A 115,343-nucleotide genomic window follows, 5' to 3' on the forward strand; every position below is an offset into this window, starting at 1 on the left:
CAACCTATCCTTCAACGGGATTGATTACCATAAGTTCAGAATGAACACTTATAACAAAAAGTATGATAAAGACCTATTTCCAAATCGCCTGGAGAAACCTTATTAAGAACAAGGTTTTTTCCTTTATCAATATCCTTGGCTTAACAATAGGCATCACCGTCTGCGCAATGATATTCCTGTTTATCGCCAATCAGTTTAGCTTTGACAAGTTTCACAGCCAAGGTGACCGGATCTATCGGGTCATGCGTGGCTTTGACAACACCAAAGACCGCGCTCCTTATTTATCTGCACCCTATGCCACCGCCTTAATAACCGATTATCCGGATGATATCAAAAAAGCTGTACGGGTAATGCCTGCCAATGGGTTATTCTCTTTTGGCAATATCGCATTCAATGAAAAGAAACTCTTTATTGCAGATGACGATTTCTTTGAACTATTTAGTTTTCCGCTCATCAAGGGAAATCCAATGACTGTTTTAAAAAATCCAACAAGTGTTGTATTAACGGAAAAAACTGCGAAAAAATATTTTGGAGATGAGAATCCCATCGGTAAAATACTACAGCTTGATAAAACGAAACAATTAACCGTTACCGGGATTGCAAAAGATCTTCCGGTCAATTCGCATCTGGAATTTGATCTTATCATTCCATTATCCAATTATATCAATACCGAACCGTTCAAAGCTTGGCAAAACAACAATTTATTCACTTACATCCTACTTGACGAACATAAAGATGTTAGGCAACTGGAAAAGCAATTTCCCGATTTCATGAATAGGCATATGAAAGCAGTTTCTACCAATATGGGTATCCATTTTGATCTTGCCCTTACACCGCTAAAAGATGTCTATCTTGAATCCCACAGCGCATTTGACAGCGCAAAACATGGTGACAAGAAAGTTATTTACATTTTTCTCTCCATCGCCATCCTTATATTGATTATCGCCTGCATCAATTTCATGAATCTCTCGACAATACGTGCAGTTGACCGATCAAAAGAAGTTGGTTTAAGAAAGGTACTTGGAGCACAACGTCTTCAATTAATGGGGCAGTTTATCGGAGAATCCATTTTATTAACCACCATATCCTGCATACTCGCCATGTGTCTACTGCAACTACTCATGCCTGTATATAATCAACTATTGGGATACACCCTAACGGTCCCATGGAATTCATGGCCAATCTATATTTTTTTGATTGCAATTATTGTCATAGTAGGGCTATTAGCCGGAAGTTACCCTGCCTTATACCTTTCAACCTTCTCCCCTATACAGGCATTAAAAGGTAAATTGCGCTTGGGCAAGGGTGGCACACTGTTCCGACATACGCTGGTTGTGTTCCAATTCAGCATATCCATTTTACTTATCATCGGTACACTGATTATCTCCAAGCAGATGAAATATGTGAAAGAACTAGGGCTCGGCTACGACAACCAACAGACTGTGGTTATTCCAATAGACAATGAAGAACTGTACAACAACCTTCGTACCTTCAAAAACGAATTATCTGTGAGCAGTGATATTGCATCGGTCTCCTTTATGTCCGGTGAACCAGGAGGCTTCTTCGATAGCCATACGTTTGAAGTGGAGAGTAAAAATGGGGAGAAGTGGAGATCAAGGACGGAATTCACCGATTTCGACTATGTAAGCACGCTAAACCTCAAAATAATTGCAGGCCGAAACTTTTCAGCGCAATACCCCACCGACTCCACTAGCGCTGTATTAGTTAACCGTACTGCAACATCGATGCTCGGATTTACCCCCGAACAGGCCATTGGAAAATGGATAAAAAATACGATCCGCGATCAATCCCCCAGAAAAATCATTGGTGTAATAGATGATTTTAACTTCCTATCTCTAAAAGAAAACATGGATGCATTAGTTATTGCCCCTTCTGATGATCTAAGGGTAGCCCTCATTCGCTTAAACACAAAAGATTTCCCTGTAGCGCTAAAAACTATTAAAACTGCATTTGGGAAAGTAGCTCCTTTATACCCTTTTGAATACAGCTTTTTGGACCAGAAATTCGACACGCTATACAAAACCGATCTTAGGCAACAACGTATACTCAGTCTTTTTTCCGGATTAGCTATATTTATCGCTTGCCTGGGCCTATATGGTTTAGCCTCTTTTACGGCCGCCAAACGAAACAAAGAGATTGGAATCCGAAAAGTGCTGGGCGCTTCGGTATCGGGCGTTACTACTTTATTGTCCAGAGATTTTATAAAACCCGTATTAGTTGCCTTGATAATTGCCTCGCCGATTGCCTGGCTAGTGATGAACAAATGGTTGGAAGACTTTGCCTACCGCATCCAAATCCAATGGTGGATGTTTGTGCTCGCAGGACTGGTAACAATAGGTATCGCATTGATTACGGTAAGCTGGCAGGCCATTCGAGCAGCCGTAGCTAATCCTGTAAACAGCTTGCGGGACGAATAAAAGGAAGGAAACAAAAAAAGCTCTAACGTTCGTTAGAGCTTTTAAGTCGGGGTGGCAGGATTCGAACCTACGACCTCCACATCCCAAATGTGGCGCGATACCGGGCTACGCTACACCCCGAAAAGGTATCACCTTTGTTTTGTGTGGCACAAATATCGAATCATTTTTTGACTTTGTCAACACCCTGCAGAAAATTAATCACTAAATAGCTGATTGATTGCACAATATTTTTACACAAAGCACATATTCTATTGAATTTAGTAATTAAAAACCCTCTCCATATAGCCTACAAAGGAATATTCAAAATATCTTTAGATTATCCATTTCATTTTCATATCTTTGCATCCGATTTGAATATCAGTCAATAGTTTTTTAAAAAAGTATTTTTATATTCAGAAAATAAGTCGTAATATTGCATTCCGATTTTTACAGGATATAAATCGTTAATAATTACTCGAAATCATGGATTTAGTAAAATTTGTAGAAGAACAAGCGGTAGTAAAGAATGAAATTCCCGCTTTCAAAGCTGGAGATACCGTCAGCGTTCATTATAAAATTCGCGAAGGAAATAAAGAGCGTGTACAGGTGTACCAAGGTGTAGTAATTCAATTAAACAGCGAAGGTGCTAACGCTACTTTTACCGTTCGTAAAATCTCAAACGGTGTAGGTGTTGAACGTATTTTCCCTGTAAACTCACCAAACATTGAAAAAATTGAAGTAAACAGCTACGGTAAAGTTCGTCGCGCGAAATTATTCTATTTACGCGGCCTTACTGGTAAAGCTGCTCGTATTAAATCGAAAAGAATCTAATTACGACTATTACAGCATAAAAAAAGGCTTTGAATATATTCAAAGCCTTTTTTTATTGACTATATTGCCCTGGCTTCTCAAACGCAGACAGCACAACCAACTTCCTTCTGTAATAAATTTAGGACAATTAGATAATGTCCTTCAAAATTCCAACCCTCTTTTTGCCGCGCTAAAACATTTTACTTACTTTTAGCACCGTATCTGAAAGGTAGAATCGTAGATGATTACAATAGCGGAAAACAAACTGGTATTGTTTCATCCCAACTTGGCTACCGCTAAAAATCAAACTGTATCTTGATGAGAACTATAGCTTTTATCCTTACTTTTATCATCTATCCGACCTTTATTTTTGCACAACGAAATCTGAATGAATTTCTTCAGCTACAGTCGCGCCCTCAAACGTATTATGTACTTCCAGTAACAGATGCGATCACGATTGACGGAAAGGACAGTGAAGCTTCCTGGTCAAAAGCGATATGGACAGATTCTTTTAAGGATATTGAGGGATCAAATAAACCTGCCCCTACTTTTAAGACACAAGTCAAGATGCTTTGGGACAAGGAAAATCTGTACATTTTTGCTAAGCTTCAAGAACCTCATATCAAAGGATATTTAAGACAAAAAGATACAATCATCTATCATGACAATGATTTTGAGATCTTTCTCAAGCCAAATCTATTATCTCCAGAATATATAGAGATTGAAATAAACGCATTAAATACCGTAATGGATCTTTTGATGACTAAACCTTATCGCTTTGGCGGCAGAGCTAATCTAAATTGGGACACAAAAGATATGGAAAGTGCAGTCTATCATGCTGGGTCCATCAACGATCCTCAAGACAAGGATGAATTTTGGACTGTGGAAATGAAAATACCTGTAAAAAGTCTAAAATATTTTGGCGAAGGAAATCAGATTAAAGCAAATGAAACCTGGAAGATAAACTTCTCACGTGTTCAGTGGCATTATGACAACACCGAAACAACCTACAGCAAGAGAAAAGACAACACGGGTAAAATGCTCGCTGAAGAGAACTGGGTATGGTCTCCAATCGGCCTCGTTAATATGCATTACCCGGAGCGATGGGGACATATAAAATTTGTTAACGACACAGACCATCAACCTATCGACGAACAATTCCTCGCACTCGAAAAAGTTACCTGGAATATCTTTTACCTGCAACAGATCTATAGAAAGGATAAAAAACGCTATGCAACGTCAATTCAGGAGCTAAGCAAATTATATCCTGAAATTATAAATGAGCACAAAAATTATGAGATTGCATTTTCAAACAGTAATAATTTCTATCGCATTGAAATCAAGTCAAAAGCACAACCTACATTAAAGACAACAATAGATAGCCAAGGTAATATCTATTTTTAATTTAATTAATCGAGCGATCTTCAATTCTGATTTTGAATAAAAATTGCTATCTTTGTATCCCGTACATAGAGCAACTATTATTGGTCATTTTGACCACATAAAATTGAAAATCCTTTAATTGTTATGACTAAATATATTTTTGTTACGGGCGGCGTTACTTCGTCGTTGGGGAAAGGTATTATTGCTGCCTCCCTTGCTAAACTTCTCCAAGCGCGTGGCTATAAAGTTACCATTCAAAAATTCGACCCTTACATTAACATCGATCCAGGAACATTAAATCCATATGAACATGGAGAATGTTATGTTACAGAAGATGGTGCTGAAACAGACCTTGACTTAGGTCATTATGAGCGCTTCCTGAATGTCCCTACCTCACAAGCAAATAACGTCACGACAGGCCGCATCTATCAACACGTTATCCAACAAGAACGTGAAGGTGCATATTTAGGAAAAACCGTTCAAGTGATTCCCCATATCACCGATGAGATAAAACGCAGAATGCAACTGTTGGGTGAGTCCGGCAAATATGACATTATCATCACTGAATTGGGCGGAACTGTAGGCGATATTGAGTCCTTACCGTTTGTGGAGGCCGTAAGACAGCTTCGTTGGGAATTAGGAGCCAATAACTCGCTGGTTATCCATTTGACTTTAGTCCCTTATTTGGCTGCTGCTGGTGAGCTTAAAACAAAACCTACCCAGCACTCAGTAAAAACATTATTGGAATATGGTGTACAACCTGATATTCTAGTATGTCGTACTGAACATAAATTATCGCAAGAAATCCGTAAAAAATTAGCGCAATTCTGTAATGTCAACATCAACGCCGTCGTAGAATCTATCGATGCGTCGACGATTTATGATGTCCCATTATTGATGTTGAAGGAGAATCTTGATAAAACAGCATTAACAAAGCTAAAACTTTCCAACAAAAATGAGCCTGATCTAGAAAACTGGAAAAACTTTTTAGGCAAACTCAAAAACCCGACAAGTGAAGTTAGTATTGCTTTGGTCGGAAAATATGTTGAGCTTCCAGATGCTTACAAGTCCATTATCGAAGGATTTATCCATGCGGGCGCAACAAACGAATGTAAAGTAAAAGTGAGCTATATTGCTGCTGAAAGTGTTACAAAAGAAAATGTTACTGAAAAGCTGAAAGGCATGGATGGAGTTTTGGTTGCTCCGGGTTTCGGTGAACGCGGCTTGGATGGTAAGCTAAATGCTATTCAGTATGTTCGTGAAAATAATATTCCGTTCTTTGGTATCTGCTTAGGTATGCAATGTTCGGTTATCGAATTCGGAAGAAACGTATTGGGATTAAAAGATGCCAACAGTTTTGAAATGGATGCCAACACCAGCAATCCGGTCATCAATTTGATGGAAGAGCAAAAAAATATCACCAATATGGGCGGTACAATGCGTTTAGGTGCTTACGACTGTGAAATTAAAAAAGGAACTAAGGCCTTTGCCATCTATGGTAAAACAAAAATTTCTGAAAGACACCGTCACCGTTATGAATTTAACAATGACTATTTAAAACAATATGAAGCAGCTGGAATGATTGCTTCAGGATTCAATCCGGAGACTGGATTAGTTGAAATTGTCGAATTGAAAAACCATCCATTTTTCGTTGCCGGACAATTTCATCCAGAATTAAAGTCAACTGTTGCAAATCCTCACCCACTTTTTGTTAGCTTTGTAGCCGCTGCTTTGGCCAACAAAAAATCAAAGTAGTAATAGAAGGATACAATTAATTAAGTTTAATTATTAAAAATGGATAGAAATACCCTAATTGGTTTGGTCCTGATGTTTGCTATCATCACTGGTTCATTTTACCTGATGAAGCCTTCAGAATCAGAAATCAAACAAGAACAAGCCAGACAAGAGGCTAAAGCGCGTACAGAAAAAGGACTGCCTGCCGAAAGTGACTCTACCGCTAAAGCCAAAGCAGCACAAACAGCAGTGATTGCTGATTCGGCAGAATTGAAAAAGCCTTTTGGCGCGACAAAATTTGGAACAGAGAAAGTCATTACGATTGAAAACGAGAAAATCATTGCCAAAATCAGTACAAAAGGTGGTAAGGTTAAATCCGTAGAACTAAAAGGCGAGAAGAATTTCAATGGAAAACCTTTGATGCTTTTTGATGGTGAGGACAATAAGTTTGGTTTTCAATTTAACGCAGCTGGTCAAAACGTATCAACAAATGATTTATACTTCAATACAGAATCTTCGGATATCCAAGTTTCTGGTGAAGGTAAACAATCTGTAAAATTACGACTAAATTACAGTGCCGAACAGTATATTGAATATGTGTACTCGATTGCTGGTAAAGGCTATAATGTTGGGCTGGATATTAACACAAAAGGAATACAGAATTTAATTCCGCAGAGTCAAAAAACGTTGACCCTTAACTGGAACACCGCGTTGAGACAAAAAGAGCAAAACATAGAATCTGAAAGACAGAAATCTACACTGTATTATAAAGAAGATAATAAAGTAGATCACCTTTCAGAATCAAAAGATGCGGATGAAGCATTGGAGAAAAAAGTACAATGGATTGCATTCAAGCAGCATTACTTTTCTAATATCCTCAGCACTAAAGATGGCTTTGTCAATGCAAAAGTGGATGTAAAACATGCTTCAGAAACCGACATCGTCAAATTCTATAATACAAACGCAGAATTGGCATTTGATAATCATAAGGACAATAACTATTCCTTAAACTTCTTCTTTGGACCAAATCAATACAATGTATTGAAGGCCGAGGGTAATGACTACCAATCGATCATCAATATGGGTTGGGGCCCTATGCGTTGGATCAACCAATGGATTACAGTACCTGTATTTAACTTCCTGGATGGTTTCCATATGAGCTACGGTATCGTTATCCTTTTATTGACATTGATGTTGAAGCTGATTCTTTCACCAATGACCTACAAGTCTTATGTCTCTATGGCAAAAATGCGTGTATTAAAACCGCAGCTGGATGAGATCAAAGCAAAAGTGGGTGAAGATAATCAAATGTTGATGCAGCAGGAGCAAATGAAATTGTACAAACAGGTTGGTGTAAATCCACTTGGTGGATGTCTTCCGCTTGTCCTACAAATGCCATTTACAATTGCGTTCTTCTACTTCTTTCCAAATTTATTTGAATTGAGAGGACAAAGCTTCTTGTTTATGAAGGATATGTCAACCTATGATACACTGTTTACATTTGCACCTATTTTTGGATCATTCAACCACATCTCTTTGATGTGTATCTTGATGACATTGACAACATTGTTGACGACTTGGTATAACAACGCTACATCTGGTGCTACAGGACAAATGAAATACATGGGCTATATCATGCCTTTGATTTTCTTCTTTGTTTTGAATAGCTTCCCAGCAGGTTTGAACTACTACTATTTCTTAAGTGCATTATTTACGTTCTTGACTCAGTTGGTTATTCGCACCATGGTGAATGATGAGAAAATCTTAGCTAAATTGGAGGAAAATAAAAAGAATCCAAAAGCAGATAAAAAATCGAGCTTCCAAACGAAAATGGAAGAGATGATGCGTGCACAACAACAAGCACAACAAAATAAAAACAAATCGTAAGATTTATCATACTGATAAAGAAGGCTTCCAAATTGGAAGCCTTCTTTGTTTGTGAACTTTTGTAGCATTTCGTCAAACCAAACGTTAAAAAGGGTGTTAATAGGTTAAAATTTAGAATATGAACTTTAAAAACATCGCCATATTGGCCATCTTAATCGTTAGTCTTGGAAGTTGCTCTGTGATCAAGAAGAACGCGAATGAGCAGAACACAGACAGTAGCATGTCGTCAGTAATTGGAAAAAAATGGCAATTGATTGAAATCAATGGACAGCCTGTAGCGGATCAGATCAACGGCAAAATGCCTTACCTCCAGCTGGACGAAAAAAGTTACAGTGCAAGTGGCGGATGTAATGGCATCGGTGGAGAATTGACATTATCAAAAAATGGAAAGATTAAATTTGCTCAGGGCATGTCTACGATGATGGCCTGTCCGGATATGTCTATTGAACAAGCTTTATCCAAAAACCTGACTGCTGCAGATAATTATACGGTTAAGGATGGCATTCTTAGCCTGAACAAAGCTAAGATGGCTCCCCTGGCAAAATTTAAGTTAATTCAGAACAATAAACAAGAACTTAGTGGAACTTGGGAACTTGATTATATATCCGGCCCACGGATCGCTTTCGATGGTCTATATCCCAATCGTAAACCAACAATGACATTTGATGCTGCCAGTGGTAAAGTAAACGGAAATAGTAGCTGCAATAACTACAATACGACTTTTAAAACCAATGGAAATACCATTAATTTTGGCCCGATTATGTCAACTAAAATGGCCTGCGAAGGTAATGGTGAAGCAACTTTCTTTTCGACATTGGAAAAGGTAAAAACCTATAGTGTAAGCGAGAATACCTTGACATTTATCATGGGAGATATTGCTATTATGCGATTTAAACGGAAATAGAAAATTGCTTTTTTGCTCCAACTGAAGTAAAAAGGGCATTGTTTAAAAAACAACGCCCTTTTTATGTATTAAGCGATATTTGGCAACAGGAAGTCAAAAACCAGCCGGATCTCGCCTAAACAAAGGCACTAAATCCAGTTATACTTCTACCAACTATGAGTGAATTGATTTCTTTTGTCCCCTCATAGGAATAAATTGCTTCGGCATCGGCCAAAAACCGTGCGACATTATACTCCAACAGAATACCGTTTCCACCCATGACCTCTCGAGCCTTGGAAACAATATCTCTCGTACGTAAAGAACAGAAGACTTTAGCCAGCGAGGCATGTTCATCTTTTAGTTCACCTTTATCCTGTAATTCAGATAATCTGAAGACAAGCGTTTGCATAGCTGTTAAATTGGACAACATTTCAACCAGGTGATTTTGAATAAGTTGAAAAGAAGCGATTGGTTTACCAAATTGCTTCCTTTTACGCGTATAATCCAAGGCATTTTCATAAGCACCCCGCGCACATCCTACGGCCATCCAAGCGACACCTGCTCGCGTCATCTGAAGAACCTTTCCCGTATCTTTAAAGGAATTCGCATTTTGCAGGCGATCACTTTCTGGAACGATACAATTCGCTAAAGTAATAAGGCCATTCTGCACAATGCGCAAAGCCATCTTATCTTTAATTTTTTCAACTGAAAAACCTGGATTATCCTTTCGTACAATAAACCCCTTAACTTCGCCATCATCAAGATCCCTTGCCCATACGATTGTGATATCGGAAAAGGTGGAATTCCCGATCCATTTTTTTTGACCATTTAAGACCCAACCTTCAGCTGTCTTCCTACAGGTCGTTGTCAATCCGCCTGCTGCTCCCGACCCTACTTCGGGCTCTGTTAAACCAAAAGCACCAATCACTTGCATCTGCTGCATTTTGGGCAGCCACTCTTGTTTTTGCTCTTCGGATCCGCAAATATAAATTGATCCCATGGCTAAACCACTCTGTACGCCAAAGAAAGTCGCTACAGAAGCATCTACCCGTGCTATCTCCGCCGCTATGATCCCTTCCATTAATGAACTTCCCCCCATACAACCATACCCATCGTAGGTATAGCCACAAATATTTAAAGCTGCTAGTTTCGGTACTATTTCAAAAGGGAACTCATCTCTTAACCAATATTTATTGACGATTGGCTTAACTTCGGTCTCCATAAACTCCCTTACCTTCAATTGCAATGCACGATCTGAATCGTTTAATTTGCTATCCATAGCATAGAAATCACCATTAATAGGCGGTAATTCCTTTTTTTCTTTTCCTGCACTTAGCATTTTCATTAAACCATGAAGCTGCTTATCATCCATTTTTGATACGGCATCCATGACTGCTCCCAAATCCACTTTCTTCGATATTTCTTCCAATTTGCCAAAGTCTATTGATTTTGCCAAATCCATTATATTCTTTACTTTATCAAACATAATTGCAATTTCTTTTTAAGTGTTTACTTCTTAAAATAAGAAAAATAATCCAAAATTGTTTGGAAATGACATGATACAAATTGACAAGATGGAATTATCCGGTAAACAAACGAATGGACAATATCTTACCTTATATCGCCCAATCCCCTATCAATAAAATAGTGGAATCAGGAATGTTTTGAATAAAACATAGAATTATAAATAAATGAAAAACAATGTGTTAAAAATATCTTTAAAAAAACATCATTTTTTGGGTTACCTTTTTTGGTTACGTGTATTAAGAGATGAAAAAGAAAATTATTTCAATTTAAATTAGAAAATTAGAAAATGAAAAACGCATTAAAATTCGGTTTCTTAGGTTTAGCTTTAACTGTAGCTTTCGCATCTTGTAACAATTCAGAGAAAAAAGCTGAAGGTGCTGCAGATTCAGCTTCTGCTTTAGTTGATTCAGCTGCTAACACATTAGATTCAGCTGCTACTAAAGTTGATTCAGCTGCTGCTAAAGTTGATTCAGCTGCTGCTAAAGTTGATTCAGCTGCTACTAAATAATTCAGGACTGAATAAAGCTTTTGAAAGGCCTTTTTTACGAAAGGCCTTTCTTTTTTTAAAAAAAAATAAATACAGGGGTTACCTTTTTGGTTTAATGGTATTAACTCCTAAATAACAAGATTTAAAAATATTTTAATTTTAATAAAATGAAAAACGCATTCAAATTCGGTTTCTTAGGTTTAGCTTTAACATTGGCTTTCGCATCATGTGGTGAAACAGCTAAAAAAACTGACGCTGCTACTGATTCAGCTAACGTTGCTTTAGATTCAGCTAACACGCAATTGGATTCAGCAAAAACTGCTGTAGATTCAGCTGCTGCTAAAGTTGATTCAACTAAAGCTGCTCAATAATTCTCTGAAAAAGAATTTACATCGTATAAAAGCTTCCTTTAACGAGGAGGCTTTTTTTATATCTACACCAATTAAATTGCTAAGCTCCAAGCATTTTTTTACCTTTGCCAAAAATCATTCAATCTATGGCTTTATCATCTTTAACAGCAGTTACGCCTATTGACGGACGCTATTACAATAATACTAATGAACTTTCAGCATTTTTTTCCGAATTTGCTTTAATAAAATATCGTGTACGCGTAGAAGTCGAATATTTTATTGCATTAAGTGAATCCGGTATTGCTCAATTGCAACAGTTTGACAAAACACTCAATGAAAAATTGCGGGATATCTACAGGAATTTTTCTGAAGAAGATGCCATTTGGATCAAAAACACAGAAAAAGTTACGAACCATGATGTTAAAGCAGTTGAATATTTTCTAAAAGATCAATTTGAAAAATTAGGATTACAGGACTACCTTGAATTCATCCATTTTGGTTTGACTTCACAAGATATCAATAACACAGCGATTCCACTTTCCTGGAAAGAAGCCATTAAAGAATGCTATACACCGGCAATAGAAGAGTTGCTTCATGAGTTAAAATCATTAGCAACGTCATGGTCAGACATCCCGATGTTGGCACGTACCCATGGACAACCGGCATCTCCAACTCGTTTGGGTAAAGAGTTTTATGTTTTTATCGAACGCATAGAACGTCAATTGCAACTATTACATCAAGTACCGTATTCCGCTAAATTTGGTGGCGCAACTGGTAATTTTAATGCGCATCACGTTGCATATCCAGCGACAAATTGGATCAATTTTGGGAATAATTTTGTAAACAATATCTTGGGGTTAGACCGTTCACAAACGACCACACAGATTGAGCATTACGATAACTTTGCGGCGAGCTGTGATGCCTTAAAACGGATAAACAATATTGTCATCGATTTATGCCGTGACATTTGGACATATATTTCGATGGAATATTTTAAACAAAAAATCACTGCTGGTCAAATCGGTTCTTCGGCTATGCCACATAAAGTCAACCCGATTGACTTTGAAAATGCAGAAGGAAATTTAGGTATTGCAAATGCCATTTTTGAGCACCTTGCGGCTAAGTTACCAGTTTCCCGCCTTCAACGAGATTTAACAGATTCTACGGTATTACGTAATATTGGTGTTCCGTTTGCACATACCCTAATTGCTATTAAATCGACTTTGAGAGGGTTACGCAAATTGATCTTAAACGAACAGGCGTTGGCCAATGATCTTGAAAATAATTGGGCTGTTGTTGCGGAGGCACTACAAACTATATTGAGAAGGGAAGGCTATCCAAAGCCGTATGAAGCTTTAAAAGACCTAACACGTACCAACACACATGTTACGAAAGAAACGATAGCAACATTTGTTGATAATCTAAATGTATCAGCGGAAGTTAAAGAGGAACTGAAAGCGATCAGTCCTTCTAACTACACAGGTGTCACTTTATAAGCTTTTACTTATAGATGACCTTAACAAAGCTTCATTTGACCTATATTTGCTTGGAATAAAAATAGATACTACATGGCTACGATTAACGTATATACAGAGTCTACACCCAACCCTTCTACAATGAAGTTCTTGGTCAATAAATTGTTGATCAACGGTAGTGTGGATTTTCCAAATAAAGAAGCAGCACAAGATTCACCGTTTGCACTTGAATTATTCAAATTTAATTTTGTAAATGGGGTATTTTTTGCAAGTAACTTCGTGACCATTACCAAAACTGAAGATGCGGAATGGGAAGACATTGAAGCCTTGCTAAAAGACTTTGTAAAAGGTGCTGTAGAGTCTGAACTTGCGGTAAAAACGGTACACCACGATACAGAGGTTAGTTTTGAAGGTACCGAAACTGAAGTGAAGATACAACAAGTATTACATGATTATGTAAGACCTGCTGTTGAACAAGATGGTGGAGCAATCCATTATAAATCCTTCAACGAAGGTATTGTGACAGTTGAACTAAAAGGTTCTTGCAGTGGTTGTCCATCTTCGACAATCACATTAAAAGCAGGAATTGAGGGATTGTTGAAACGCATGGTTCCAGAAGTGACTGAAGTTGTCGCTGAGGCCATGTAATCACAGCTATTCGATACAATAAAAAAAGGATTCAGTAATTAATTTTGCTGAATCCTTTTTTTATTAACTAGTCTTAAGAAGAAATAATCGCTATCCACCATCTGCTTGGTATAGCATTTTTTAACCTAATTGACCACTTCAAATGAATTTTTAAGCGGAAGATTAACAGAAGAATTACCGATAAATAGTTCAAATTTGCCGGGTTCAACTGTCCAGTTATTGTGCTGATCCAAAAGTTCCAGGTGGGCAGGTAAGATCGTAAACTGTAAGGTCTTCTTTTCCCCTGGATTAAGTTCAACTTTTTCGAATCCACGCAAATCCATCTCATACGTCGTTACCGAAGACAGCACATCTTTGATATAAAGCTGAACAACTTCGGCACCTTTCCTCTTCCCTATGTTTTCAATATCAACCGTAACTGTAAGGGAATCCGTTGGTCTGATCTGTTTCTTAGCGAGTTGTAAATTTGAAAAACTAAAATCTGTGTAGCTTAATCCATATCCAAAAGGGTATAAGAATCCAACAACCCGACTATTGCCCCACCCATTGGGTCCGACCCCGGGTTGCCCCGCCTGTGCAGCGGGCTTGGTCGGAAAATTCATTTCAACCTGTCCGACGGACTTCGGAAATGAAATAGGCAATTTTCCACTGGGGCTATACCCTCCAAACAGCATTTCGGCAAGAACATTTCCCGACTGATTGCTAAGAAACCAACTCTCCACAATTGCAGGTAGATACTTGTTTTCCCAATTGACAGTAAGTGGACGACCATTGACAAGTACCAGCACAATAGGTTTACCTGTTTCTTTCAATTTCATTAAATAGTCGCGTTGCTTGCCTGGCAAATTTAGATCTGACCTCGATCGACTTTCACCGACTTCCCGTTCCGACTCGCCCATTACGGCAATGATTAGGTCAGATTCTTTACCGAGACGAACACCTTCGGCCATCTTTTCCAGCTCCTCGCCGGACAAGTCTGTTGGAATAATCTCACTCTCAGGCCAGTTTTTATCCACGACATCTACCCCTTTTGCATAATCAACCCGAAGTGCCTTTGTTTTTCCATAGTTTATAATCCCATCTTTGATGGTGGTGATCGGATTATTGGAAGGTCCATAGCGACTTGTCGTATAATTTGTTGCTTCTGCCATTGGTCCCGTAACCAAAATTCGTTTGTATTTATTCACGTCTATTGGAAGAAGATTCTGTTCATTTTTCAACAGAACAATAGACTCCTTATTCATTTGAAGTGATACTTCTTCATCTGCAGGGGTATGCACCTTTTTGTCGGCTATCGCTATATCTTCTCTCAATGGATGATCAAATAAACCCAGTTTAAATTTCACAGTCAGGACTTCGCGAACCCGCTGATCCAATATTTTGATATCCAGCCCTCCTTCTTCTATTAGTTCCATTAGTGGCATTAGATATGTACTCGGTGGATCAAAATTTGTCCGCACATTCAAACCCGCCTCTAATGCCTGTTTAATAGCATCTTTATAGTTTGCAGCAACATGGTGTTTGTTGTAAATAAACTCTAAAGCCTCACTGTCGGACACCACATATCCTTCAAAACCATACTCTTTTCGGAGTAAGTCCTGCAAAAAATAGCTGCTGGCAGATACAGGCACGCCATCATAATCATTATAACTACTCATGACACCCAAAGGTTTGGCTTCCTTTATGACCCTTTTAAATGGATAGAGGTGAAGCGAATGCATCTCACGAAAGCCAACATGAGGATCCGTACGTGCATTACCATCTCTTCCCCCTTTGGGCACAGAATAGACCGCATAATGTTTCAATGTGGATGCGACCCCATTTTGTTGAATTCCTAAAACAACTTGTTTCCCCATTTCAGCAATATGAAACGGATCTTCGCCATAGGTTTCAACCACTCTTCCCCAGCGCGGATCTCTAGAAACATCAAGAATAGGCGTATAGACATTGGTATAGCCCAGATATTTGGCTTCCCTACCAATTATATCGCCAGCTTTACGTACCAGTGAAGTATTCCATGTACTTCCAATATTGATTGGTGCCGGCAGGGAAGTAGCGCGGTCATGGTTGAGTCCATGAATCCCCTCATTGGTAAAATCGACGGAAATACCAAGTCGTGTGTTTTCCACAAACCATTTTTGAACATTATTTAAGGCTTGAGCATGGCGGCTGAAGGGATACGAAAATGAACTTTTTGCCGACTTATTATAAGCCAAGCTATTTAACATTTCGTCGATATTGGCCAAGCCGTGTTTCCAAATCTCTTTGTCCCAAGCGGCAGTGGGCTGCTCATCTTTCAAAACCCGCCCATAACCGTAGAGTGTAACCGTCTGATTGGACTTTTCTTGAACAGTCATTTGACGCAACAGATCCTCCACGCGACTGGCTATTTTCTGTTTGGGGTCTTCATAAATATCCTTTTTCCCATTTTTGTTAAAATCGATCCAATCCTTATGGTAAATGTTGATGTGCTGGGCAGAAGAATGCAAATAAAGGGCTGAGAGCGCTGAAATAATAAGGCTGCTTTTGAGTTGATTAGGCATTATGCTGAAAATTGTTGGTTTTAGAAAGTGAAGCAAGGTACGAAAAAAATAAAAATCCGCAGATCAAACATATCGTCGATCTGGGATAAGTCAATATAAATTCATTTTTTAACAAGCATCTAGCTTAAAAATAGTTAACTTTACGACCAATTGTGAAACCAACAAAAAAAAATGAGTGCAGATATTAACAAACTAGAACAAATTGCATCACAGGTAAGACGTGATATCGTACGTATGGTACACGCTTGTCAATCAGGACACCCAGGTGGTTCGTTAGGTTGTACAGATTACTTTGTGGCGCTTTATTTCAATGCAATGAAACGCAATCCTTCCTTTGACATGGATGGAAAAGGAGAAGATTTATTCTTCCTGTCAAATGGACATATCTCTCCTGTATTTTACAGTACATTGGCGCATGCGGGATATTTTGAAGTGAGCGAATTAGCAACGTTCAGAAAAATCAATTCCAGACTTCAAGGTCACCCAACAACACACGAGGGCCTTCCGGGTATTCGTATTGCTTCGGGATCATTGGGCCAAGGATTATCTGTTGCAATTGGTGCCGCACAGGCAAAAAAATTGAATAAAGACAATAATCTAGTTTATGTATTAATGGGTGATGGCGAATTGCAGGAGGGCCAAGTTTGGGAAGCTGCAATGTACGCACCACACAACAAAATCGACAATTTAATTGCTACTGTTGACTATAACAAAGCACAAATTGACGGATCTACAGATCAAGTATTATCTCTTGGTGATCTTCGTGCAAAATGGGAAGCATTTGGCTGGGATGTGATGGAAATTGCTAAAGGCAATGACATGAATGCTGTTGTTGCAGGTTTAGCAGAAGCTAAATCACGCACAGGAAAAGGTAAACCGGTTATTATTCTGATGCATACTGAAATGGGTAGCGGTGTTGATTTTATGATGGGTTCTCATAAATGGCATGGTGTTGCTCCAAATGACGAACAATTGGCGTCGGCGTTGAATCAGCTTACAGAAACTTTAGGAGATTACTAGAATGAAAAAATATACTTATACAGAGTCAAAAGATACACGCTCAGGATTTGGTGCGGGCTTACTAGAAGCAGGAAAGCAAGATGAGAATGTAGTTGCATTATGTGCTGATTTAATCGGTTCGTTAAAAATGAACGATTTTATCAAAGAATTTCCTGAGCGCTTTTTCCAAATCGGTATTGCGGAAGCAAACATGATGGGTATTGCTGCCGGACTTACGATCGGTGGTAAAATCCCATTCACAGGTACATTTGCAAATTTTTCGACAGGCCGTGTTTATGATCAGATTCGCCAATCGATTGCATACTCGGACAAAAATGTAAAGATTGCCGCGTCACATGCTGGTCTAACCTTAGGTGAAGATGGTGCAACTCACCAAATCTTAGAAGATATCGGTTTGATGAAAATGTTGCCTGGAATGACAGTGATCAATCCTTGTGATTTCAATCAAACAAAAGCCGCTACGATTGCTGCAGCCAAATATGATGGACCGGTTTATTTGCGTTTTGGCCGTCCTGTAGTTCCTAACTTCACTCCTGCTGATCAGGAATTTGTGATTGGTAAGGCGGTATTATTAAATGAAGGAACGGATGTTACGATCATTGCTACAGGTCATCTGGTATGGGAAGCTATCCAAGCTGGTGAGCAATTAGCTGAGTTGGGCATCAACGCTGAGATTATCAATATCCATACAATCAAACCTTTGGATGAAGAAGCTATTTTAAAATCTGTTGCTAAAACCAAATGTGTCGTAACGGCGGAAGAGCATAATCGTCTTGGCGGTTTAGGTGATAGCGTTGCTCAGGTATTAACAAGAGAGTTGCCTACTCCACAAGAATACGTTGCTGTAAATGATAGTTTTGGAGAATCAGGTACTCCTGCTCAATTGATGGAAAAATACGGTCTGAATGCAGCGGCTATTGTTGCAGCGGCTCAAAAAGTAATCAAAAGAAAATAACAAAACTACGCAAGTCAATATATGGATGACGCTTTAATTATAGCAAAATTCGCCGAAGAGAGTACGCGAGAAGAAGCTTTCCGTTTATTGTTGAAGAAATATCAACAGAAGATTTATTGGCATGTGCGAAGAATGGTCATCGATCATGACGATGCGGACGATGTTGTACAAGATATTTTTGTGAAAGTATGGAAGAACCTTGGGAACTTCCGGGAAGACTCACAGTTATACACGTGGCTTTATCGTATTGCAACAAATGAATGTATTACCTTCTTAAATAAGAAAAAGCAAAAGCAGAACGTGTCGTTGGATGACGACACGACTGCTTATCTGGCAGAAACGCTTGCTGATGGCAATTATTTCAATGGTGATAGAGCTCAAATGAAGTTACAACAGGCTTTGTTGACCTTGCCAGAGAAGCAAAAATTGGTCTTCAATATGAAATATTTTGAAGACATGAAATATGAAGAGATTTCAGAAGTCCTCGGAACAAGTGTTGGAGCGCTTAAAGCCTCTTATCATTTGGCCGTCAAAAAAATAGAGGCATTTTTTAACAACAACGATTAAACCTTTTAGCGAAATTAGGTTCTAACAAATACTATGAAGGAAAATGGCACATATCATGATGGGCTGGAGCCTACAAATCTTCCAGCATCGTTGCGTGAAAATCCATTTGGCTTACCTGAAAATTATTTCAGTGATTTAGAATCAAAAATAATTACGCAAGTCAAATTGATTGAATGCAAGGAAGAATCCATCTTTGAGGTTCCAGAAGGATATTTTGATAGCCTATCTGAGGCCATTATGTGTAAAGTAGCAGAAGACAATTTAAAAAATCAAGTTGCTACTGACGGCTTTGAAATTCCTGAAAATTATGCTTCCGAACTATCTTCAACTATCCTCAACCGAATTTTAGAAGACAAATTAAAAGAAACGATTGCATCTGATGGCTTTACAATGCCTTCTGCTTATAAGCAAACGCTTGAAGATTCCATCTTCGCCCGTTTAGCTGAACAGGAATTGAAGAAAACAGTTCCTACAGATGGTTTCTCTGTTCCGGTCGGCTATGAAGAAACAGTTGAATCGACTATTTTTGCTCGTATCGCTGAAGAAAAACTCAAAGAAACGGTTGTGACTGCAGGCTTTGATGTACCACAACATTATTTTGAGACTCTTTCCGAAAGTATTATTAATGCTGTGCAGGAGCCTGAAAAAGATCATACACCTATCCATCAAATAGGAAGACCGAAAAAATGGTATGCACGCTATGCTGTTGCAGCATCTTTTGCCGCCATGTTGAGCATAGGAGGATATTGGGGGTATCAGTATCAACAACAAAATGCAGCTCCCGTAGAAACAGTTGCAGAAGAGCAGTTGAGCCAACATTTGTCAGAAATTCCTAAGCAGGAAATTATTAATTACCTTGCGGCTTCAGCTTCTGGTGATGATATGATCTATATGTCCCAGTATACCGATGAAGCGAATCTCCCTACCAAGGGATTTGGGAGTAATATATCTAAACAAGAAATAGAAGATTATCTAAACTATACCTTATAATGATGTTCGATAAAAAATACATATGGATAACATTGTTCTTTAGTATATTTTCTATTGCCTTGGGCTTTGCACAAGACAAAAATCGATTTCAAGCTATAGAAAATGAAAAAATAGCTTACATTACTAAAGAACTAGATTTAACGCCAAGAGAGGCTCAGCAATTCTTTCCGCTCTATAATGAGTATAGCCAAACACTTTGGGATATCAGAAAAGAAAAATTGAATGGTGCTCCCAAAAATAGTTTTAGAGGTGGTTCCAGAGATGTCTTACAGTATGATGTTAAAGAAGTGGAGATCAAAAAAGAATACCGGGTCAAATTTGCCAAAGTTATTGGCAATGCGCGGGCATCGCAATTTTTTGAAGTAGAACAGGAATTCAGAGAACATCTATACAAATCCCTGCAGAATAGAAGAAAATAATCTCGAAAATAAAAAAGAAGTCTTGAAGACTTCTTTTTTATTTTCGGACATTTGTAAGATCATGTTAAGCAACAGAGAATTATTTTTAATGAATACTGCTCAAACATCTAGCTCACCTAGATTGGTTGAAGTAGTTAAGGCTGAAGGTGTCTACCTTTATGGCCCCAATGGAGAAGAATATATGGATTTGGTCTCCGGCTTCAATGTCAGCAATATAGGCCATCGTCATCCGAAGGTTTTAGAGGCTATAAAATCACAATTGGAGCAGTACTTACATGTCACCGTTTATGGTGAATTTGTGCAGGCGCCACAGGTGCAATTTGCTACAGAATTACTAGCAGAACTTCCCGCTAATTTTCAATCAGTCTACCTCACCAACAGTGGAACGGAAGCCGTAGAGGGATCTATGAAAATAGCAAAGAAATATACTGGTCGCAGGCAGATTATCGCTGCAAAAAAAGCGTACCACGGCAGCACACAAGGCGCGCTCAGTCTGATCGGAAACGATGAGTATCGCAAAGCGTATGCCCCCCTCCTTCCCGAAATAGATTTTATCGGGTTTAATGACATGGAAGATCTCACAAAGATTACGGAACAAACTGCTGCTGTCATCCTCGAAGCTATTCAGGGAGAAGCTGGTGTCCGAGTCCCGGATATCGCTTACATGCAAGCTGTTAGAAAACGCTGTAATGAAACAGGTACTTTACTGATCTTTGATGAAATTCAAACAGGTTTCGGTCGAACAGGCCGTCTTTTCGCCTTCGAACATTTTGCTATTGTTCCAGATATCCTGATGCTTGCCAAAGGCATCGGAGGCGGTATGCCCTTGGGTGCATTTGTTGCAGCCAAAGAAGTGATGGACGTTATTAAGGATAATCCCATGCTTGGGCACATCACAACTTTCGGGGGGCATCCTGTGAGTTGTGCCGCAGCGCGGGCTTCACTAGCTGTTATCAAGGAAGAAAAATTAGTCGAACAGGTTGAGCGAAAATCGCTTTTATTTAAAGAAAAACTCAGGCATCCTGCAATTAAAGAAATTCGAGGACTAGGCCTTATGATGTGTCTGCAACTGGCTTCTTTTGATCAAGTTTACAATGTGAGTAAGTATTGTGCTGAAAATGGGGTTATGATCGATTGGTATCTGCATTGTGAAACGGCACTCCGTGTCGCCCCACCATTGACTATTACAGATCTAGAAATTGAAAAAGCTTGTAACATCATTATAAAAGGTTTGGAAAAGTATGCCTAAAGTATGTAACTTTAAACATAACAAAAACCTAATAATGAACACAAACCGCAGATCATTTATCAAAAAAAGCATTATTGGCACCGGTCTATTGACTGGCGCCGATTTACTGAGAAACGATGTATTCGCACACGAATCAACAGTCGGTTCCTCAAAAATCACTTTAAATAACGACGACATCATTTTATTTCAGGGCGATTCCATTACGGATGTGGGCCGAGATAGAAATAACAAAAATGCCAATGACACCGCAGCGCTGGGGCATGGTTATGCTTTATTGGCTGCCAGCCAACTCTTAAATAAATATCCAGCAAAGAGACTAAAGGTATATAATACAGGTATTAGCGGAAATCGTGTACCCGATCTTCAAAAGCGCTGGCAGGAGGATACTCTGGCAATTAACCCTACTGTATTGAGTATTTTGATTGGTGTGAACGATTTCTGGCGGACAATCGATCGAGGAGCACAGACTACGGTTGAAGAGTATAAATCCCAGTACAAACAGCTATTGCAGGAGACATTACAAAAGCTTCCAAATGTCAAATTGATTATTGGAGAGCCTTTTGCAGTAAAGGGTGTAGGTCACATTACTGAAGCTTGGTATCCAAAATTTTTGGCTTATCAAGAATCCGCTCGTGAGATCGCCAAAGAATTTGGAGCAATTCTTATCCCCTATCAAAAAATATTCGACAATGCTCAAAAGAACGCCCCTGGTGCCTATTGGGCTGCGGACGGCGTACATCCCACGCTTGCTGGGGCACAAATGATGGCCTCAGCCTGGATGGACTGCATCAAGTAATAAAAGAAAAGAGCGGATACTTTATTGAAATCCGCTCTTTCTTTTTTAACATATGCCTATATGTTAAATCTAAATTTCTTTATAAGGTGTTTTTTGTAGATTGGGAAGAAAATAAGCCACAATACCGATCAATGGCAGATAGGAACATAAGTAATAAATAAACTCGATGGAAGTATGATCTGCCTGCCAGCCAAGTACAGCGGATCCAATCCCCCCCATTCCAAATGCAAAGCCGTAAAATAAACCTGAAACCATACCCAACTTTTTAGGCAATAGTTCTTGTGCATAAACAATAATTGCTGGAAAAGCTGATGATAAAATCAACCCAATAATCACGATTAATATCCCCGTCATCGTAAGTCCAACATAGGGTAATGCCAATGCAAATGGCGCAACGCCCAAGACGGAGAACCAGATGACATATTTGCGACCAAATCGATCGCCGAATGCTCCTCCAAGTAGGGTTCCCACCGCAACGGCTATCAGAAAATAAAATAGATAGACTTGTGCTTCCACTTCATTGATTCCGAATTTCTTGATTGTATAAAACTGGAAGTAGTTTGTGATACTTGCTATATAGAAGTATTTTGAAACAATCAGTAATAGGAGTATAATAACCGTCACGACGATTCTGCTATTGGGTAGATCAGGTACGCGTATTGTTCTCTTCGTTGATTTAGCGGAGCTTTGAAGCCTCTTTTTATACCAACTACCGATATAATAAGATATAAATTGGCCGAGAATGGTAAATAAGCACATCCAAGCGATCGCCTGTTGCCCTCTCGGTAAAACCAAAAAAGCGACAATGATTGGAGCCATTGCGGTCCCTGCATTGCCTCCGATCTGAAAAATAGATTGTGCCATACTTCTTCTTCCTCCCGACGCCATATAAGCTACACGAGAAGATTCAGGGTGAAAGATTGAAGATCCAATCCCGACCAGAAAAACAGAAAATAAGATCCATTCATAACTATGTGCTTTCGAAAACAAAAACATACCGAGAAGTGAAAAAGACATCCCTATAATCTGGGAGTACGGTACAGGATGTTTATCCGTAAATGAGCCTACAACAGGCTGGAATATTGAAGCTGCTATCTGATAAACCATTGTAATCATCCCAACCTGAGAAAAGCTTAGATGATGCTCTTCTTTGAGCAAGGGATAGGTTGCCGGTATCACTCCCTGAATCATATCGTTCAGAAGATGCACCATACTCACGGCAAACAAAATAGAAAAAATAGGTCTACCCGCCTTCTCTTGTATCATGACGTCTTTCAAAAATTAAAAAGGTTGATTTTAACAAACCAACCTAAACTACCTTCATATAATAATTACAATACGCGTACCAACAATCCTTTCAGATATTCACCTTCGGGGAACGAGGCCCGGACAGGATGGTCTTCAGGTTGATGAAATTGTCTGATAAACTGAATTTCCTTACCGGCATCCAGTGCAGCCCAAGCGAGCACTTGTTTGAACGTATCCATATCCATCGCACCTGAACAAGAAAATGTCGCTAATAAACCACCGCTATTTAACAACATCAATCCGCGGCGATTCAGGTCTTTATACGCCCTTGATGCTCTTTCCAATGCAGATCGAGAGGGTGCATATTTCGGTGGATCCAGGACAATCAGATCAAATTTTTCCCCTTCATCAATGAATTTACGCAATTGCTTGTTTACATCAGACAATATTGCTTTATGTCGACTAGGTTCAAAACCATTTTCAACAATATTCTTTTCCAGGGTTTCAATAGCCAGTGCAGAACTATCTACAGATATGACTTCTGCAGCGCCACTTTTCAAACTATTTAACGTAAAACCACCGGAATAGCAGAAACAATCTAGGACTCGTTTATTCAAAACGTAGTTGGCCGTTAGCTGGCGATTTTCACGTTGGTCGCAATAAAATCCCGATTTTTGCCCATCAATAATGTTAACCTTATAATGAATGCCATTTTCGATAACGTCGACAAATTCAGATGGAAGTTCTCCAAACAAAAGTCCATTGGTATCGGGTAATCCTTCATGTTCGCGGGATTTCAGATCACTGCGCTCATAAATTCCTTTGGGTTGCAGCAAAGCATTCAATTCATCTATAATAATGGATTTGACTTTTTCCACCCCAACTGAATGAATCTGAATGGATATAAAATCTGCGTATTTATCTGCAATAAGTCCAGGAAGAAAATCTGCTTCAGCAAAGATTAAACGAACTGTATTGGTAACGCCTTCTTGCAACAGATGCTGTCTTGCTGCAACAGCCTTCTGAACTCGGGCACGCCACCAATCTGCATCAATCTGTGCTTGAGGGTTCCACTCCAATAAACGAATGGCTACACGCGAGCTATTGTGAAATAGACCATAGGCAATAAATTCACGTTCAGCATTGTAAACGCCAACAACTTCGCCATCTTCAATTTTATCGGACAATGATTTAATTGCTCCAGAAAATACCCAAGGATGCAATTGCCAGGCAGCTTTATCCTTACCCTTATTCAAATAAACTGATTTCATTGTTGCAAAATTAACTTATTAATTCGACATCCTGATGAAACTTTCCGGATAAAACAATCTAACATCCTCAATACATTATATATTTCCCAAAAATCCTTTTAATCCAAAAAACTCAACTATTTCTGAATAAAAATAAAAGGGCTCCTAAGGAGCCCTCAACGTTTAGTTATGGTTGATTAAATATTTTTTGAAGGCTTCAAAATCAACTTTCAAAGATTCTGCTAATTTCTCTTTTCCTTGCAATGTTTCTGCGCCGACAGGCAAAACTATTTTTTCGAATACATCTGCTGCTATTGCATCAGGGAATTTGCAGGGATGTGCTGTCGATAAGAAAACTGAAGCATACGGACCGGGATGCTCATTTGCATAAGCACGAGCGCCAAGCCAGGCAATTGCTGTATGCGGACAGGCGATATAATCCGATTCTTCAAGTAATTTCTGCATTCCTTCTTTTGTTTCTTCATCTGTAAATGTATAAGAAGAAAGCATATTTTTTAATTCAGCCACATTTCCGCCAAAGAGATCCTGTATACGTACCCAGTTGCTTGGATTTCCAACATCCATGGCATTGCTTAGGGTTTGAACAGAAGGCAGTGGCTCATATTTACCTGAAGAAAGGAATCTGGGAACGGTATCATTGACGTTTGTTGCTGCTACAAAATGCTTTACTGGAAGTCCCATTTTATAGGCCAATAAACCAGCCCCTATATTACCAAAATTACCACTCGGCACTGTAAATACGACCTCATTGACTCCTTGTGACTTCAATTGTGCATACGCATAAAAATAATAAAATGTCTGTGGGATCAATCGTGCTATATTGATTGAATTAGCGGAAGTCAAACGCAATATAGCATTAAGTTCGGCATCACTAAAGGCTTGTTTTACCAATGCCTGACAATCGTCAAAGGTTCCTTCTACCTCAATAGCACGAATATTTTGTCCATTAGTGGTCAATTGTAATTCCTGAACCTCCGAGACTTTACCTTTAGGATATAGTATCGTCACACGTGTTCCTTCTACTCCCAAAAAGCCCAAGGCAACAGCTCCACCGGTATCGCCTGATGTCGCAACAAGTACGTCCAGTAATTTATCGTCAGTCTTTGAAAAATAGCCCATGACCCTACTCATAAAGCGAGCCCCAAAATCCTTAAAGGCATAAGATGGCCCATGAAATAGTTCGAGCACAGCGGTGCTGTCGGTCAAGAATTTTACAGGAGCATCAAAATTGATGGCATCGTTCACAATCTGTTTTAAATCGTCTTTGGGAATATCATTTCCCAATAGTGTAGAAGCTACTTCAAAAGCAATCTCCTGCAAGGAATACTGTTGAATATTCTTAATAAACAGCGGATCCAATTGTGGTATCTCTTCAGGCATATACAATCCTTTGTCTGCAGGGAGAGAATTGAAGACCGCATCTTTGAAGGAGACTTCTAATGTTTTATTATTTGTACTATAAAATTTCATATGTAAATAATCTTTTTGTAAAGGCCGATAAAACATCCTGTTATTTTCATTCGTGTTGACTTTAGAATGTGGATATTTCATTTTATTATCTTTTCTGAGGCAATGATCAATTAACCTAAGATTTTATAAACCTCGTTTCTGTCCTTAAATAATTTTTAATCTAATATCCTGGGTCCTTCCACATTGACACGGGAAACATAGCCAAAACTATCAATTTCATTTTCTTTGAGATGAGTTTGTATTTTGTCGGCAATCTCCTTTGCTATTTTTTCATCCCGTGTTATTGCAACGACGGAAGGTCCTGAGCCAGAAATACCAAAACTCAAGGCACCATTTTTCAAGGCAATTTCTTTCATTTCATAAAACTGAGGAATTAAAATTGCACGGGTTGGTTCAATAAGAATATCTTTCATGCTTCGCGCAATGAGATCATAATCTTCCTTGAACAACGCGGCAACCAATCCCGCGATATTTCCCCATTGTGTGACGGCGTCTTTTAACAGCACTTTATCTTTTATAAGTTGTCTTGCGTCACGTGTGGGAACATCGACCTGTGGAAAAACGACCGCTGCTACGAGTTCTTTTGGTGAAGGAATGGAAATAACATCCAAAGGTTCATTTCCCCGAATTAATGTTATGCCTCCATAAAGCGCCGGGGCAACATTATCGGCATGGCCTGTACCGCAAGCCAAACGCTCACCTTCAACACAAAATGGCAGTAATTCTTCTTTTGTCAAAGGGTTTCCAAGCATGGTATTGATGGCAAAAAGCCCAGCCACGGTACTTGCTGCACTGGAGCCAAGTCCCGATCCAATTGGCATATGTTTATGCAATTCAATTTCGACGCCTACCTTTGAAGAGATATTCAAGGCTTGTAATAGATATTGAACACAGGCGGATACGGTATTCTTACCGGGATCGAGCGGTAGTCTTCCATCGTCGCCAGTTATTTCCCGAATCGTTACTCCAGGTTGTTGCGTGCGCCGCATAACCACCTCATCACCGGGTTCCTCGACAGCAAAACCCAATATATCAAAACCACAGATCATATTTGCGACAGTTGCAGGCGCAAAAACACGAACTTCCGACAGCATGCTGTCTAAATTTATCACCTTATCCTTGAGATATTCCACATTTAAATTATTGGCCATCACGTAATTTTTATTTTCCTTGAATAGTTTTTATGCTCCAACATTTACCAAATCTGCAAATACACCGGCAGCTGTCACCTCAGCCCCCGCACCAGGACCTTTTACTACGAGGGGACGTTCTTTATAGCGCTCTGTTGTAAACGATATAATGTTATCGCTGCCTGATAAAGCATAAAAAGGATGGTTTTCATCAACAAACTGAATCGCAATGGATACTTTTCCATTTTCCAATTTCCCAATATAACGGATTACTTTATTTTCATTGGCTGCTTTCTTCTTCATTGCTTCGAAATATTCATTTTCTTGCTGCAATTCTGTATAAAAAGAATCTACAGTATCTGCTTTCAAACATGCTGGAGGTAATATTGCGCCGAGGTCTACGTCTTCGGCCTCAACAGCATACCCGGCATCTCTAGCCAAGATGAGCATTTTACGCATAAAATCTATACCGCCTAAATCATCTCTTGGATCTGGCTCGGTATATCCAAGCTCCTGAGCCTGTTTGACGACATCATAAAAAGAAGCATCTGCTTTAAAATTGTTAAAAATATACGAGATTGTCCCTGAAAGAATAGCCTCTATCTTCACGATACGGTCACCACTCAACATCAAGTCTTTAAGCACCCTAACGATAGGCAATCCAGCACCTACATTTGTTTCATAAAAGAAATCTACACCGTGTCGATGAGCAGTATCACGGAGTGTTTTATATTGCTCGTATTTACCTGAATTCGCAATTTTATTGCAAGTGACAATCGAAATATTGGATTTAAAGATATCTTCGTAGTAGGTCGCTGGTAATTTGCTTGCAGTATTATCGATAAATACACAGTTCGGTAAATTCAGTGCCTTCATTCGATCAATAAACAATGCCAGGTCTGATTCAGTTCCATTTTTAGCAAGTTCATCGGACCAATTATTTAAATCAACACCTTCGGTATTAAAAAGCATTTTACGGCTATTGGAGATTCCAACAACCTTAATTTCAATATCATTTTTATCCAAAAGGAATTCATGCTGATTTTCCAATTGTTTAAATAAAGTTGCACCAATGTTACCGGTACCGATATTAAATACATGCAAAGTTTTCTTCAGCTCTGCGAAAAACGCGTCATGTACCGCATTAAGTGCCTTTGCTAAATCTTCCTTACCAATAATTACAGATATATTGTATTCAGATGAGCCCTGCGCAATAGCCCGGACGTTAATACCGTTCCGTCCTAGCGCTGCAAATAACCGACCGGACATACCGGGAGTTTTTTTCATATTTTCACCAACGATGGCTAATACAGACAGGTTTTCTTCAATCGCAGGAACGACCAGTTTATTCGCCTGGATTTCAAGCTCAAACTCCACTTCGATCAATTGTATAGCGCGTTTGGCATCTGAAGGATTGACAGCAAATGTGATGCTATGTTCGGAAGAAGACTGGGTGATTAGCACAACATTAATCTGCTCTCTAGCCAATAGCGTAAAAAGTCGCCCGCTAAAACCCGACTTACCGATCATCCCTGATCCACTCAGATTGATAACAGAAATATCCGATATCGAAGAAATTCCCTTGATTGGCAGAGCGGTTTTTCCACTATCAAACTGAATCACCGTCCCTGAGAAATCAGGTTCAAAAGTATTTCGAATAACAATCGGTATTTTCTTTAAGAAAGCCGGAATCATCGTGGGAGGATAAATCACCTTAGCACCGAAGTAAGATAATTCCATTGCCTCTGTGTATGATAATACTGGCAAGGAAAAAGCTTTCTTCACAATACGAGGGTCGGCGGTTAACATCCCATTCACATCTGTCCAAATTTCAATGGCAGTTGCGTCCAGTATTGACCCGAAGATCGCTGCAGTATAATCTGATCCACCTCTTCCCAAGGTGGTAATACGCCCATTTTCATTACTTCCGATAAAACCTGTAACAAACAGCAGCTTATCACGATGCGTTATGTACAAGGACTTCACCAATTGCTCAGTTAGCATTTCATTTAAATGAGCATTACCGAAATTTGAATCTGTTTTCACATAATGGGATGCATCTACAAATAGAGATTCAGGAATATATTGTTCCATCACCTTAGATACCATATAATTTGAGCAACGCTCACCGTAACTAAGGATCAAATCTTTACTTTGATTGCTCAGCTCCTTTAGCGCAAAAATTCCTTGGAGAAGATCTTCTATCTCATTAAAAAACAACTTTAGCTTTGTAAATACAGGATTTTGATATTTCACAGCCAGAAGCTCTTTAACAACCGTAAAATGCTTATCTTCTAGGGACTTTAGACCATCCGAAAAGGACTTTCCTTCTGCAGCGTCCTCAGCCAACTGGGTAAGCAAGTTTGTTACACCAGACATAGCTGATAATACAACCAATGGCTTTTCCTTTGCATCATAAGATTTTTTTTACAATACTTAAGACCGCCTTTAGACTTTCTACCGTACCAACCGATGTGCCTCCAAATTTTAAAACTTTCATACTGTTTTATACTGTTTGTTTAGATTGATGATTTTTGTGCTAAAAAAAGAAGCGCTTTCCTTTGTCGAGGAAAGCGCTTCTAAATATTGTGTCTACAATTATATACAACGAAACTACTTCCTCCTGAGTTTTATCCCGGTGGTAATAATAATCGATGTAATAATTGTATTTGTGTTCATTGCTATTGCTTATGTTTTGTAAATATAGAACAAATATTATCACTTTACCAAAGAAAATTAATATTTTTTTTAAGATTCACAATGAGAGCCCAAATAGAGTGGCATTCTATCAGATAGACATTTTTTTTTAAGTGTAGCAAACAATCTACTTTATGTAGCCGACGATTGACAGAACCATTAATTTTCAATAAAGCCCGATTAAGATGTTAAAATTGTTAAAATTTCGTTAAATACCGTAAAATAAATTTGACCTTAAACTGATATTGTATTATATTCGCAACAGTGCTGTCCAAAATAGATGACAGTGTTGAATTTTTAAAAGTTAAATGTTGTACAAAAAAGCGATTTAATGAAAACAAAGAAATTTATAGCGTCAATGCTATTTATCGGCTTATGTCTAGTGTCGCAGGCACAAACCAACAGAAACTCCAAACCAGAATCAGATCCTGATAACCTAGCGAAAGAATACTTTTCACAAATTATGGGAGTTGCAGTCTCAGCAACAACAAATACCAAACTTTATCAATTTGTTTACGAATGGTTGGGTACTCCATACCGTCTAGGAGGAGATTCAAAACGAGGCATTGATTGTTCTAAATTTTCTTATGAATTATACGACAAAGTATTTAATACTTCGTTAGGATATAATAGCAGAAATCAATATTCTCAAGTCAAAACTGTCGAAAAAAATGAGCTAAAAGCAGGTGATTTGGTATTCTTCAAAATTAGAAGTAAAAGTATCACCCATGTCGGTGTTTATATTGGCGACAATAAATTTGCACATGCCTCATCTAGTAAAGGAGTTATGATCAGCAATTTAGATGAACCATACTGGAGACGTTATTATTACAATGGCGGCCGCTTACCAGAAGATAATAGATCGCTTACTGCAGAAATATTAAAAGCAGAAAAAGATAATAAATTGAATTAATAAGATCGGTTCGATCTAGGAAAGTCCAAAGCGTTTAACTCGTTTTGGACTTTTTTTATACAATATAATATCCTATTTTTACCCTATAATCAATGGAATACTATTATGTCTTCAAAGAAAACGCTCATCTTAAATAAAGAACAAATAAAACAAAAATCTATTCGGATTGCCTATCAAATTTTGGAAGACAATTTTGAAGATGAAACACTTGTATTAGTAGGAATTGCCGACCGGGGTTATGTATTTGCGCAACGCCTTCAAACAATTTTACAGGAGATTTCAACGAAGGAAATTCTGCTGATTAAAGTTACCATGAAGAAAACGAGTAGATCGCTGAGTGCAAGCACAGACATACCTGTTGATATTGCAAAAGATAAGACCATCATCTTGGTTGATGACGTGTTGAATAGTGGTAGAGCCTTAGCTTATGGACTGGGTGTATTTTTGAATGTTCCACTGAAGAAAATGAGAACGGCTGTATTAATTGATAGAAGCCACCATAAGTTCCCTATATTTAGCGACTACTATGGCACGAAGCTTTCAACGATATTAAGAGAACATGTTACCGTTACTCTTGAAGAATTTGATAAAGAAGAAGATGCAGCATGGTTAATTTAAACCATGCTGTTATTTCTTTGAGACTTTCAATTTCATCCCCGGTTTTATCCGGCTTCCATTTAAATCATTTTCACTTTTAAGTCGACCGACTGATGTACCATTTTTATCTGCGATCTCAGATAGGGTATCGCCTTTCTTCACGACATAGTAAGCTGTACGTGTAGTACTAGCGGCACGCTGTTGACTCTTCTTTGAAGACCTTTCTGTGTTACGCGCTAATTTCGCGTTAACGAAATCATCCTCCTTTTTTATCAGCAAGTTTTGTCCAGGGACAATTTGATTTCCGCGCAGGTTATTCCACGATTTTATATCCTGTACTGTTACTTCAAACTTGTCAGCAATGGAAGCGAATGTCTCACCAACTTTCACTTTATATTTGCCATTTTGTAGAGGCTCACTCAGATTTTCCGTCTGACTAAGAGTTGTAGAAGATATTGGCGTGTTGAGAGCTGCATACAATTCTTCTGAGGCAATCTTTTTATCCAAGACAGGTAAAACTAACCGCAATGGAGACTCTTCAGTGCCATTTAACACATTTCTTTTAAAACTAGGATTCAATGCACGTAATGTCTCTTTTGAGACATGTAAAGCATCCGCTATTTGGTTCAGTGAAATCCGTTTATTGATATCTAATGCTTGAGTTCTTAGTGAAAGTTCAGTATCCGCAGCACTGATATCATTTTCATCCGCATATTTCATCGCATAGGTCATTGCGATGAACTTAGGGATATAGTTTTGGGTCTGTTGCGTTAGATATGGTGCGATATCCCAAAAAGTAGCTTTCTCTTTTCCCGAACGTTGGATCGCACGGCTAACAGCCCCTTTACCGCCATTATAGGACGCTATCGCTAATAGCCAATCGCCATATTCATCGTAAGCTTCTTTTAAGATTTTTGCGATAGCATAACTAGAAGCAATCGGATCCATACGTTGGTCGGTATAAGTGTCCACTGTAAGATGATAAGTTTTGGCTTCATAATACATCAATTGCCATAAGCCTGTTGCTCCAGCACTGGAGATATCGCGTGGATTTAATGATGATTCGACTACACTTAGATATTTGAGTTCCCGTGGCACTCCAACTTCATCCATGATTTTATCAAACAATGGGAAATAGTATTGCCCTAGTCCCATCATCCTACACATATAAGGGTTATAATTATCCGACGTATATTTAGCAACCAGATCTTTCACTCGCGGTGAGTAGTCCAATGGAACCTCACGTTCTATTGCTTTCAGTTTCCGCACGAGCTGTATATCTTCATCTGTAATTTCAGCATCATGCTTCCCGTTATTTCCGGAAGATTTTATACTGTCAAGGTATTGGTAAATCTCTTGTTTTTCTTTTTCGATACTTTTTTGAAAGAAGGTATGGGCGGCTTCTTTCATGCCTTCTACAGCGCTTTCTTGGGCCATGAGTGGTAGTACATAGCATACCCCTCCTAGTATTGAAATTAACGTCTGTTTTCCGATCATAAATTTACTGTTAAATCCGAGTTTGATTCATCTGCTGAAAAATCAACAATAATCTAAACGTTTAGAAATGGATTTTAGTATAAAAATGGTTTTCGCCCTATTTAGCTGTAGGTCGAGTATAAAACAAAATACGATTTTGTTCCTCACAAAATCGTATCCATGCTATATGGGATCAAAACCTCCCTTATTTGTTATCTTCTATTTCAGATTTTTTTTTCAGGTGAAGACTCATCCTTTTGGCCTTCTTTAAATTCTTTAACCCCTTTACCCAATCCGCGCATCAATTCAGGAATCTTCTTGCCACCAAATAATAGTAACAATATTACTACAATGACAATTAACTCTTGCCCCCCGATTCCCATGATTAATAATGATGTTGACATAACTATAATTTCTTGTTTTTCAATTCTTTTAAACTAAAACTTTTCTCTCTCTTTACAAATGTAATGATAATTATTAAATATAGTAATTATTTCTTATCTCGCCAACCATGACATCGGATTCAGCGGTGTTGACCCTTGATAAACAGAGAAGTCAACCATTGGCACACCTGTATCGGAGTCCACATCAGCCGTTCCTATAGTTTGGCCCGTACTTACTTTTTGCCCCTTAGAAACATTTACACTTCCCATATTATTGTAAACAGTATAATACTCACCATGTTTAATCATTATGATACGTTGACCATACATTGTTAAAATACTACTCACCTCTCCTGCGAAAACAGCTTTCACAGCCGCACCACTAGAAGTTTGTATCTTCACGGATATATGTTCCACATTGACATTTCTTCCGACACTTTCCCCTCCAAAATCTTGCATAATCTTCGCATTAGAAACAGGCCAAGGCAAACTACCGCGATTAGATCTGAAGTCATTTGAAAGCTTAACTGCCTCTGGTGTACTACGAAGCACCTCTGATTCCGACATTTTCGAAGTATTCGTTTTTGTATTGTTCTTACCTTTTGTAGTTGAAGTAGACTCATTCGCTTTGCGGTTACGCTCAGCAGCCGCTTCTGCCGCACGACGTGCCGCCTCAGCCCGTCGACGTTCAGCCTCAATTTCTCTTCTAATAATCTCCTTAATGGCCGCATTAATACGACGCTCCTCTTTTTGCTTTTGGGTAATATCTTTCTTCACACCGCGTTCTGTAACAATCAACTCACTCAATTGCCCAGAATAAACAGATCGCTGTTGAGATATTGTTCTTTTCTCATTTTCCTGCTCTTTCATCAAGGCAACCTGTTTGTTTCGGTCCGCCTGCAATTGAGCGATTTTTTGTTCAATCTGTTTCTTGGTATTTTCGATATCAGCAGCTTTCAGCTTTCTAGAATCATTAAACTGTTGTAAGTACTTAACCCGTCGGAACCCCTGATTAAAATCCTTTGATGCAAAAATAAACATCAATTTATTATAGGCATTTCGGTTTCTGAACGCAAACATCACCATCTTTTCATAGTCACGTTTCATCTTCTCCAATTCAGCCTTCAACTTATTTACGGCAGCAGTATTGGCATTGATATGTTTGTTAATTACAGCTACTTCCGAAGTAATGGTATTTATCTTCTGCTCGCGCAAATTAATCTGCTTACTCAATGCTGTCACTTGTTGTTGGGTCAGTGATTTTTCCTTTGCAATCTCTTTGACCGTATTTTGTAATTCAGCAATTTCGCGGTTGAGTTTCTCACGCTGTTTTTCAAGTTCAGCCCTAGTCTGCGCCGATGAAATTCCAATCATGAATAGGAAAGCAGCTATACCAAGTATTGTCTTTTTAAAGTTCATTTACAGTACTATTTTTTTGTGTTTGCCATCTTTCTATCCTATCAATTCACGTCATACTTTAGCAAACTAATTGCGAAAGTAATAAATCTAAAGGAAATAGACAGCTTCTCATCGGATTACTTTATAACGTGACGATACTGAAAAAGGCATTTCGACCGGTTCATTAAAAGTCACTTTGTTAAAATTTATCTCTGTTTTGACCTCTTGACGACCATCAGAAATGATCATTTTTAAAAGCATCGGAAATTCCTGCCCAGAAGCCATGGCATATTCGCCGTAATTGGCTTCCAACAACTGTTTCTTTGAAAGTTGTGCTAATCTAAATTGATAAGGCCTATTATTATTATTTAATTTATATAAAAAATCTAGTTCATTCAGTTTGCCATCTAACTGGACAGACATCGAATCCTGCTTAAAATTAACCTGATCAATATCGGACAATAGATTCACCGAAAGATTTGCAAGCAACAAATCTTGTAGGTTCCCGAAAGTTAAATCCGGGCTGGCAAAACGATATAGATAGTCAAATGGCTTAACCATATATTCGCTCTGAAATTTATTTAAGATTTGTACACTGTCTGGAGTTATCAATACCCGGGCAACCTCTATACCCAGTGTGGCAGAAATAGAAATCCAGATCCTTTTATCTTTCTCTATTCTAATAGTGGAAGTGACATCATAATTATCCTTTCCAAGATCGAGACGCATTTTCGCTTTTCCAGAAAAAGTAGAATAATTCAAATTAGTCAAAAAAAGATTACGTAAGCTATTTTTCTTTGCTTCCCTTGTATTATCTTTTATGGTCAACTCATTTTCAGTTTTCAGATCAGCACCTTTTAGTAGCTTCTTCTTAGAACTACAAGAAGAAAGCAGCAGGACAACAACACTAACCCAAACAATTTTATTCCACATAGCTTTTAGTCTCAATCTTCTTTTTCAATTTCAGCTTACTCTCCTCTGTATCCGCTCCCTTTTCTAAAGCCAGGTTCCATTGCTTAACGGCATCTGTTGTTTTCCCTAACTTAATAAGAATGTCGCCGTAATGTTCCAGCAATACTGACGTTTGCGGATTTGTGTTTTTTAACGCTTTTTGAATCCACACCAGCGCATCATCATATTTTCCATTTGCGAAAAGTACCCAAGCATAGGTATCTTCAAAAGTTCCATTATTGGGCTGCAATTTCGTCGCCATTGCTGCATACTTTGTAGCATCATCAAGTCGTTCTTTTCTTAACGACAAATAGTATGCTAAATTGTTCATGGCCGTCACATTTGTACTATCCAATCGAATAGCTTCGATATAAGCCGCATCAGAGGCTTTATACATCTTAAGTGAATTATAAATATCACCTAATCCGCCATAAATATTTGCCTGTAGAAAAGGCGATTCATCCTGTGCATTATTAAGTGCGGCTTCTATAAACTTCCGGCTATTTTCCATGTCTTTTTTCATCAAATAGGCCATGCTTGTAAAATAGAGTATGGTTGCATTATTGGCCACATAGTGTAGCGCCTCCCCACCATGTGCAATGGCTTGATCAAATTCGCCTTTGTCCATATCCAAACTCATCAGCATCCGCCAAGCATCAATTTGATAGGGGTTCATACTAACTGCAACTGCTAGCGAACTTTGAGCAGCTGACTTATCATCTCTCAACCATAACACTTGTCCCTTTGCCATATGGCTTTCGGCAATACGTGGATGAACTTCAACCAAGATATTGACCAGTTCCAAAAGTTGGTCTTTTGAATAGGGGCCTTTCGGATTTAACAAGGTCATTATAATCCGATTCTTATCTGCAAAGTCAACTTTCTTAGATTGAAATCCTTGTTTAAGTGCATCGAAAGATAATTTCACCTTTTTATCAAATCGATAGAGATCAGCCAAATCGAAATAAAGAAAATCCTCTTTTGTTGTCTGAATTCCTTTATTAATATAGTCCAATGCAAGCTTCGAGTTTTTGGAAAGATTATAAGCTTGCGCTAATTGACCATATACTTGAGCCAGCGAAGTTCCTTTGTCTGCCCAGGGTTTCAAAAGATCAATGACCGCTTTATAATTACCAGCATCATTTAACAAGACACTACCAACCATGTCCAAGGTATCAGAAGCGACTTCGATCTCTTTGGTTTTATAGAAATACTCCAGAGCCACATCCTTGTATCCGCCATTGAAAAGGAGCATGATACGCTCCCGTTTTAGTGAGGCTGTATTATTGTCATCTTGATCTATCAACTTATCGAGATAGATTAACGCACTATCCGCGTCGTTTTTACTTTTAAACGCATCTACAGCAAAACTTAGATATTCAGGCTTAGGCTGAATATTCAACGCTTCTTTTATAGCGTCGATTGCTCCACCTTGATTTCTCATCTGTGCAAGAAGGATTGCCTTTGTAAAATAGATATCATCAGCTTGCGGGTAATCCGCGAGTATGGCGTCCAAAGAATCCATGCCCGGACCAATTTTGCCTTGCTTCAATATTTCCTGTACGTTTTTGAATCGTGCATCGTAAGGTTTAGGCTTTTTATCCGAAGATTGTGCCTTTAATGAGCCCAGTGCTACTAGGAATAAACCAATAAAACTTAAAAAAAATCGTTTATCTAAAAAATTCAATCTCATCTACTTCCGCTATAATAATTTAAAAATTCTTCCTGCAATATACTAACTAATGTAACAATATTCATTCGAGGAAGTTGTAAAAATATTGAGATTAGTGTGGCTCGTTTGAAATTCAACTCGTTTTCAACAAAATAAGCAAAATAGATTTTAAAATATAGAATAATAGATGTACCTTTGCAGACCCTTGAGATAAGGGAAGGAAAAATATTTTAATAAATTATTTAAACAAAAGCAAGTGAATACGTTAAGTTACAAAACTGTCTCTGCCAACAAGAACACCGTTAACAAAGAGTGGATCGTTGTTGACGCTGAAGGAGAGATTTTGGGGCGCTTGGCGAGCAACATCGCGAAAGTAATTCGTGGTAAGCACAAGCCTACATTCACCCCTCACGTAGACTGCGGAGATAACGTGATCGTTATCAATGCGGACAAAATCAAATTGACAGGAAACAAATTAGGCGACAAAGTTTACGTTCGCTACACTGGATATCCAGGTGGTCAACGCTTTGTTTCTCCAAAAGAGTTAATGGCTAAATTCCCTGAACGCATCATTGAAAAAGCTGTTCGTGGTATGCTTCCTAAAAACCGTTTAGGTCGTCAATTATTTAAAAACCTTTACGTTTATGCTGGTACTGAGCACAAGCATGAAGCACAAAATCCAAAACCAGTTAAATTTTAAGGAGGATCGACATGTCAACAACTAACACTTCAGGAAGAAGAAAAACTGCTGTTGCCCGCATTTACTTAACTGCTGGTAGCGGAAACATTATCATAAACGGTAAAGACTACAAAGAGTATTTCCCAACATTACCTTTGCAGTACATCGCTACACAATCATTGAACGTAGCTGGTGAATTAGCAAACTTTGATGTAAAAGTAAACGTTAACGGAGGTGGTGTTAAAGGTCAAGCAGAAGCTGTTCGCTTAGCGATCGCAAAAGCTTTGGTTGAACTTAACCCAGAAGTTAAACCTGCATTACGCGCTAAAGGTTTAGTAACACGTGATGACCGTATGGTTGAACGTAAGAAACCAGGACGTCGTAAAGCTCGTAGAAGATTCCAATTCAGTAAACGTTAATCAAAGGAGGATCAAAAAATGGCAAGAACTACTTATCAAGATTTATTGGATGCAGGTGTGCACTTTGGTCACCTTACACGTAAATGGGATCCGAAAATGGCTAAGTACATTTTCATGGAACGTAACGGTATCCACATCATTGACTTGAACAAAACTCTTACGAAATTAGAAGAAGCTGCTTCAGCTATCAAACAAATCGTAAAATCAGGTCGCAAAGTTTTATTCGTCGCAACGAAAAAACAAGCAAAAGAAATCATCGCACAACAAGCAAAAGAGGTTAATATGCCTTTTGTAACTGAGCGTTGGTTAGGTGGTATGCTTACAAACTTCGCTACAGTTCGTAAGTCTATCAAAAAAATGTCTAACATTGACAAAATGCAAAAAGATGGTACATACGATGTATTGTCTAAAAAAGAGAAGTTGATGATTCAACGTGAGCGTATCAAATTAGAAAACCTTTTAGGAGGTATCGCTGATTTGAACCGTTTGCCAGCTGCTTTATTCATCATCGATGTGAAAAAAGAACACATCGCTGTTTCTGAAGCAATGAAATTGAACATCCCTACTTTTGCAATGGTAGATACGAACTCTGATCCTTCAAATATTGATTTCCCAATCCCAGCAAATGATGACGCTAGCAAATCTATTAGCTTAATCGCAGGTATCATTGGTCAAGCAATCCAAGAAGGTTTGGACGAGCGCAAACGCGACAAAGAAGAAGAAGCTGAAAAAGATGCTGCTGCTGCTAAAGCAAAAGCTGATAATGGTGAAGCTTCAGAAGCTAAACGTCCTCGCAAAGCGAAAGACGGAGAATAATATTTTTATTCCAAACCGGATGGCGTAGCGTTAGTTTCTGGAAAAGTTTACTTTTCTTGAACTAGCCTCTCTGTCCGGTTTTTTGGTTTAACAACACTCGTTTATCAAGGAATGTTAAACTTCATATTAGCTTAACATGTTTTAAGTTAATATTGTACAAATTTCAGTCGTAAATAATAATAAAAAGAAATAAACATGTCAGTACAAATTTCTGCATCAGATGTAAACAAATTGCGTCAACAAACTGGCGCTGGTATGATGGATTGTAAAAAAGCTTTAGTTGAGTCTAATGGTGACTTTGAAGCTGCTGTAGATTACTTGCGTAAAAAAGGCGCTAAAGTAGCTGCTAGCCGTCAAGATCGCGACTCTAACGAAGGTGTTATCATCGCTAAAGCGACTGCTGATGGTAAATCAGGTATCGTAGTTGAAGTTAACTGTGAAACTGACTTCGTAGCTAAAAACGCAGACTTCGTAGCTTTCGCTGAAAAAATTGCAGATCTTGCATTAAACAATAAACCTGCTTCTTTGGAAGAATTAAAAGGTTTGGAACTTGATGGCAAAAACATCGCTGATTCTTTAATCGAGCAAACTGGTGTAATTGGTGAGAAAATTGACGTTTCTAAATACGAAACTATCACTGCTGAAAAAGTTATTGCTTATATCCACGGGAACTACCGTCTAGGTGTATTAGTAGGTCTTTCTGCTGATGCAGCTGGCGCTGAAGAAGCTGGTAAAGATGTAGCAATGCAAATTGCTGCAATGAACCCAATTGCAATTGACAAAGATGGTGTTGATCAAAACACAATCGAGCGTGAAATTGCCATTGCTAAAGAACAAATCATCGCTGAAGGAAAACCAGCTGAAATGGCTGAGAAAATTGCTCAAGGTAAATTGAACAAATTCTTCAAAGATACAACTTTGTTAAATCAAGAATTCGTAAAAGATTCTTCTAAAAACATCGCTCAATTCTTAGATTCTGTTTCTAAAGGACTGACTGTAACTGCTTTCAAACGCGTACAATTAGGCGCATAAGCATACTTCCATTCCATTCAGAATGGAAATTTTAAAGCAGGAGCTATTCGATGAATAGCTCCTGCTTTTGTTTATATCTCTACCTCCATTTATTCCTGAACTATTTTTATCCGCTCCACCGTGGCTTTTATTTTATCCCAAATTTGTGTAACTTAAGGATACATAAAAACTGGACAGTATATGGGCATGTTAAAGGAAAACGCGTTAAAAGGAAAACGAATTTTGATTACGGGTGGTGGTACAGGTCTAGGGAAAGCCATGACAGATTACTTTCTCGAGCTTGGCGCCTCTTGCCTGATCACAAGCCGAAAAGCTGATGTTATACAACATACAGCAAACGAATTATCGGAAAAACATCAGGCAAAATGTCTTGCAGTAGCTGGAGACGTGCGAAATTATGAAGATGTCGAACGCGTCGTTTCCTATGGGTATGAACATTTTGGGGGGATAGATATTCTCATAAACAATGCTGCTGGAAATTTTATCTCGCCTACCGAACGTTTAAGCCACCGGGCTTTCGAATCTGTTATTGGTATCGTGCTCCAAGGGAGTATAAACTATAACCTAGCGCTAGGCAAACGATGGATTGAGGCAAATGAACAGAATAAAGCTATACTCAGTATCGTTACAACCTATGCTTGGACCGGGTCGGGATATGTTGTTCCTTCTGCAACTGCTAAAGCCGGAGTTCTTGCGCTAACCAGATCTCTAGCTGTAGAATGGGGGAAAAAAGGAATAAGGCTCAACGCTATAGCTCCTGGTCCATTCCAAACTTCGGGCGCCATGGAACGGTTACTCCCAGGCGAATTAGGAGAACTCCTCTCACCTGCCAAACGTATCCCCTTGGGCCGCTTGGGTAAACTGGAGGAATTAGCTAACCTCGCGGCCTATCTGGTATCCGATTATGCGAGTTATATCAACGGAGATGTTATCACGATAGATGGCGGCGAATGGCTTAAGGGGGCTGGAGAGTTCAATGGATTAGATATTATTCCTGAAGATCAATGGGATACTATTGAAAAGATGACTAGAAATGCAAAAAGCACTTGATAACCGTTTAAAACAACGAATGATTTATATTTTATTGTGAATACATAACTGTATGTAATCCATGTAGATTTAAGAGAGGAAAAAGTAAAGTCTTTAATCCATTTTTCTTAGGTTTGTAGCGATTATTTTCCAATAGGGTCTGTACATATGATGAATTTATCTTTCGAATCTCAAAAAATCAAACACAAACACAAATTAGAACTAAACAAAACAGGTTTTGATTTTGCGTTAGTTTATATATCTGAAGGCACACTCGTATCGAAAGGAAATAACTTAAAATTTTCAAAAGAGAATTTACTTTTTTTGAATAAAGATTTCGAAACACTTGAGACAAAAAAGGATACAATGGCATTTGTACTCTATTTCTCAAATTCCTATTTTAAAGACCTGCACCTTATACAACAAAATTTCAGACTTTCTCACAATCCGGTTGATATCTTCAACTCGAAGACTTTATTAAATAAGAGCCTATCGCTTAAAAAGGAAAATAAAAAACTAATCGAGCGGGTAATATCTCTGATTCAACAATATGAGAGTGAAGATACAGCAGAATCAATTTTTATATTCCACCAGACAATGTCCCTCTTCGCTTTAGTCGAAAATATTTTGAAGGATCTGGAGCTACCTATTAACGAGTCATATGAAATGTCTCAAGAGATCGAGCAATACATACAGCAAAATATTTATTTCCCAGATAAATTACAAATCAGATCAATCGCAGATCAGTTCCAAATTTCAGCAAATTACTTTGGGGCATTTTTTAAAAAAAGATATTCAAAAAGCTACAAAGTATATATAGATGATATTCGTATTAAACTAGTTGAAGAGAGATTAGCATCCAACAGATACACTATGAAACAAATTGTAGAAGAATTAGGATTTAATGATGAAAGTCATCTGACCAATTTCTATAAGAAGAAAAGAAACATTACACCGAGCTCTTATAAAAGAGCTAAAAATAGTGCTTAATTGTCAAGCTGGATTATACCATTAAGATCATGATTTAAGGAGCGTTGAATGGCCTCATCCAAAATAAGAATCTTTTTTCCTTGAAAGGTAGCTGCATCATCACTTTCAAAATTTGAGGTACTGGAATTAAAAGAATCCAATTTCATCGGGAAATAAATTGGGTTCTCGTCTTCAGCTCGACCAATGGTCAATAAAATATTGTAGCCTTGTAGGCGTAAACTCTGTAAAGTCTGATAATTTAAACGCTTGAAGATCATAATTCCTATTTTAAGATAGAACAAACATATAATTACATTGTTTTAATGCTTTAACCATTTTTTGTGTTTTTATCTTTCAGAAGGATATTCTGAACCCATAATCTCTTAATACTTTTGGAATAATCGTTTTGCCGAATAAATTCAAAACTTTTTTTTTTTGAGAACTGTTTTACCAATGCAATAACATGAGTAAGATTATGTCAAAAAAAGAGCATAAAAATGGGAAAGTCGAAGAAGACTATTCCGATATGGATCAGGACCTTGCTTTCAATGAAGAGCTTGACAGTTATGAAATGGATGTCGATGACAATGACCCAGATTATGACCACCCCGCCGACTATGATACAGTAGCTGAGGGCTCAATTGATGATGATTCAACATACGATGATTCTAATCCATTTGTCGGAGATGAATATGCAACACAAGATGAGCTCGAAGAAGAAGATCTAGATGAAGCTAACATGCGAATTGAGACTTTTAAACATGAACGGCTATCCCCTTTGGACAAGAAATTAGCCGAGAACGAAGAAGATCTGAGAGATGATCTTGATGAAGAGGGATATCCCAAAAACGACAGGTAGTTTTTCCGAAAATAACATAGTTTTGAAGGGACCAAAAGGTCCCTTTTCTATTGATTAAAATAGAGACATTCTTCTCAAGAGTATTAAATATATACTTTTCAATTGGAAACTATAACTCCAATTTTTTATGTAAGTTTACTTTGAAGATTATAATCATATGGAAAGTATATTACCTCTCATCCGTATTGTTGACCTAAAAAAATCATACGGAGTAAAAGAAATATTGAAAGGAATCAACCTTGACATATTCCCAGGTCAAGTTATCGGGTATATTGGCCCAAATGGTGCCGGCAAATCCACTACCGTTAAAATATTAACAGGACTAATCGAAGATTTCACAGGCACTGTAGAAGTTAATGGCATCAATATTCAAGAAGATCCACTTGCAGTAAAAGCACTATTGGGATATGTTCCCGAAAACGCAGAATTATATGACGTCCTGACTCCCATGGAATACTTGGATTTTGTAGGTAAACTTTATGGAATGGAAGACAATGTCATTCAAGAACGTTCCTTAAAACTGCTAGCTGCTTTTGGCCTTGAATCTAATGTAAATAATAGGATGGATACCTTCTCCAAAGGAATGCGTCAAAAAGTACTTTTAATTTCAGGAATTATTCATAACCCACAAATCATCGTACTGGATGAACCATTATCTGGACTCGATGCCAATGCTGTTATCTTTGTCAAAGAACTTATCTCATTACTTGCAAAGGAAGGGAAAACAATTTTCTATTGTTCACATATGATGGACGTTGTTGAAAAAGTGTCTGATCGGATTTTACTGATAAATCAGGGCAGCATCATTGCGGATGGTACGATTGAGGAACTAAAAACAGATCCTAACGAATCATTGGAGCATATATTTGCTAAATTAACCAATACAGGCAACAGTGCATTAGACGCTTCCAATATCATTACAGCAATTCAATAACATGGAAAAATTTATCTTAAAATTTATCCTTCTTTTTCGTGGGGTTTGGAAAGGCTTGGGCATCAATTATGAACAGTTTAAGATCATCTTAGAAACCAAAGTAATCTTAGAGAACAGAAAGCCGATTAGCTTTAGGAAACGTAGCTCAGGGAAATCATCTTCTTCGTCATCGATTTTACAATTCTTATTGTATCTCATCTTTGGCCTAATATTCATGGTAATTATTTTTTCGATTCCAGATAGGTACTTAGCTGTTTCGATTATGCTACTCAGTTTCATTAGCATGTTAAGCATTACGTTGGTATCCGATTTTTTACCCATATTATTAGATACCCGGGATCAGTATATCATTATGCCTAGACCAGTTAATGACAAGACTTTAGCTATTTCCCGAATAACTTTTATTGCAATCAAGCTTTTTAATCAAGTAATTGCGTTGACCTTACCTGTGCTGATTTATGTATTATTCAATTGGGATATCGTCTCCGTCTTTCTTTTATGCCTGCAGCTTATACTAAGCACATTAATCGCGCTGATATTTGTTAATGGATTTTATCTGATTAGCATCAAATATCTCCCCATCCAAAAGTTTAAAGATGTAATTACTTATATACAGATCGGTCTCTCACTGGTTCTTTTTCTATCCTATTATGTTGGCCCAAATTTGATCCAATCTATTGTGGAATCTCATTTAACGATGGAACAACTCAGATTTCTTTGGATATTCCCAAGTACCTGGATTGCATCATTCCAACCATTACTCTTTGGTAACCATAATGTACATTTGGTCATCTTATCAACACTGGGAATACTAACTCCCTTTGCTGGTATCTACGCTTGTACTAAGCTGTTTTCACGTGGATTTAATGCAAAAATAGCTGCACTAGCAAGTGCAGATAACCTCCCTAGTGAAACTTCACAATTAACCCGAGATATTCCCTCCAAATTACCGCTATATAAAAGGATATCTTCGAGCGTTTGCTCATCCCCTGTTGAAGAGGCTGGATTTGGCATTGTATGGCTGATAAGTTCTAAAACGAGAGAATTTAAGCAACAGCTATACCCTTCGTTGGCTTATCTACCTATTTATTTTGTCTTTTTATTTCTACGTACAGGAGATGATCTCCCAATAGCTGGCAAAATCGCGAAACTTCGGGATTCAGGCTTGTATATCATTATGTTTTATCTTTCGTTATTGACCATATTAACCGTTTTCCAGCTTATTACGCAAAGTAATAAATATAAAGCGGCCTGGGTCTACCATGTGACTCCGATAAAAAAACCGGGACAACTGATGACTGGAGTTCTCAAAGCATGTCTTATTAAATATGTTTTACCGTTCAACATACTGTTTCTTTCTATCTGTGTACCGCTATTTGGTCTCAGTTCTATTAATGATCTGCTATTATCTTCCGCTATCGGCGGTATCGAAAGTATTCTGATTATGCTTTTTATCGTCAAAAACTATCCGTTTTCTAAGGCTAGTCAATCCAATTCAAAAGCAATAACTAATCTACTGATATTAGGTCTATTGGGTATTTTAGGATACTTACATAAAACAATTTTCCACTATGAAACTCTAATTTGGATCTTAGCCGGACTTGCATGGGTCGTATTCTTTTTTATGCTGAAGTACCTACAGAGAGAGGACTGGAAAGGCTTAGCTTACGACGACAATTGATTAAACAGATAAAAAAGCTCCATTAAAGGAGCTTTTTTATCTAATTCGTCAAAATCTAAGCGCAAAATATCTTCGTGCTTTTCTTTTATCCTATTATCTTTTATTTATCCGTCCTTTAAATCGGCTCATACCATCCATCAGAACTTCAACGATTATTCTTCCTGGAGGTAGGTGGCTCAGATCATAACTCAGGATAGCTTGTTGAATGGATTTGTATTCATGTTTTTGCCACAAAACGCCATCAACCATAAAAAGCACTGTCATCTCACTCTGTTTATTGGACAATACGCTCAGTTGCGTCTTATCCACAACCGACCTTGGATAAAGTGAGAAGGCATATTGCGTTGAAATTGTGTTCATCTCAAATCCACGTTTGGCATTGAAACTAAACATTTCGCCATTTCCACAATCGCTTTCAAAAGCATGAATAAGGTTTCCTTTCAGATCGAAAATCCGTAAATGACCATCACCATTTTCAGGTTGTGCCCAAAACTGCAGTCCGTTACCTGCAGTATCAACCAAAGAGAGTGAGTGATTTCCCTCATTAAGATGTAAAGTATCTCTATACATCGTTGCCGCAGCCAGTTGAGAGCCTGTCTTGCAAAAGACCGTATCCTGCCTTGCATTAATTAGAAATATACGATTATCCGCTGGTTTATTATTGGTCGTAAACTCCAAAATAAAATCAGTGGGAAATTTCTGCAGAGCTGTAAAGACGCTTTCCGCCTTATTGTCTGTGGGCCATGCATCCGGCTTTCCATTAGGCTTAAGAAGTGACACCGTGAATACATTCTCCCGATCTTTTTCCTGTATTTCTCCGGGTAGTATAACTTCTGCAACTTGATTAAAAGAAAGATTACCTTTCCAATGGAAAGTTTTGACAGGAAATCCTTTCGTGCCATAAACAATTTCTAGGGATCGAATCGGGTCAGCACCTAAATTTCTGAAAGAGATCCTTGGGCCAGCACTCGCCGGATTTAATCTAGAGAAACGCTGTTCATCACTTGGAACCATTATTGACTCGACTGCAACATCTACCTTTTGTTTAGGGACTGAATATTGAAACAAGTAAGCCGATATATTTTCGACAGCCTGTACATTGTCTGTCGCTGTATAGGGTTCCATCTGTAAGGCAACTTGATGAGTGCCAACTTTGGTAAATACATCAATAAAATCAGGCTGCTGTAAATCTCCAGGACACCAATATGCGCGGTCATGTACCCAGGTACCGCCTTGTGGATAAAGTGGATTACCTCCACATTTCTTCCACATATCACGTCTGTCTACAGTCTTTCCATCAAAGGTGAGTTCGCGCCATCGGCTACAGAATTCACTACAGCCACGCGGTTTATCCATACCATGCCCTGTATGCTGAATACGTATTCGGCTCAATGCAGATCCCGGACTCGAGGTATATGTTATTGGTCGTAGATTTTCTGCTATCTTTTCGTTGACATCCCCATATTTATATGCTTTATTCCACAGCACTGTTATTCCCAATGGGGTAACGACTGGTGGACCTGATAAAATTTCAAAATCTACAGTAAGTGCCCACCCTACAGTCTTGTCCTCAAAACCAGAATGAGTATAGACAATTTCCACGCTATCCCTTAAGAAAGGAGCAAAATCAGTTACATCGACCTGCCATTTCCAACTCCATCCTTTATTGTAGATACTACCATATGGCGTAAGCATTCTTCCTAATTCATAATTTAGCACAGCTCCATTTTTTCCTCCTTTACGACGCAATACGATGTGATCCAAATAATCCCAATGCGCTGTGCGCAAACTATCTGGGCTCCCAAGGGTAACAAACATAGTAACCTTTCTTACAGGATAGTTTTCTTTCGGAAATACCCCCCAAGCTGGATAGGAATTCTCCCCTTTCTGTGCATCACATAGAATGGTTTTCCGTTGATGTGTAACGACATGGCTTATTGTGCCTTCTTGTGCAAAAACATGATAGCAGATAAAAAAGTAGAATAGGGTTAGTATAGGTCTTATATTCATTATTTAAATATTATCCATAAAACAATACAAAGATAGATGTACTCTTGTGGGCGGCGAAAAAAAGGTAATGCGATAAAAAGGAAATACATACAATCATAAAAAAAGCATCAATCTTAACAGACTGATGCTTTTGGTAGCGGGGAGCAGAATCGAACTGCCGACCTTTGGGTTATGAATCCAACGCTCTAACCATCTGAGCTACCCCGCCGTTTCGGTATGCAAATATACCACTTCGTATGTCAATTCAAAAGATTTTTTTATTTTTTTACCAATTCTGACCTATTTAAAACTCGCATTAAACGCAACAAACTCATTTTTAACTCAATAAATTTATCATTGAAAAATAGAAACAGTAGTTGAAAAAATTGATAGTCCTAAAAACAACATGTTTATCAAAAAACAGGGGCAACTTTTTACAAAAAAACTTGCAATAACAAAATAAATATGTATTATTACAAATAATAAGTTGATGCAGTAAAAAGCAATTTTGGAAGAGATTTGTAGCGGGGAGCAGAATCGAACTGCCGACCTTTGGGTTATGAATCCAACGCTCTAACCATCTGAGCTACCCCGCCATTTTGGGAATGCAAATATAGCTTATTTTTGATTTAAACAAACTAAAATTTAAAAAAACATTTTTATGGCAGATAAAATAAAATTCCAACTAGAATATATCATCAACTCTTCACCTAGAATTTTATTTCCGTATTTGCAAGAACCAAACGAATTGGCACAATGGTTTGCAGATGATGTAAACTATAAAGACACCGTTTATACTTTCATTTGGGATGATGAACCTCACCGAGCAAAAATTGTAGCATCGAGAGAAAATAAATCTGTACGCTTTAAATGGCTCGATGATGATCCCTATTATTTCGATCTGGAGATCGATCAAGACGAGCTAACAAATGATGTTGCTCTTAAAATAACAGATTACGCTAAAGAAGAAGACCTTGAAAATAGAAAGTTAATTTGGAAAAATTCAATAGTCTATCTTCAAAGTGTTATAGGTGCATAAAAAAGCCTATCTTTGCAATATATTTCCACTAAGAGCTCCAGCTGGAGCTCCTTAGTTGGAAGATGCCTTAATGTAAAGGCATCAATTTGCTTTGCGTCACGGATGAAAAAGGTTCATTTACTTATTCTTCAAGCTTTCATAAAACCATTTATTGTCACATTCTTTATTGTGATGTTTGTCTTATTGATGCTTTTCCTATTCAAGTACATTGATGATTTGATTGGAAAAGGATTTGAATGGTATACGATCATGGAGCTAATTGGATATCAATGCGTTGTTCAAATCCAAATGGCAATGCCTTTATCCATGCTCCTTTCCTCCATTATGACTTTCGGAAATCTGGGTGAAAGCTATGAATTAGTTGCGATCAAAGCTGCGGGCGTATCTTTACGTAAAGCGATGACCCCACTATTTATACTCGTTGCAATTTTCGCAACAAGTTCTTTTCTGTTCTCCGATTATATTCTCCCCGTAGTGAATCTAAAAATGGGTACGCTACTTACTGATGTACGTAATAAAAAGGCAGATTTCCTCATCAAACCCGGAATCTTTAACAACACCATCCCAGGTTACTCGATCCGCGCTAAAGGAAAAAATAAAGCGGGAACAATTCTCTATGACTTGATGATTTATGATCATCGTGGCGGTAACACAGCTAATAATGTACTTATGGCGAAAGAAGGGTATATCTATAACTCTCCTGACAACAATTATATGATCCTAAAACTTAAGGATGGTATCCGCTATGAGGAAGCACGGACTAAAAACTCCAAAACCTACGATCCACGTCAGCAATTTACGCGATTTAAGTTCAAGGAAACAGAGCAAAAGTTTGATATGGGAAGTTTTCAACAAGGTAAAACGGATGAAAATCTCTTCAAGAGCCACCATGCCATGTTAAACCTGAAACAGTTAGACATGTACATCGATTCCAACCATATTAAGATAGACAGTATGGGAAAAGCGATCGTCCGTACATTAGACACCCGATATAATATCTATTCGAAATATTTTAGTGCGAATCAACCTGGACAGCCAAAGGTCAAAGAAACAAAGATCAAACCTTTTAAAAATTTGCTTACCGATCTTGTTCCCCAAGAACAACGGGCACAGATCACCATGAATGCGTTAAACCAGTTGAATTATTTAAAGGAAGATCTGAATGGACGTACACTTGAGTTTAAAGATTACAAATCGAAAGATATACGCTATCGTATTGAATGGCATCGCAAGTTTACCCTAGCTGTCTCCTGTCTTTTACTATTTGCAATCGGAGCTCCACTAGGAGCCATTATCAGAAAAGGTGGACTTGGTCTTCCGGTCGTGATGGCTATCATTTTCTTTTTAATCTATCATATTATTTCTACAGTAGCAGAAAAAACAGCGAAAGATGGTGCTATATCATCAGGCGTAGGCATGTGGATGGCCATTATTGTCTTAACACCATTAGCCGCTTTTCTAACGTACAAGTCGACGACTGATTCTGCCTTATTTGATATTGATCAATATAAATTAAAAGTAGAAGCCGCTTGGAAGTGGATTAAGGAAAAGCTTGCAAAAAAGAACAAATTAAAAGAATCACATTAGATTGTGACAACGCTATTATAAATAAATTTAGATTCTACACTAACTTTGTACCAATTACAATATATCAATAAATGGATTTCAAATTAAACACGATCGAAGAAGCGATCGCTGATATACAAGCAGGAAAAGTAGTAATCGTCGTGGATGACGAAGATCGCGAAAATGAAGGAGACTTTGTCACTGCTGCCCGCAATGCAACTCCCGAAATCATCAACTTTATGGCGACTCACGGTCGTGGACTAGTATGTGCCCCAATTACAAAAGAAAGAGCAGATGCATTACACCTTGACTTAATGGTGGGACAGAATACAGCGGTGTATGAAACGAACTTTACAGTTTCCATTGACTTACAGGGATATGGTTGTACAACCGGTATTTCTGCATCGGACCGTTCGAAAACAATTAAAGCAATGATCGATCCTAATATACATTATGAAGAATTAGGTAGACCAGGACATATTTTCCCACTCATAGCGAAAGATGGTGGTGTATTACGTCGTACAGGACATACTGAAGCTACAGTTGACCTCGCTCGATTAGCAGGATTTGAACCAGCGGGTGTATTGGTTGAGATTCTAAAAGAAGATGGTGAAATGGCCAGACTTCCGGAACTAATGGAAGTTGCTAAAAAATTTGATTTAAAGATCGTTAGTATTGAAGATCTAATTGAATACCGTCTTAAGCACGACTCTTTAATCAATGAAGAAGTCACTGTTAATATGCCAACGCAATATGGTGATTTTAAAATGAAAGCCTTTACACAAAAGGACACTGGCGAACAACATTTAGCGCTTTACAAAGGCGAGTGGAATGAAGATGAACCTATTTTAGTACGGGTGCACAGCTCTTGTGTTACGGGTGATATTTTTGGTTCTTGCCGTTGTGACTGTGGCCCTCAATTGCACAAAGCAATGGAAATGATCCAGCAAGAAGGTAAAGGTGTTATTGTCTATATGAATCAAGAAGGTCGCGGTATTGGACTGATCAATAAGCTACATGCTTACAAATTACAAGAAAATGGTTTGGATACGGTAGACGCCAATGTGCAATTAGGGTTCAAGGCAGATTTAAGAGACTACGGTGTAGGAGCCCAGATTCTTAGAAATCTTGGTGTCACAAAAATGCGTCTTATGTCAAATAATCCGACAAAACGTGCTGGCCTAGTAGGTTATGGTCTTGAAATCATAGAAAATGTACCTATTGAAATAACGGCAAATCCCTTTAATGAAGAGTACTTAAAAACTAAAAGAGATCGTATGGGACATACAATCATGAAAAATCTATAAAAAGGAAGTAAAAAGGCGGTATTTCTATTGGAAACACCGCCTTTTTTAACATAGAGAATTAAACCCCAATGATGATAAAATCGCTTCCATTTATGATCTTGTTATGGCAGTACTTTCAATAAATAGAAGTAACTTTATAATATGGAACAACAAGGGAGATATATCATCTTTTTCGATGGTGATTGCTTGATCTGTAATCACTTTGTTCAACTATTATTAAGGATCGATCGCAGAAAGAAATTCTTATTTAGTTCCTTGCAGTCTGAATTTGCCCGGACCGCGCTAACAAATATTCCCAAAAATACTGATTCCATCGTCTTCCTATCTCCAGCTGGTACCTATCTCAAAAGTGAAGCTATTTTAAAGATTTGTAAGCAATTGGGCTTCCCTTACATTACATGTTATTTACTAAAGATTTTACCACTTTCGTGGAGAGATGCGCTTTATGATTATTTTGCTAAAAACCGCTATCGATGGTTTGGAAAAAATGAATTTTGTACGATACCTTCAAAATCTGAGCGAGAAAGATTCATTTGAACAAACAGTAATCTTATTGAAGTGAAGTTTAGTTCAGAAATCTTCTAATTATACTTGTGACAATTAAATTTACATCGATGAAAAATACACTTTTAATTGACAGTGCCTATATCAATGGGAAATTTATCAAGTCAAAACACACATTTGATGTGGTAAATCCTGCAACAGGAAAAGTTATTGCTTCGTTGCCAGATTTAAAAGTAGTTGACTGTACTAAAGCCATAATTGATGCTGACAAGGCATGGAAAAGCTGGAAAAACACAACGGTACTGGAACGTTGCAACATCGTCCGCAAATGGTACGATCTTATTCAACACTATAAAGACGATCTTGCGGAAATCATGACCCTAGAAAGCGGCAAACCGCTAAGCGAATCGAGGGTAGAGGTTGACTACGGTAGTTCTTTCGTAGAATGGTTTTCAGAAGAAGGAAAAAGAGCCTATGGTGAAACCATACCTACCCATAAAAAAGGAAGTAGAATGATAACGATTAGGCAAGGTGTAGGTGTCGTAGCCGCAATTACACCCTGGAATTTTCCTTTAGCGATGATCACCCGAAAGGTTGCTCCAGCTTTGGTGGCTGGTTGTACCGTTGTGCTAAAACCGGCCTCCCAAACCCCATTTTCTGCTATAGCATTGGCTAAACTGGCTGAAGATGCAGGGATTCCGAAGGGTGTTTTTAACGTAATTACAGGAAAAGATAGTGTTGGTATCGGCAAAGAACTAGCTACAAACGACCTGATAAGAAAACTATCTTTCACAGGCTCTACCGAAGTCGGAAAAACACTCATAGAACAATCAGCCTCTAACATTAAAAAAGTATCTATGGAGCTCGGTGGTAATGCTCCCTTTTTGGTTTTTAACGATGCGGATATTGCTGCTGCTGTCGAAGGAGCCATTGCCGGAAAATTTAGAAACTCAGGGCAAACTTGCGTTTCCATCAATAGGTTTTTAATCCAAGAAGATGTCTATGATGAATTTTCGATGAAACTTAGCCATGCTGTCAGTAAATTGAAAGTAGGTAATGGACTTGACAAAGGCGTCCAGGTAGGCCCCTTAATCAATGCAAAAGGGCTAGAGAAAGTACAGCATCATGTACAAGATGCATTAAATCATGGTGCCGAATTGGCTACTGGAGGAAAGGTTATCAAAGATCTATTTTTCCAGCCAACTGTGCTGACCAACGTTCCGAAAGAAGCGCTTATATTCCGAGAGGAGACTTTTGGTCCGATTTGCGCCCTTTTCAGTTTCAAAACAGAAGAAGAGGGAATTGCAATGGCCAATACGACTGAATTTGGACTAGCCTCCTATTTTTATAGTACAAATATAAATCGCTGTTTTCGTGTTGCTGAACAGCTAGAGGCTGGCATGGTAGGTGTCAATACAGGCCTTATTTCAAATGCAGCAGCTCCTTTTGGTGGAGTAAAACAATCTGGTGTAGGTCGTGAAGGATCTAAATACGGTTTGGATGAATATATGGAATTAAAATATATCTGCTTTGGCGGTGAATAAAAAAGGAGCAAAATGCTCCTTTTATTTTTTCAAAAAATCCACTAGCTTTTCCCTTGTTGAACTGAACGATAAGGCCTCCCCTACTTTCTCATAATTCTGTTTATCCACACAGGTTGGATAAGCATATTTGGCAAAGGCCAGTTTATTATCATCTCGTATAAAAAGTTCCATTAAATCAACAATTTCACCAACACTTAGGCGCATACTTTTTAATTCCTGAGCAGCTACAGCAAGTCTATCCTGATCGTTTTCCTTCTGATTTAATAGATCGTTCAATCGATTGGAATTCGTCTTATTCATTACTCCGGCATCAGACAGATCATTATCTTCATTTTCAGCATATCCTCCTTGATTCGCTACACCGTTACGATAAACCTTAGCGTCTTCTGACTGCCTATATTGATCATTATTATATCCCCCACGATTATTGTTTGGCAAATCATCACGATCTTCCGATTGTCTGTATCGCTCATTACCTTGCTCATTACTATATCCATCCCGATTATTATACGGTAAATCCTCACGATAATTACCGTTTTTATACCGATCAACAGGATTCATGGATTCCAGGATAATCCCCCTATTTCCGCCTCTGCTACTGACAGAAAATACCACATTCATATACTGTCCATTTCTATTGACAAGTTGCACACCACTGCCATTCAATGTGCGTTGCTGTCTGTCAGCAAATACAATACGCAGATCATAACGACGACTCGTCAAATTGGATACCCTAATATCCGTGGAAGCCCTATTATTATACAAAACGTTGTTGATATAAAGAAAAAATGGAACATCTGTAGAATAGATATTTAATGCTCCTCCAAAAGGTCTGTATCGCTGCGCAAACCCAGCCGTTGCGACAATAAGCAACAAGACCATAACCAAAATTTTCCTGTACATAATCCGATTAAATTTATAATCCTTCGACTACACAGAATAAAAAAGGATTAAGAAACCAAAGAATTTAACATTTTGTTATGCTTTCTTGTTCCGGTACTTCTTATAAAGTTTTACGGCCATCATTAAAGCGATGGATAAAATTAAGAGCCCTAAAACGCCAAATATCCAGTTCAGTGCCGATTTTAAGACAACAGTAAAAACAATCGCAAATAATAAAACTGTTGCTACTTCATTAAACAAACGGAGATTTGTTGACGTTAATTTGGATTCTTGACGACTCAATTTGAACATAATCTTCTGGCAGGTAAAATGATAGATAATCATTCCCAGAACGAATGTCAGTTTTACATGCATCCACCCCATGGATAATAAACCAGGGGAATAGCATAACATAACTAGTGCAGAAAAGACAGTGATGTACATCGCAGGAGTAGTAATAACCCACCACAGTAATTTTTCCATCTTACTGAATTCTTTATGCAAAACATCAAACGCTTCTTGACTCTTGTCCTTAGCTTCTGTATGATATATAAAGAGTCGAGGCATATAAAACAGACCTGACATCCAACAAATCACAAAGATAATATGAACTGCTTTTGCATATAAATAGACCATAGTTACAAAAATAAGAAAAGTTAATAGCATTCAATACGTCCAAATATCAATTGCGCAAATCTTACATCCAATATACAAAAGTGCTATATCAACAGAAATAGATTAAATATAAGACAAACAAAAACGACCTGCGAAAGGCAAGTCGTTTTTGTTTTTGAAGTAGATAGCAAACTAATAGCTAAATTCCTTTACAACCTCAATGGCATATTTTACATTATCAAAAGGAATATCTGGCATGATACCATGTCCCAAGTTAAAGATAAAACCATTTTCACCTCTCATGCGCTCAAATAATTCGATAATCTTCTTTTTGATAACAGGTTTATCTGCATACAAAACGAATGGATCCAAATTCCCTTGAACAGCAATACCCTGTGGCAGAGATTGTTTAATATTTTTTAAATCCGCATTCCAATCGATAGAAACAACATCAGGTTGTGCTTCGACCATCATTGGTGCAAAAACAGAAGATCCTTTACAAAAGGAAATGACTGGAACATCCTTACGGTTCAGCTTAGCAATAATCTGCTTATTATAATAATGCGAAAAATCACGGTAATCATTCCATGATAAAGCCAGGGCCCAGCTATCAAATAATTGAATTGCATTTACTCCAGCTGCGATCTGCATGTTAAGATATTCAACCGTTACATCTGCGATCTTTTGAAGGATCATATGTGCCAACTCAGGCTGATTATTCAACATCAACTTCGTTAACTTAAAATCTTTTGAAGATCCGCCTTCAACCAAATAACTTAAAATTGTAAATGGTGCTCCCGCAAAACCAATCAAAGGGATACGGCTGTCAAGACGTTGTTGAATGACCTTGATTGCATCAGCAACATACTGTAACTTATCCAAACAGTTGGTAGACAAAGCTTCAGCATCCTTTACAGAACGAACAGGATTAGAAAAACGAGGCCCTACACCTTGTTCAAAGGACAGATCCCCTCCCATGGCTTCAGCTGTAACTAAAATATCAGAAAATAAAATAGCTGCATCAATGCCTAACAAATCTACCGGAAGCATAGTGACATCCGCAGCAATTTCTGGTGTTTTGCACATCTCCAAAAAGGAATATTTATTCTTGATATCCCAATATTCCTTCATAAAGCGTCCAGCTTGACGCATCATCCACACAGGAGGTCTTTCCGTTTGCTGCGAAAATGCAGCTTTAATCAATAAGTCGTTTTGTAAAGTAGTACTCACTATAAATGTTTTGAAATTTCGTTTTCTATTTTTGTAATAATGCTGTTCTGTCTAGCCGTCAGATGTAACTTATTGGCAACATCTGTATAAGCTCTCGCTCTTTCATAATCCAACTTTCGTAGCGCTATATTTGCCAGATTAATCATAACCATACCCTTTTCATTATCTTTTTTCCAAGGCAGACGTGAAGCTAGCTGAAAATGATATTCGGCCTCATCGACACGTTCCTCTTTAAGCGCAATATTTCCCATCATAAATTCATAGAAATTGCGTCTGCCTTTACGAAGTGCGTCCGGATTCTTGATCTCAGCTAGCAAATTTTTTGTCTTTTCATAATCTTGCCTATGAAAAGCCTGCGTTGCCAAAAAAACGGACCCTTCTCTAAAATGACTCCAAATCAAGTAACCTATTCCACCTGCTATCAGCACAGCAGTTTGATAATGCCCTTGGTATAAGCCATAGCCCAAAAATAATGCAGCAATAAAAATAACGGCTATTCTAGCCCTGATTGTCATCATCTCTTTCTACCTATGCGTTATTGTCGGTAAACTTATAACCAACACCTCTGATAGAATGGAAATAAATCGGATGCTTTTGATCTGGTTCGAAATATTTTCGGAAGGTTAAGATAAAATTGTCGATGGTACGTGTAGATGGGTAAACATCGTAATTCCATACGGTCTCCAATATTTGTTCCCGGGATACGGCCTCATTACGTCGTTCAATCAACAGTTTCAACAGCATGGTTTCCTTCTTTGTCAACGAAGTGATCGTGCCATCTGCATGATGTAGCTCATACGAATTAAAATAGATCGTTTTATCACCAATTTGATAAGAATTTAGTTCTTTCAAATCGTCTGGTTTCATGCCACGACGCACCAAATTTCCAACACGAAGGATCAATTCTTCTAAGTTGAAAGGTTTTACCAGATAATCATCCGCCCCTTTCTTAAGGCCCGTAATTCGATCCTCACTGCTATTTTTCGCAGTTAAAAACATGATAGGAACCTCAGTGTTTTGCAGTCGAATAGTTTCAGCCACTTGGAATCCATCAATTTCGGGAATCATCACATCCAAAACCACCAAGTTGAAACGTTCCTCCTTGAAGACTTTTAGTGCTTTTTTCCCATCAGTAGCCGTAGTAACACGGTAGCCTTCCATTTCGAGATTCAACTTGATAGCTTCTAACAAGTGCTCTTCATCTTCGACAAGTAATATTCTTTGTTTACTTTGCATTTCTTTCAAATGTTACTTCAAAAATACTCCCTTTAGGAGTGTTATCTTTAACTTTTATGATCGCGTCGTGCTTCTGCAATACGGTTTTCACGATATATAACCCCAAACCTGTGCCTTTGGTTTTTCGTGTTGCCTCACTTCCCACGCGATAAAACTTATTAAAGATAAGTTTTTTCTCTTCATCACTGATACCAATACCATGGTCAGCAACAGAAAAAATTATTTTATTATTCTCCGTATATAATTTCACATCCACCATGGCACATGCCGGCGAATACTTAATTGCATTTTCTATCAGATTAGTAACCACATTACTAATCGCAAACTTATCTGCATGAATAATGATATCCGCTTCCAAATAAGGTTTTAAGACTTGTGAACTACAGGAATTCTTTTGAAGCCTATCTACAACCTGTTCTACCAAAGCCGTAAAATTAAAATCCTCCTTCGGCATACTGTAATTTCGGCTGTCCAACTTAGTTGTCATCAATACATTTTCCACCAGATCATCCAAACGCTCGATATCCTTCAGCGAGTTTCTCAAGAACGTTTGTTGTTGCTCTTTGTCAAGATCACGTCTCAAAATAGTTTGAATATACAATTTGACAGAAGCCAATGGCGATTTAAGTTCATGCGTAATAGCCAAAAGAAAGTTCTGCTGTTGTTGAAGCAGTTTCTGCTCCCTCTCAACCAGCCGCTTCAACCGCCATGCACCCCACAAGAAAATAATCAAGAAGAATATTCCCTCTCCTATGATCATGTTCTTTTTACTCGGATCAAAACGGATAAACATCACCCCCCACCATATCAGTTGCATAACCGCATAGAACAATAGAAAATAAAAGAGTAACAGCGCTTTCTTCATGTGACAAAAATAGGTATTCACCCATGTATTCGGAAATATCCGAAGGATTATGACACAAAGAAGAAAATTAACCGATTCGCAATAAGACTAAAATCACCAAACAGTCATATAAACCATCGCAGACCCGATATCGATAAAAGTGACCTTTAATTCCATCACTAGATAACCTAGCTGACTTGGAATTTCAGGTTAATTTGTTTTAATTTTGCATATGTTTAATCACGAGAAAAAAGACATTTTCTTCGACCTAGATCATACCATATGGGATTTTGATAAAAATGCCGAAGAAAGTCTGCACGAGCTATATTTTAAATACAAGTTTGATCACTTGTTTAATCAAGAGTCATCCACTCGTTTTATAGAAACTTATACAGTTAACAATCATCGACTTTGGGGACTCTATCATCACGGAAAGATTTCAAAACCAGAACTCAGGAAAGCTCGCTTTGCAGATACCTTTACCGAGCTAGGTGTGGATCCAGAGTTGTTTCCTGAAGAATTCGAACTGGAGTATCTCGCTATCTGTCCAAAAAAAACAAACTTGTTTCCCCATGCACATGAAACCTTGGCTTATTTGGGTGACAGATACAATCTTCACCTGATATCTAATGGTTTTAAAGAGGCCTGTGAGACCAAGCTGGAAAAGAGCAACCTGAACAAATACTTCAAACATATTTTTATTTCAGAAGTCATCGGTGTGAATAAACCGGATCCCCGAATATTTGAGTTTGCTATGACGACTGCTCAAGCGCAGGCCCAGCAATCACTGATGATCGGAGATAACCTTGACGCCGACATCCGTGGAGCCGTAAATGTAGGCATGGACGCTATTTTCTTTAACCCAAATGTTATTGAAAAACCAGACGATGTATCACATATGATTATCGACTTAAAAGAATTACAATCGATACTATAGAAAATAGAAAAAGCAGCTTTAAGCTGCTTTTTCTATTTTAGAACCTTAACGGTAATATTCTTAAACCATACATCATTTCCATGATCCTGAAGACCGATAAGCCCTGATTTGCTATCGCCACCAACATGGCTCAACAATTCAAAAGCCAAAGGCCATTTTTCTTCACTGAATTTACTTTTTTGCAATAAATCAATCCAGGACTTATCCCATAATGTATATTCAACAACCTTTACACCATTTTGAAAATGCTCTACCTTGCCATTGTTTACTCTGATCTTAACTTTATTCCACTCGCCATACGGTTTACCATTCTGAGGCTTAGCAGGGATCATATCGTACAATGATGTCGATTTACGGTTTCCATCTACACCCATTTTAGCATCAGGATGGTTCTCATTGTCCAAAACCTGACATTCTGGAGACGAGATATAAATCGGTTGTCCTTCCACTTCCTTCGCTAAAAAGAAGATACCTGAATTTGCTCCTTTAGCAACTTTCCATTCCATCTCCAATTCGAAATTCTTGAAATCATGAGCAAAGACCAAGTCACCACCTTCTTCTTTACCAACATTGGCTTGACTATCAAATTTGATTGCTCCCTCATTAATTACCCATCTTTTTGGGACTACTGTCTTATCATATCCTCTCCAGCCTTCCATGGAAGTACCATCAAAAATAACATAGGCCCCAGCTTTATTCTTTTTAAATTTCTTGATATCTACACGGGGTAAATCTAAGATTTTGTAAGCAGGAACCTCTTTTTTTGCTTGCGCTACGGCAGTATTAAGATGTGCTGAAAAAGCAATCACCGATACCGCAAGAACTGTTTTTAATAACTTCATTCTTTTTAGTTTTAGGTTTGTTTTAAAATTAAATTTAAGCATTTGAGTGTATAAAGAGGAATATTTTTTAATATTCCTCTCCGCCACCCATTTCATTTGTATTCGACACTTTTTTCTTTGATTTGTTTAAATCTTGGCTACCAAACCGATAGGAAAGTGATAAGGTTACCATCCTCTTCATCCAACGGTGCTCAAAATCTGATATAAGTTGAGCAGTCTCCGTCACACCATTCATTTTTCGCGAATTAAATACATCTCTCACATTCAACATAATTGAAGCTTTCTTCTTGAACACATCTTTTTTTAAGGCTAGATCCATACCTTTCATGGCATTCATCTGCCCCTGAGCCATTACACGCGAAGAATTATACTCGCCTCTCATTTGAGCAGAAAACGTTGATGTAAAACGATAATTAGCGGTCAGATTAGCATTATAAGCGAAATCCTTTCGTTCTTTAATATCGTAGTCCGGGTTTGCATTATACTGAATGTGGATCAAATTGAGATTAAATGTAAAGTCAAAATCCTTCGTTGCGTTGACTTTTGAAATAAACTCAAAACCCGAAAGATTACGACTGGTCATATTCTCCCATCTACTGTATGTTCTTCCATCCTCTATCTTGTAAACAAATGGCTGAATAACCTCACTTGCGTGATTGAAATAGGCAGAAGATATGAGGTTTACTTTACCAAAGGTTTTGGCAAAGCTCATTTCCAAACTGTGTACATCTTCCGGTTTCAGATTCGGATTTCCCTGACGATAATTCAAATCATCGGATACGTTTAAAAATGGGTTAACTTGCCAACCACGAGCCCGTTGAACACGGCGCGAGTAGCTAAATTGAACTTTATCCCCATTTTCACCAACATCGTAGGTTAAAAACAGTGTTGGATATAACCTGAAAAATTTCTGTTTAGCATTGGATTCCGTTTCCACTGCAGCTGGATCCTTGGAGAAATAGGTGGACTTGAGTTCAAATTGCTCTCCCCGGAGTCCGATTTGATAGCCAATTTTATCTGTTAATTTATTTTGATAATTCGCATAAATCGCATGGACAGTACTCGTAAAATCAAAATCGTTGCTGATTCTATAATCCGGCACATAATTACCTAAAGAATCGAGTGATCTGGAAAATTGTGTATCAAATGACTTTCTGATTTGAGACCTGTAGCCTGCCTCGAATTTGCTTACCTCGGAGAAAGGTAAAACATAATCCAATTGAAGATTGATATTCTTACCATCCTCAGACGTAACATTCTTCCGTGAGGTGGCCTTCCGCCCATCGGTGTAATTTTGAGAAAAATCATTTGTACCATCTTCCTTATCTCTCCCATAACTTGCATTCCCCGTCAACTCCTCTCCTTCTCGCTTAAATTGATGTCTAAAATCGGCGTTTAATTCATAACCAAGATCATCTTCAAATTGTGTTGAATTTCGAACACTCGTTCCTGTCATCTGCGATTGCTTAAAGAACTCGTAATTCAAGTCTTCTATTCGCTTGTTATCACGTATACTTAAATTACCCGAAAAACTCAATGAAGTACGGTCTGACATATTATAATCAAACCCAGCTTTTACCGTATGGCTATTGCCCTTTCTTGACGATTCGGATTCGCTATAATTACGCGTGCTATCCCCAAAAAACCTGTTGTCCGTTTTCCCACTTCCCAACATGTTTCGTTTATTGAAGTTATAGGATCCGAAGTAATTGAATTTCCGATCACGATAATTCAATGTTATACCAGCCATATAATTATCATAAGAACCAGCGGATGTATTTATCGATCCGTTCAGCCCTGTTCGAATATTTTTCTTTAAAACGATATTGATAATCCCAGTTTGGCCCTCTGCATCATATTTAGAGGATGGATTTGTGATGACTTCAACTTTTTCAATTGAATTGGCAGGTAGACTCTGAAGCAAAGAAGTTACATCATTTCCTGCTAAGGCAGACTCCCGTCCGTCGATTAAAATCTTCACACTACTTGATCCACGCAAACTGACCGATCCATCCTGATCAACTTGCAAAGTGGGGACATTCGCAAGCACATCGGTCGCTGTTCCACCCGCGCTGACCAAACTCTCACCTACATTGAAGGTTTTACGGTCTATACCAATTTGCATGGCTGGAGCTCTTCCTTCAATAACAACTTCGTTCAACATATTACCTGTAGATTTCAAAGCAATTCGACCTAAGTCCTTGCTTTTACTTCCTAAGACCTCTATACTATCAATGGTTTGTGTCTCGTAGCCAACATAAGTAATACGGACATTATATTTACCAGGTTTAATATCAGACAACAAAAGGAATCCTTGGGATACAGACTGTCCCCCCTTAACAAAGACGTTACTATGGGCGTCCAAGAGCGCGACACTAGCCGATGAAATAGGTTTAGAAGTTTCGCTATCGACTAAAATAGCTTTGATTTGGCCTGTTTGAGCAAAAAGAACAACAGGTAAAAAGAATACAAATAAGAAAGATTTAAACGATTTAGCGTAAAAAAACATGCTTCAGCTTAGTTTATAAGTTATAGTGCAAAGAAAACTAAAACTTACAGACAAAATTGAAGCGTAACCATATTATTACGGTAACAAAAGAATAGCAAATTACTCCACAGAAACAGTCAATCCCTCGGCTTTCAGAATTTTACGATAGATCTCCATCTCCGTATAAGTACCCTCCAGTACAGCACATTTCCCCTCAGTATGTACTTTCCAGGCAATCTTCTCAGCTTGCTTCTCGGTATATTGTAAATGATAGATGAGACAATGAATCACATGTTCAAACGTATTGGTTTCATCATTCCACAAAATGAGGCGATTAGACTCTTTCACAGAGGCTAATATCTCTTCTAACGTAAAGGTTTCTTCAGCAGTTTGGGTACCCATGCTGCAAAAATAGAATATTTTTTTCTAAATTAACGATAATATAAAAGGGAAGAATACAATCAATTAGAGGAATTTATTATGTTACAGTCAAAAATTGCAGGAATTGGCTATTACGTCCCAAAAAACGTATATACCAATAATGACCTAACACGCTTTATGGATACCAGTGACGAATGGATTCAAGAACGAACTGGCATTAAAGAACGTAGATATGCAGACCGAATAGGCGAAACCACCACCACTATGGGGGTCGAAGCAGCTAAAATTGCCATCGAACGAGCCCATATTACACCTGAAGATGTCGACTTCATCATCTTTGCCACCTTATCGCCAGATTATTATTTCCCGGGCTGCGCCGTTCTACTGCAACGGGAAATGAAGATGAAGGAGATCGGGGCACTGGATATTAGAAACCAATGTTCTGGTTTTATATATGCGTTTTCTATTGCCGATCAATTTGTCAAAACAGGGATGTACAAAAATGTGCTAGTGGTTGGTTCGGAGAAACACTCTTTTGCGCTTGACTTTTCTACGAGAGGACGAGCCGTTTCCGTGATTTTCGGAGATGGTGCCGGAGCAGTAGTTGTGCAGCCTACAACCGAAAATGGCAAAGGAATCCTGAGCACGCACTTACATTCAGATGGAGCCGAAGCCGAAAAGCTAGCGATGTATTACCCCGGAGCTTCCAGTGGAATTTGGTTAGATAAAATGCCCAATTGGCCGGATCAGGAATTGGGCGGATTATTAATGACCAAAGAGATGCTCGAAGATGGAACTGCGTTTCCAAATATGGATGGCCAGGCCGTCTTCAAAAAAGCTGTTGTCAAATTTCCTGAGGTCATTCATGAAGCGCTGGCAAAAAATAATTTAAAAACCAGTGATATCGATTTATTGATTCCACACCAGGCCAATCTTCGCATTTCGCAATTTGTACAGAAAACTCTTGGATTAAGGGAAGATCAGGTATTCAACAATATTCAGAAATATGGGAATACCACTGCGGCTTCTGTACCGATAGCACTATGCGAGGCTTGGGAAGAAGGAAAGATTAAAGACGGTGATCTCGTATGTTTGGCAGCTTTTGGAGCAGGATTTACGTGGGGTTCAGCCTTAATTCGATGGTAGATAATAGCGTATATAGAAAAAGGGCTGATCATGTGTGATTAGCCCTTTTTCTATATATTTCCGAATAAAAAAATTATCCGTTTGATAATGCTGCTGCACCAGATACGATCTCCGTCAATTCTGTTGTAATTGCAGCTTGACGTGCCTGGTTGTAAGATAGCTTAAGTGATTTGATTAAGTCACCAGCATTCTCTGTAGCTTTATCCATTGCCGTCATACGTGCTCCATGTTCAGAGGCATTCGAATCTAAAACAGCTTTGTATAATTGAATCTTGATTGCTTTAGGAATCAACTCCTCGATAATCTTCTCTTTGGAAGGCTCGATGATATAATCCACCTCAGCTTCTATTTTTGCTTTATGCGTATGTTGTTTGTTTTCCTCCGCAGGTAATAATGGTAAAATCTGCTCTGCAGTCAACTCTTGAACTGCTGCATTTTTGAACTGATTATAGATCACTTCAACACGATCAAAATTACCTTCTTTGAATTGTTCCATGATAAATTCAGTCACCACAGATACAGAACCAAAATTTAAATCAGAAAACAAATCAGAGTGATTAGCTACCATATTGAAGTTACGTTTCGAGTAGAAGTCATAACCCTTTTTACCAATACCAATGATACTCAAATTACCCTTTGCATGTTGCTCGGCATATTTGTTAAAGATCAAGTTATTAGTCGCTTTGATAACATTTGCGTTGAATGCTCCAGCCAAACCTCTGTTAGAAGAAACAACAACGATCAACACCTTATTTGGCTCGCGGTCTACTGTAAAAGGAGAGTTATTTCCCTCAACACTCGCAGAAACATCCGCCAAAATATCTCTTAGTTTATTCGCATATGGGCGCAATTGTAAGATAGCGTTAGTAGCGCGCTTCAATTTAGCAGCCGAAACCATTTTCATAGCTTTCGTGATCTGCTGTGTTGATGATACCGAGGTAATCCGGTTTCTTACTTCTTTTAAATTTGCCATATTTGTTTTAAGTATTAAGTACCTAGTATTGAGTATCGAGCCTTGTCGATAGACTCAATACCAAATACTCATTACTATTAATATTTTGATGCTAAATCCTTAGCTACTGTTTCTAATACTGCAGTTAATTCATCGGAGAACTTATTCGCTTTAAAAGCTGACAATACTTCTGGATGACGTTGTTCCAATTGAGTCAAGAATTCTTCTTCAAATTCTCTCACTTTATTTACAGGAACATTACGCAATAAACCTTTAGTTCCGATATAAATGATCGCCACTTGCTTCTCAACAGAAACCGGAGAGTATTGACCTTGTTTCAAGATCTCAACGTTACGAACACCTTTATCCAAGACAGATTTAGTAGCAGCATCTAGATCAGAACCGAATTTCGCAAAAGCTTCCAATTCACGGTACTGAGCTTGATCCAACTTTAATGTACCGGATACCTTTTTCATCGGTTTGATCTGCGCATTACCACCTACACGAGATACAGAGATACCTACGTTGATCGCTGGACGGATACCTGCGTTAAACAAGTTAGACTCCAAGAAGATCTGACCATCTGTAATTGAAATTACGTTGGTTGGGATATACGCTGAAACGTCACCAGCTTGAGTTTCGATGATAGGAAGCGCAGTTAATGAACCACCACCTTTCACCAAGTGTTTGATCGACTCAGGTAGATCATTCATGTTGCGTGCGATATCATCTGAAGAGTTGATTTTCGCTGCACGCTCCAACAAACGGCTGTGTAGATAAAATACGTCACCTGGGTATGCTTCGCGGCCCGGTGGACGACGTAACAATAATGAAACCTCACGGTAAGCTACCGCTTGTTTAGACAAATCATCATAAACGATCAATGCTGGACGGCCTGTATCACGGAAAAACTCTCCGATAGCAGCACCTGCCATTGGCGCATAGAACTGAAGTGGAGCAGGATCAGCAGCAGATGCAGCAACAACTACTGTATAAGCCATAGCACCTCTTTCCTCCAATGTACGCACGATATTCGCAACTGTAGAATTCTTTTGACCTACGGCAACGTAGATACAAAATACAGGTTCTCCTGCATCATAGAATTCTTTTTGATTCAAGATTGTATCGATACAAACAGCTGTTTTACCTGTTTGACGGTCACCAATAACCAACTCACGTTGACCACGACCAACTGGAATCATCGCATCGATCGCTTTGATACCTGTTTGTAATGGTTCAGTTACCGGTTGACGGTAGATAACACCTGGAGCTTTACGCTCGATAGGCATTTCATACAAATCACCTTGAATAGGTCCTTTACCATCGATTGGTTGACCTAAAGTATTTACAACACGTCCCAACAAACCTTCACCAACTTTGATGGATGCAATACGGTTAGTACGTTTAATAGTATCTCCTTCTTTGATCTCATCAGAAGGACCTAAAAGTACAACACCAACGTTGTCTTCTTCTAAGTTTAATACAATACCTTGTAATCCGTTATCAAATTCAACCAACTCACCGGACTGAACTTTAGTTAAGCCGTAAATACGAGCAATACCGTCACCCACAGCAAGTACGGTACCCACTTCCTCTAGTTCGGCTTCTGATTTAAAGCCCGACAATTGCTCTCTTAGAATTGCCGAAACTTCATCTGGTCTTACCTCTATCATTTTAATTATTATAAGGGGTTTTTTGATTTATTTTACTTCAAGTATCAGAATAAATTAATTATTCTGATTCAAATATCTTTCCAATTTATTCAACTTACCAGCAATACTTGCATCAATTTGGCGATCGCCGATATTGACTACAAATCCACCGATCAAACTATGATCAACTTTATTGATCAATATCACTTGAGCGTTGGTTTCTTTCGCAAGTACATCTTTCATCGCTGCCAAATTAGCTTCAGAAAGCGGCGCTGCAGATGTAACTGTAGCTTTCACAATTCCTTTTACCTCGTTGTACTCACGAATAAATTCTTGAGCAGTGGCATAAACAATCTCGCCACGACCTTTATTGATCATGATCTTAAAGAATGCCAAGATATTTGGATTGATCTTATCTTTAAATAGCGCATCCAATATGTTTTTCTTCTTGTCCAAAGGAACAATAGGATTGGCAAAAACCGCTTGCAATTCTGTACTGGATTTCAAAACAGCAATGAATGAATCCATATCCGCCTTGATTGTTTCCAGTGAGCCTTGCTCGCTAGCCAAATCGATTAATGACTTAGCGTATCTTGATGCTACTTTAAATACTGACATAATTCTATTTCGTAATTTGAGTGACCGGATTAGTTCAATTTAACGTCATTAAGCAAATCTGCTACTAAAGCTTCTTGCTTTCCTTGGTCCTCAAATTCTTTGTTTAACACTTTACGAGCAATATCCAAAGACAAAGAAGAAACCTGAGACTTAACCTCAGCCAAAGCTTTGTTCTTTTGTTCGTTGATCTCGATTTTTGCTTGTGCAATCAATTTTGCACCTTCAGCCTGTGCCTGAGTTTTTGCCTCGGCTACAATCTTATCTTTAAGTTCTTTTGCTTCCTTAAGGATAACATCGCGTTCTGCGCGAGCTTCTTTTAGTAATTGTTCGTTCTCATTTGTTAAACGAGCCATTTCTAATTTAGCTTTTTCAGCAGCCTCCAAAGCACTTGCAATACCTTTTTCACGTTCGTCTAGGGCATCAACAATTGGTTTCCATGCGAATTTTCCTAATAAAAAGATAATAACCACAAGGACGATGACCATCCAAAAAAACAAACCGTACGAAAACGAATGTATTAATTTATCCATTGTTATACTATATAATGATAATTCTTATTTTTTAAGATTCAGGAATAATATAACCTGCAACCAACCGTTACAGGTTATACCATAAAACCGTTGTGACTATTTACCTAATAATAAAGCACCGAATGCTAAACCTTCAAGTAAGGCACCAATGATAATCATTGCAGTTTGGATTTTAGATGCTGCTTCTGGTTGACGAGCGATAGCTTCCATTGCAGAACCACCAATTTTACCTAAACCTAAACCTGCACCGATAACGATTAAACCGGCTCCAATTAAATTGTACATAATGTATGATTTGAATTATTAAAAAATTTACTAATTAATGATCGTGATGTTCTTCAACAGCCATACCAATAAATAAGGATGACAACATCGTAAAAATAAATGCTTGTAAGAATGCTACCAATAATTCGATAACCATCAAAAAGATTGTCAAGAACATGGAAACACCGATACTACCCACTACTGTCAATTGGTGTTGCAACAAATAAACAATTGCAATCAGTCCCATTACGACCGTGTGACCAGCTGTAATATTTGCAAACAAACGTACCATCAAAGAGAATGGTTTTGTAAACAATCCCAATACCTCAATTGGCGCTAAAACAAATTTAAATGGAACCGGAACTCCTGGCATCCAAAAAATATGCTTCCAGTAATTTGCGTTTGCTTTGATATTCACAATTAAGAATGTAAAAAGAGCCAAACATAAAGTTACTGTAATGTTTCCTGTAACGTTAAACCCTAGTGGTGTCAAACCAACCAAGTTTAAAATCCAGATCAAAAAGAATACAGACAATAAATAAGGCATGAATTCCTTGTAACGATGACCAATGTTTGGAATAGCCATCTCATCACGTACATAGATAACCAAAGGCTCCAATACACGTCCAACACCTTTAGGTAAATTGTTAGCACCTTTTTTATAGGTTTTAGCCAAACTAATAAATGCCCAAAACATTAAAAATGCCGCCAAAAACAAACCAACAACACTTTTAGTGATCGAAAAATCTAAAGGCATCGCTACAGATGGATGAAAATCAACAGCATCATGAATTTCATGAGAACCAACTACATAGGAAGCTTCAAATTCCTTTTTCTCTTCTTTTCCATCTTCATTTATAGTCATAACATAACTACCATCAGCATTTTTACGATACTCATGACCAGTCAAATTACCAGTAGCATCAGTTTTATAAATTTTCCCATGATACAATGCATAATATTGACCATCAACCTCAGCAACTTTATTACCGTGATCGAATGCCGAAGCCATAAAAACTTTCAAGCCATTATCGATCAAAATTACCGGCAATGAAAAACCATAATGTTTACCTGTCTCTTCATCCGAAAAGAAGCTAAAATAATAATCATCTTGTAAGTGATGCTCAATATGGCTATTGATTTCCTCAGCCTGCGATTTTTCTCCGTGTGCATCCTCATTCGCCTTTGTTAAAAATGGCGCAACTGCAAACAGAATAACTGCTAAAAATTGAAGTGTTCTTTTAAGACTCACGATACTACTATTATGTTATTTAAAATTTTTTGCGAAAATACTATATATAAAGCACAAAAGCTACTTTAATATTACATTTTTTTGAAAAAACTATCGTTTTCTCCCTTAGGATTTGTTTAAAGCCTTGTAAGCAAATATAACATCGTAAAAAAGGAATAAAACGACAACGATCAAATAGTTATATTTTAAAATATCAGCCTGCGGTTTTGCCAACCCATTATGGATATATACATAATTTAGGACAAACTTTAAAGTCAATAATCCCAAGAAAACAAAACCAACATATTGCGGAAATTTCTGCGAACAGTAACTTATCCCCACCATGATGATCACGGATAATATCAGTTGAAAAATATAAATTTCATACAATGGAAAATGTAGATCTTCCAGGGAATGTATACCATCAAAAGACTTTAACAAAAAGAAATGAACGGCAAAAATTAATACCGCAACAAAAAATAAAATAAGGGCCTGCTTTATATATACTATCATCTATCGTTTAATCGATTCACTTGTCTAATGACTTGATATAGAGAAATTCCAATCCCTCCAAGGGTACAGATCTTCATCCATAGTTGGTTCTCAGCATGAAACTTACCGTCCAGCCAATCCCCTAATAAATAAAATGCGTAAATGGTAAAAACCATCTGGGTTGAAATAGTCGTCAGCACAAGCCACTTGTTAGGATCTTTCTTGTTTTCCATAAGCAATCTTAAGGTTATCAATGGGCTTTCAACAAACTATATCACACAATTTGTTACAAATATACGCTATAAATTTTTATTGCCTACAATCCCAAAACTTTTTGTCCAATTTTAATATCCGGATAATCAATATCAACGCCCAAAAGCATTTTAAGTTCCGAGGAAGACTTATCCGGGTTTGCACGAATAACACCAAGAATACGATCCAACTTCTCCTGCTCGATCAACTCTGTTGCTTCCACTTCCGTACCAACAAAGTTAATTAAATGCCCATATATCGTACCGGCAACCATCCCGCGCTTAACCGCTATATCAGCAATGCTCATCCCATCCTTAAACATTTCTAAGGAAATCTCCTTTGTATCCAACTTCTTAGGTCCTTCTTCATCTGCATTTTGTGCAGCCAATTCGTCTTTTTCTTTGGTCTTCACACTGGCAGCAACATCGAGCATCGCTGTTTGAAAATCTTCCCGTTTGGAAAGCGTATCAGCAATCAGCAGACAATGTTGTAACTGCTCGCGTTTTCGCTTGTAATCAAGCAACAATGCTTTTAACTCGTCAATATATTTCTTCGTACGTTTTCGTATCTGGTACTCTTCAATATGTCTGGTTAAAGCCTCAATCAGATCTACATCCATTTTCGGTAAAAACCAATTGACCGCAGCAGTAGAACGTTCACATATTACATCATAATCGATCGCGCTTTTATCTCGCAACAAATCATACAGTACAGCAATAAACTTATGTGCAACTTTCTCCTGGGTCTGAAGGTGCTTGACCAATTGTTGAAAAAATAGTACTGCTTGTTCCTTTCCATCAATATTACGCTCCTCAAGTGATTTCAGTAACTCAGAAGTTTCGGCCAATAGTCCGTCCCAACGGAAACCATGCATTAAAATCTGGCCAAGATAATTTCGCTGGCATTGCTCCAAAATCTCATTTACATCAGCCTGTCCCTGAGCACGCTGCGCAAATTCGACAACTTGGTAATCTGTACGGATAGCATAAGAAGGGATGATCGATTTTAATACAAGCCCATCTAAACTCGTTAAACGGCTCAATGCAACGTACACTTGTCCCGCGGCAAAAGAGGTACCTGCGTCGATGATTGCTTTTTGAAAAGTTAAACCCTGGCTTTTATGAATGGTGATAGCCCAGGCCAGTCGAAGTGGAAATTGCGAAAATGTACCCAATATCTCCTCCTTAATCTGATCTTGCCCCTTATCGTAATTATACCGAATATTCTCCCAAGTCTCTCTTTTTACCGTTACAGATTCCGACCCATCAGGAAATGTAACTGTTACTGTGCCCTGTACCGTATCGATGTCCTTTACCGTACCAATCTTTCCATTGTAATATTTACGCTCATCTCCCGAATCGTTTCGAATAAACATCACCTGTGCCCCTATCTTTAAGGATAACGTTTCTTCAGCAGGGTAGGAACCCTGCGCAAAATCATCTTTGACAACAGCCTTAAGATTTAACATTTTCCCCGATAATGATGCCAACTTCGCTCCGTTTATTTCATCAGCATTTCGATTATGGGAGGTCAATGTAATATACTGCTCCTCTTCATTTGGGACAAAGTCCTGTTGATAATAACCATTTAAGGTCGTTAGCATTTCACTTGTACACTGATTGTTTCGTATGGCATTCAAAATGGAAATAAAACCCTCGTCTTGCTGACGATAGATTTTATTAAGCTCTAACATCACCAACGGATTATCCCTTAAAATTTTAGCGTTAAAGAAGAAAACAGAAGAATAATGATCCCGTAAAACATTCCATTCGGCATCTTTCACTACTGGTGGCAGCTGATACAAATCTCCGATAAACAATACTTGTAACCCACCAAAAGGTCGCATATCGCGACGAACAGATTGCAGAATCACATTAATCGCATCCAATGTATCTGCACGGACCATTGATACCTCATCAATCACCAAAAGCTCAAGTTCCTGCAAGATAGCCCTGCGCTGCTTGGTCAGTTTAATCGTACTGAATAAACGTGATTTATTGTAAATATGACTATCCTGCTCGTCCCAACGTAACTCATAATCTTCTATAAAGGTTCCAAATGGAAGCCAAAATAAAGAATGTAAAGTGGTTCCGCCCGCATTCATCGCAGCGACGCCAGTGGGTGCCGTAATAGCCATCTTCTTGTAGCTATGCTCACGGATATACTTCAAGAACGTCGTTTTTCCTGTACCAGCCTTTCCTGTTATAAATATGTTTTGGTTCGTTTGGTTAACAAAAGCAACAGCCTGCATAAATGCAGTATTTTCTCGATCGACTTGAAAGTTTGACATATCCTGAAATTAGATTGATCACAAAATTAGCAATTTCATTTTTAACTTCACGCGACATAATATAGCTAGGGATATCCAAAACAGCTCCATTATAACGGATTTAGATAAAGCTAAAACGGTTAACTTAAAATATTAATGGATTTTTTTTATATTTAGCAACTGAATTAACGAATAACAAATTTTTAGAATTTTTAATATGGCTATAGATAAAATCGCATTGTTTGAAAAAGTACAGGAAATGCTGACATCCAAAGGTTTTCGTATTGATAAATCAGATGCTGCACGCCCTTGGGGAGGATTTTTCGTTATCGACGAATCCCAAGCACAAGAATTTGCCGATGAGTACTTCGGCGGAATGGATGTACAAGAACTAAGAATCTCAGGGAAATTAAGTCCAAAAATTTTAATTGTTGCACCAGAGAAAAGACTTTCATGGCAATATCACCACCGTCGTGCCGAAATCTGGCGTGTTATCCAGGGGAACGTAGGCGTTATGGTTTCTGACACAGATGAAGAATCGGTTGTTTCAACATTGAAAGAGGGAGAAACAATTAGATTACGCCAAGGACAACGTCACCGTTTAATCGGATTGGATGGCTTCGGTATTTTAGCCGAGATCTGGCAGCACACAGATGCCAACAATCCTTCTGATGAAGACGATATTGTTCGCGTACAAGATGATTTTGGCAGATAATAGCCCCACAAGACCGTTAACGCCAAAACAAAGATTCCCAATCAACAATTGGGAATCTTTGTTTTTACCCCAAACATAAAGTGCCATAGCAGCCGATTCACTCTCCCTACTTTGCATTTCATCGCTTTTATCCAAGCTCCTCCACCAGACGTCCATTTCAGGTGTTCCATAATGCAATTCATTAGAAGAGAATATTAATTTTTATTATTTTAGTAGAGATATAATCAACTATGACATGATGAGCAACGACGATACTAAAAGAGGATCCAGTATATTAAACAGTCTAAAGAAATTAATTTTTGAGGACGATCAACCGCAGCAAACTCCGCCGGTACAAGCCCCACCGGCTCCGACCACTAATGCCGCTCCTGAAAGACCGCAGGTACCACCGGCATATTCATCGCCGACGGCCCAGGCTCCAACTGGAAAAACACCGCCCCCAATTCCTATAACAGCCAATGACGGAACAACCGACCTCAAAGAAATGAAATTAAAGGTCTATGCCATTCTTGAAAAACTCAACGAACAGGGTGTAGATTTTTTCGAAGTATGGAATGCTGCTGCCGCAATGGGAAAAGTAGAGGAAAACACATTAAAAGCAGCCTATACTTCACTGAAATTTGTAGACAGTTCGTTAACCAAGGATAAACTGGTAGCAACTGGCACAAATTATGCTAATAAATTGAAAGAAACCATTGCCAAAGAATCGGAACAAAAACAGGCTGAAAAGAAAAAGACTGAACAAGACCGAACCATGGAGATTGCAAATCTGAACACTGAAATCAAAACAATAACGGAGAATATCGCCAAATTGCAAGATGACCTACAGAAAAAACAACTCGCTTTGGGTCAAATTAATGAAAAGTACGAACCAAGAATTAAAGATATCGAACAAAAAATAAACATCGGCAACGCGGCCGTTGATGAAGTGGTCTCCGAAATCAACACTGCATTGCATATGATTAATCAATCAATAACATAAAAATAAATCAATGGAAAGAAAAGATCAGTATGTTAATATTCCCGCTGAGATAAAAACGCAACTTCCGATATTTCAAGTACTGGGCGATCATTTGCCTACACAATTAAAATCACCAGAAGCGAAGAAGACAGCTTCGTCGATCTTCTTTTGGGCGCTTTTACTTGGCGGAGCTTTTGCTTTTTTCAAGTACTTACCGATTATGCTGGAATATGCCGGAAAAAGTATACTTTTTGTGATATTCAGTATAATCCTGATTACCTTATTATTGCTAGCGCCAAAGATCATTGCGCTATTACACCGATTGGGAACCGTCCTACTTTTTAAAGGTGAAAAATCCATCATTAGAAATAACCCTATCGAAACCTTACAACTGTTATCAAGAGATGCAAAAGACACCCTGAAACGCGTGAAGGAAAAAATCAGCAATGTAGACGGTGTCCGCATCGACATGATTCAAAGTGGTGAAACTGCTCAAAAAACAGCCGAAGAGAAGTACACCTATGCGAAACGTTTCACCGCTGAAGCGGCTAATCTCGACGAGAAATCAAAGGAGGAAACGAGCAAAAATAATGCAGAGAAGGCAAATGCTTATGCAAGAGATGCCAAAGAAACACGTACCAAAGCATTTCTATTGGGAAAAGAAGGTGAATCTGAGGAGCAAAATGCGCGCAGTTATGTCCAATATGCCAATCAATTTGCAAAAGTATTGGAAGTCCTAAAAGATAATGAAAGCGCAGCGCGTATCTATGTCAGCACCTTGGATAGCAGCATTTCCATTATTTCCAAGAAGCTAGAAGCCACTCAAAAGATGAAAAATGCCACCGATGGCCTAGCCGATGTGTTCAATATTAAAGATGGCTGGGCATTTCAAGAGGCCATGAATGCAGCAACAGGTGCCATCAGTCAAAATATTGCCTCTATCCGATCGAATCTTGATTTCTTGGATCAAAACAACAACATCACCGTGGGTGGCACGCCTACTCAAGGTGAACTGGAAGAGTTTATCCGCAAAGTTGACGAACGTAATCTAAATGTATTAAACGTAACGCAAATGGCCGATGCCAGCTATGAACTCAAACCCGAAGAAAAAGTAGATAAAGGATTTACATTACTCGATTAATATTAACTAAAATCAAACTTATTATACGAACATTATGGAAGAAAAATCAACATGGGCAAGATTAAGATGGCCAATCAAAGCAATTATCATCGCCTTACCTATTCTCGCAATCGGTTATTGGGCCATTCAATCGGGCAAATTTGATGCTAATTCGACAGTCCAAACAACAGATTCAACAAGCAATAATAGTCATGCGGCCGCACCTTCATCAGGCTCAGAAACGACTCGTTCATTCAACTATCAACCCGAAAAACCAATCGACGGCGAATACAAGGGTGTCGTTGAAGTGGGCGCTTCGGGTTTCAATTCCTTTGTCGTCAATATGGACAAAGAAAATCGCTGGGAGATCATTTCCAAAGACTTTGGAAAGTCATTTGCATACGAAGGATTGGCAAATACGGAAGACATCCGTAAAGGATTAAAAGATTATATAGGCATGATGCTCGACAAAGGCGTCAAATCCAAAAACATACATTTCGTTATTAGCTCCGGAGCTCAAAAAGAACCTAAAACTTCAGTTATCAGTGCTGAACTAAGAAAAATGGGCTTTGTGGTCAACTTGGTTACAGCGGAGCAAGAAGGAAAATTAGCGTTAAAATCTGTCCTACCGAAAGCTTACGAAGATAATTCATTTGTTGTTGACATTGGCTCCGGTAACACCAAAATTTCCTGGATTGACGGTGACACAAAATCGGTAGAAGCACCCGGTGCAAAATATTATGAAAAAGACCTTAAAGATGACGCTGTCTATACAGAAGTAAAAAAATTAGGCGAAAAAATTCCAGCAAATAAAAGAGAAGTTTGTTTTATTATAGGCGGGGTTCCTTTTGAATTAGCATCGCAGACACGCCAAGGTGAAGAGCGTTTTACGGTTTTGAACGATCCGGCATCTTACAAAACAGATAAAGTAAAAACAAAGAGCGGTGTCAACATCTATAAAGCAATTAAAGATGCAACCAATTGCGACACCTTCGTATTTGATTGGGATGCCAATTTCACGATCGGATTCCTACTTTCACTAAACAAATAGTCAAGACGATTAGCATAAAAAAAAGCGCTGTTCTCTTTTATTGAGAACACGCTTTTTTTATAACCTTTTTTGTTATCCCATAAAACTCAAGAGATATAAAACAATAATGATCGCCAATACCAAAAAAGCGATTTTCCAAAAGCTATAAGGTCTTTGTCCATAAACTTTACCGTTAAATGCATTGACCATGATCTGATAACTCTTTCCTTTGTACTGATAAGCTGATAACCACACAGGTAAAAGAATATACTTCAATTTAATGGATTTAAAATCGCTATCAATAGAATCAATATCCTGTGTATCACCACCGATGTCATTCTCAACCTGACGTTCGATTTCCCGATCCATAATAGTCCGGGCAGTTTCCGCCGCTTTTACATGATCCACACTAAAAGTTTCAGCGATAAAGCCACTTAAATATTGCTCATTGAAAGGTTTTAGATAGCCCAAATTCCAAGGTCCGATTTTATCAGAGAACTTTTCGGGAAGAGATGTTGATCCCGAAATGACAATATCCTTAAATTGACTATAGATACTACCTGAAGCTGGATACCAATTTGTTCGTCTTTCTTCGTATTCTTCCGTCTCACCATCCGAATTGCGTCTTGTACGCGTCACATAATAATACTCTCCACGTGACCCGACGTAATCAGAATGTACATCTGCATCATAGGACCAAAATGGTATATACACTCCTTTTAAACGATCATTTCTTGAATTAAAAATTCGCTTAAAGTCATTCGGAGCGAACCATATCTTACCGGCCCATTGTGTCAATAGCCCAAAAGCATTTTTGTAATCAACGGAAAAGGGAACAAGACCATGTGGCTTCACAATACGCTTTTGCTGATGGTCAATTACCAAAGGTGAAGCACAAAAAGCACATAAATCTGCCGTAACATGAGGATTCAAACGCGAGTTTGCGCCACAGTTACTACAGTGCACAACTTCAGCCAAATAGCTATAGCGCTCATCGGCGACTCCTTCCATTGCTTGTCCAAAAACTTTATAATCTGTAGATTCAATATGCCCATCTTCCGGTAGCTGATCCGCTATTTCATTCCTAGTTCCACAATAGGAACACTCTAAATAGGAAGTACCAGGCTGATAAGTCAAAATAGCACCACAGCCCTGGCATTTTAACCCCTGCTCTATTTCGGAGGTTTTTTCTTCAAAACTCATAAAACTCGGTCGTCCGTTTTATCCTAAACTCCTGGTATCGGTGGCGGGTTCTGCGAAAACAGATCCTTTAATTCGCCTACCTTTTCAGCCTCAATCCAGTTTTCAAGTCCCTCTTTCCAAACCAAGGTGGCAAGTGTCATCGTCCCCTCTTTTACAAGACCGCGCAGCTGTTCCGGATCAAATGGCCCTTCCTGCTTACCTTTAATGGCCAGGTAATAAGCTACCGTTTTGGGCAATGGAGGCGGTCCAACGGCTCCGGTAGACGAAGCTACAGCAGCTGAGCCCATACCAGTAGGATTATTCCCATCAAAACTGTTTTGCTGAAATACATTACCCATTTGACCAACCATTCCTGCTCCCAGCCCAGCACCAAATCCAGCACCTACGATCCCCCCACTATTGGGATTCTCAGCAGCTTTCTCCATGGAATTAGCCGCTTGAAATTGGGCATATGCCCCTAGATTACCAACGACCCCCATACTGCTTCGCTTATCAAGCGCTTTTTCCACCTCTTCTGGGAATGAAATATTTTCGATTAAGAATTTCGTTAAGCTCAAACCCAACTCCTCAAAATCAACCCCAATTTTTTGTTGTATCAAAGCCGAAACTTCATCATAGTTGGATGCGAGGTCTAAGGCTGGTATCTTCGACTCAGCAATAGCATCCATCCCACGCGATACCGCAATATTTCGAAGCTGCTCTGTGATATCTTCAACAGTAAAAACAGGCGTCGTCGCAACCAGCTGTTTCATAAAAATAGTAACATCCTTCACCTGAAAGGAGAAATTACCGAAAGCCCGAAGTCGAATTGGTCCAAATTCAGGATCCCGCAGCATAATCGGATTTTTGGTTCCCCATTTCTGATTGACAAATTGTCGAAGGTTGACAAAATAGACATCGGCTTTGAATGGGCTATTGAACCCGTATTTCCAACCTCTGATGGTTGTCATGATCGGCATATTCTGTGTTGTCAATTCATAGCGACCAGGCTGAAAAACATCCGCAACCACACCTTCATTCAAAAATACCGCAGCCTGCCCTTCCCGCACAGTCAACTGCGCACCCATTTTTATTTCATTCTGATACCGTGGAAACTTCCACACAATCGTATCTGCGCTATTATCGACCCATTCGATAATATCGACAAACTCATTCCTGATTTTATCAAATAATCCCATAAATTATTCTCGTTACAATTACTTACACTAAATGTAAACATTTCCCCCCAAACCGGCAATTTTCTTCAACAGCACGCAAACGATCGATATCTAAAAAATTTAGCCTTTTAAACTACTTATCGTAGTTTATTTTTTTTACTTTTGTTAGCTAAGTTCTACATTAATTTATGAGTACATATAACGAAGACAGCATTAGGTCCCTGGATTGGAAAGAGCATATTCGCCTTCGTCCGGGAATGTACATTGGAAAATTAGGGGACGGTTCGGCCTATGATGATGGTATCTATGTTTTATTGAAAGAGGTCGTTGACAACTCGATTGATGAGTTTGTTATGGGCGCTGGTAAAATTATTGATATCACGGTAAACGAAAATAAAGTTTCCGTACGCGATTATGGACGTGGTATTCCAATTGGTTCTGTGGTTGATGTTGTTTCTAAAATCAATACAGGTGGTAAATATGATAGTAAGGCTTTCCAAAAGTCCGTTGGTTTAAATGGTGTCGGTACAAAAGCCGTAAATGCTTTGTCCAGTCAGTTTACCGTACAGTCATATCGTCAAAACATAACGCGCATCGCCCAATTCTCCAAAGGGGAATTAGTCAACGATGAACAAAAGGATACAACACAACGAAATGGTACAGCCGTAACATTTTACCCCGACGATTCTATTTTCCGGAATTATAAATATAGGCCTGAATTTGTTGAAAACATGATCTGGAACTATGTTTTTCTAAACTCAGGTCTTACGATCAACTTTAATGGGCAAAAGTTTATTTCTGAGCACGGACTAAAAGATCTATTGGAACGAAATATTGATGCTGAATCCATGCGCTATCCGATTATTCACTTACGGGGGGATGATATTGAAATCGCGATGACTCACGGCCAGCAGTACGGAGAAGAATATTATTCTTTTGTCAACGGTCAGCATACCACGCAAGGTGGAACACACCAGGCTGCCTTCCGTGAGGCACTTGTCAAAACAATCCGCGAGTTCTACAAAAAAGAATTTGACGCATCGGATATTCGTTCATCAATCATCGGCGCCATCGCGATCAAAGTGCAGGAACCTGTTTTCGAATCACAGACGAAAACAAAGCTAGGATCTCAAAGTGTAGGCCCGGAAGGTCCTACTGTAAGAGGATTTATCAATGACTTTGTCAAAAAAGCATTGGATGATTACCTACATAAAAATCCGGCTACGGCAGATGCTCTTCAAAAACGTATTCTACAGTCTGAACGTGAACGTAAGGATATCGCCGGGATCAAAAAACTCGCCAACGAAAGAGCGAAGAAAGCCTCTTTGCACAATCGTAAACTACGTGACTGTAAAGTGCACTTCAGCGATAAAAATGAACGTAACCAAGAAACAACTTTGTTTATCACTGAGGGGGATTCTGCATCTGGTTCCATTACCAAATCGCGGGATGTGCAGACTCAAGCAGTTTTCAGTTTAAAAGGAAAACCGTTAAACTCCTACGGCATGTCCAAAAAGATCGTTTATGAAAACGAAGAATTTAACCTCTTACAACACGCGCTTAATATTGAAGACGGTCTCGATGGATTACGCTACAACAATATCGTTATCGCTACCGATGCCGACGTCGATGGAATGCACATCCGTCTGTTGTTATTGACATTTTTCTTGCAGTTTTTTCCAGACCTTGTCAAAGCTGGTCACGTTTCCATCTTACAGACACCACTTTTCCGTGTCCGCAACAAAAAGGAAACGATCTATTGTTATTCCGATGAAGAACGACAAAAAGCAATCGCAAAATTAGGCGCTAAGCCTGAAATTACCCGATTCAAAGGTTTAGGTGAGATATCACCTTCCGAATTCGGATTATTTATCGGAAAAGATATCCGCCTTGATCCGGTTATCTTGTCCAAAGACAATAAAATTCAACAGTTATTAGAATATTACATGGGCAAAAACACACCAGACCGACAAAAACATATTGTCGAAAATCTACGTGTTGAAGTTGACCTTGAAGAAGAACTAACAAAAAAAGCGGGTTAAAATAACCCGCTTTTTTAGCAACCTACAACCACCTTTCATGCACAACCAAACCTTAATTCTGATCCAATGTCAAGATGCCGTTGGATTGGTCGCCAACATTTCAAATACGCTAGCAAAATATCAGCTCAATATTGTCACCATGCGTGAATATGTGGATGAAGAAGCCAACAAATTTTTCGTGCGTGTCGTGTGTAACGGGCTCATGTCTGAGCAGAAAAAGCTTTCCGATTCCCTTGCCGAAGTACTTCCTCCATCCGCTCAGATACAAATAAACCCCAATAACCGCAAAAAAATCGTCGTCCTCGTGACCAAGGAGCATCACTGCCTTGCCGATATCTTAGTAAGACAACACTTCGAAACATGGGGAGCGGAGGTGCAGGCAGTAATTGGTAACTATGAATCACTACGCTCCTTTACAGAAAAGTTCGATATCCCATTTCATTGTATCTCGCATGAAAACCTAACAAAGGAAACATTCGAAAAACAGCTGATCGCACAAATCCAAAACTATCATTTCGATTATATTATTTTAGCGAAGTTTATGCGGATCTTGTCCCCTCAGTTTGTCAGTACCTTTGAAAATAAACTGGTTAACATACACCATTCATTTCTCCCCGCTTTTATTGGCGCCAACCCGTACAAGCAGGCTCATGCAAGAGGAGTTAAGATCATCGGCGCCACAGCGCATTTCGTTACCGACCAACTCGATGAGGGCCCCATCATCGTACAGGATATACGACATGTCAACCACACCTATACTGTAAAAGATATGGTAACTGCCGGAAAAGAAATAGAAAAGGCTGTTTTGAGCAGAGCAATTCGTCTCCTTAGCGAAGATCGTGTGATGCGCAACGATTACAAGACAATTGTATTTGAATAGTGATTACAATCATTTCCCCATAAAACAATCATTACTTTTTTTCAGCGTTATTCTCCATTATTTCGTAAAAGAAATATTTAAGAATGACGCATACTTTTCATATCCCCGTATTAGGCTTAGCTTTCTCCATCGACTCCGCACTTAAGGTCGCACAATACGGTATCTCATCCGTAATGTCTATTGTTGACGATGAACTAATCGAGCGCATGCGCCGCTATTACTGCGGACAATATCAAATCTCCTATCATCCGATCGCTAAAACAGAAGACGATTACCGAGCAAAAAGAATTACGGCCTATCTCAATCTTGTACAGTTTGTGGTCAATAGGCAAATCGAGGCCTTAAAGCGTCAACCTTTTACCAAAAATTCCGAACTTACCAAATATTTTCAGCTTCTACCCGATTCTCACCCTTCAAAACCAATTTATCATGCGATGGAAATTGAAAGCAATCGCGCGATTAAAACCGAGCTGCAAGATCTATTGATCAATTACCTCAAAGCGGGAGACATCGATGTTAATATTATGTCCAAAGTCGATAAAATGAATTACCAGGATGGTAACCTATTGGATCAACATTATTCTGATGCTTCAGCAGCCTTACGTGGTTTTGCCAACTCCACCCTGCATTCCTCTCTTATTCTTTCTGCAGGGATGAATCCACACCTATACGCTTACCTCGCTGAATTACCGGCTTTCTTCCCAAATAGTGAAGGTCTATTTGACAAAAAAATCGTTTTGAAAGTAAGTGACTTTCGATCGGCGCTCATCCAGGCAAAATATCTCGCTAAGCGTGGTGTATGGGTATCTGAATTCAGAATAGAATCCGGTTTGAACTGCGGTGGTCATGCCTTCGCAACCGATGGTTTTCTTCTGGGGCCAATCCTTCAGGAGTTTAAAGAGAAAAAAGAAAGTCTGAAAACCGAACTTTTCGAGATATACCACGAATATTGGACTTCCCAAGGGCGCTCATTAACAACTCCCCCTATCATCAAGTATACAGTTCAAGGAGGTGTGGGAACTGCTTCAGAACATCAATTCTTGTTAAATTATTATGGATTCGATGCCGTAGGATGGGGATCCCCATTTCTGATGGTTCCCGAAGCAACAACGGTAGATCAAGAAACCTTAAAAGCATTGGAAACTGCCAAGCAAGAAGACTTTTACTGTAGTGGGGCATCTCCCTTGGGAATTCCCTTTAACAATTTCAGAAAAAGTGGCGCGGAGTATCTACGATTGGAACGTATAAAAAAAGGGCGCCCCGGTAGCCCTTGTAAAAAAGAATACCTTATTTCAAACACAGAGTTTAGTGATAAACCGATCTGCACCGCATCACGCGTCTATCAACATCAAAAGATCCAGGAACTCCAAAAACAAAACCTGTCCGCTGCAGAATACGATAAAGCCTTCGACGCCATTACAGAGAAAACCTGTCTTTGTGAAGGGCTCGCAGCACCCGCCTATCTCAAGTACAATATCCAGAAGAGCAAAGAACAGACCGCTGTATCCATCTGCCCAGGCCCAAATCTTGTCTGGTTCAAAAAACAATATTCTTTGCGGGAAATGATCGACCACATCTATGGCCGTATTTCGGTTTTTGAAAATGACAACAGACCTTTTATTTTAATTAACGAACTCAATCTTTATATCGATCATATTCAAAAATATGTCGCAGACAATAAAAATATCATGAACGATAAAAAGATAAAATATGTAGCCAAATTCAAAGCACAATTACAAGCTGGAATAACCTATTACAACGAACTTACCCAACACTTATCGCTCATTCCACAAAACATCAGCGCAGCGATCCCAAGACAGCTTGAACTTGCATCACTACGTTTAAAAGACATACATATTTAACTCCCTGATATAGCTTAAAAACAAACACGGGGCGCTTAAATAAGCACCCCGTGTTGTTATCAAAGAATCTTTTGACAAGTCTTACTCCGCTATTTTGCGAAATTTACCAAATACGCCAAGTGGAAGTTTTGGTCCTGCAGTTGCTTGTAAAAACAACTCCCCTATTTCTAAGTTTTCCACTTTTGGAAAAGCCGTCTTAATTAAATTTTCAACAATAACAGAAGAAAAGCCTAATGAATACGTATTTAAAATCAAGAAATGTTCTTTAGGATCCAATAATTGAACGACATCAGTCATCATTTCCATAATGTGATCTTCCAATTTCCATTTCTCTCCCTTCGGCCCATGTCCGTATGCCGGTGGATCCAAAATAATCCCATTATACGTATTACCTCTTTTCAGCTCACGTTTTACAAACTTCAAAGCATCTTCAACCACCCAACGAATGTTATCCAAATTGGAAATTTCCATATTTTCATTAGCCCAGGTAACTACCTGTTTAATAGAATCTACGTGCGTTGTATCCGCACCGGCAGCCTTTGCTATTAAAGATGCTCCACCAGTGTATGCAAAAAGATTTAGAACCTTCGGTTTCTCCGTCTTAAATGAACGAACAGATTCCGAAATATAATCCCAATTTACAGCCTGCTCCGGAAATATCCCGACGTGTTTAAAAGATGTCAAGCCCAATCTAAATTTGATGGCCACGTCGTTATTTTTATATTCGATGTGCCAACGGTCCTGGACCTTCGGATTTTTCTTCAACCATTCTCCAGAAGTAGCCGAACGACCTTTGAATTTGATATGGTAACGCTTGTTCCAATCCGCATCACTCAATGCCTTAGGCCATACAGCCTGAGGTTCTGGTCTGATTAAAATTAAATCACCAAAACGTTCCAGTTTTTCAAAATCACCACAGTCAATGAGTTCATAGTCCTTCCAATGCTGTGGGGTCAATAGTTGTATATTTGTTGCTGCCAAAATCAAAATTTTCCGACAAAACTAAGCTAAATTTCAATAGAAAAGAAATCTGCACGATGCTAACGCAGATCAAACACCTAAAATTAAGCGCTATAAAGCCCTCTTCTTACATGTTATTGCCCCATTGAAGCCTTAGCACTTTTCATTAATGGACTTGCAAAAACAAAGTTGTTCAATTCTTCCACATCCGATCGCATCATATCCTTATTGGAACCTTCCCAGAATTTTTGTCCCTTATAGAGAAACAAAATATACTCACCAATTCCCATCACAGAATTCATATCATGTGTAACAACGACCGTCGTACATTTCAATTCTTGCGTAATTTTTAGCACCAATTCGTCAATAACAATCGAAGTCTCCGGATCTAATCCCGAATTGGGTTCATCACAAAAAAGGTATTTGGGGTTCATACTAATTGCGCGTGCAATTCCAACCCGCTTTTTCATCCCCCCCGATAGTTCCGCAGGGAACAATTTATTTCTTCCCTCTAGATTAACCTGTTCCAGACAATGATTTGCCCGATCTAATTTCTCCGCTTTGGACATCTCCGTAAACATGTCCAGCGAAAACATAATATTCTGTTCGACCGTCATCGAATCAAACAGCGCTGAATTTTGAAAAAGCATGCCTATTTCTTTTCGAATAGGAACGCGCTCTTCAAAATTCATCCGAGTAAAATCCTTGCCATCAAAAATCACCTTTCCTTTTTCCGGTTGATGCAGGCCCACAATACATTTCAATAAAGTACTCTTTCCGGAACCCGACCCCCCGATAATCAAACTCACTTTTCCAGGTTCGAAATTTGCACTGATACCCTTCAGAACGTGATTGTCTCCAAATGACTTGTTAATATCTTCGATTTGAATCATAAAATCTTTTTAAAGCATTAATGCGGTTATCACATAATCTGCAGCAAGAATAGTTATGCAGCCAACTACAACTGCTTCTGTGCTAGCTTGCCCAACTTCCAAAGCTCCCCCCTTTACATTATACCCTTTATAAGCTGATATCGAAGTAATAATAAACCCAAATACAACAGCTTTAACAAGGGCAACTGTCACCGTAAAACCATTGAAACCATCTTGAATTCCTAAAATATAATCCGCCTGTGTCACAGCACCCGAAAGTGACCCGCCCAACAGACCGCCAACTAAAGCGCATACGATGGAAATAATAACCAACATCGGAATCATGGTGATACCTGCCAATATTTTGGGTAATATCAAATAACCAGGGGCATTGATCCCCATAATTTCCAAGGCATCAATTTGCTCTGTCACACGCATGGATCCGATCTGCGAAGATATAGACGACCCAATTTTTCCCATTAGGACTAACCCCGAGATCGTTGGTCCCAATTCCAAAATATTTGAATCCCGGTTGATCGAACCTATAATAGAATTTGGGATCAAATCGGAAACCATCTGAAAGGCAATTTGCATGGTCATAACAGCTCCAATGAAGGTGGAAATAATGACGATAAGCCCCAAAGATCCTATACCAATATCGGTCATTGCCAATACGGTTTCCTTCCAATAAATTCGACCTTTCTCCGGTCTTTTAAAAACTGATTTCAGGAGTATGAGATATGCACCAATGTGATGAAAGATCATATTATCTATTTAATTTCAATGTATTACGCCAATTTTATGGTTATACTAAACCAAGCAATCCATTAAAGGTAATTAATTCCAGCAAATATATAAACAAGCAAAAACCCAAAAAGTATACGAAAAACGAAATTACTTACCGATCAATTAGTCACATTTACCGATTTTTTATGTATAATAGCCTAAACATTCATACGGTATCTCTCAAAGCGACTTATTTTTGAGACATATTAACAAACGGAATTAGTTATGAATACACGAAGAATAACAACTGGTATCACCATTCTCTTTATAGGAGTTGTCTTATTATTATCACAGCTCAACACGATTTCTTTCAACTGGGTAGGTATTTTTAGATACTGGCCGTTGTTTATTGTCCTTGCTGGAATTCGTATGCTGGTACCCAAAGACCAACAGATTGGACAGTTTGTCGCCATTGGTTCTACCGTAGTGATTTTAGGTTTTTTGACTTACATAGGGCTGTCGACACCAAAAGAGCCGATTTTAACACAATTATTGAAAAGCAAAGGTGTCAACATCAATATCGACGACCCTAACGACAAAACAAATTATACAACAGAAAAACTCAATGTACCGTTGGACGATAAAATCCATAGCGCTACCTTAAACCTCGATTTGGGGGCCACTTCATTAAGAAATGATAGTAGCACTACGACAGAAATCTTCTCGGCATTTAACACATCAAAAGAATATTTACTGGGCGTAACTGTACATGGAGAGTCCGCAGACAAATTAGATATCAACTTAAAGGGAAAATTCAAAAACAAGGATTTTAACAGCAAAAACAACAATACGTTCATCGCTTTAAACCCTAACATCCTATGGAATCTGAATTTTGATGTAGGTGCAATTGATGCCAAGTTGGATCTTTCACCCTACAAGATAGAAACATTGGATATTGATGCTGGAGCGACAAGCCTAAAGCTAAAATTAGGACAGCCCCTAGCAACAACTAAAATTTCGATGGATGCCGGAGCCTCCTCTATTGAGATCTCCATCCCAAAAAATGCTGCCTGCCGCATTACAAGCGACAATGCATTATCCTCAACAGATTATGAGGGCGATTTTCTAAAAAGTGAAGGCGAGGTAAAATCGACGAATTACGATTCGGCCGCTCAAAAATTCGATTTCGACATCAACGGTGGCATCGCGTCAATAAAAATTAGAAGATATTAATTGACAGCCAATTTTTAGCCAAGAAAAGCTAACTTTGTGTTAGATATGGACACAAGTAATATGTTGACATTACCTGGAATCTATTGCAATTCCAAGGTAGATTATTCGAGATGGAAAACGAGGGAAATTCAGATCGGTGATATTCCCATGGGTGGCGATAATCCCATTCGTATTCAAAGTATGACTACAGTAGATACAATGGATACGATGGGCTCGGTTGAGCAGACCATTCGAATGGTTGAAGCGGGCTGCGAATACGTTCGTATTACCGCTCCCAGTATTAAAGAAGCACAAAATTTAGGTAACATAAAAAATGAACTTCGCAGAAGAGGCTATAAGGTCCCTTTAGTTGCTGATATTCATTTTACACCAAATGCTGCCGAGGTTGCCGCTCGTATCGTCGAGAAAGTAAGAGTCAATCCTGGTAACTATGCAGACAAGAAAAAGTTTGATCAGCTATCTTATACCGATGCTGAATACAAGCGCGAGTTAGAGCGCATCTATCAAAAATTCACTCCGCTCGTAAATATCTGCAAAGAAAATGGTACCGCCATGCGTATTGGTACCAACCACGGCTCACTGTCGGACAGGATCATGAGTCATTACGGCGATACCCCAGAAGGGATGGTCGAATCTGCCATGGAATTTATCCGGATGTGTGAAGATCTGAGTTTCTACAATCTCTGTATCTCAATGAAATCATCCAACCCGCAGGTGATGGTCAAAGCCTATCGGTTGCTGGTCGAAAAAATGGTTTCCGAAAACATGAACTACCCCCTACACCTCGGTGTAACGGAGGCTGGAGACGGCGAAGATGGTCGTGTAAAATCTGCCGTTGGTATCGGAACACTTTTGGAAGATGGACTGGGTGATACTGTACGTGTATCGTTAACCGAAGAGCCTGAACGGGAAGCTCCAGTCGCCATAGCACTTGTCAATAGATATAGCAAAAGAAAGGCAAACATCGAGAGTCAGCCCAAACAAGAGATTGTTCAGCTCTCTCCAGAGACACCAAATATTCCTTATGCCAGCCAGGAAGTAAATACCTTTATCGGAGGCTCTTTGGTACCAAGGATTGTGGTCGACATTTCTAAAGAAAATCTGAAAGACGCTCAGATCCTTTCCAAAGTTGGCTATCGCTATGATATCTTATTAGATAAATACCACATGGGTGAGCAGTCTGTAGACTTTGTCTATCTCGCAGACAATTTGCCATCCTTTACGATGCCCGCAAATCTGAAGCAAGTATATAACTATAACACCTGGTCAAAACTTACCGATCAAACTAATATTCATCCCCTCTTTACCTTAGACGAATTCGTAAAGTCGGACAACAAGGATAAAGTCCTGAATATGGTCAAAATCTGTAATTCAGATTTGTTAACCCCACTGTTTGAATCTTTACAGCTTGACAAAACTGTCGTATTTATAGTAGAAACCGATTATTTGCACGGTATGGCAGATCAAAGACAGTTCTTCCGAAACCTGCAGGAAATCGGGATCAACAATCCAGTCATTATCAAACGTTCTTATCTGGAAGACGACTTCTCAGGACCTATTGGTGATTTTATGAATCCCGAAGAACCTATTTCAAAAATACAGCTTTATGCCTCTACGGATTTAGGTGCATTATTGATCGATGGATTGGGGTCAGGAATATGGATAGACTCTCCGGCAACGGCATTAGAAAACATCGCCTCACTTTCTTTCGGAATTTTACAGGCAACAAGATCCAGAATATCCAAGACAGAATATATTTCCTGCCCAAGTTGTGGCAGAACTTTATTTGATCTCCAAGAAACTACACAGATGATCCGAAGCCGTACCAATCACCTAAAAGGGCTAAAAATTGGCATCATGGGCTGTATCGTTAATGGCCCTGGAGAAATGGCGGATGCTGACTATGGTTATGTTGGAGCGGGACCTGATAAAGTGACGCTATATAGAGGTCAGCAGATCGTTAAGAAAAATGTAAGTTCCGCACATGCCTTAGACGAATTGATCAAGATCATTCAAGATGATGGACTGTGGATCGAAGAAATACAACAAGACTAGAATTAACAAATGAAGCTTTACATAAAACAGCAAAGGGAATCAAATGATTCCCTTTGCTGTTTTATGTATACGAATGAACTTACATTACATCTTATCTTCTTATCGAACAGAAAATCTTTTCACCACAGTTTCTGAACCAGCGACTACCCGTACAAAGTAAAACCCTGTCGTTAATTTTCCGCCATGCTCAAAGGAAAGATTTTGAATTCCTGAATCTAGGTTGCCATTCATTAATTGAAGAATCTCATTGCCCAATGCATCCATTACTTTAATAGAGACACTTGACGATTTTGCCAATTTAAAAGAAAGATTTATTTGCTCCGCAATCGGATTATAGAAAACCTTCACATTATTGATAAGTTTCTCTGTGTCCTTGATGTTGTTGTCTTCCCCGAATGCCTCAGTACCGTCCCAAATATGTTGCGAAATAGTATGGTCATAAGGAGACTTTGCATACACCCGAGTCATCCCGCTGCACAATGTCAGTGCGGATAAAAGTGTTAAACAAGCTGCTTTAAGTAGATTTCTCCCCATAGTGTTAAATTAGACTTCAAATACTGGTTACGGTTTAATCAAATATAACGCTAACTATTTGAATTATCAACAACAAAGTTAGTATTTTGTTTAAAAGTTTTTCAGCAAATAGATTCATTCTAAGTTTCTTTTAACAAATTTTAACAGCTCTTGCGCATGTCAAAGTAAATGCTAAAATTTGGCGCAGGAAATGTACCTACTTAAAGTACAGGCAAAAAGTATATTTTTGCAGTATATTTTGAAATAAAATAATTGATAAATGGCAGACAACAGTCATCACAACAGTATCAATAAGGTGAGTTTCGCCGGATTATTGATCAGTTTAGGAATCGTTTTTGGAGATATCGGAACTTCTCCATTGTATGTTTTCAAAGCAATCATGGGACAAGGAGCCATTCAAAAAGACTTAGTCTTGGGCGGGCTATCCTGTGTTTTTTGGACACTGACCCTCCAGACAACAGTAAAGTATGTTTGGATCACACTCCGGGCGGACAATAAAGGTGAAGGTGGTATCCTATCCCTTTATTCATTGGTACGCAAGCGTGCCCCTTGGTTAATTTTTCCGGCGATGATCGGTGCGGCGACCTTATTAGCGGACGGAATGATTACCCCTGCCATCACAATATCCTCGGCTATTGAAGGTTTGGATCTCAAATTCCCAGGATTACCCACAGTACCTATTGTAGTTACGATTATCTCCTTATTGTTTATCATTCAACGATTTGGAACATCTGTAGTAGGAAAAGTTTTTGGTCCATTGATGACCATTTGGTTTACAATCATTGGTGTAATTGGTTTATCTCATCTTCACCTCGCACCAGAAGTGATGAAAGCAATCAACCCTTATTATGCCTTCCATATTTTAATTACTTATCCCCATTCACTATTATTGATCGGTGCAGTATTTTTATGTACTACAGGCGCCGAAGCATTGTATTCGGATATGGGACACTGTGGTAAAAACAATATCCGTATCAGCTGGATCTACGTAAAAATCACACTTATACTAAATTATTTCGGACAAGGAGCCTGGTTATTAACACAGGAAGGACGTGTCCTAGGGGGTGAAAATCCGTTCTATTCAATCATGCCCGATTGGTTTATCGGTTACGGTATCGCTATCGCAACGATCGCAGCGGTCATCGCCAGTCAAGCCATGATATCTGGCTCTTATACCCTAATTTCGGAAGCAGTACGTTTGAATATATGGCCTAAAGTCGCTATCCGCTACCCCAGCGAACATAAAGGACAATTGTATGTACCATCCATCAATTTAATTTTATGGGTCGGCTGTATGATCGTCATCTGGGTTTTTGAAGAATCAAGCCGAATGGATGCAGCCTATGGGCTTGCGATCAATTTAACGGTATTGATGACCACGATCTTAATGGGATATTTCCTCGCCATGAAAAAGGTCAATCGCGTGCTAATTGCTATATTTTTAGTTGCTTATTTTGTAATTGAATTAACTTTCTTAGTAGGAAATGGTGTCAAAATAGCCCATGGAGGTTGGTTAACCCTTTTGCTTGCAACGGCGTTATTTGGAACAATGTATTGCTGGTATACGGCGCGAAAAATTAAAAATCGTTTTGTTAACTTCATTAACATCAACAAATACTACCCCATTATCTCCGAATTGAGTGAGGACAAATCCGTTCCCCCATATGCATCACATTTGGTATATCTGACAAGTGCAAATTTCAAATCCGAGATAGAGGCTAAAATTATTTATTCAATTATTAATAAAAAACCAAAGCGTGCGGATGTATATTGGCTGGTCCACGTTGATGTGATGGATCATCCACATACAAAAGAGTATTCGATCGATCAGCTTATCCCGGGTAAGTTAATACGGGTTGATTTTAAACTTGGCTTTAGAGAAGAACAGCGCATCAGTCTGCTGTTCAGAAAAGTAGTTGAGGAAATGGTAAAAAAAGGTGAAATTGACATTACCAGTCAATACGACACCTTACGTAAATACAATATTCCAGGTGACTTTAAGTTTGTTGTTTTGGAAAAAGTACTCTCCAAAACCAACCAGATGACATGGATAGAGAAGGTAATTATGGACATCTATGGTTACCTCAAAAAAATGAGTTTGTCCGAAGAAAAAGGTTTCGGTTTAGATTCCAGCTTTGTTACAATTGAGCGGGTTCCACTCAATTTTCCACAGACTTCAGAGGTCCATCTCATACGGAAAGATTAAGACTCCTCAAGGTGATGCGCAAGCATCACCTTTTTTATTCAATAGAATTGCATTACTTTTGTTGCAAATAATACATCATGGCAGACGCTAATCCAAAAAAGAAATTACACCCTAGAAATAGACATCTCGATAACTATAATTTTGAAGAACTGAGCAAAGTCGAACCTTCGCTCAAAGATTTTGTTATAGAAAATGCTTATAACGTAAAATCCATCGATTTTAACAATCCCGATGCTGTTAAAACGTTAAACAAGGCACTTCTAAAAAAATATTACCACATTCAACACTGGGATATTCCCAAAGAGAATCTTTGCCCCCCTATTCCGGGCCGAGCAGATTATATTCATTATATCGCAGACGTGCTTGCAAGGGATAATAATGGTGAGATTCCAAAAGGTGGAAATATCCATATACTCGATATCGGTGTTGGTGCAAATTGTATCTACCCAATCATCGGGCATCAGGAGTATGGATGGAGCTTTGTAGGATCTGAAATTATCAAGAGCGCATACAAAAATGCAATCGAGATAACACGGACAAATATGAGCTTAAAGAAGAGTATACAAATCCGTTTACAAAATAACCCGAAAGCCATATTCAAAGATATTATCCTTCCAGGTGAGAAATATGATGTGGTAATCTGTAATCCCCCATTTTTTAGCTCTCAAACCGAGGCTTTACAGCAGTCCATCCGTAAGACTACAGGCATTAAAGAAGCTAAAATAGACGAAAAACCTGTAACACAAGCATTTTCTGGACAAGGAAGCGAGTTGTGGTGTGATGGTGGTGAAAAAGCTTTCTTGTCACGCATGATCTTTGAAAGTCAATTTCACAAAGATCAAGTAAAATGGTTCACAACATTAGTTGCTCACCGCGAAGACATTCGCTTTCTACAACACAAACTAAAGAAAATAAATGTAAAAGAGACCGAGGTGATCCGCATGGAACAAGGCAATAAGGTAAGCCGAATCCTTTTGTGGAGATTCTAATACATCCATAATGGATCAAAGAAAAGGAGCTATCTTTTATCAGATCGCTCCTTTTCTTTGATCATTATTGTACGACGCTTCTCTTATACTATACTTGCGCCTGTTTATTTAACTTTGAATGTTTATAGCCATACATAAAATATACAGCCAATCCAATTACGAGCCAGATCACAAATATTATCCAGTTACTTGCCCCCAATTCCGTCATCAAATACAAATTGATCAGGATACCAACGACAGGCAATAGCGAAAAGTTCATTTTAAAGCTATAAATACTCAGGCCAAGCCAGGTTAACCAAAATATAATGACCAACATTTTATGTTCTATAATTTCAAGGATGGAGAGCGATTTCCACTCTTTTATCGTCTCTTGCCCATAGCTAAAAATGAGCACTATAGCGATCAGTAGCCCTGCACCAACTAAATATTTGCCATTGATGTAAGGAACTTTAAATTTGGATTTTGCAGATAAGCCCGAATAATCCATATACAATACACCTGCACAAACAAGGATAAAGGCAAAAAAAGTACCCACGCTCGTTAGATCCACAAAGAAGTCCATTTTAAAAAATAACGAAGGAATAGCAACCACCAAACCCGTTACAATAGTCGCAAAAGAAGGTGTCTTATATTTTGGGTGGATCGTCGCGAATTTCTTCCACAACAAACCGTCCCGACTCATAGTCATCCAAATTCTTGGTTGAGCCAATTGATACACCAGCAAAGCACTGGTAATGGCAATCACAGAGGTCACCGATATAATTCCGGCCATATGGTCAAAGCCGACATATTTAAACACGAAAGCAAGTGGATCCTTCACATTTAATTCGGTATAGTTAACCATCCCCGTCAAGACCAGGGTAATGGCAACATACAATACAGTACAAATCAATAGACAATAGATCATTGCCTTAGGCAGATCGCGCTGTGGGTTTTTACACTCTTCGGCAGTTGTGGAGATCGAATCGAATCCGATAAAGGCAAAGAAAACTGCGGCTACACTTCCGAGTACACCTTTCAGGCCATTCGGTGCAAAAGGTGTCCAATTTTCAGGTTTAATGAAAAATATACCCCCAAAAATGACAGCCAAGATGATTGCTACCTTAATCATCACCATCACCATACTGGCTTTCTGCGATTCCTTAATTCCTATGTAAACCAACCAAGTGACCAAAAACGTGATAACACCTGCCGGTAAATCAAAAATAATAGGGACACCGCCAATCCGTGGCGCACTATTAAAAGCATCCAGACCATGCTGGTCGATTGCGGTCAAAGCAGCAGCGCCGTGTTGATTCATTTTGTCTACAGCATCATAAGCATAGCCCGGTGCCATGGATAACCAAGCTGGTATATGTAAACCAAAGCCTTCCAGCATGGAAACAAAATACTGCGACCAAGAAATGGCAATAACGGTATTGGAAACAGCATACTCTAAGACCAACGCCCAACCTATAATCCATGCAAACAATTCACCAAAGGCCACATAAGCATACGTGTATGCCGAGCCCGAAACAGGAACGGTACTGGCAAATTGCGCATAGGCCAATGCTGTAAAAACACAGGCAAAAGCCGTAAAAACGAAGAGAAGTGAGACTGCTGGTCCACCTTCATAACTCGCCAATCCAATTGTGCTAAAGATTCCGGCCCCTACAATAGCGGCGATACCCAACGAAACCAGATCTGTTACCCCCAATACCTTTGCAAGGCCTGTCCCCCCCTCTTTTTGGGTGTCATGCAGAATCTGATCAACACTTTTCTTCCGAAAAAGTCTATGTGACATGTAAATTTAGTTTTTGATACTTAAAATTATGCGAAAATAAATATTTTCAAGGTCTTATACTATTGGTATTTTCTGATGGACTAATTAAAGTCCACCAGCGCATATTGAATATACTGGTAAATTTCCTGATAATCGGTCATCTGCGTATGTAAATAGGAAATCAGCTGTTCCGTCAGAAGCTGTCTTTGCTCCACTGAAACTTCAAATCGCCACAATCGTTTACAAATATTGAAAAGTGCACCTGCAATTTTTTCCACCTCTGCATAGTCATAAATATACTTCCACTCAATAAACTGATGATAGAATTTTTCAAACTTAGGAATATCATTCAGTTGATTAATTTTCAAAAACTTCCGAACAGCGTCTTCATTGACATGCATTAGTGCAGCGTAGAATTTATCGATGGAGACCGCTTTATTTTGTGTTAGGATATGATCCAGCAATAGCTCCAACGCGATATGAGCCATAAAGGACGGCCGGATAGGCAGCCCCGCTAAACTAGACTGGATTTTTAATTTCAGTTGATGTGTATGATGAAAAAAATAAGGTGAATTGTGAAACAGGCGATCGACCTCGATATGACGGTTCCAACCGATATACATCTGCTCGAGTAAAGGATTGTCCAAAAGCTCATCTTCATATTGCCGCGGTTTTAGCATAAAAGATTTATCGGCATTTTTTAACAGATCTGGTAACAGTCCACCCACAATACGCTCGGGGTTGGTCGCAAACCGCTCAAAATAGAAATGTGATAAAAAATTCATACCAGCTTATTAGCGTGTGCTTTTATATGGAATTATTCGCTCAATATACGCTTAATCTCCTATCTTTGCATCTTGTAAATTAAAAAATTAAATCCATTTAACAATGAGCTTTGTAGAAGAATTACGTTGGAGAGGCATGTTGCAAGATATTATGCCCGGCACTGAAGACTTACTGAATAAAGAAAAAGTCGCTGGTTATATCGGCTTTGATCCCACAGGCGACTCTCTACACGTAGGACACTTGACGCAGATCATGACGTTGATCCACTTCCAAAATGCGGGCCACAAACCAGTTGCCCTAGTTGGAGGGGCAACAGGAATGATTGGAGACCCTTCTTTCAAATCTGCAGAGCGTAACTTGTTGGACGAAGCTACCCTACAGCATAATGTAGCTTGTCTAAAAAAACAGTTAGGCAAATTTCTTGAATTTGGAGAAGGTGAAAATGACGCCCAAATGGTTAATAATTACGACTGGTTCAAAGATTTTAAATTTTTGGATTTTATCCGTGATATCGGTAAAATGATTACCGTTAACTATATGATGGCAAAAGATTCTGTAAAAAAACGTTTGGAAGGTGACAATGGTCTTTCATTTACAGAGTTTACCTATCAATTGATTCAAGGTTATGACTTCTACTACCTTTGGAAGCACCACAACTGTAAAGTTCAAATGGGTGGGTCCGACCAATGGGGCAACATTGTAACAGGAAGTGAAATGATTCGTCGCCAAGATCAGGGAACTGCCTATGCAATCACCACGCAATTAATCAAAAAAGCCGATGGTCAGAAATTTGGAAAAACCGAATCTGGTGCCGTATGGTTAGATCCAAAGAAAACCTCGCCGTATAAATATTACCAATTTTGGTTGAATACCTCGGATGATGATGCTAAAAACTGGATCAAAATTTTCACACTCAAACCCCAGGACGAAATAGCGTCTATTATTGCAGAACATGATGCAGCGCCACATTTACGTCTAGTTCAAAAAGCACTGGCAAAAGATATCACCATTCGTACCCACTCCGAAGAAGCATACGAAACTGCGATCAAAACTTCTGAATTTCTTTTTGGTAATGGTTCTTTAGAGTTTTTGAACAACTTAGATCACGAGGCTGTTTTAGAGGTATTTGAAGGCATTCCTCAGTTTCAGGTCGCTAAAGCAGATCTTGCAGCAGGCATCAATATTCTTGATTTACTAGCTGTTCAAACACAAGTATTCCCTTCCAAAGGTGAAGCCCGCAAAATGCTTCAGGGCGGCGGAGTTTCTATCAACCGAGAAAAAGCAACTGATATTGAAGAGTCAGTTACGGAAAATCACCTTGTAAACAATAAGTATATTGTTGCACAACGCGGTAAAAAGAATTATTACCTGATTATCGCAAATTAGTAATCAGCAGTATATTACTTTAATAATCCATAAGTAATCAGCAGTATTCCATTTTAATAATCCATAAGTATAAAAAAGTCCCTTTTGAACAACTCAAAGGCTTTTTTATACAATCCAAAGTTCTTCCTCCTCCGCTGAAAAAATCGGTCAAGTTATTTTAATAGTTTTTCAAATGCCTTACGTGCAGCCCCTCTAAAATGTACCTCCCCACAATATTGATATCCCAGCTTTTCGAATACATGCAACATTCCTCCATTGTCAAAATTAGTATCCACCTTAATACTATAAACCCCATGATCAACCGCGATCTTCTCCACCCCAGACATAATAGCCGTCCCCACACCTTTCATATGCGGATCCTGCGCCGAAGCCAATCGGTGTATACCAACATAAGGACCATCACTTAACCATTTTCCGTCAATATCATTATAAGCAGGTTCGACATCAAAAATAATAGCAACATAACCTACAATCCTATCCTCCACTTCAACGACATGCCCATAGCCCTTATCAATATCAGACTGCACCACATCTTCATTCGGATAACCATCTTGCCATTGTCGGCTACCTTGTTCTTTCCTGAGGGCAATTGCTTGTTGTATAATTTCCCAAATCCGTCCTTTATCAGCTAATGTCGCTTTTCGTATTTCAAACTTGTTCATCCTATCTGTTATTTTTATTCGTAAAACTACATATTTTACAGCAACTCCAAAGAATACACCAAAACAGTGGCAATCTGTATTGATATCCACATTCTTTGGTCAAACCCATTTGCAGGGCATAGTATTTGCTAGTCATTATAACTATCAAGCTTTTTAGCTACATCTAAATTTATTCATGCATAAAAAACGACAAACTTAAAATAATTAGGCTATCGGCATCTATAAAATACTATCAAAATAACTAAGTTTGTAAGCAGTATAATTGTGAGCTTTTCAATGTCAAACAAAGGAAATACATTTAGGCAGACAGGGAATTCAGTTTCCGGCAAACGTGCCCCTCAAAAGGAATCAACAACATTTAAAAAAGAAAAAAGTCAAAAAAATAGTGTACCAAGAGATTATTCTGATGCACAGCAAAAGGCTGTCAAGATATTAGGAATTTTATTGATCTTGCTTTCATTGGCATTTGCGACCGCTTTCGTATCCTACCTATTTACTTGGGAAGACGATCAAAGTTATATCGCAAAAACCAATGGCGGATGGTCAACATTATTTAGATCTACGGAAGAAATTCATGATGAAGCTGTTGATCTACCCGTTGTCGATAATAAACTAGGGAAATTTGGCGCATTGCTTGCCAACCAATTCATGTACGAATGGTTTGGCGTCGCATCTTTTCTCTTTATCCCGGTATTATTCATTTTAGGATATCGCCTGTTGTTCAAGAAATCATTACTTCCATTGTACCGTACTGTGGTCTATTCTTTTGTTGCAATCGTTTTTATCTCGGTAACATTAGGCTTCCTACATGGATTTATGGCCGATACACCGCATATGCTCGAGGGGAAATTTGGTTTTTGGACCAATAAATTACTGGAAGCACAAGTTGGTATTGTCGGCGTTGGCTGTATATTGGCTTTTGCCTACCTGACGACATTAATCTTACTTTACAACCTCGATTTTAAATTTGTCCTATTCAGTAACAGGAAATCCAAGTCATTCTCCGAAGATATGGACGAAGTGGATGAAGATGAATACGCCCCGCACAATCTAAGAAACAAAATTCATATTGAAGATGATTCCATCCAATCTGTACGGGAATCTTTTCAACGCCCAACATCAATCAATGAGCGATTTCAATCTGCTCGTGAAAAAGATGTGCAGGAAGAACTTCAGCGTCCTGCTTTTACCCATCACCCCGTACCTGAAGTACAAATTGATCCGAAAGACAAAGTGGTGCTCTCGTTCGACGACAGTCCGCTTGAACGAACAGAGAATACACCTTCAATCAGTTTCACCATTGATCAGCCGAATGAAGAATTTGAAGCGGAAGACTTACCGCTAATCCGAGAATATCAAACACCTAAAATTGAAGCAGAACCTCAACAAGAGCCAGAAGCTGCCATCGAACCTGATGCAATACCAGGTCTGGTGGTTGAGGATATCAAAGAGGAAAAAGAGATTACTGCCAGTGACCTTGTAGCCCAATTCGGACAATATGATCCAAAATTGGATCTTTCTGGCTACCAACATCCGGCATTGGATTTATTGAAGGACTATGGTGGTGGTAAAATTACCATCAATCAACAGGAACTCGAAGCGAACAAAAACAGGATTGTTGATACCCTGAGAAACTACAGTATCGAGATCGAAAGTATCAAAGCAACTATAGGTCCAACGGTAACTTTGTATGAAATTATACCAAAACCAGGTGTGCGGATTTCAAAAATCAAAAATCTGGAAGATGACATTGCCTTAAGTCTTGCGGCATTGGGTATACGGATTATTGCACCTATGCCTGGAAAGGGAACAATCGGTATTGAGGTACCAAATTCCAGTCCGGAAATGGTATCCATGCGATCAGTACTTGCTACGGAGAAGTTTCAGAAAACAGACATGGATCTCCCGATTGCTTTAGGTAAAACAATTTCCAATGAAGTCTATATTGCCGATTTAGCTAAAATGCCTCACCTTCTAGTTGCGGGAGCGACCGGACAAGGTAAATCAGTAGGTATCAACGCCATTCTGACCTCTTTACTGTATAAAAAGCATCCGGCTGAACTAAAATTTGTTCTTGTTGACCCTAAGAAAGTGGAACTTTCACTATTCAAAAAAGTAGAGCGCCACTTCCTAGCAAAATTGCCTGACGACGGAGATGCAATTATTACCGATACGAAGAAGGTCATCAACACCTTAAATTCTCTGTGTATAGAAATGGATCAACGTTATGATTTGTTAAAAAATGCGCAGGTACGGAATTTAAAGGAATATAATGCAAAATTTATCAATCGCAGATTAAACCCTGAGGAGGGTCATCGATTCTTACCATATATCGTTCTTATTGTTGATGAGTTTGCCGACTTGATGATGACAGCAGGAAAAGAGGTCGAAACACCGATTGCACGATTGGCACAATTGGCCCGTGCGGTAGGGATTCACTTGGTTATTGCAACCCAACGTCCTTCTGTCAATATCATTACCGGTACAATCAAGGCCAACTTCCCTGCACGTCTCGCATTCCGTGTGTTATCGAAAGTCGATTCACGGACCATTCTAGATACAGGCGGTGCAGATCAGTTGATCGGTCGAGGTGACATGCTTCTAGCGACTGGAAGTGATTTGATACGTATTCAGTGTGCTTTTGTTGATACGCCAGAGGTTGAACAAATTTCCGACTACATCGGTGCACAACGAGGCTACCCTTCGGCATTTATGCTTCCGGAATACGTAGACGAAAACGGAGATGGTTCTGGTAGCGTGGATTTTGATCCCAAAGACCGCGATCAGTTGTTCGAAGAAGCTGCCCGATTGATTGTCATGCATCAGCAAGGCTCTACGTCATTAATCCAACGTAAATTAAAATTGGGTTATAACAGAGCTGGACGAATCATCGATCAATTGGAAGCTGCTGGAATTGTAGGTCCATTTGAAGGAAGTAAGGCCCGCGAGGTACTTTATCCAGATGAGTATTCATTAGAACAATTTTTGGAGACGTTAAGAAAGGACAACTAAGATGAAAAAACAATTGTGGTTTATGGTAGGTTTGCTAATTATTGCATACAGCCAAAACAGTTATGCACAAAATGATGCCACTGCTAAAGCATTACTGACGAAAGTAAGCCAAAAGTACAATGCATACAAAACAATACAGGCCAACTTCTCATTAGCTATTAAACAAGCTAATGGTGGTTCACATACTGACGCTGGAACAATATACCTGGACAAGAGTAACAACAAGTACCAGGTCAATACCAAAAATCAAGTATTGATATCGGATTCCAAGACACAGTGGAATATCATGAAAGCCGAAAAGGAAGTGGAAATCTCAGAAGCAAGCAATTCGACCAACGAGATCAATCCAACAAACATATTCAGCTTCTACACCAGCGGTTTTAAATATACCTTGACCAATACTGAAAAGGTAAAGGGACTTACGCTAAGTGTCGTTGAATTAAGTCCGCTCGATAGCAAAAAAAACTATTCAAAGATAAAGCTGCGTATCAATAAGGCAAGCAACCTGATCTATGATACGACCGTTTTTGATAAAAGTGGTAATCGCTATACCTATACATTAACTTCGCAAGAAGGCAATAAAGCGCTTTCAGGTAGTCTATTTGTATTCAACAAAAATGATTACAAAGGTTTTGAAATCGTCGATTTAAGATAAAAATCTATCGACGCCATAACACTGATTAAACGCAGTAACATAAAAAAGCTTCATTATGGAAAGCCTTTTTTATGTTACTTTAATCGTTATTGTACTTGACGCAATTTTAGAGCATATTGGGTTCCTTATCCAAGGTCTCGCTTTCTTTGTTTGCATAACGCGAATAACCATGCTTTTGCGGATGTTCGATAATTTCCTTCATTGAAACAAGTTTGTACACATACGAACCCGTTTCATTATTCAATTTCAATGCAAAATAGTCGTCCTTTTTTTGTCTCCTTATAGAACCTCTTAAACTACCATCACCGACATTATATGCTGCAGCTACCAAGGTCCAGTTTCCAAATTGGGCATACAGGTATTTCAAGTATCTGGCAGCAGCATGTGTAGATTTAACAAGGTCTTTCCGGTCATCTACTGTACCATTGACTTTCAATCCATACAATCGCGCTGTTGCTGGCATAAACTGCCAATAACCACCAGCTCCCTTAGATGAAACAACAGCTTTACTAAGCCCGCTTTCCACTAAGGGGATATACTTAAAATCCTCCGGAATACCATGTGATTTAAGGATCTTTGCGATCATAGGCAAATAGGTCTCTGCCTTTTTGTGCATATCGTATGATCCTGTTTTTTTAAACGAGAATCGATTGAAAAATTTGCGCAATTTACTTTCCACAAGCGGACGATCCATCGGTAATGAATCTTCGGCAAATGTCAATGAATTCATATAAGATTCAAACGAATTGCTTTTTTCTTTTTTTTCTTCTTCGTCCCCATGATGAGCGGGAACTACTACGAGCTTCGGTTCAACGATCTTATCGCCGTTTGAAGCGTTGTTGTGTGGGGTTGAGTATAATTTTGACAGCAATAAAGCAAACAAAATCAAACTACTACATAAAACTTTCTTTCTTATCATTCACTCCCTTAATGCTATCCTATCCACGACTCCAATCGATCAAAAAATAGCTTGGTTCAAATTCAAGGGTACAAAGGTAAACACTATTTATTTAAAAAACAAATAGTTACATTACAGACAACTTAAAGTGGCTTTTTTGGCGTAAAAACGCAACAAATTCAAGAAAAGACAAAAAGATAAGGATTTTTTCGCAAAACCCAAAATTATACCTAACTTTGTGGTTCACATTTTAGCAAAACACAATGCCATTCAGCAATAAAAGGAACAGTCGTGATGACAACTCCAGAAAGTCACGAGGCAACTCAGATAGCTTCAAATCTAGAGGCGATAAGAACAATAGTTTCGGAAAAAAATCATATGGGTCGAATGACCAATCTGAAAGAGGTTCTTTCAGAAAAGATGATAATCGTGAGAACAGATCATTCGGATCTAAAAAATTCTCAGACAAACCTCCCTTCCGAGGAGAGAACAATTCCTTCCGTTCAAAAGATAATTCAGAAAAATCCTTTGGTAGAGGAGGCCGCTCATTTGATAAAAATGATTCTTCAAGATCTTTTGACAAAAAAGATTCCTTCAATAAATTTGATAGATCAGAACGTTCTTTTGACAAAAAAGATAACTTCAAACGTTCCGATAGAAATGACTCTTCAAGATCTTTTGACCGCTCAGAGCGTTCTTTTGATAAAAGAGATAATTTCAAACGTACAGACAGAAATGATTCCTCAAGATCTTTTGACCGTTCAGAGCGTTCTTTCGATAAAAAAGATAACTTCAAACGTACAGACAGAAATGATTCCTCAAGATCTTTTGACCGTTCAGAGCGTTCTTTCGATAAAAAAGATAACTTCAAACGTACAGACAGAAGTGATTCCACAAGATCTTTTGACCGTTCAGAGCGTTCTTTCGATAAAAAAGATAACTTCAGACGTTCAGATAGAAATGACACTCCAAGATCTTTTGATAGATCGGAGCGTTCTTTTGATAAAAGAGACAGTTTCAAACGTTCAGACAGAAATGACTCTTCAAGACCTTCTAACAGAAAGTTTGATGGCGAAAGAAGTAGAAATTTTGATGACAACAAAAACTTTGGTGATAAACAATATATTAAACGTCCAAAGAAAAAAGCAGAGGATGCAGAGGATGATGGCTTAGTTCGTTTAAACCGTTACATCGCCAATGCTGGTATTTGTTCAAGACGTAAAGCTGATGAGCTTATCACTGCTGGTGTCATTTGGGTAAATGGAGAACCTGTTACAGAATTGGGTACTAAGGTAGATCCTGCAACAGATGAAATCCGTTACAACAACGAACGATTAAAACGTGAAAAAAATGTTTACGTTTTGTTGAACAAACCAAAAGATTATATCACGACTACAGATGATCCTCAGGAGCGTCATACCGTAATGGAACTAGTTTCTAAAGCGACAAAAGAAAGAATCTATCCTGTTGGTCGTCTTGACAGAAACACGACGGGACTTCTTTTAATGACAAATGATGGTAGTCTTGCTGAAAAACTTTCACACCCGCGCAACAGCATCAGCAAAATCTATAATGTCGAGTTAAACAAAAGCCTTACACAAGGTGATTTTAACAAAATCAGCTTTGGCATCGAATTAGAAGATGGTGTAATCAAACCCGATGACTTGAGCTATGTTCAAGGTGGATCAAAACGTGAGGTTGGCATCCAAATCCACTCAGGAAAAAATCGTATCGTACGTCGTATTTTTGAGTCATTAGGATATGAAGTCGTTAAATTGGACCGTGTGGTTTATGCAAACTTAACGAAAAAAGATCTTCCACGTGGCCGCTGGAGATATTTAGAGGAACGTGAAATCGTGCAATTAAAGCACCTGATTTAATCGCTTAAGAAGATAAATAAAAATAAAGGACGGTCATTCAGTTAACCGTCCTTTATTTTTTATATTTGCTCTTTCAAATAAAACAACAAAGAATATGACTGATCCGAAAACACTTTCATCCGTTGCGGAATTCCATAAAACATTCCAACATCCAATCCTAGACACCCCTACGATTCCATCTGAACAAAGATGTGCCTTACGGGTATCGTTGATCGCTGAGGAATTAAAAGAATTAGAAGAAGCCATCCAGGATAAGGATTTGGTAGAGATTGCAGACGCACTATGTGACATTCAATATGTACTTGCTGGAGCGGTATTAGAATTTGGTTTAAAAGATAAATTCTCAGCTCTTTTTGATGAAGTTCAACGTTCCAATATGAGCAAGGCATGTAAAGACGAAGCAGAAGCCATCGCTACACAGGAGCACTATAAATTAAAAGGCGTAGAATCCTATTATAAAGAAGTTGATGGCAAATTCCTGGTATTCAGAACAGCCGACAATAAAACGTTAAAATCTATCAATTACTCTCCAGCCGATCTAAAAACGATTGTTGAGGGCTAAATAAAAGATGGTGATCGTACCCTATTTTTTGTAGGTAAACAGCAAAGGCTTCTTTAGAGAAGCCTTTGCTGTTTTTTATAGCGCGGAATATATTTATTAAACGCGATAGCATCCAATTATCTATCAAAAGAGTAGAAATTATTGGAGGCGACTAAAAAAGACTTCCTTGCACGACCTGACGTGCTTCCAATCCCTTATCGATGTATGTTTGAATACCTGATTTCGGTAAGCCCCAATTCGGGGCAATTAACAATTCTTTATCTGCAATCCCGAAAATACGTTGAATGATCAGATCAGGACGCAATCGAGGAATAAACTTCGCTAAGAACTCGGTGTAACCTTCCATCGAAAAAAGTTCAAAGGGCTCACGTTTGAACTTAACCCCCATAATGGATCCCTCTACAATATGTAGGTGATGTAGCTTCACAAATTTAATCTGTGGAAAGCGGTTGATTTCATCTGCATATTTCAACATCATTTCTTCAGATTCCCATGGGAAGCCAAAGATTGTATGTACACAAAGTTCCAAAGGGGTATCTTTCAGCATATCCATGACCTGAACAAATTCGTCGTGAGAACAGCCTCTATTGATCTGCTCCAATGTATCGTTGTAGATCGATTCCATACCCATTTCCAAATCCACATCGTAACGATCTGTATAAGACTCCAACAATGCAATCTTTTCAAAATCCAAACAATCAGGACGTGTGCCAACAGAAAGCCCCAAAGTATTTTCAGGATCAATACTTAAGGCCTCATCATACATCATTTTCAGTAGATGCGTCGGCGCATATGTATTTGTATTTGGTTGGAAATAAATAATAAACTTCTCGGCGCCATAGCTATTGCGTGCTCTTTCAATACCCGATTCTACCTGCTCCCGTATCGAAGGAATTTTCCGGGCAGTATCCGGTGTAAAAGAATCTACATTACAGTAAGTACAACCACCATAGCCCTTACTACCATCACGATTGGGACAAGTAAAATTACCATCCACAATCACTTTAAACACTTTCTGTCCGTTATACTTTTGCTTTAAATAAGCCCCGTAATGATTATACGGTTTAATTCCGTTGTCCAATAATGTACCCATTGCGCTGCAAAGTTACTCAATAAAAATCATATGTGACCATTACTTTCTCAGGATCAAATGTTAAATCAACAATACCTATCTTGGGGGTTGGAAGATAGTTTTGGTAGGAAACAAAAATGTAATCCTGTCTGTCTTGGCAAATACCTAATCTCAGATTAAACAAGAGAAGGCAGACGATGATCAAACAATTTCTCATATGGCCAGTAAGTAATATGTACAGCAATATACAAAAAACCTAGATACGGGAGTTCTAGAACAGGCGAGATGCTTCACAAGGAAAGTACTTAAACGAAAGAAGCCCTTGACTGTTTCCAGCAAGGGCTTCCGTGTAAAAAAAGGCACCGACCTACTCTCCCACCTGTTACGGCAATACCATCGGCTCTGGCGGGCTTGACTGCTCTGTTCGGAATGGGAAGAGGTAGACACCGCCGATATAGGCACCTAAAAATCTTTATTGGATGATCTATGATATTCTTATCATGTGATTCATGCCAACTGACATAGCTATTGAAAGAGGTTCGTTTCCTGTTTGTTTCTTAAAAATTAAAGAGGAAGACAACAGTGTCTGTCTGCTTGAGAAAGCTTCGGGCTATTAGTACCACTTGGCTTTGGTCTCTCAACCTTTACACCTATGGCCTATCAACGTAGTCATCTTCTACGACCCTATAAGGAAGTCTCATCTCGTGGCTAGTTTCGCACTTAGATGCTTTCAGCGCTTATCTATTCCAGACGTAGCTACCCTGCCGTACACCTGGCGGCATAACAGGTTCACCAGAGGTCTGTCCAACCCGGTCCTCTCGTACTAAGGTCAGATCCACTCAAACTTCCAACGCCCACAACAGATAGGGACCGAACTGTCTCGCGACGTTCTGAACCCAGCTCGCGTGCCACTTTAATGGGCGAACAGCCCAACCCTTGGGACCTTCTCCAGCCCCAGGATGTGACGAGCCGACATCGAGGTGCCAAACCTCCCCGTCGATATGAGCTCTTGGGGGAGATCAGCCTGTTATCCCCAGCGTACCTTTTATCCTTTGAGCGATGGCCCTTCCATACAGAACCACCGGATCACTATGTCCGTCTTTCGACCCTGTTCGACTTGTCGGTCTCACAGTCAAGCAAGCTTATGCCATTGCACTCCACGTACGGTTACCAAGCGTACTGAGCTTACCTTTGAAAGCCTCCGTTACCTTTTTGGAGGCGACCACCCCAGTCAAACTACCCACCAAACAATGTCCTCGGCATTGCCGAGTTAGAAACCGAATACAGAAAGGGCGGTATTTCAAGGTTGATTCCATGACTCCTGGCGAAGCCACTTCAACATCTCCCGCCTATCCTACACATCCTGTACCCAATCTCAATGTTAAGCTATAGTGAAGGTGCATGGGGTCTTTCCGTCCCGTTGCGGGTAATCGGCGTCTTCACCGATACCACAATTTCACCGAGCTCATGGCTGAGACAGCGCCCAGATCGTTACACCATTCGTGCAGGTCGGAACTTACCCGACAAGGAATTTCGCTACCTTAGGACCGTTATAGTTACGGCCGCCGTTTACTGGGGCTTCGATTCAATGCTTCTCTTGCGATGACATCCCCTCTTAACCTTCCAGCACCGGGCAGGTGTCAGGCCTTATACTTCATCTTGCGATTTTGCAAAGCCATATGTTTTTGTTAAACAGTCGCCTGGGCCTTTTCACTGCGGCTGCTCTTACGAGACAGCGCCCCTTCTCCCGAAGTTACAGGGCCATTTTGCCGAGTTCCTTAGCCATGACTCACTCGAGCACCTTAGGATTCTCTCCTCGACCACCTGTGTCGGTTTGCGGTACGGGTCTTCATAACCTGAAGCTTAGCGGGTTTTCTTGGAAGTCTGTTTACCTGCTCTATCAGCGCCACCGGAGCTTTGCTGTACTATTGGGGTTCAGCAGGGTCGGCGGATTTGCCTACCGTCCCTATACCTACGCCTTTCAACGAACTATTCCGTCAGTTCGCGGCAGTGTCACTACTCCGTCACCACATCGCAGTTATGAAGAGTACTGGAATATTAACCAGTTGTCCATCGGCTTGCCCCCTTCGGGTGCGCCTTAGGTCCCGACTGACCCTGATCCGATTAACGTTGATCAGGAAACCTTGGTCTTTCGGTGGGCGGGTTTCTCACCCGCCTTATCGTTACTTATGCCTACATTTGCTTTTCCATAACCTCCACAGTTCATTGCCAAACTGCTTCCCCGGCGATGGAATGCTCCCCTACCAGATGCACATCTTTCAGTACAAATCCATAGCTTCGGTACCGTTCTTGATGCCCGTTTATTATCCACGCCCGGCCGCTCGACTAGTGAGCTGTTACGCACTCTTTAAATGAATGGCTGCTTCCAAGCCAACATCCTAGCTGTCTGGGCAACCGGACCTCGTTAGTTCAACTTAGAACGAATTTGGGGACCTTAGCTGATGGTCTGGGTTCTTTCCCTCTCGGCCTTGGACCTTAGCACCCAAAGCCTCACTGCCGGCTATATTTGATAGCATTCGGAGTTCGTCTGGATTTGGTAGGATTTGACTCCCCCGCACCCAATCGGTAGCTCTACCTCTATCAAACTCTACGCCGACGCTGTTCCTAAAAACATTTCGGGGAGTACGAGCTATTTCCCAGTTTGATTGGCCTTTCACCCCTACCCTCAGGTCATCCGGAAACTTTTCAACGTTTATCGGTTCGGTCCTCCATTACATGTTACTGCAACTTCAACCTGCCCAAGGGTAGATCACAAGGTTTCGCGTCTACCTCATCTGACTATGCGCCCTATTAAGACTCGCTTTCGCTTCGGCTGCGTCCCTGAAGGACTTAACCTTGCCAGACAAGAGTAACTCGTAGGCTCATTATGCAAAAGGCACGCTGTCACAGGACCTGCCTGCTCCAACCGCTTGTAAGCACACGGTTTCAGGTTCTTTTCACTCCCCTGTTCGGGGTTCTTTTCACCTTTCCCTCACGGTACTGGTTCACTATCGGTCTCTCAGGAGTATTTAGCCTTACCAGATGGTGCTGGTGGATTCCCACAGGATTTCTCCGGTCCCGCGGTACTCAGGATACCACTATGTCAACATTCTTTACCTGTACGGGGCTCTCACCCTTGTCGCGCAGTTTCCCACCTGCTTCCAGTTCATAGCGCTGTACAATCTCGTGGTCCTACAACCCCGACCATGCCGTAACATGATCGGTTTGGGCTCTTTCCCGTTCGCTCGCCACTACTTGGGAAATCATTGTTATTTTCTTCTCCTACGCCTACTTAGATGTTTCAGTTCAGCGCGTTCGCGTTTTATACGACTATTCTTCAAATAGTCAGGTTGCCCCATTCGGAAATCTCTGGATCAAGTCGCATTTGCCAATCCCCAAAGCTTATCGCAGCTTATCACGTCCTTCTTCGCCTCTGAGAGCCTAGGCATCCCCCGTGTGCCCTTATTTACTTTCTTCACCGGCATAGCCTTTTGCTACTATGCGGCTGCTTTTGATATATATACCCGTATGCTAGGTTCGGGATCGTTCGGCATTCACCGAGGGCCTCTCCCTTACTTCAAACACATACACGTATTGTCTCTATACTGTTGTCTTCTCTTGTAATTTTTTTTCTCTTTCAATATGTCAAAGAACTCTTTTTCCGGTATCCTGAAGTATATCGCTATACACTTCACCGGTGATGTGGAGAATAACGGATTCGAACCGTTGACCCCCTGCGTGCAAGGCAGGTGCTCTAGCCAGCTGAGCTAATTCCCCATTCGTTTTCGTAGTCCCGAGCAGATTTGAACTGCTGACCCCTACATTATCAGTGTAGTGCTCTAACCAACTGAGCTACGGGACTAGCTTATCTTGTTCATCTCTTTCTCTCGGTCCTGCTCCTTTCGGGGCGGGCACTTTCTTCTGATGTTTTTTCTTCTTGCAATCATATGTAACGTGACGAGCACCGATCTTCGATACTCTAGAAAGGAGGTATTCCAGCCGCACCTTCCGGTACGGCTACCTTGTTACGACTTAGCCCCAATTATCGGTTTTACCCTAACACGCTCCTTTCGGTAACATGCTTTAGGTACCCCCAACTTTCATGGCTTGACGGGCGGTGTGTACAAGGCCCGGGAACGTATTCACCGCGTCATTGCTGATACGCGATTACTAGCGAATCCAACTTCATGGGGTCGAGTTGCAGACCCCAATCCGAACTGTGAATGGCTTTTAGAGATTAGCATCATATTGCTATGTAGCTGCCCGCTGTACCATCCATTGTAGCACGTGTGTAGCCCCGGACGTAAGGGCCATGATGACTTGACGTCGTCCCCACCTTCCTCTCTGTTTGCACAGGCAGTCTGTTTAGAGTCCCCACCATTACATGCTGGCAACTAAACATAGGGGTTGCGCTCGTTGCGGGACTTAACCCAACACCTCACGGCACGAGCTGACGACAGCCATGCAGCACCTAGTTTCGTGTCCCGAAGGACGAGTGCGTCTCTGCACTCTTCACTAACTTTCAAGCCCGGGTAAGGTTCCTCGCGTATCATCGAATTAAACCACATGCTCCTCCGCTTGTGCGGGCCCCCGTCAATTCCTTTGAGTTTCACCCTTGCGGGCGTACTCCCCAGGTGGATAACTTAACGCTTTCGCTGGGACGCTGGCTGTCTATCGCCAACATCGAGTTATCATCGTTTAGGGCGTGGACTACCAGGGTATCTAATCCTGTTCGATCCCCACGCTTTCGTGCATCAGCGTCAATACCAGCTTAGTGAGCTGCCTTCGCAATCGGAGTTCTAAGACATATCTATGCATTTCACCGCTACTTGTCTTATTCCGCCCACTTCAAATGGATTCAAGCCCATCAGTATCAAAGGCACTGCGATGGTTGAGCCACCGTATTTCACCCCTGACTTAATAGGCCGCCTACGCACCCTTTAAACCCAATAAATCCGGATAACGCTCGGATCCTCCGTATTACCGCGGCTGCTGGCACGGAGTTAGCCGATCCTTATTCTTCCAGTACATTCAGCTCTCTACTCGTAAAGAGGTTTATTCCTGGACAAAAGCAGTTTACAACCCATAGGGCAGTCTTCCTGCACGCGGCATGGCTGGTTCAGGCTTCCGCCCATTGACCAATATTCCTTACTGCTGCCTCCCGTAGGAGTCTGGTCCGTGTCTCAGTACCAGTGTGGGGGATTCTCCTCTCAGAGCCCCTAGACATCGTCGCCTTGGTAAGCCGTTACCCTACCAACTAGCTAATGTCACGCGAGCCCATCTCTATCCTATAAATATTTAATAATTCCTCGATGCCGGGAAATTATATTATGCGGTGTTAATCTCTCTTTCGAGAGGCTATCCCCCTGATAGAGGTAGGTTGCTCACGCGTTACGCACCCGTGCGCCACTCTCACCATCTTCGAGCAAGCTCTCCGATGGATCCCGTCCGACTTGCATGTATTAGGCCTGCCGCTAGCGTTCATCCTGAGCCAGGATCAAACTCTCCATTGTAAAATGAAGTTTTTGATTCCAACTATTTATAATAATCAGAATTCTTTTTTTATATCTCTGATCTTGGATCGAATTGAACGAATTACTTGAATTTGTTCATGACTTTCGTTTGTCTACTCGTCACGCTTACATGATTGTGTTTTCTTAAAGAACTTTGTCGCTTCAACTTCCGTATCTGCTTTATTCCGATAGGCATTGCGCCCCTCTTTATCGTTTTGTTTTTCCCTTCGTTTCCGTTGGGACTGCAAAGGTAGAAATCTTTTCTGAACTTCCAAAAACTTTTTGAAGTTTTTTTTTCTTTTCCCTTTTTTCGATTTCCGCGTTTAAACTTAAACCGGGCGGGATTTTTGATCCTGCCAGGCTTCTCTTAAACCCTTCTTTTTTCATGATTCCCTCTTTCGGGGTAACCGTCCCTCCCTTGCGGAGTGGTGCAAAGATAGGGAGATTACTAACAAACTTCCAAGCCTTTTGTTCTTATTATTTTCATTTTATCCTTAACTGCCTGTAACGGTGCGAGATTCTTTTTGTAAAACAGGTGACCGGAAGGCTGGGATGGCTGATCCGGCCACCAGATTGGGCCACATAGCGGCATCAGGTAACGAAAACATCCTGAATTGCACCTGCGGGGTCTACTGCCCCACCGACGCAGCATAACAAAGGGAGATTGAAAAACGCAAACGTAGCCGAACAGAGATCCGCAACCTTTAATACCATCGATATATATAATAGAAATAAGATGTGTTAGGAACCACAACCGTAGCGGAACAGCGAATGGCATGGCGACCTTAAGACTTGCCCGGGAATCTTTTTAGAATTTATGCAAGGCTCCCGATCCTGTCATTTTGGTCCAGGAATTACTTATTGTAAACTTTGATCAACTTTCATTTTAGTATAGGGTTTACTTAGGGTTTAGTTAGGGTTAGTTTAGGTATAGTTTAGGTTATAGCTAAACTAAACCTAACTTAAACCTAACTAAATACCAATTAAAATCTAGTTTAAAGAAGAACTAAATAAAAGCGAATAAATATAATCAACAAATAAGATAGTGGCACGCTTCACCTCCGATTTGCCGCAGAGAAACAGAAAACAACAGCGATTTGAAGGAATATAACAGAGATAAGACGCTAAGAAGCCCTTTTAGTCTGGAACAAGAGCTAAACTAACATCCTACAAAAGCAAAACTAGGTAATTACTACTTCTCCTCCGCTTTAAAAACCCAAAAACGCTGAAGTGTATAGTTGAAACCCAAAGAAACGAGCAGCTCAACGACTAGTTTTGAGAACAAAAAGTTTAAATGATATACATCCACCAGAAAATGAATTCCCGTAGACTTCAATGTAATACTACCACAGACGACAATCACAAATTTCCATAGCTGACTCCCTACAGACTTTTGCGTACTACCAAAGGACCAGTATCGATTGATCAAAAAATTAACAACAGCACCAAGGCTACCACTAATAGCATTAGAAAAAGGAGCACTGATATGAAGTAGCTTATAACAAGCAGAGTATACTCCAAAATCAAACAATCCGCCTAAAAAGGCGGAAAGTTGAGCTTTTAAAAAAGTAATAACTTTTGAAGACATCGTTAAATAGCCTCCTCCTGCTGTTTTTTCAATTTATCCTCTTTATCTTTTTCATCGCCTAATTTAAGAAGGAGGCGTGTATCATTTGTATTAATTATAAAAAGTGCGATACAAATTACCAGTACACACCAATTAATAGATCCAGGCATTAAAACTTCGAAGAGCATAACCAATGAAATAATCACTCGAATTTCAGTAGGCCCCAAAATTCCGGCGTCTATCGTATACTTATCTGTAATTCTATACCTGAGCTGAGAAATAATCATTGCCCAGCCATATAATGCGACTAATGTAAATCCCAGATACTTAAAATCGCCCACGGTATACAGCACATAACCTAATCCGATAAAAACCGTACTGATCCAATCCATTACAATATCCAGTGCGAAACCGTACCAGCGACGGGATTTATTGCGGTAGAATGCGATACGCCCATCTAATGAATCACCAAACCATTGTACAAAGAAACCAGGGATTCCTAAAAGTAAATAGCGAATATCAACATATTCAGCCAGTATAAAACTCCCCAATATCATTAAGGAACCTAAAAATCCAATTGCCGTAAGTCCATCCGAAGTAATCCAATTGGGGATTCGAGGAACGAGGTACGAAATAAGTTTTTGTTCGGGTTCACTTAAGATATTTGTTCTCTTTCTATCCTGAAAAAGTTTTTTATTTATTTTTAACTCACTCATTATCTGCGATTATAGCCATTTATTTTCCTTATACCAAGCCAATGCCTCCATTAAGCCTTTCTTCAAATCATATTTAGGTTGGTATTGTAGCTGACGTTGAGCCGCCGAGATATCACAGCCCCAGTTTTCAGCTGTAAGTTCATTCAGCCGTTCCGGATATAGTACAGGTATTGCTTTAGAATTTTTATACAAACGTTCAAAAATAACCGCGATAGTCTTCACTACACCCAAAGGAATATGCATACGAATCATTTTCTTTTGACTAAACTCTTTGAAAAACCTAGCCAACTCATAACGCCCATATACCTGTCCATCGCTAAGGTTATACACCTGCTTTCCACCTTGGTCAAAACGACAGGCATGAATAATCGCCTGCACCAGGTCGGCAACATAAATAAAGCTAAGCTTTTGAGGAGAGCGACCAACATAAGCATCCAGGCCTCCGTTCATTGTTTTAAAAACAATAAAAATATCCTTTTCACGAGGACCGTATACTGCAGTAGGGCGCAAAATCGTTAGTGGCTGATCTTTAAAATCATTCAACGCGAGCTCCGCTTTCCGCTTACTACGACCATATGCCGTAACAGGACGATAAGGGCTGCTTTCATCAATAAGTTTAGCATCGTAGTCAACAGGACCGATCGCCGCAAGACTACTAACGAAAACAAATCTTTTGATGGGAGTTTTTAAAGAAAAACAAGCCGATGCCAAGTTTTTTGTATAACCAACATTGACCTTTTCGAGATCTTCTTCATGTTTGGCACGAGTCATTGCCGCAGCATGAACAACATAGGTATAGTTTTCCGCTTCCAGTAATTCTCGGATAGACTCTTCATCAGAGAAATCCGGATAAACAAATTTATCTACAACAGAGCGAATTTCTGAAACATCACTTGACTTCCTCACCGCGGCATGAACTTCCATCCCCGCCTCTTTCGCTGCTCTTGTCAAATGATAGCCTACAAAACCACTCGCTCCGGTGATTAATACTTTTTCTATCATAATGATTTTTGATACAAACGATAACGTTTGTACAATTCTCCATTCATTTGCTCAATAGCGTGGTTCATCATGTAATTATGCTCCAACATCCATGAACATTCGGCCCCCTTAATATTAGAATCTTTTGATTCTTTTATAATTCGGCCATACAAACATGCTTCAATACCAAGTTTACGGTAGTCTTCCAATACCCCTAACATGAGTACACGAAGCAAGTTGATTTTTTTCTTTCCAAATAACAATTTAAAAATACCCGTAGGAAGTAGACGTCCGCGCTTCACTTTGATAAGGATCTGATTGATATCTGGTATCCCTAGACCAAAGCCAACAAGCTCACCATCTTTCTCCGCAACGATAGCAAAACGTGGATCGAGAATCATTTTTAAATCTTTGGCCGTATAATTAAATTCGTCCTCTGTCATCGGAACAAAACCCGAATTTTTATCCCATGCTCTATTATAAATGTCACGAACTTTTGCTGCCTCGTTTTTAAAATCCTTCACATTGAATTGACGCAATGTAATGCCAGATCTTTTCAAACGCTCTTCCAGCCTATCCAAAAGCAATACAGAACGCTTATCCGCAGACTTTTCCATAACCAAATAAGCTCTCAAATCCACTTTATGTCCATAGCCTGAATTGGTAATCAAGTCGATGTAATACGGTGAATTGTAGGGCATCATGGCCACCGGAGGCTTATCAAAACCGTCAACCAATAAACCAACGGTATCATTGGTCGATAAATTGATCG

The 115,343-nt window shown here is 39.2% G+C and carries 98 protein-coding genes, 5 tRNA genes, 3 rRNA genes and 1 pseudogene (1 of these 107 only partly in view); 51 read left to right on the forward strand and 56 right to left on the reverse strand.

Going from position 1 to position 115,343, the window contains the following annotated elements:
- Positions 1–62: 62 nt before the first annotated feature.
- Entirely contained in the window at positions 63–2,438 is a 2,376-nt protein-coding gene (locus BV902_RS24285; RefSeq protein ID WP_075994122.1) for an ABC transporter permease, read from the forward strand.
- A gap of 46 nt (positions 2,439–2,484) precedes the next feature.
- Here the strand turns inward: BV902_RS24285 and BV902_RS24290 are convergent.
- Positions 2,485–2,558: transfer RNA gene (locus BV902_RS24290), tRNA-Pro, on the reverse strand.
- A gap of 342 nt (positions 2,559–2,900) precedes the next feature.
- Between BV902_RS24290 and rplS the strand changes: the two genes are divergently transcribed.
- The 5 genes from rplS (at position 2,901) to BV902_RS24315 (ending at position 9,135) form a co-directional block, all read left to right on the forward strand.
- Positions 2,901–3,248: a 50S ribosomal protein L19 gene (gene rplS / locus BV902_RS24295; RefSeq protein WP_075994123.1), complete on the forward strand. Its 348-nt coding sequence runs from the start codon at positions 2,901–2,903 to the stop codon at positions 3,246–3,248.
- A 297-nt stretch (positions 3,249–3,545) separates the two neighbouring features.
- Complete coding sequence (locus tag BV902_RS24300) at positions 3,546–4,631, forward strand: carbohydrate-binding family 9-like protein (RefSeq protein WP_075994124.1); 1,086 nt, start codon at positions 3,546–3,548, stop codon at positions 4,629–4,631.
- Positions 4,632–4,754: 123 nt separating this feature from the next.
- Positions 4,755–6,365 (forward strand): CTP synthase, encoded by a 1,611-nt coding sequence (locus BV902_RS24305; protein WP_075994125.1) that lies wholly within the window; start codon positions 4,755–4,757, stop codon positions 6,363–6,365.
- 39 nt (positions 6,366–6,404) lie between these two features.
- Positions 6,405–8,231, forward strand: a complete 1,827-nt coding sequence (gene yidC, locus BV902_RS24310) for a membrane protein insertase YidC (protein ID WP_075994126.1) — start codon at positions 6,405–6,407, stop codon at positions 8,229–8,231.
- Positions 8,232–8,349: 118 nt separating this feature from the next.
- Positions 8,350–9,135 carry an META domain-containing protein gene (locus tag BV902_RS24315; protein WP_075994127.1) on the forward strand — a complete coding sequence of 262 codons (786 nt, stop codon included), beginning with the start codon at positions 8,350–8,352 and terminating at the stop codon, positions 9,133–9,135.
- Positions 9,136–9,250: 115 nt separating this feature from the next.
- On the opposite strand, the gene BV902_RS24320 is transcribed toward BV902_RS24315, so the two are convergent.
- The gene (locus BV902_RS24320) at positions 9,251–10,600 is read right to left on the reverse strand and encodes an acyl-CoA dehydrogenase family protein (protein ID WP_198385988.1); all 1,350 of its coding nucleotides are present in this window, start codon (positions 10,598–10,600) and stop codon (positions 9,251–9,253) included.
- A 327-nt stretch (positions 10,601–10,927) separates the two neighbouring features.
- On the opposite strand from BV902_RS24320, the gene BV902_RS24325 reads away from it, so the two are divergent.
- The 4 genes from BV902_RS24325 to BV902_RS24340 all read left to right on the forward strand — a co-directional run bounded on the left by BV902_RS24325 (position 10,928) and on the right by BV902_RS24340 (position 13,601).
- Entirely contained in the window at positions 10,928–11,149 is a 222-nt protein-coding gene (locus BV902_RS24325) for a PG1828 family lipoprotein (RefSeq protein WP_075994129.1), read from the forward strand.
- A gap of 146 nt (positions 11,150–11,295) precedes the next feature.
- Positions 11,296–11,499 (forward strand): PG1828 family lipoprotein, encoded by a 204-nt coding sequence (locus BV902_RS24330; protein ID WP_075994130.1) that lies wholly within the window; start codon positions 11,296–11,298, stop codon positions 11,497–11,499.
- 125 nt (positions 11,500–11,624) lie between these two features.
- Positions 11,625–12,974: an adenylosuccinate lyase gene (gene purB / locus BV902_RS24335; RefSeq protein WP_075994131.1), complete on the forward strand. Its 1,350-nt coding sequence runs from the start codon at positions 11,625–11,627 to the stop codon at positions 12,972–12,974.
- A gap of 72 nt (positions 12,975–13,046) precedes the next feature.
- Positions 13,047–13,601, forward strand: a complete 555-nt coding sequence (locus BV902_RS24340) for a NifU family protein (RefSeq protein ID WP_075994132.1) — start codon at positions 13,047–13,049, stop codon at positions 13,599–13,601.
- Positions 13,602–13,726: 125 nt separating this feature from the next.
- On the opposite strand, the gene BV902_RS24345 is transcribed toward BV902_RS24340, so the two are convergent.
- Positions 13,727–16,144, reverse strand: a complete 2,418-nt coding sequence (locus tag BV902_RS24345; RefSeq protein ID WP_075994133.1) for a glycoside hydrolase family 3 N-terminal domain-containing protein — start codon at positions 16,142–16,144, stop codon at positions 13,727–13,729.
- 171 nt (positions 16,145–16,315) lie between these two features.
- On the opposite strand from BV902_RS24345, the gene BV902_RS24350 reads away from it, so the two are divergent.
- The 7 genes from BV902_RS24350 (at position 16,316) to BV902_RS24380 (ending at position 22,140) form a co-directional block, all read left to right on the forward strand.
- On the forward strand, positions 16,316–17,164 hold the full coding sequence (locus BV902_RS24350) for a transketolase (RefSeq protein WP_075994134.1): 849 nt from the start codon (positions 16,316–16,318) through the stop codon (positions 17,162–17,164).
- 1 nt (position 17,165) lies between these two features.
- Positions 17,166–18,119: a transketolase family protein gene (locus tag BV902_RS24355; protein ID WP_075994135.1), complete on the forward strand. Its 954-nt coding sequence runs from the start codon at positions 17,166–17,168 to the stop codon at positions 18,117–18,119.
- Between the two features lie 21 nt (positions 18,120–18,140).
- Positions 18,141–18,686 (forward strand): RNA polymerase sigma factor, encoded by a 546-nt coding sequence (locus tag BV902_RS24360; RefSeq protein WP_075994136.1) that lies wholly within the window; start codon positions 18,141–18,143, stop codon positions 18,684–18,686.
- A 33-nt stretch (positions 18,687–18,719) separates the two neighbouring features.
- The gene (locus BV902_RS24365) at positions 18,720–19,676 is read left to right on the forward strand and encodes a hypothetical protein (protein ID WP_075994137.1); all 957 of its coding nucleotides are present in this window, start codon (positions 18,720–18,722) and stop codon (positions 19,674–19,676) included.
- Positions 19,676–20,095 (forward strand): hypothetical protein, encoded by a 420-nt coding sequence (locus tag BV902_RS24370; protein WP_232475616.1) that lies wholly within the window; start codon positions 19,676–19,678, stop codon positions 20,093–20,095. The genes BV902_RS24365 and BV902_RS24370 overlap by 1 nt, the downstream gene beginning before the upstream one ends.
- A 61-nt stretch (positions 20,096–20,156) precedes the next feature.
- Entirely contained in the window at positions 20,157–21,344 is a 1,188-nt protein-coding gene (locus tag BV902_RS24375) for an aspartate aminotransferase family protein (RefSeq protein ID WP_075994139.1), read from the forward strand.
- A gap of 34 nt (positions 21,345–21,378) precedes the next feature.
- Positions 21,379–22,140, forward strand: a complete 762-nt coding sequence (locus BV902_RS24380) for an SGNH/GDSL hydrolase family protein (protein ID WP_075994140.1) — start codon at positions 21,379–21,381, stop codon at positions 22,138–22,140.
- A gap of 69 nt (positions 22,141–22,209) precedes the next feature.
- Here the strand turns inward: BV902_RS24380 and BV902_RS24385 are convergent, their stop codons facing one another.
- The 5 genes and pseudogenes from BV902_RS24385 to thrA form a co-directional block, all read right to left on the reverse strand.
- Positions 22,210–23,406 carry an MFS transporter gene (locus tag BV902_RS24385; protein ID WP_075994141.1) on the reverse strand — a complete coding sequence of 399 codons (1,197 nt, stop codon included), beginning with the start codon at positions 23,404–23,406 and terminating at the stop codon, positions 22,210–22,212.
- Positions 23,407–23,471: 65 nt separating this feature from the next.
- Entirely contained in the window at positions 23,472–24,659 is a 1,188-nt protein-coding gene (locus tag BV902_RS24390) for a class I SAM-dependent rRNA methyltransferase (protein ID WP_075994142.1), read from the reverse strand.
- Positions 24,660–24,821: 162 nt separating this feature from the next.
- Positions 24,822–26,129 (reverse strand): threonine synthase, encoded by a 1,308-nt coding sequence (gene thrC / locus BV902_RS24395; protein WP_075994974.1) that lies wholly within the window; start codon positions 26,127–26,129, stop codon positions 24,822–24,824.
- Between the two features lie 155 nt (positions 26,130–26,284).
- Positions 26,285–27,223 (reverse strand): homoserine kinase, encoded by a 939-nt coding sequence (locus BV902_RS24400; RefSeq protein ID WP_075994975.1) that lies wholly within the window; start codon positions 27,221–27,223, stop codon positions 26,285–26,287.
- 87 nt (positions 27,224–27,310) lie between these two features.
- A pseudogene (gene thrA / locus BV902_RS24405) lies at positions 27,311–29,759 on the reverse strand (bifunctional aspartate kinase/homoserine dehydrogenase I).
- A 528-nt stretch (positions 29,760–30,287) separates the two neighbouring features.
- Between thrA and BV902_RS24410 the strand changes: the two are divergent.
- Together BV902_RS24410 and BV902_RS24415 are read left to right on the forward strand one after the other, a co-directional pair.
- Positions 30,288–30,869 (forward strand): C40 family peptidase, encoded by a 582-nt coding sequence (locus BV902_RS24410; protein ID WP_046671999.1) that lies wholly within the window; start codon positions 30,288–30,290, stop codon positions 30,867–30,869.
- A 105-nt stretch (positions 30,870–30,974) separates the two neighbouring features.
- Positions 30,975–31,487 carry a phosphoribosyltransferase family protein gene (locus BV902_RS24415; protein WP_075994143.1) on the forward strand — a complete coding sequence of 171 codons (513 nt, stop codon included), beginning with the start codon at positions 30,975–30,977 and terminating at the stop codon, positions 31,485–31,487.
- A gap of 9 nt (positions 31,488–31,496) precedes the next feature.
- Here BV902_RS24415 and BV902_RS24420 read toward each other — a convergent pair whose 3' ends face one another.
- The 5 genes from BV902_RS24420 to BV902_RS24440 form a co-directional block, all read right to left on the reverse strand.
- Complete coding sequence (locus BV902_RS24420; protein ID WP_075994144.1) at positions 31,497–32,963, reverse strand: LysM peptidoglycan-binding domain-containing protein; 1,467 nt, start codon at positions 32,961–32,963, stop codon at positions 31,497–31,499.
- A 203-nt stretch (positions 32,964–33,166) separates the two neighbouring features.
- A complete protein-coding gene (tatA, locus tag BV902_RS24425) occupies positions 33,167–33,346 on the reverse strand; it encodes a twin-arginine translocase TatA/TatE family subunit (RefSeq protein ID WP_075994145.1) in 180 nt (59 codons plus the stop codon).
- Positions 33,347–33,439: 93 nt separating this feature from the next.
- Positions 33,440–34,744, reverse strand: coding sequence for a murein hydrolase activator EnvC family protein (locus BV902_RS24430; RefSeq protein WP_075994146.1), 1,305 nt, complete (start codon positions 34,742–34,744; stop codon positions 33,440–33,442).
- 108 nt (positions 34,745–34,852) lie between these two features.
- On the reverse strand, positions 34,853–35,656 hold the full coding sequence (locus BV902_RS24435; protein ID WP_075994147.1) for a DUF4292 domain-containing protein: 804 nt from the start codon (positions 35,654–35,656) through the stop codon (positions 34,853–34,855).
- A complete protein-coding gene (locus BV902_RS24440; protein WP_075994148.1) occupies positions 35,646–37,367 on the reverse strand; it encodes a tetratricopeptide repeat protein in 1,722 nt (573 codons plus the stop codon). Before BV902_RS24440 ends, BV902_RS24435 begins: the two co-directional genes overlap by 11 nt.
- A 235-nt stretch (positions 37,368–37,602) precedes the next feature.
- Here BV902_RS24440 and rplM point away from each other — a divergent pair, with 235 nt between their 5' ends.
- From rplM to BV902_RS24470, 6 genes are all read left to right on the forward strand, one after another.
- Positions 37,603–38,046: a 50S ribosomal protein L13 gene (gene rplM / locus BV902_RS24445; protein WP_046671993.1), complete on the forward strand. Its 444-nt coding sequence runs from the start codon at positions 37,603–37,605 to the stop codon at positions 38,044–38,046.
- Between the two features lie 11 nt (positions 38,047–38,057).
- Complete coding sequence (rpsI, locus tag BV902_RS24450; protein ID WP_070563091.1) at positions 38,058–38,444, forward strand: 30S ribosomal protein S9; 387 nt, start codon at positions 38,058–38,060, stop codon at positions 38,442–38,444.
- A gap of 18 nt (positions 38,445–38,462) precedes the next feature.
- A complete protein-coding gene (gene rpsB / locus BV902_RS24455) occupies positions 38,463–39,260 on the forward strand; it encodes a 30S ribosomal protein S2 (protein ID WP_075994149.1) in 798 nt (265 codons plus the stop codon).
- 195 nt (positions 39,261–39,455) lie between these two features.
- On the forward strand, positions 39,456–40,292 hold the full coding sequence (gene tsf / locus BV902_RS24460) for a translation elongation factor Ts (protein ID WP_075994150.1): 837 nt from the start codon (positions 39,456–39,458) through the stop codon (positions 40,290–40,292).
- 186 nt (positions 40,293–40,478) lie between these two features.
- Complete coding sequence (locus BV902_RS24465; protein ID WP_083663848.1) at positions 40,479–41,342, forward strand: SDR family oxidoreductase; 864 nt, start codon at positions 40,479–40,481, stop codon at positions 41,340–41,342.
- A gap of 147 nt (positions 41,343–41,489) precedes the next feature.
- The gene (locus BV902_RS24470; RefSeq protein WP_083663758.1) at positions 41,490–42,311 is read left to right on the forward strand and encodes a helix-turn-helix domain-containing protein; all 822 of its coding nucleotides are present in this window, start codon (positions 41,490–41,492) and stop codon (positions 42,309–42,311) included.
- Here the strand turns inward: BV902_RS24470 and BV902_RS24475 are convergent.
- The gene (locus BV902_RS24475; protein ID WP_075994153.1) at positions 42,308–42,568 is read right to left on the reverse strand and encodes a hypothetical protein; all 261 of its coding nucleotides are present in this window, start codon (positions 42,566–42,568) and stop codon (positions 42,308–42,310) included. The genes BV902_RS24470 and BV902_RS24475 overlap by 4 nt on opposite strands.
- Positions 42,569–42,753: 185 nt before the next feature.
- On the opposite strand from BV902_RS24475, the gene BV902_RS24480 reads away from it, so the two are divergent.
- From BV902_RS24480 to BV902_RS24490, 3 genes are all read left to right on the forward strand, one after another.
- Positions 42,754–43,149 (forward strand): hypothetical protein, encoded by a 396-nt coding sequence (locus BV902_RS24480; RefSeq protein WP_237241825.1) that lies wholly within the window; start codon positions 42,754–42,756, stop codon positions 43,147–43,149.
- Between the two features lie 157 nt (positions 43,150–43,306).
- Positions 43,307–44,083, forward strand: coding sequence for an ABC transporter ATP-binding protein (locus BV902_RS24485; RefSeq protein ID WP_075994154.1), 777 nt, complete (start codon positions 43,307–43,309; stop codon positions 44,081–44,083).
- Position 44,084: 1 nt separating this feature from the next.
- Entirely contained in the window at positions 44,085–45,764 is a 1,680-nt protein-coding gene (locus tag BV902_RS24490; RefSeq protein ID WP_075994155.1) for a hypothetical protein, read from the forward strand.
- A gap of 93 nt (positions 45,765–45,857) precedes the next feature.
- On the opposite strand, the gene BV902_RS24495 is transcribed toward BV902_RS24490, so the two are convergent.
- The 3 genes from BV902_RS24495 to BV902_RS24505 form a co-directional block, all read right to left on the reverse strand.
- A complete protein-coding gene (locus BV902_RS24495) occupies positions 45,858–47,774 on the reverse strand; it encodes a peptide-N-glycosidase F-related protein (protein WP_075994156.1) in 1,917 nt (638 codons plus the stop codon).
- A gap of 131 nt (positions 47,775–47,905) precedes the next feature.
- A tRNA-Met gene (locus tag BV902_RS24500) sits at positions 47,906–47,982 on the reverse strand.
- 293 nt (positions 47,983–48,275) lie between these two features.
- Positions 48,276–48,349 (reverse strand) — tRNA-Met (locus BV902_RS24505).
- Between the two features lie 65 nt (positions 48,350–48,414).
- On the opposite strand from BV902_RS24505, the gene BV902_RS24510 reads away from it, so the two are divergent.
- The 5 genes from BV902_RS24510 (at position 48,415) to BV902_RS24530 (ending at position 53,713) form a co-directional block, all read left to right on the forward strand.
- The gene (locus BV902_RS24510; protein WP_046671984.1) at positions 48,415–48,792 is read left to right on the forward strand and encodes an START-like domain-containing protein; all 378 of its coding nucleotides are present in this window, start codon (positions 48,415–48,417) and stop codon (positions 48,790–48,792) included.
- Between the two features lie 102 nt (positions 48,793–48,894).
- The gene (locus tag BV902_RS24515) at positions 48,895–50,379 is read left to right on the forward strand and encodes an LptF/LptG family permease (RefSeq protein WP_075994157.1); all 1,485 of its coding nucleotides are present in this window, start codon (positions 48,895–48,897) and stop codon (positions 50,377–50,379) included.
- A gap of 71 nt (positions 50,380–50,450) precedes the next feature.
- Complete coding sequence (locus tag BV902_RS24520; protein WP_075994158.1) at positions 50,451–51,665, forward strand: bifunctional 3,4-dihydroxy-2-butanone-4-phosphate synthase/GTP cyclohydrolase II; 1,215 nt, start codon at positions 50,451–50,453, stop codon at positions 51,663–51,665.
- Positions 51,666–51,806: 141 nt separating this feature from the next.
- Entirely contained in the window at positions 51,807–52,202 is a 396-nt protein-coding gene (locus BV902_RS28800; protein WP_075994159.1) for a thiol-disulfide oxidoreductase DCC family protein, read from the forward strand.
- Between the two features lie 77 nt (positions 52,203–52,279).
- Positions 52,280–53,713 (forward strand): NAD-dependent succinate-semialdehyde dehydrogenase, encoded by a 1,434-nt coding sequence (locus BV902_RS24530; protein ID WP_075994160.1) that lies wholly within the window; start codon positions 52,280–52,282, stop codon positions 53,711–53,713.
- A 21-nt stretch (positions 53,714–53,734) separates the two neighbouring features.
- Here the strand turns inward: BV902_RS24530 and BV902_RS24535 are convergent, their stop codons facing one another.
- The 6 genes from BV902_RS24535 to BV902_RS24560 all read right to left on the reverse strand — a co-directional run bounded on the left by BV902_RS24535 (position 53,735) and on the right by BV902_RS24560 (position 58,541).
- Positions 53,735–54,616 (reverse strand): DUF4476 domain-containing protein, encoded by an 882-nt coding sequence (locus BV902_RS24535; protein ID WP_083663759.1) that lies wholly within the window; start codon positions 54,614–54,616, stop codon positions 53,735–53,737.
- Positions 54,617–54,691: 75 nt separating this feature from the next.
- Positions 54,692–55,261, reverse strand: coding sequence for a CopD family protein (locus tag BV902_RS24540; protein ID WP_312352403.1), 570 nt, complete (start codon positions 55,259–55,261; stop codon positions 54,692–54,694).
- A 141-nt stretch (positions 55,262–55,402) separates the two neighbouring features.
- A complete protein-coding gene (gene hemE, locus BV902_RS24545) occupies positions 55,403–56,440 on the reverse strand; it encodes a uroporphyrinogen decarboxylase (RefSeq protein WP_075994162.1) in 1,038 nt (345 codons plus the stop codon).
- Positions 56,440–56,958: a hypothetical protein gene (locus tag BV902_RS24550; protein ID WP_231585185.1), complete on the reverse strand. Its 519-nt coding sequence runs from the start codon at positions 56,956–56,958 to the stop codon at positions 56,440–56,442. Before BV902_RS24550 ends, hemE begins: the two co-directional genes overlap by 1 nt.
- 10 nt (positions 56,959–56,968) lie before the next feature.
- Positions 56,969–57,676 (reverse strand): response regulator transcription factor, encoded by a 708-nt coding sequence (locus BV902_RS24555; RefSeq protein WP_070563139.1) that lies wholly within the window; start codon positions 57,674–57,676, stop codon positions 56,969–56,971.
- Positions 57,666–58,541, reverse strand: a complete 876-nt coding sequence (locus BV902_RS24560; protein ID WP_075994163.1) for a sensor histidine kinase — start codon at positions 58,539–58,541, stop codon at positions 57,666–57,668. Before BV902_RS24560 ends, BV902_RS24555 begins: the two co-directional genes overlap by 11 nt.
- 211 nt (positions 58,542–58,752) lie before the next feature.
- Here BV902_RS24560 and BV902_RS24565 point away from each other — a divergent pair, with 211 nt between their 5' ends.
- Positions 58,753–59,457 (forward strand): YjjG family noncanonical pyrimidine nucleotidase, encoded by a 705-nt coding sequence (locus tag BV902_RS24565; protein ID WP_075994164.1) that lies wholly within the window; start codon positions 58,753–58,755, stop codon positions 59,455–59,457.
- A 32-nt stretch (positions 59,458–59,489) separates the two neighbouring features.
- On the opposite strand, the gene BV902_RS24570 is transcribed toward BV902_RS24565, so the two are convergent.
- The 3 genes from BV902_RS24570 to BV902_RS24580 form a co-directional block, all read right to left on the reverse strand.
- On the reverse strand, positions 59,490–60,299 hold the full coding sequence (locus BV902_RS24570; protein ID WP_083663849.1) for a 3-keto-disaccharide hydrolase: 810 nt from the start codon (positions 60,297–60,299) through the stop codon (positions 59,490–59,492).
- Between the two features lie 67 nt (positions 60,300–60,366).
- A complete protein-coding gene (locus BV902_RS24575) occupies positions 60,367–62,808 on the reverse strand; it encodes a TonB-dependent receptor domain-containing protein (RefSeq protein ID WP_075994165.1) in 2,442 nt (813 codons plus the stop codon).
- A 99-nt stretch (positions 62,809–62,907) separates the two neighbouring features.
- Positions 62,908–63,189 (reverse strand): ATP-dependent Clp protease adaptor ClpS, encoded by a 282-nt coding sequence (locus tag BV902_RS24580; RefSeq protein WP_046671971.1) that lies wholly within the window; start codon positions 63,187–63,189, stop codon positions 62,908–62,910.
- Between the two features lie 78 nt (positions 63,190–63,267).
- Here BV902_RS24580 and BV902_RS24585 point away from each other — a divergent pair, with 78 nt between their 5' ends.
- Positions 63,268–64,314, forward strand: a complete 1,047-nt coding sequence (locus tag BV902_RS24585; RefSeq protein ID WP_075994166.1) for a 3-oxoacyl-ACP synthase III family protein — start codon at positions 63,268–63,270, stop codon at positions 64,312–64,314.
- Between the two features lie 73 nt (positions 64,315–64,387).
- Here the strand turns inward: BV902_RS24585 and atpG are convergent, their stop codons facing one another.
- The 9 genes from atpG to BV902_RS24630 all read right to left on the reverse strand — a co-directional run bounded on the left by atpG (position 64,388) and on the right by BV902_RS24630 (position 72,595).
- Positions 64,388–65,287, reverse strand: coding sequence for an ATP synthase F1 subunit gamma (gene atpG / locus BV902_RS24590; RefSeq protein WP_075994167.1), 900 nt, complete (start codon positions 65,285–65,287; stop codon positions 64,388–64,390).
- Between the two features lie 77 nt (positions 65,288–65,364).
- A complete protein-coding gene (atpA, locus tag BV902_RS24595) occupies positions 65,365–66,939 on the reverse strand; it encodes a F0F1 ATP synthase subunit alpha (RefSeq protein WP_075994168.1) in 1,575 nt (524 codons plus the stop codon).
- Positions 66,940–66,993: 54 nt separating this feature from the next.
- Complete coding sequence (atpH, locus tag BV902_RS24600; RefSeq protein WP_075994169.1) at positions 66,994–67,536, reverse strand: ATP synthase F1 subunit delta; 543 nt, start codon at positions 67,534–67,536, stop codon at positions 66,994–66,996.
- A 29-nt stretch (positions 67,537–67,565) separates the two neighbouring features.
- Positions 67,566–68,066 carry a F0F1 ATP synthase subunit B gene (locus tag BV902_RS24605; RefSeq protein ID WP_046671966.1) on the reverse strand — a complete coding sequence of 167 codons (501 nt, stop codon included), beginning with the start codon at positions 68,064–68,066 and terminating at the stop codon, positions 67,566–67,568.
- A 96-nt stretch (positions 68,067–68,162) separates the two neighbouring features.
- The gene (gene atpE, locus BV902_RS24610) at positions 68,163–68,351 is read right to left on the reverse strand and encodes an ATP synthase F0 subunit C (protein WP_021188666.1); all 189 of its coding nucleotides are present in this window, start codon (positions 68,349–68,351) and stop codon (positions 68,163–68,165) included.
- Between the two features lie 34 nt (positions 68,352–68,385).
- Entirely contained in the window at positions 68,386–69,582 is a 1,197-nt protein-coding gene (atpB, locus tag BV902_RS28265; RefSeq protein WP_237241827.1) for a F0F1 ATP synthase subunit A, read from the reverse strand.
- Between the two features lie 105 nt (positions 69,583–69,687).
- Positions 69,688–70,074, reverse strand: a complete 387-nt coding sequence (locus BV902_RS24620) for a hypothetical protein (protein WP_075994171.1) — start codon at positions 70,072–70,074, stop codon at positions 69,688–69,690.
- A complete protein-coding gene (locus tag BV902_RS28805) occupies positions 70,071–70,286 on the reverse strand; it encodes an AtpZ/AtpI family protein (protein WP_075994172.1) in 216 nt (71 codons plus the stop codon). Before BV902_RS28805 ends, BV902_RS24620 begins: the two co-directional genes overlap by 4 nt.
- A gap of 83 nt (positions 70,287–70,369) precedes the next feature.
- Complete coding sequence (locus BV902_RS24630; RefSeq protein ID WP_075994173.1) at positions 70,370–72,595, reverse strand: helix-turn-helix domain-containing protein; 2,226 nt, start codon at positions 72,593–72,595, stop codon at positions 70,370–70,372.
- Positions 72,596–72,833: 238 nt separating this feature from the next.
- Between BV902_RS24630 and BV902_RS24635 the strand changes: the two genes are divergently transcribed.
- The 4 genes from BV902_RS24635 to BV902_RS24650 all read left to right on the forward strand — a co-directional run bounded on the left by BV902_RS24635 (position 72,834) and on the right by BV902_RS24650 (position 76,421).
- Complete coding sequence (locus BV902_RS24635; RefSeq protein ID WP_237241829.1) at positions 72,834–73,289, forward strand: phosphoheptose isomerase; 456 nt, start codon at positions 72,834–72,836, stop codon at positions 73,287–73,289.
- Positions 73,290–73,524: 235 nt separating this feature from the next.
- Entirely contained in the window at positions 73,525–74,271 is a 747-nt protein-coding gene (locus tag BV902_RS24640; RefSeq protein WP_157626217.1) for a hypothetical protein, read from the forward strand.
- A gap of 10 nt (positions 74,272–74,281) precedes the next feature.
- Positions 74,282–75,391: a hypothetical protein gene (locus BV902_RS24645; protein WP_075994175.1), complete on the forward strand. Its 1,110-nt coding sequence runs from the start codon at positions 74,282–74,284 to the stop codon at positions 75,389–75,391.
- Positions 75,392–75,425: 34 nt separating this feature from the next.
- The gene (locus BV902_RS24650; RefSeq protein WP_075994176.1) at positions 75,426–76,421 is read left to right on the forward strand and encodes a hypothetical protein; all 996 of its coding nucleotides are present in this window, start codon (positions 75,426–75,428) and stop codon (positions 76,419–76,421) included.
- A gap of 72 nt (positions 76,422–76,493) precedes the next feature.
- Here the strand turns inward: BV902_RS24650 and BV902_RS24655 are convergent, their stop codons facing one another.
- Both BV902_RS24655 and BV902_RS24660 read right to left on the reverse strand, forming a co-directional pair.
- Positions 76,494–77,603, reverse strand: coding sequence for a zinc finger domain-containing protein (locus tag BV902_RS24655; protein ID WP_075994177.1), 1,110 nt, complete (start codon positions 77,601–77,603; stop codon positions 76,494–76,496).
- Positions 77,604–77,626: 23 nt separating this feature from the next.
- Positions 77,627–78,781: an SPFH domain-containing protein gene (locus BV902_RS24660; protein WP_075994178.1), complete on the reverse strand. Its 1,155-nt coding sequence runs from the start codon at positions 78,779–78,781 to the stop codon at positions 77,627–77,629.
- Between the two features lie 167 nt (positions 78,782–78,948).
- On the opposite strand from BV902_RS24660, the gene BV902_RS24665 reads away from it, so the two are divergent.
- The 3 genes from BV902_RS24665 (at position 78,949) to BV902_RS24675 (ending at position 83,544) form a co-directional block, all read left to right on the forward strand.
- The gene (locus BV902_RS24665) at positions 78,949–80,802 is read left to right on the forward strand and encodes a DNA topoisomerase IV subunit B (protein WP_075994179.1); all 1,854 of its coding nucleotides are present in this window, start codon (positions 78,949–78,951) and stop codon (positions 80,800–80,802) included.
- 37 nt (positions 80,803–80,839) lie between these two features.
- A complete protein-coding gene (purU, locus tag BV902_RS24670; RefSeq protein ID WP_075994180.1) occupies positions 80,840–81,682 on the forward strand; it encodes a formyltetrahydrofolate deformylase in 843 nt (280 codons plus the stop codon).
- An 83-nt stretch (positions 81,683–81,765) separates the two neighbouring features.
- Entirely contained in the window at positions 81,766–83,544 is a 1,779-nt protein-coding gene (locus BV902_RS24675) for a hypothetical protein (protein WP_075994181.1), read from the forward strand.
- Between the two features lie 81 nt (positions 83,545–83,625).
- Here BV902_RS24675 and BV902_RS24680 read toward each other — a convergent pair whose 3' ends face one another.
- The 3 genes from BV902_RS24680 to BV902_RS24690 all read right to left on the reverse strand — a co-directional run bounded on the left by BV902_RS24680 (position 83,626) and on the right by BV902_RS24690 (position 86,141).
- A complete protein-coding gene (locus tag BV902_RS24680) occupies positions 83,626–84,531 on the reverse strand; it encodes a class I SAM-dependent methyltransferase (protein WP_075994182.1) in 906 nt (301 codons plus the stop codon).
- Between the two features lie 107 nt (positions 84,532–84,638).
- Entirely contained in the window at positions 84,639–85,397 is a 759-nt protein-coding gene (locus tag BV902_RS24685; RefSeq protein ID WP_075994183.1) for an ABC transporter ATP-binding protein, read from the reverse strand.
- 9 nt (positions 85,398–85,406) lie between these two features.
- Positions 85,407–86,141, reverse strand: a complete 735-nt coding sequence (locus BV902_RS24690) for an MlaE family ABC transporter permease (protein ID WP_046671950.1) — start codon at positions 86,139–86,141, stop codon at positions 85,407–85,409.
- A gap of 246 nt (positions 86,142–86,387) precedes the next feature.
- Here BV902_RS24690 and BV902_RS24695 point away from each other — a divergent pair, with 246 nt between their 5' ends.
- On the forward strand, positions 86,388–87,335 hold the full coding sequence (locus BV902_RS24695) for a LiaI-LiaF-like domain-containing protein (RefSeq protein ID WP_075994184.1): 948 nt from the start codon (positions 86,388–86,390) through the stop codon (positions 87,333–87,335).
- A 45-nt stretch (positions 87,336–87,380) separates the two neighbouring features.
- Positions 87,381–89,390: a (E)-4-hydroxy-3-methylbut-2-enyl-diphosphate synthase gene (gene ispG / locus BV902_RS24700; RefSeq protein ID WP_172840739.1), complete on the forward strand. Its 2,010-nt coding sequence runs from the start codon at positions 87,381–87,383 to the stop codon at positions 89,388–89,390.
- A 99-nt stretch (positions 89,391–89,489) separates the two neighbouring features.
- On the opposite strand, the gene BV902_RS24705 is transcribed toward ispG, so the two are convergent.
- Positions 89,490–89,924, reverse strand: coding sequence for a T9SS type A sorting domain-containing protein (locus BV902_RS24705; protein WP_083663760.1), 435 nt, complete (start codon positions 89,922–89,924; stop codon positions 89,490–89,492).
- Between the two features lie 259 nt (positions 89,925–90,183).
- On the opposite strand from BV902_RS24705, the gene BV902_RS24710 reads away from it, so the two are divergent.
- Positions 90,184–92,130 carry a KUP/HAK/KT family potassium transporter gene (locus BV902_RS24710; RefSeq protein ID WP_075994187.1) on the forward strand — a complete coding sequence of 649 codons (1,947 nt, stop codon included), beginning with the start codon at positions 90,184–90,186 and terminating at the stop codon, positions 92,128–92,130.
- Between the two features lie 77 nt (positions 92,131–92,207).
- Positions 92,208–93,119: a 23S rRNA (adenine(1618)-N(6))-methyltransferase RlmF gene (gene rlmF / locus BV902_RS24715; protein WP_075994188.1), complete on the forward strand. Its 912-nt coding sequence runs from the start codon at positions 92,208–92,210 to the stop codon at positions 93,117–93,119.
- 88 nt (positions 93,120–93,207) lie between these two features.
- Here the strand turns inward: rlmF and BV902_RS24720 are convergent, their stop codons facing one another.
- Positions 93,208–94,902: an amino acid permease gene (locus BV902_RS24720; protein ID WP_075994189.1), complete on the reverse strand. Its 1,695-nt coding sequence runs from the start codon at positions 94,900–94,902 to the stop codon at positions 93,208–93,210.
- A gap of 80 nt (positions 94,903–94,982) precedes the next feature.
- Complete coding sequence (locus tag BV902_RS24725; RefSeq protein WP_075994190.1) at positions 94,983–95,666, reverse strand: ACP phosphodiesterase; 684 nt, start codon at positions 95,664–95,666, stop codon at positions 94,983–94,985.
- Between the two features lie 103 nt (positions 95,667–95,769).
- Between BV902_RS24725 and tyrS the strand changes: the two genes are divergently transcribed.
- Complete coding sequence (tyrS, locus tag BV902_RS24730; protein WP_075994191.1) at positions 95,770–97,053, forward strand: tyrosine--tRNA ligase; 1,284 nt, start codon at positions 95,770–95,772, stop codon at positions 97,051–97,053.
- A gap of 152 nt (positions 97,054–97,205) precedes the next feature.
- Here the strand turns inward: tyrS and BV902_RS24735 are convergent, their stop codons facing one another.
- Positions 97,206–97,715, reverse strand: coding sequence for a GNAT family N-acetyltransferase (locus BV902_RS24735; RefSeq protein ID WP_075994192.1), 510 nt, complete (start codon positions 97,713–97,715; stop codon positions 97,206–97,208).
- A 276-nt stretch (positions 97,716–97,991) separates the two neighbouring features.
- On the opposite strand from BV902_RS24735, the gene BV902_RS24740 reads away from it, so the two are divergent.
- Positions 97,992–100,727: an FtsK/SpoIIIE family DNA translocase gene (locus BV902_RS24740; protein ID WP_075994193.1), complete on the forward strand. Its 2,736-nt coding sequence runs from the start codon at positions 97,992–97,994 to the stop codon at positions 100,725–100,727.
- A gap of 1 nt (position 100,728) precedes the next feature.
- Positions 100,729–101,382: a LolA family protein gene (locus BV902_RS24745; RefSeq protein WP_075994194.1), complete on the forward strand. Its 654-nt coding sequence runs from the start codon at positions 100,729–100,731 to the stop codon at positions 101,380–101,382.
- Positions 101,383–101,488: 106 nt separating this feature from the next.
- Here BV902_RS24745 and BV902_RS24750 read toward each other — a convergent pair whose 3' ends face one another.
- A complete protein-coding gene (locus BV902_RS24750) occupies positions 101,489–102,301 on the reverse strand; it encodes a lytic transglycosylase domain-containing protein (protein ID WP_075994195.1) in 813 nt (270 codons plus the stop codon).
- 242 nt (positions 102,302–102,543) lie between these two features.
- Between BV902_RS24750 and BV902_RS24755 the strand changes: the two genes are divergently transcribed.
- Complete coding sequence (locus BV902_RS24755) at positions 102,544–104,160, forward strand: pseudouridine synthase (protein ID WP_075994196.1); 1,617 nt, start codon at positions 102,544–102,546, stop codon at positions 104,158–104,160.
- A 94-nt stretch (positions 104,161–104,254) separates the two neighbouring features.
- Positions 104,255–104,722, forward strand: a complete 468-nt coding sequence (locus BV902_RS24760; protein WP_046671593.1) for a nucleoside triphosphate pyrophosphohydrolase family protein — start codon at positions 104,255–104,257, stop codon at positions 104,720–104,722.
- A 151-nt stretch (positions 104,723–104,873) separates the two neighbouring features.
- On the opposite strand, the gene BV902_RS24765 is transcribed toward BV902_RS24760, so the two are convergent.
- The 11 genes from BV902_RS24765 to BV902_RS24815 form a co-directional block, all read right to left on the reverse strand.
- Positions 104,874–105,815 (reverse strand): TIGR01212 family radical SAM protein, encoded by a 942-nt coding sequence (locus BV902_RS24765; RefSeq protein WP_046671592.1) that lies wholly within the window; start codon positions 105,813–105,815, stop codon positions 104,874–104,876.
- Positions 105,816–106,148: 333 nt separating this feature from the next.
- Positions 106,149–106,260: ribosomal RNA gene (rrf, locus tag BV902_RS24770) — 5S ribosomal RNA — on the reverse strand.
- Between the two features lie 128 nt (positions 106,261–106,388).
- Positions 106,389–109,270 (reverse strand): 23S ribosomal RNA (locus BV902_RS24775).
- A gap of 227 nt (positions 109,271–109,497) precedes the next feature.
- Positions 109,498–109,571 (reverse strand) — tRNA-Ala (locus tag BV902_RS24780).
- Between the two features lie 11 nt (positions 109,572–109,582).
- Positions 109,583–109,656: transfer RNA gene (locus tag BV902_RS24785), tRNA-Ile, on the reverse strand.
- Between the two features lie 121 nt (positions 109,657–109,777).
- A 16S ribosomal RNA gene (locus tag BV902_RS24790) occupies positions 109,778–111,307 on the reverse strand.
- Together the 16S, 23S and 5S rRNA genes with 2 tRNA genes alongside form the textbook arrangement of a ribosomal RNA operon.
- Before the next feature lie 207 nt (positions 111,308–111,514).
- Complete coding sequence (locus BV902_RS24795; RefSeq protein WP_075991724.1) at positions 111,515–111,694, reverse strand: hypothetical protein; 180 nt, start codon at positions 111,692–111,694, stop codon at positions 111,515–111,517.
- An 805-nt stretch (positions 111,695–112,499) separates the two neighbouring features.
- A complete protein-coding gene (locus BV902_RS24800) occupies positions 112,500–112,895 on the reverse strand; it encodes a GtrA family protein (RefSeq protein WP_075994197.1) in 396 nt (131 codons plus the stop codon).
- A gap of 2 nt (positions 112,896–112,897) precedes the next feature.
- The gene (locus BV902_RS24805) at positions 112,898–113,590 is read right to left on the reverse strand and encodes a CDP-alcohol phosphatidyltransferase family protein (RefSeq protein ID WP_075994198.1); all 693 of its coding nucleotides are present in this window, start codon (positions 113,588–113,590) and stop codon (positions 112,898–112,900) included.
- 9 nt (positions 113,591–113,599) lie between these two features.
- Positions 113,600–114,592: an NAD-dependent epimerase/dehydratase family protein gene (locus tag BV902_RS24810; protein WP_075994199.1), complete on the reverse strand. Its 993-nt coding sequence runs from the start codon at positions 114,590–114,592 to the stop codon at positions 113,600–113,602.
- A protein-coding gene (locus BV902_RS24815; protein WP_070561222.1) for a hypothetical protein crosses the window boundary here: on the reverse strand, positions 114,589–115,343 show its 3' portion. It continues 367 nt past the right edge of the window; the window shows 755 of its 1,122 coding nt (coding positions 368–1,122); its start codon lies beyond the right edge, outside the window; its stop codon occupies positions 114,589–114,591. Before BV902_RS24815 ends, BV902_RS24810 begins: the two co-directional genes overlap by 4 nt.

Origin of the sequence: Sphingobacterium sp. B29 (assembly GCF_001952815.1) — a bacterium.
GTDB classification, from domain to species: Bacteria; Bacteroidota; Bacteroidia; order Sphingobacteriales; family Sphingobacteriaceae; genus Sphingobacterium; species Sphingobacterium siyangense.

Bases quoted from the DNA above. Each gene is read 5' to 3' on its own strand.
- BV902_RS24285 (WP_075994122.1), top strand. From the start codon at position 63: ATGATAAAGACCTATTTCCAAATCGCCTGGAGAAACCTTATTAAGAAC.
- rplS (WP_075994123.1), top strand. From the start codon at position 2,901: ATGGATTTAGTAAAATTTGTAGAAGAACAAGCGGTAGTAAAGAATGAA.
- BV902_RS24300 (WP_075994124.1), top strand. From the start codon at position 3,546: ATGAGAACTATAGCTTTTATCCTTACTTTTATCATCTATCCGACCTTT.
- BV902_RS24305 (WP_075994125.1), top strand. From the start codon at position 4,755: ATGACTAAATATATTTTTGTTACGGGCGGCGTTACTTCGTCGTTGGGG.
- yidC (WP_075994126.1), top strand. From the start codon at position 6,405: ATGGATAGAAATACCCTAATTGGTTTGGTCCTGATGTTTGCTATCATC.
- BV902_RS24315 (WP_075994127.1), top strand. From the start codon at position 8,350: ATGAACTTTAAAAACATCGCCATATTGGCCATCTTAATCGTTAGTCTT.
- BV902_RS24320 (WP_198385988.1), bottom strand. From the start codon at position 10,600: ATGTTTGATAAAGTAAAGAATATAATGGATTTGGCAAAATCAATAGAC.
- BV902_RS24325 (WP_075994129.1), top strand. From the start codon at position 10,928: ATGAAAAACGCATTAAAATTCGGTTTCTTAGGTTTAGCTTTAACTGTA.
- BV902_RS24330 (WP_075994130.1), top strand. From the start codon at position 11,296: ATGAAAAACGCATTCAAATTCGGTTTCTTAGGTTTAGCTTTAACATTG.
- purB (WP_075994131.1), top strand. From the start codon at position 11,625: ATGGCTTTATCATCTTTAACAGCAGTTACGCCTATTGACGGACGCTAT.
- BV902_RS24340 (WP_075994132.1), top strand. From the start codon at position 13,047: ATGGCTACGATTAACGTATATACAGAGTCTACACCCAACCCTTCTACA.
- BV902_RS24345 (WP_075994133.1), bottom strand. From the start codon at position 16,144: ATGCCTAATCAACTCAAAAGCAGCCTTATTATTTCAGCGCTCTCAGCC.
- BV902_RS24350 (WP_075994134.1), top strand. From the start codon at position 16,316: ATGAGTGCAGATATTAACAAACTAGAACAAATTGCATCACAGGTAAGA.
- BV902_RS24355 (WP_075994135.1), top strand. From the start codon at position 17,166: ATGAAAAAATATACTTATACAGAGTCAAAAGATACACGCTCAGGATTT.
- BV902_RS24360 (WP_075994136.1), top strand. From the start codon at position 18,141: ATGGATGACGCTTTAATTATAGCAAAATTCGCCGAAGAGAGTACGCGA.
- BV902_RS24365 (WP_075994137.1), top strand. From the start codon at position 18,720: ATGAAGGAAAATGGCACATATCATGATGGGCTGGAGCCTACAAATCTT.
- BV902_RS24370 (WP_232475616.1), top strand. From the start codon at position 19,676: ATGATGTTCGATAAAAAATACATATGGATAACATTGTTCTTTAGTATA.
- BV902_RS24375 (WP_075994139.1), top strand. From the start codon at position 20,157: ATGTTAAGCAACAGAGAATTATTTTTAATGAATACTGCTCAAACATCT.
- BV902_RS24380 (WP_075994140.1), top strand. From the start codon at position 21,379: ATGAACACAAACCGCAGATCATTTATCAAAAAAAGCATTATTGGCACC.
- BV902_RS24385 (WP_075994141.1), bottom strand. From the start codon at position 23,406: ATGATACAAGAGAAGGCGGGTAGACCTATTTTTTCTATTTTGTTTGCC.
- BV902_RS24390 (WP_075994142.1), bottom strand. From the start codon at position 24,659: ATGAAATCAGTTTATTTGAATAAGGGTAAGGATAAAGCTGCCTGGCAA.
- thrC (WP_075994974.1), bottom strand. From the start codon at position 26,129: ATGAAATTTTATAGTACAAATAATAAAACATTAGAAGTCTCCTTCAAA.
- BV902_RS24400 (WP_075994975.1), bottom strand. From the start codon at position 27,223: ATGCTGTCGGAAGTTCGTGTTTTTGCGCCTGCAACTGTCGCAAATATG.
- BV902_RS24410 (WP_046671999.1), top strand. From the start codon at position 30,288: ATGAAAACAAAGAAATTTATAGCGTCAATGCTATTTATCGGCTTATGT.
- BV902_RS24415 (WP_075994143.1), top strand. From the start codon at position 30,975: ATGTCTTCAAAGAAAACGCTCATCTTAAATAAAGAACAAATAAAACAA.
- BV902_RS24420 (WP_075994144.1), bottom strand. From the start codon at position 32,963: ATGATCGGAAAACAGACGTTAATTTCAATACTAGGAGGGGTATGCTAT.
- tatA (WP_075994145.1), bottom strand. From the start codon at position 33,346: ATGTCAACATCATTATTAATCATGGGAATCGGGGGGCAAGAGTTAATT.
- BV902_RS24430 (WP_075994146.1), bottom strand. From the start codon at position 34,744: ATGAACTTTAAAAAGACAATACTTGGTATAGCTGCTTTCCTATTCATG.
- BV902_RS24435 (WP_075994147.1), bottom strand. From the start codon at position 35,656: ATGTGGAATAAAATTGTTTGGGTTAGTGTTGTTGTCCTGCTGCTTTCT.
- BV902_RS24440 (WP_075994148.1), bottom strand. From the start codon at position 37,367: ATGAGATTGAATTTTTTAGATAAACGATTTTTTTTAAGTTTTATTGGT.
- rpsI (WP_070563091.1), top strand. From the start codon at position 38,058: ATGTCAACAACTAACACTTCAGGAAGAAGAAAAACTGCTGTTGCCCGC.
- rpsB (WP_075994149.1), top strand. From the start codon at position 38,463: ATGGCAAGAACTACTTATCAAGATTTATTGGATGCAGGTGTGCACTTT.
- tsf (WP_075994150.1), top strand. From the start codon at position 39,456: ATGTCAGTACAAATTTCTGCATCAGATGTAAACAAATTGCGTCAACAA.
- BV902_RS24465 (WP_083663848.1), top strand. From the start codon at position 40,479: ATGTTAAAGGAAAACGCGTTAAAAGGAAAACGAATTTTGATTACGGGT.
- BV902_RS24470 (WP_083663758.1), top strand. From the start codon at position 41,490: ATGATGAATTTATCTTTCGAATCTCAAAAAATCAAACACAAACACAAA.
- BV902_RS24475 (WP_075994153.1), bottom strand. From the start codon at position 42,568: ATGATCTTCAAGCGTTTAAATTATCAGACTTTACAGAGTTTACGCCTA.
- BV902_RS24480 (WP_237241825.1), top strand. From the start codon at position 42,754: ATGAGTAAGATTATGTCAAAAAAAGAGCATAAAAATGGGAAAGTCGAA.
- BV902_RS24485 (WP_075994154.1), top strand. From the start codon at position 43,307: ATGGAAAGTATATTACCTCTCATCCGTATTGTTGACCTAAAAAAATCA.
- BV902_RS24490 (WP_075994155.1), top strand. From the start codon at position 44,085: ATGGAAAAATTTATCTTAAAATTTATCCTTCTTTTTCGTGGGGTTTGG.
- BV902_RS24495 (WP_075994156.1), bottom strand. From the start codon at position 47,774: ATGAATATAAGACCTATACTAACCCTATTCTACTTTTTTATCTGCTAT.
- BV902_RS24510 (WP_046671984.1), top strand. From the start codon at position 48,415: ATGGCAGATAAAATAAAATTCCAACTAGAATATATCATCAACTCTTCA.
- BV902_RS24515 (WP_075994157.1), top strand. From the start codon at position 48,895: ATGAAAAAGGTTCATTTACTTATTCTTCAAGCTTTCATAAAACCATTT.
- BV902_RS24520 (WP_075994158.1), top strand. From the start codon at position 50,451: ATGGATTTCAAATTAAACACGATCGAAGAAGCGATCGCTGATATACAA.
- BV902_RS28800 (WP_075994159.1), top strand. From the start codon at position 51,807: ATGGAACAACAAGGGAGATATATCATCTTTTTCGATGGTGATTGCTTG.
- BV902_RS24530 (WP_075994160.1), top strand. From the start codon at position 52,280: ATGAAAAATACACTTTTAATTGACAGTGCCTATATCAATGGGAAATTT.
- BV902_RS24535 (WP_083663759.1), bottom strand. From the start codon at position 54,616: ATGTACAGGAAAATTTTGGTTATGGTCTTGTTGCTTATTGTCGCAACG.
- BV902_RS24540 (WP_312352403.1), bottom strand. From the start codon at position 55,261: ATGCTATTAACTTTTCTTATTTTTGTAACTATGGTCTATTTATATGCA.
- BV902_RS24550 (WP_231585185.1), bottom strand. From the start codon at position 56,958: ATGATGACAATCAGGGCTAGAATAGCCGTTATTTTTATTGCTGCATTA.
- BV902_RS24555 (WP_070563139.1), bottom strand. From the start codon at position 57,676: ATGCAAAGTAAACAAAGAATATTACTTGTCGAAGATGAAGAGCACTTG.
- BV902_RS24560 (WP_075994163.1), bottom strand. From the start codon at position 58,541: ATGAAGAAAGCGCTGTTACTCTTTTATTTTCTATTGTTCTATGCGGTT.
- BV902_RS24565 (WP_075994164.1), top strand. From the start codon at position 58,753: ATGTTTAATCACGAGAAAAAAGACATTTTCTTCGACCTAGATCATACC.
- BV902_RS24570 (WP_083663849.1), bottom strand. From the start codon at position 60,299: ATGAAGTTATTAAAAACAGTTCTTGCGGTATCGGTGATTGCTTTTTCA.
- BV902_RS24575 (WP_075994165.1), bottom strand. From the start codon at position 62,808: ATGTTTTTTTACGCTAAATCGTTTAAATCTTTCTTATTTGTATTCTTT.
- BV902_RS24580 (WP_046671971.1), bottom strand. From the start codon at position 63,189: ATGGGTACCCAAACTGCTGAAGAAACCTTTACGTTAGAAGAGATATTA.
- BV902_RS24585 (WP_075994166.1), top strand. From the start codon at position 63,268: ATGTTACAGTCAAAAATTGCAGGAATTGGCTATTACGTCCCAAAAAAC.
- atpG (WP_075994167.1), bottom strand. From the start codon at position 65,287: ATGGCAAATTTAAAAGAAGTAAGAAACCGGATTACCTCGGTATCATCA.
- atpA (WP_075994168.1), bottom strand. From the start codon at position 66,939: ATGATAGAGGTAAGACCAGATGAAGTTTCGGCAATTCTAAGAGAGCAA.
- atpH (WP_075994169.1), bottom strand. From the start codon at position 67,536: ATGTCAGTATTTAAAGTAGCATCAAGATACGCTAAGTCATTAATCGAT.
- BV902_RS24605 (WP_046671966.1), bottom strand. From the start codon at position 68,066: ATGGATAAATTAATACATTCGTTTTCGTACGGTTTGTTTTTTTGGATG.
- atpE (WP_021188666.1), bottom strand. From the start codon at position 68,351: ATGTACAATTTAATTGGAGCCGGTTTAATCGTTATCGGTGCAGGTTTA.
- BV902_RS24620 (WP_075994171.1), bottom strand. From the start codon at position 70,074: ATGATAGTATATATAAAGCAGGCCCTTATTTTATTTTTTGTTGCGGTA.
- BV902_RS28805 (WP_075994172.1), bottom strand. From the start codon at position 70,286: ATGGAAAACAAGAAAGATCCTAACAAGTGGCTTGTGCTGACGACTATT.
- BV902_RS24630 (WP_075994173.1), bottom strand. From the start codon at position 72,595: ATGTCAAACTTTCAAGTCGATCGAGAAAATACTGCATTTATGCAGGCT.
- BV902_RS24635 (WP_237241829.1), top strand. From the start codon at position 72,834: ATGCTGACATCCAAAGGTTTTCGTATTGATAAATCAGATGCTGCACGC.
- BV902_RS24640 (WP_157626217.1), top strand. From the start codon at position 73,525: ATGATGAGCAACGACGATACTAAAAGAGGATCCAGTATATTAAACAGT.
- BV902_RS24645 (WP_075994175.1), top strand. From the start codon at position 74,282: ATGGAAAGAAAAGATCAGTATGTTAATATTCCCGCTGAGATAAAAACG.
- BV902_RS24650 (WP_075994176.1), top strand. From the start codon at position 75,426: ATGGAAGAAAAATCAACATGGGCAAGATTAAGATGGCCAATCAAAGCA.
- BV902_RS24655 (WP_075994177.1), bottom strand. From the start codon at position 77,603: ATGAGTTTTGAAGAAAAAACCTCCGAAATAGAGCAGGGGTTAAAATGC.
- BV902_RS24660 (WP_075994178.1), bottom strand. From the start codon at position 78,781: ATGGGATTATTTGATAAAATCAGGAATGAGTTTGTCGATATTATCGAA.
- BV902_RS24665 (WP_075994179.1), top strand. From the start codon at position 78,949: ATGAGTACATATAACGAAGACAGCATTAGGTCCCTGGATTGGAAAGAG.
- purU (WP_075994180.1), top strand. From the start codon at position 80,840: ATGCACAACCAAACCTTAATTCTGATCCAATGTCAAGATGCCGTTGGA.
- BV902_RS24675 (WP_075994181.1), top strand. From the start codon at position 81,766: ATGACGCATACTTTTCATATCCCCGTATTAGGCTTAGCTTTCTCCATC.
- BV902_RS24685 (WP_075994183.1), bottom strand. From the start codon at position 85,397: ATGATTCAAATCGAAGATATTAACAAGTCATTTGGAGACAATCACGTT.
- BV902_RS24690 (WP_046671950.1), bottom strand. From the start codon at position 86,141: ATGATCTTTCATCACATTGGTGCATATCTCATACTCCTGAAATCAGTT.
- BV902_RS24695 (WP_075994184.1), top strand. From the start codon at position 86,388: ATGAATACACGAAGAATAACAACTGGTATCACCATTCTCTTTATAGGA.
- ispG (WP_172840739.1), top strand. From the start codon at position 87,381: ATGGACACAAGTAATATGTTGACATTACCTGGAATCTATTGCAATTCC.
- BV902_RS24705 (WP_083663760.1), bottom strand. From the start codon at position 89,924: ATGGGGAGAAATCTACTTAAAGCAGCTTGTTTAACACTTTTATCCGCA.
- BV902_RS24710 (WP_075994187.1), top strand. From the start codon at position 90,184: ATGGCAGACAACAGTCATCACAACAGTATCAATAAGGTGAGTTTCGCC.
- rlmF (WP_075994188.1), top strand. From the start codon at position 92,208: ATGGCAGACGCTAATCCAAAAAAGAAATTACACCCTAGAAATAGACAT.
- BV902_RS24720 (WP_075994189.1), bottom strand. From the start codon at position 94,902: ATGTCACATAGACTTTTTCGGAAGAAAAGTGTTGATCAGATTCTGCAT.
- BV902_RS24725 (WP_075994190.1), bottom strand. From the start codon at position 95,666: ATGAATTTTTTATCACATTTCTATTTTGAGCGGTTTGCGACCAACCCC.
- tyrS (WP_075994191.1), top strand. From the start codon at position 95,770: ATGAGCTTTGTAGAAGAATTACGTTGGAGAGGCATGTTGCAAGATATT.
- BV902_RS24735 (WP_075994192.1), bottom strand. From the start codon at position 97,715: ATGAACAAGTTTGAAATACGAAAAGCGACATTAGCTGATAAAGGACGG.
- BV902_RS24740 (WP_075994193.1), top strand. From the start codon at position 97,992: ATGTCAAACAAAGGAAATACATTTAGGCAGACAGGGAATTCAGTTTCC.
- BV902_RS24745 (WP_075994194.1), top strand. From the start codon at position 100,729: ATGAAAAAACAATTGTGGTTTATGGTAGGTTTGCTAATTATTGCATAC.
- BV902_RS24750 (WP_075994195.1), bottom strand. From the start codon at position 102,301: ATGATAAGAAAGAAAGTTTTATGTAGTAGTTTGATTTTGTTTGCTTTA.
- BV902_RS24755 (WP_075994196.1), top strand. From the start codon at position 102,544: ATGCCATTCAGCAATAAAAGGAACAGTCGTGATGACAACTCCAGAAAG.
- BV902_RS24760 (WP_046671593.1), top strand. From the start codon at position 104,255: ATGACTGATCCGAAAACACTTTCATCCGTTGCGGAATTCCATAAAACA.
- BV902_RS24765 (WP_046671592.1), bottom strand. From the start codon at position 105,815: ATGGGTACATTATTGGACAACGGAATTAAACCGTATAATCATTACGGG.
- BV902_RS24795 (WP_075991724.1), bottom strand. From the start codon at position 111,694: ATGAAAAAAGAAGGGTTTAAGAGAAGCCTGGCAGGATCAAAAATCCCG.
- BV902_RS24800 (WP_075994197.1), bottom strand. From the start codon at position 112,895: ATGTCTTCAAAAGTTATTACTTTTTTAAAAGCTCAACTTTCCGCCTTT.
- BV902_RS24805 (WP_075994198.1), bottom strand. From the start codon at position 113,590: ATGAGTGAGTTAAAAATAAATAAAAAACTTTTTCAGGATAGAAAGAGA.
- BV902_RS24810 (WP_075994199.1), bottom strand. From the start codon at position 114,592: ATGATAGAAAAAGTATTAATCACCGGAGCGAGTGGTTTTGTAGGCTAT.